We start from the raw sequence: 90,576 nt of genomic DNA, 5'->3' as shown, positions 1-90,576 counted from the left end.
TTTACGGTTGCTGCGCAACCGATCGCAGCCTCGCGGGCTCGGCAGCGGCTATATGGCTACATGGCTACGTGGCGTGTTCGGAGTATTCGACCTCCAGCGCGTCGAGCTGGTGATCGAAGCTTTTCAGGCGGGCGGTCCAGGTGTAGACCAGCACTTCGAAATCGCGGTTGATCACCGCGCCGCCCGGGGTTTCCGAACGCGGGTCGCAGAAATCCAGTTGATAGCGTTCGCGGGCCATGGCGGCGGCGACATCGGACAGTTCGCGGGCGTTGTTCAGCCAGTGGCGACCGTCGGCGGCCTGTTTATCCAGTAATACGCACTGTTTTTTCAGGGCTTCGAGGCTTTTTTCCAGGGGGGTGCCGGTCAACTCGCCCATGACTTCCTGGAAGGTCCGCCCCGGCTGCCAGTAACTGCCCCAGAAGTAACGGTCGAACACCGTCTCGACCCGGCGCAGGGCGACTTTGGTGTCCCAGATCGCGACCAGGGTCTTGCCCTGCTCCAGCTGCCTTTTCTTGATTTTCTGGGTCTGGAACGACGTCCAGGCCACGAAGACGATGGCGCTCACCGCAATCAGCGCGCTGGCGCTGTCGAGAAAGATCATGGCCTTGTCGATCTGATGCGCCAGCATGACACCGTAGAAATAAGTCGCAGAAAGCAGCACCAGTGCGACGATGGCGCACCAGAAGCCGAGAGCATAAGGGTTTTTCATTATTGGAATCCCCATGACCATCACGTGCCTGACCGCTGGCCGAGCACTGGACGCAAGGTGCTCAGCCAACTGTTCAAAGCATAGCAACGGCCTCAGGGTTTGGCGGGGTTCGAGGCTTGCGTTCGTCCGCTTTCCCAGCCACCGCCCAGGGCCAGGAACAGGTCGATCTGACTCATCGCCACCTGGGTGTTGGCCGCGGCCAGTTGGGCCCGTACGTCGGTATAAGTGCGGGTCGCCTGCAGGTCGGCGAGGAACGACTCGCGGCCGGCCTGGAAGAAGCGATGGGTCTGGTCGGCGGCCTGGCGCGCCGACTGTTCGGCCTCGGCCAGGGCGTCGCGACGCTGCAACTGGGCACTGTATTGGGCCAGGCCGGTCTGGGTTTCGCGGATGGCGTTGAGCACCACCCCGTCGAAATGCGCCAGGGCGCCCTGGCTGGCGGCTTCGGCCTGGTGAATGCGTTCGCGGGCGCCGTTGGCCGGTACCGTCCAGCTGATCAGCGGGCCGAAACCCCAGCGGTTGGTGGAGGGTTTGCCGAGGTTGTCGACGATGCCCACGGTGCCGACGGTCGCGCCAATGCTGATGTCCGGGTACAGCGCGCCAGTGGCGACGCCGATATCGGCGGTGGCCGCGGCCAGGCGACGTTCGGCCTGGCGCACGTCGGGGCGGCGCTTGAGCAGGGTCGCACCGTCACCCACCGGCAACAATTGCGCAATATGCGGCAGCTCGGCGCAGCTGTCGGTGCCGGCCGGCAACTGGTTCAGCGGCTTGGCCAGGAGCATCGACAAGCGGAACAGGCCGGCCTGGCGCGCCGCTTCATAGCGCGGCAGTTCGGCGCGCAGGGACTTGAACTGGGTCTGGGAACGGGTGACCTGGGTTTCGTCGCCACGCCCGGCGTCGCGCAGGCGCTGGATCAGCGCGGTGCTCTGGGCCTGCAGGTCCAGGGAGTGCTCGGCGATCTCGCGCTCTTCATTGGCCGCGCAAACCTGGGTGTAAGCCCGCACCACGTCGGCCACCAGGGTGATGCGCGCGGTGTCGGCCGCGGCCTGGGTGGCATCGGCGTTGGCCTGGGCGGCCTCGATGCCGCGCTGCAGGGTGCCGAACAGGTCGAACTGATAAGAGGTGCTGACGGACAGGTTACCGACGTTGGCCACCGGCACTTTCTCCGGCAGCAGGAAGGCTTCGCCGGACTCCTGCAAGCGCTCGACCCCGGCCTTGACCCCGCCGCTCCAGCCGCCGGCCGCCTGGGCCTCGTCGACCTGGGCGCGGGCCCGCGCCAGGTTGGCCGCCGCGACCCGCAGGTCGGTGTTGGAGGCCATGGCCTGCTGCACCAGCTGGTCCAGGCGCGGGTCCTGGTACAAGCGCCACCAGTCTGCCGGGACCGGTGCCGAGACCACCTTGTCGCTCGATCCGGCCAGCTCGCCCTGTAAATCGCTGCGGTGCAACGCCGCGTCGTCCGGCAGGTGGTAGTCCGGGCCGACCATCTGGCAGGCCGATAGCAGCAGGCCCAGGCCGGCGGTGGCTAAACGCAGGCCGCTGTTCATTGCCCCGGCTCCGACCGGCTTTGCGCCTGATCGTCGATGATCGACACGGTGGCGGTGCGCCCGGCGATCATGCGGAAGTCTTCCGGCACCTCGTCGAAGGCAATGCGCACCGGAATCCGCTGGGCCAGGCGCACCCAGCTGAAGGCCGGGTTGACGTTGGGCAACAGGTTGGAGCCGCTGCTGCGGTCGCGGTCCTCGATGCCGGCGACGATGCTTTCGACATGCCCGCGCAGCCGCGCGCGATCGCCGACCACGCGGATATCGACGCCCTGGCCGATATGAATGCCGTCGAGCTTGGTTTCCTCGAAATAACCGTCGATGTGGAAGGAGTTGCTGTCCACCACCGACAACACCGGGCGCCCGGCGGTGACGAATTCCTGAGTCCGTGGCGCGCGGTCGTTGACGTAGCCGTCCACCGGGCTGCGGATCACCGAACGGTCGAGGTTCAATTGGGCGCTGTCCACCGCCACCTGGGCCTCGGCCAGGGCCGACTGGGCGCGGGCCACGCGGGACTGGCTTTCTTCCAGCTGCTCGCGCGGCACCAGGTTGCCCAGGCCGAGGTTACGCCTGGCCTCGCGCTGGGCCTGGGCCAGGGTTTCCTGGCGGTCGGCCAGGGAAGCCTTGGCTTGGCGCAGGGCCAGGCTGAAACGGTCCTGGTCGATGCTGAACAGCACCTGGCCGCGCTTGACCAGCTGGTTGTCGCGCACCTGCACCTGCTGGATCAGCCCGGAGACGTCCGGGGCGATCTGCACGATGTCGGCACGGATATGCCCATCCCGGGTCCAGGGCGCGAACATGTAGTACATCACCATGCGCCAGACCACCACGACCGCGAAGCTCACCACCAGCAAGGTCAGGACCACGCGGCCAATGGTCAATAAAGGTTTTTTCATGTCATCAGGTATCGACTGAGTGAGTCCACGGCGCCGAGCAGCAAAGCGTACAGACCAACGTTGAACAAAGCCCGGTGCCAGACCAGGCGATAAAAATGCAGGCGTGTCAGCAGCCCGTGGACCACCAGGTACAAGCCATAGGTAAGGCCCATCAGCACCAGCAGCGTGGGCAGGAACACCCCGCTGATATCCAGATCACCGATCATAAAGGCGCTCCATCGATGCCATGGGGCAGCGGTTCCTCGAGCTCGCCACCGCCGACGAACTCCACACCGGGCAGCAGGGCCAGGCGCAGGCCGCTGAGGGCGTGCAGCAGGTGCAAACGGGTTTCGCGGTCGTCCTGGCTGTGGGCATCCAGGGTGCGACGGGCGCGGTCCAGGGTCATCAGCAGGCCGCTTGGCGCCGACAGGCGTTCGCCGGCCTTGAGGCAAGCCTTGAAATAGGCGCCGACCTCGGCCACCACCTGGCGCAACAGCACCTGCGCGTTGCCCTGGGCCCGCGGCGCGTAGGCCAGCAGGTCCAGCAGGTTCAGGCCGACACGCACTTCGCGCAGGGCGCCGCCGGTGTCCTGGCCGGTCATGGCCAGGCGCGGCAGGTGCTGCATCAGGCGGTCGAGCATCTGCACCCCCAGATGCCGGTGTTCGGCCAGGTTGGCGGGCTCGGTCATGCCGACGATGTCCTGCCAGCTGAAGCGGGTCATGCGCTTGGCCGCCAGTTCCGAGCCGAACGGCCGGGCGACCAGGGTCCAGACAAAGGCGAACAGCAGGCCCATGGGCCCGGCCAGGTTGGAGTTGGCGAAGCTCAGGAAATCGGCGTCGTAGGCGCCCTGGATGCTGATGAAGGACGAGGTGTTGACGATGGTCAGCAACATGCCCAGGTAAAAGCGCGGCTGCACCGTGAGGGTGCCGACGCAGATGAACGGCACGGCGAAGGCCAGCACCAGCATCGGGAAATCGTGCAGGTTGGGCAGGATCAGGAACAGGTAGAGGCTGGCGAACAGCACCGACATCGCGGTCCAGAAGAAGAACCGGTAGATCTGCGGCGCCGGGTCGTCCATCGAGGCGAAGAAGCTGCAGGCCACCGCCGCGAGGATCACCGCGCTGCCGCCGTCGGTCCAGCCCAGGAGGATCCACAGCACCGAGGCGACGATGATCGCCAGGACAGTGGAGGCCACCGAATACAGCATCAGCCCACGGTCGAGGAATGGCGTCAGGCGGCCCAGGCGCCAGTGGCGATAGACCGCGCGCCAGATGTCCTGGCTTTCGCACTGGATGGCGTGTTGCAGGCTGCGGCAGTCCTGCCATAGGTCGACCCACTCGCCAAGGCGGTACAGGGCGTTGGAAAACAGCAGCTGGCGCCGGTCGTCGAGGGCTTCGGCGTCCGGTTGCAGCGCTTCGAGCTGGCCGCGCAGGGCCTGCCAGCGCTCGACCGAGGCGCCCTGGGCGGTGCTTTCCAGCCATTGCCCGGCCTGGGCCAATAGCGGCGCGAACCGCTCCACCAGCTCCGGGGTGCGTCGCTCCAGGGCGTACAGGGCATCGTCCAGGGCGTCCACCACGGGCAGCAGGTGGATCATGCGCCCGCGCAGCTCCTTGGTATTGCGCACGGTCTGCGGGCGCGCGCCCTCATGGGGCAACTGGCCGATCATCAGCTCCAGGCTGTTGAAGGTGGCGACCATGGACGCGCGCAAGGCGCTGACTTCTTCGGGCTGTACGTTGCGGCTGAGAAAGCGCTGGCTATAGGTGGAGGCATCGGCGAACCATTTGCCCGCCGAATCGACGAACACCGGCGCCAGCCGCCGTGGCCAGAACATACTGCCGATCACGGCCGCGCAGACGATGCCGAGGAAGATCTCCTCGGTGCGGGCCTCCGCCACGTCCCACACCCCCAGCGGGTTATCCACCACCGGCAGGGCGATCAGCGGCAGGCTGTAGCCGGCCAGCATCAACGCATAGCTGTTGGCGGTGCGCAGGTGCAGGGAGAGGAACAGCAGGATCCCGGTCCACAGGGCGATGATCACCACCAGCAGATAGGGGCTTTGCACGAACATCGGCACGAACAGCACCGCCGCCGAGGCGCCGAGCAAGGTGCCGATCGCACGGTACAGCGCCTTGGAACTGGTGGGCCCGACGAACGGGCTGGAGACGATGTACACCGTGGCCATCGCCCAGTACGGACGCGGCATCTGCATGAGCATGGCGATGTACAGCGCGATCATCGACGCGGCAAAGGTGCGCACACCGTAGAACCAGTCGCGCGCCGGCGGCACGCCGGTAAAGAATCCGCTCAAGAAGGCACCGCCGACGGCTGGGCAGCCGACTCGAAGGCGCGGATCACCTTCAGCGCCGTCTCAAGGTCCGCTGGTGTGATGCCTTCCAGCACCTCGCGACGCAGGCGCACCAGCTCGGCTTCCACCGACTGCACCAGCTCGCGGCCGGTGTCGGTCAGGCTCAGGCATTTGGCCCGGCGATCGTGGGGGTCCTCGGTACGGCAGGCGTAGCCGGCGCTGCACAGCTGGTCCAGCAGGCGCACCAGGGACGGGCTTTCCATCCCCGCCGCCTGCGCCACCGTCACCTGGCGCACGCCCTCGCCCAGGCGCCCGATCATCAGCAGGGGCACGGCGCAGGCTTCGGAGATTCCATAGTTGACCAGCGTGCTCTGGCAGATCCGCCGCCAATGTCGGGCGGCGACCACCATGCCACTGCTGATATTCATCTGGAGTGATTCGAGAGAGTCGGGCAAAAGAAGGTTCGCACACTGTTAGTTTGCTAACTATCAATGGTGCATGGGGGGATAATCTCAGTCAAGTTTTGAAACAATTGAATGACCATTAACCGGAAAATACCTCAGCGCTTTCGTGCCCGCTCATACACGGCGCTGCGTTCACGTTTGCCCACGGCCACCACCGAAACCACCACCTGATCCTCGATCACTTGGTAAACCAGGCGATAGCCAGAGGCCTTGAGCTTGATCTTGTAGCAGTCCGCCATGCCGTGAAGGGCATCCGCGGGCACCCGTGGCATTTCCAGGCGCTCGGCCAGCTTCTTCTTGAATTGCTCGCGCAGGGTATGACCGAGCTTGTCCCATTCCTTACGTGCCGAAGGCAGAAACTGGAGCTTATAAGTCATCCAGATTTACCGGGACTGGGGTCTCGTGCCGACGGGCACGGACAATCTCCGCCAGTTCAAGATCGTCAAGACGCTCCATCATGGCTTCAAACACGTCGGCCGGGACCATATAGCCCATGACCCGGTTGTGATTGAGCACCGCAACCGGACCACCGTGTGCGCCGCTCAGGACAGCCGAGGGGTTTTTTTTCAGTTCAGACACGCTGACAGCTTTATCAGCCAATACGCTTTGCATGATTAAGACCTCTAATTTGGTCTTAATTCTGGTCTATTTCCATGGCAACATCAATTCGCGCCTCAAACACCCCGCCCCTTCCTCAACAACACATCCAGCTGATCCACCACTTCCGCCCAGTCGGCGTCGTCGAGGATCTCGTTGCGCAGGAAATCCGCCTGGCTGCTGGTCCAGAAGAAGGCATCCGCCAGGTGCAGTTCCGGCTTGAGCGGCGAATGGGTGGCGATGAAACGGTCGATGCCCTCGGGGTCGTCGGGCAGGCCGAGTTGTTTGAACAGGGCAGGCAGGCTGTGGGATGGGGATTCCATGGGGGCTCCTGAACGGGTTGGGTGTTGGTTGAACCACTGCTGCGCAGTCGATCGCAAACAAGCTCGCTTCTACAGAAAACAAGCATTTTTGTAGGAGCGAGCTTGCTCGTGAAAGGTGGGTACATACGCCGACGGCGCTAGTAACTGACCTCGCACACCTCGGCATGAGGCACCATTTTCAGGTACTCGTCCATGCTCAGATGCACCAGGTTGTTGTGGTTGCCGGCTTCCAGGTAGATGTCTTTCTGCCGGGTCAGCAACGGATCGATCACCACGTCCAGCCCATAGGATTCGCCCAGGGCCGGTACCGCGCCGCGTTCGCAATCGTTGAACAGATGCGCCAGGGTGCTTTCCCGGGTGATCTGCCATTCGTTGCTGCCGCGCACCTTGCTCAGGTCCAGGTGGCGGCTGGCCGGCAGCACGGCCATCAGGTAGTGGCCGTGACTGTCGTCGAGGATCACCGACTTGGCTACGCGCTCGGCGGGAACTCCCGCCACCCGAGCGGTCTCCAGGCTGCTCGACGAATGTGGATGAGCCACCACGTCAAAATCGCAATGCGCCTGTTCCAGGCTGCGTTGCACGGTTCTTGCCATACGCATGATGCACCTCGGTATCCTGAACGGCTTTGCAGGACTATGGATTAACGACTGTCACTCCCTTCACAAAGTCTAGGCCGCGCCGCCCTCACCCACTGACGAACTTCCGAACGGCACGCGAGCAAGAGGCTGCTCAAAATTTGCTCAATCCCACGCTCTACTAGACTCAAGGACAAAGCCAGCGAACGGCTGGCAACCGAGGCGCATGACTCTCCAGGAGGGTCGGATGAACGAGCGTGGGTGGCGGGCGACACTGAAAGGGATGCTGCTGGGTTTGCTGATCGGCCTGCCGACCGGGCACGCCCAGGCCGTGAAGCCAGTGGTGGTGCTCACCGTCAACGATGTGATCAGCCCCGCCAGCGCCGACTACGTGGTGCGCGGCCTGGACAAGGCCGCCGACGAGCACGCCCAACTGGTGGTGCTGGGCATCGACACCCCGGGCGGCCTCGACACCTCGATGCGCTCGATCATCAAGGCGATCCTCGCCAGCCCGGTGCCGGTGGCCAGCTACGTCGCCCCCAGCGGCGCCCGCGCCGCCAGCGCCGGCACCTACATCCTGTATGCCAGCCACATCGCCGCCATGGCCCCGGGCACCAACCTCGGGGCCGCCACCCCGGTGCGGGTCGGCATGCCGGGGCAGCCCGACCCGGGCGGCAACCCGCCCGCCGCGCCACGCTCGGACAAGAACCCGGAGCCGGACACCGACACCCTCAGCCACAAACAGATCAACGACGCCGCGGCCTATATCCGTGGCCTGGCGCAATTGCGCGGACGCAACGCCGAATGGGCGGAACAGGCCGTGCGCGAGGCCGTCAGCCTGCCGGCCCAGGAAGCCTTGAAGCTGAAGGTGGTCGACTATGTCGCCGATGACCTGAGCGGCCTGCTCAGGCAACTCGACGGCAAGTTCCTCATCGCCGCCGGCCAGGCGGTGCAGCTGCATACCCTGGGGGCGGCGGTGATCCATCACGACCCGGACTGGCGCACCCAGCTGCTGTCGGTCATCACCCACCCCAGCGTGGCGCTGATCCTGATGATGATCGGCATCTACGGGCTGTTCTTCGAGTTCGTCAACCCGGGCACCGCGGTGCCCGGCGTGCTCGGCGGCATCTGCCTGCTGCTCGGTTTGTACGCCTTGCAACTGCTGCCGGTGAACTACGCCGGCGTGGCCCTGATCCTGCTGGGCATCGCCTTCATGGTCGCCGAGGCCTTTCTACCGACCTTCGGCGTCATCGGTTTCGGCGGCATCGTCTCCTTTGTGGTCGGCGCGGTGATCCTGATGGACACCGATGTCCCGGGCTATGGCATTCCCCTGCCGCTCATCGTCGGCCTGGCGGTGATCAGCGCGCTGCTCCTGGCGACGCTGGCGAGCATGGCGCTGCGCGCGCGACAGCGCCAGCAGGTGGCCGGCGACGCGGGGCTGGTGGGCAGTGTCACGGCGATCACCGCGGTGCAAGCGGGCAACCCTTACAACGGCTGGGTGCTGTTGCAGGGCGAACACTGGCAGGTCCTGAGCGCAACGCCGCTGCAAACCGGACAACTGGTACGGGTGGTGGCACGCAAAGGGCTGCTTCTGGAAGTGACGACGGCCGAGGCTGCGCCGCGAGGAGGATGAAATGGGTCTGGAATTGGGTTTTGGCGCGCTGCTGGCGCTGCTGTTGGCGCTGGCGGTCTCGACGTTTCGCATCCTGCGCGAATACGAGCGCGGGGTGGTGTTCCAGCTCGGGCGCTTCTGGAGGGTCAAGGGGCCGGGGCTGGTCCTGCTGATTCCGGTCGTCCAGCAGATGGTCCGCGTCGACCTGCGCACCGTGGTGCTCGACGTGCCGCCGCAGGATGTGATCACCCGCGACAACGTCTCGGTCAAGGTCAACGCCGTGCTGTATTTCCGCGTGCTGGACTCGCAGAAGGCGATCATCCAGGTCGAGGATTTCCTCATGGCCACCAGCCAACTGGCCCAGACCACCCTGCGCGCGGTGCTGGGCAAGCACGAGCTGGACGAACTGCTGGCCGAGCGCGAACGCCTGAACGCCGATATCCAGCAGGTGCTCGACGCCCAGACCGACGCCTGGGGCATCAAGGTGGCGAACGTCGAGATCAAGCATGTCGACCTCAACGAATCGATGATCCGCGCCATCGCCAAACAGGCCGAAGCCGAGCGCGAACGCCGGGCCAAGGTGATCCACGCCGAAGGCGAATTGCAGGCCTCGGAAAAACTCATGCAAGCCGCCGAAATGCTCGGCCGCCAGCCCGGCGCCATGCAACTGCGCTACATGCAGACCCTGGGCGCGATTGCCGGTGACAAGAGCTCGACCATTGTCTTTCCGCTGCCCATCGAACTACTCAAGGGCATGGCAGACTTGTCACCGAAGAGCTGAGCCGCAATTGCGGCACCGCCCTGCTGCGCCACTGTTCCAGCGCCGCGTAAGGCGCCTGCGTCCATTGCTCCAACTGCTCCCGCAGCCGCGCTGAAGCCTGTTGCTGCTTGCCCTGGCGATCATCGACAAAGGCCTGCGCCGGCTGCTTGGCATGCTGGCCGATACGGGCGAAGGCCGCCCTGCGTTGCTCGGCGCCCAGGCCGAAAAAATCGCCCAGGTGGCTGTCCATGGCGGCGGGCAGTTCGCTGTAGTTCAGCGCCAGGCCATGGTGTTCGCGGCAGTGTTCCAACCCCAGCTGCAACAAACGCCCCAGGCGCCGGGCGATCCAGCTTTCCCGGTCCTGGAAAGGCTCGCCGTCGTCCAGCGCGCTGGGCCCGATCAGGCCCGGTGTCATGTGCATGCCGGCCCGGCGCAGATGCGACACGGCGATTTCCAGCGGGTCGCGATACACAAACAGCCACGGCGTATCGGCGAAGCACTGGCGCAGCAGCGGCAGCTCGCCGATGTTCCAGGCATCGAGCTTGATCACCAACTGCTGCTCAGTACCACGGCGTACCTGCCCATAGGCCGACACCAGGCCCACCAGCGCGGCAGCCCGCTCCTGTGGCGCCAGCGAGCCGCGCAGTAGGGCATCCAGCGGCGGCGGTTCGGACACCACGATATGCTCGTCCAGGCAGGCCAGCATCTGGCTGAGCAGGGTCGAGCCGCAGCGCGAGGCATGAAAGATAAAGGCGCTGGGAGCCAGGCCCGGGCTGCGTTGGCGCCATTTGGTCAGGGCAGACAAAGGCGTCTGGCGGCGGAACGCCTGATTGAACGGCAGGCGCAGGGCCTCTTCGACCGCCTCGCGGAAAAACGGCTGCGACAGCGGCCGGTCGCCGAACCAGCACCAGTCGACCCGCCATTCGTCACCCAGCTGCCAGACGCGGATCGGCAACCAGCCGTGCAGGTTCAGGCCGTCCATTGTTCATTCCACAGACGCCGCCCCTGGCGCATGGCCGAACGCAGGTCTTCGCGGGTGAACGCCAGGCCGCGTTCGGCCGCCAGGGCCAGGGTGCGCTCGATGAAGATTTCGCTATCAGTCAGCGCCTGCAAGGCCTGGCACAGCGCGGTGTCCTCTTCAAGCAGCCGGCAAAACCGCGCGAAGTCCAGGGCCGCGCGGCCCAGGCCAGGTGCCGGGGTGGTCGGCGCGCCGGCGGCAATCGCCTGTTCCAGCCAAGGGTCGGGGCGACAGTCGAGTACCAGATGAATACGTGCCTGAGTGTCGTAGTTATCGACTCGATGCGCGCGCGACAGGTCGAGAAACCAGCACTCTCCCGCCAGCATCGGCATGCGCTGCCCGTCGAGCAGGAAATCCACCCGCGGCGGGCTGAGCAGGGGGATATGCAGGCGCAGGTCGGCATCCGGGCCGCCCAGGTCGTAGTCGCGGTGTTCATGGATGCGCGCCCCCGGCCCCAACCGCAGCAGGCGCGCCGAGACGATCCGCAAGGGCAGGTGCCGCAATGCCTGTTGCCAGTCCGGGTCCTGTCGCCAGGGCTCGCGCTGCACCGGCAGGCCCTTGCCCGGCGCCAGCTCGGAGGGCGCGTCAAGCGCCGAGATCAAGGCCACGCCGCTCCAGTCGCCCTCGTAATAATCGCCGTTGAAGTGGCCCTGCCAGGCGCTCGCGTCGATTCGCGCCAGGGCGCGCAACAGCCGCGGCAGGTCCACGCTGACGGGCAGGCGGGCGAACGCCGGACGGCTCATGAGGCCGGCAGCACCTTGCGCTCGACCAGCCAGCCGAGCAATTGCCCCAGGCAGTCCTCGACCGACTGCGCGCCGGTATCCAGTTCCAGCGCCGCCCGTGGCGGCTCGTAGGGCGCCGAGATACCGGTGAACCCCGGCAACTCGCCGCTGCGGGCGCGGGCGTAATGGCCCTTGGGATCGCGCTGCTCGCAGACCGCCAGCGAGGCGCTGCACCAGACTTCCAGGTAGTCCTCGCCCAGGCGCCGGGCGAACAGCTCACGCTGCTCGATCAGCGGGGCGATCATCGCCAGGATCACGATCTGCCCGTTGTCCACCAGCAAGGCTGCCAGCTCGCTGGCGCGGCGGATATTTTCCCGGCGGTCGGCCTCGGCAAACCCCAGGTCGCGGTTCAGGCCGCCGCGCAAGGCATCGCCGTCCAGCACCAGGCTCTGCCGACCGTGCTGGAACAGCCCGGCCTGCAGCGCCTGGGCCAGGGTCGACTTGCCCGCCGCCGGCAGGCCGGTCAGCAGGATCGCCACGCCGCGATGGCCGTTGTGCGCCTCGCGCTGGGCCCGGCTGACGCTGGCCTGGGGGGCCTGCAGGTTATTGTCTTTGGGCATGGGCCACCGGCGTGCTGATGTTGCCCGCCGCCCAGTCGGCCTCGCGGCTGGCCAGCGCCGTGGCGATGGACTGCACCTGGGTCGATTGCACCTCGTCGGGCAGCGGGTCGAGGCCGGCGCTGGCGAAGATCTGCCCGTAGGCGTTGCGCAGGTCGGCATAGGCCAGGTCGCGCCGCAGGTCCGCCTGCAAGGTGTTCAGCTCGCCCTGGATCAGGTCCAGCTCGCCGATGCTGTTGGCCTGGTAGCGGTTGCGCAGCTGGCCGACGATCTGCCCGTCGATGTCCGCCAGCTCCTGGCTGGTCTTGAACTGGCGCAAGGCGTCGCGGTAGTTGGCGTTGGCCACGTAGACCTGGGCCAGCACGGCAATCGACATGGCCTGGCGACGGGCCGCGGCGACGTCTTCACCGGCCTTGGCGGTGTCGATGGCCGCCGGCGCGGACAGCACATTGAACAGGTTCCAGGTGACCTTCACCCCGTAGTCGGCCCACTTGTCGTTGACCAGGAACGAGTTGCTGTCGTAATGCCCGCCGGCGGAGAACTCCAGGCCCGGCAGCAGGCGCAGCATGGCCTTGCGGGTCTCCGCGGCGCTGATGCGGCTCTGGTAATCCTGCTCGCGCAGCTCCGGCCGGCTGGTCAGGGCCTCGTGCTCGAGGCGGGCCATATCGACCTTGAGTTCCGGCACCGGGTAATCGTCGCTGGTCGCCAGGGTCAGGTGGGTGGTCATTGGCAGGTTGATCAGGGTCGCCAGCTCGGTCTTGGCCAGGGACAACGCCCGGCGCTGCTCCTCCAGCTGGCGCGTGGCCTCGATCAGCGAGCGCTGGTAGGCCAGGGCCTGCACCGGGTCGCCGATGCGTTGCTGGCTCATGCTCTGGCTATTGTCGCGGGCCTGCTCGACCCGGCCCATGAGGCTGTCGATCTGCTTGAGCAGGCGTTCGGCCGCCACCGCCCGCCAATAGGCCGAGCGCACGTCCTGGACGATGGTGTTGATCACCTTGCGCCGGCGCTCCTGGACGATCAGCCGCTGGTCGCCCTGCTGCTTGGCATTGATGTAGCTGACGCCGAAGTCCAGCACGTTCCAGACCATGGTCAGGTCGGCCACCCTGCGGTCCCGGTCCTGGGAGGTCGAAGGTTCCAGGGACTGGGTGCCGGTCTCCACGCTCTGGCTGCTGGAAGCACTGACGTTGTTGCGCCCCACGTAGCCGGCGGAGAGGGCCATGCGCGGCAGCATGTCGAAACTGGCGAGGTCCAGCTGGCGCTTGGCCAGGGCCTCTTCCATGATTTTCAAGCGGCCTTCGAGGTTGTACTTCACCGCCCGGGCCATGGCCTGGTGCAGGGTCAGCGGGCCGCTCAGCGGCTCCTGGTCCTTGTACATGCTGTGCAGGTCGCTCCTGGCGCGCTGCTCGCTGGCACTGCGTTCGATCGGTTTACTGCTGACGGCACAACCGCTGACCATCAGCGCCAACAAGCTGACCCCGAACAACTTCTGACTTTTATTCATCCTTGTCTCGCCCCTGGGTGCCGCATCGTATTTATGTAGTGTTTCAGGCCTGCATTGCGCTGATGCCGGCCTGTTCGAATGCCTTGGCCAGATCGCGGATCGGCCGTTGTTCCGTGTCTTGCATCACTTGCAATTGCTGGGTCAACGACGGTGCCCCGAACACCCCGCGCCCGCCCTGGGAAAGATCGCCGGCCTTGGGCTTGTCGCCGAAAGACTTCAGCGAACTACCATCCTCGGCGAAGTCCTGGTCGAACAGCAGCGACAGCGTGCTTTGGCTGAACACCCCGCCATCGCCGCCACCAAAACCCAGGAAACCATGGCCATTGCCATCGCCCCCGGCATCGCTGCTGCCGAATACCTGGGCAATGAAGCTCGGCGCCAGGGCCCCGCGATTGATGAAAATGTCCCCCAGCGGCCGGATGCCATCGCCCAGCACCCGCTGCTCGAACAACGGCGCGAAGGCCAGTGGCGAAGCCAGGTCGCCAGCGGGTGGCGTGGTGACCGTGGGTTGCAGCGGCACATAAGGCGGCAGCGGCGGAACCACCGGGTCGCTCGAACGGAATTCCGGATCGCCCACCGGCAGCTCCGTGGGTGGGTTGGCCGCCGGCACGGTGTTGACCGCGTAGTTGTTGGAGTCGGTGCTGCCAGTGCCGGTATTGCCGAAGGAGTCGCTGACCCCGCTGTTGTTCAGGGTGATCAGGTTGCTGGTGTCGCTGATGTTGGCGGTGGGCGTCAGGGTCGCGGTCCAGGTCCGGCCGCCGTCGCTGCTGCCCAGGGCGCTCAGGGTGCCGTTGGCCACCGTCAGGTCCGAGTTGGTGAAGCCGCTCACCGCTTCGCTGAAGGTGATGGTCACGCTGCTGGTCTGGCCCACGCCGAGGCTGCTGTTGGCGACCACGATGGTCGCAGTCGGCCGCTGGGTATCGATCAGGTAATTGTTCGAATCCGTGCTGCCCAGCCCGGTATTGCCCGAGGCGTCGCTGACCCCGCTGTTGTTGAGGGTGATCAGGTTGCTCGTATCGCTGAGGTTGGTGTTCGGGGTGAAGGTCGCGGTCCAGGTGATGCCGCCATCGCTGCTGCTGACCGCGCTCAAGGTGCCATTGGCCACCGTCAGGTCGCTGTTGTCGAAGCCGCTCACCGCCTTGCTGAAGGTGATGGTCACCAGGGACGTGTCGCCCACGGCCAGCATCGGGTTGGCGACCACCACGGTAGCGGTGGGGCGCACGGTGTCGATGACGTAGTTGGCCGAGTCGGTGGTGCCGCTGCCGGTGTTGCCGACGGCGTCTATCACTCCGGCATTGTTCAGGGTGATCTGATTGCTGCTGTCGCTGATGTTGATGGCCGGGATAAAGGTGGCGGTCCAGGTGACCCCGCCATCGCTGCTGCTCAGGGACCCCAGGCTACCGTTGGCCACTGTCAGGTCCGAGTTGGTGAAGCCGCTGATCGCCTCGCTGAAGGTGATGGTGACCGTGGTGGTTTCGCCCGCTTTCAGGGCCGTGTCGGCCAGTACGATGGTGGCGGTCGGCCGCCCGGTATCGATGATGAAATTGTTCGAGTCGGTGCTGCCGCTGCCGGCATTGCCCGCCGCGTCGCTGACCCCGCTGTTGTTGAGACTGATCAGGTTGGTCGCATCGCTGACGTTGACGTTCGGGGTGAAGGTCGCGGTCCAGGTGATGCCGCCGTCGCCGCTGCTGACCGCGCTCAGGGTGCCGTTGCTCCCCGTCAGGTCGCTGTTGTCGAAGCCGCTCACCGCCTCGCTGAAGGTGATGGTCACCAGGCTGGTTTCACCGATCGGCAGGATCGGGTTGGCTACCACTATGGTGGCGGTTGGGCGAGCCGTGTCGATGACATAGTTGTTCGAATCCGTGGTGCCGCTGCCCGTATTACCCGAGACATTGATCACGCCGCTGTTGTTCAGGGTGATGACGTTGCTGGTATCGCCGACACCCACAGTCGGCGTGAAGGTAGCGGTCCAGGTGACCCCGCCATCGCTGCTGCTCACCGCGCTCAAGGTACCGTTGGCCACCGTCAGGTCGCTGTTGTCGAAACCACTGACCGCCTCACTGAAGGTGATGGTCACCAGCGAGGTTTCGCCAGCCTTCAGGGCCGTGTCGGCGATCACGAGGGTGGCCGTCGGCACTACGGTTTCGATGCTGTAGTTGGCTGAGCTGGTGGTCCCGGTACCGCTGTTGCCGGCCACGTCGGTGAAACCGGTGTTGTTCAGGGTGATCAGGTTGCTCAGGTCGGTGATGCCCGCCGTCGGGGTGAAGGTGGCGGTCCAGGTGAGACCGCCGTTGCTGCTGCTCACTGCGCTCAGGGTACCGTTGGCCACCGTCAGGTCGCTGTTGTCGAAACCGCTCACCGCTTCACTGAAGGTGATGGTCACCACCGAGGTTTCGCCGGCCTTGAGGGTCGAGTCGGAGAGGACGATGGTGGCGGTCGGGCGCAGGCTGTCGATGGCGTAGTTGTTGGAGTCGGTGGTGCCACTGCCGGCGTTGCCCGCCCCATCCGTAATACCGGTGTTATCCAGGGTAATCAGGTTGCTGCTGTCGCTGATACTGGCAGTCGGGGTGAGGGTCGCCGTGTAGGTGATGTTATCGCTGGTGCCCAAGCCGCTCAGCGAACCGTTGGCCACGGTCAGGTCGGCCAGGGTGAAGCCGGTCACCGCCTCGCTGAAGGTGATGGTCACGGTACTGGTCTGGCCCACGCCCAGGGCGCTGTCGGCGACCACTATGGTCGCCGTCGGACGCACGGTGTCGATCGCGTAGTTGTTGGAATCGGTGGTGCCGCTGCCGGCGTTGCCGGAGGCGTTGGTCACCCCGCTGTTATCCAGGGTGATGACATTGCTGGTGTCAGTGATGCTCGACGTCGGGGTGAAGGTGGCGGTCCAGGTGACCCCGCCATCGCTGCTGCTCACCGCGCTCAAAGTGCCGTTGGCGACGGTCAGGTCGGCGTTGCTGAAGCCGCTCACTGCCTCATTGAAGGTGATGGTCACCAGCGAGGTCTCACCGATCTTCAGGTTGTTATCCGCCACCACGATGGTCGCGGTCGGCAGGACGGTGTCGATGCTGTAGTTGCCGGAGTTGGTGGTACCGCTACCGGTGTTGCCCGCCAGGTCGCTGACCCCGGTGTTGTTCAGGGTGATGACATTGCTCGCGTCGGCGATGCCTGCCGTTGGGGTGAAGGTGGCGGTCCAGGTGAGACCGCCATCGCTGCTGCTCACCGCGCTCAAGGTGCCGTTGGCGATGCTCAGGTCGGCGTTGGTGAAACCGCTCACGGCCTCGCTGAAAGTGATGGTCACCAGCGAGGTTTCGCCGGCCTTGAGGGTTGTGTCGGCAAGGACGATGGTCGCGGTCGGCCGCTGGCTGTCGACCGCGTAGTTGTTGGAATCGGTGGTGCCGCTGCCGGTATTGCCCGCCCCGTCCGTAATGCCGGTGTTGTCCAGGGTGATCAGGTTGGTCGAATCGGTGATGCTGGCGGTCGGGGTGAGGGTCGCCGTGTAGGTGATGTTGTCGCTGGTGCTCAAGCCGCTCAATGTACCGTTGGCCACGGTCAGGTCGGCCAGGGTGAAGCCGGTCACCGCCTCGCTGAAGGTGATGGTCACCAGCGAGGTCTGGCCCACGCCCAGGGCACTGTCGGCGACCACGATGGTCGCGGTCGGGCGCACGGTGTCGATGGCGTAGTTGTTGGAGTCGGTGGTGCCGCTACCGGCGTTGCCGGAGGCGTTGGTGACGCCGCTGTTATCCAGGGTAATCAGGTTGCTGCTATCGGTGATGCTCGACGTCGGGGTGAAGGTCGCGGTCCAGGTGATGCCACCGTCGCTGCTGCTCACCGCAGTCAAGGTGCCGTTAGCGATGGTCAGGTCGGCGTTGGTGAAGCCACTCACCGCCTCGCTGAAGGTGATGGTCACCAGCGAGGTTTCACCGATCCTCAAGGCGTTGTCCGCCACCACTATGGTCGCGGTCGGCAGGACGGTGTCGATGCTGTAGTTGTTGGAGTTGGTGGTGCCGCTGCCGGTATTGCCGGCCAGGTCGCTGACCCCGGTGTTGTTCAGGGTGATCAGGTTGCTGGCATCGGCGATACCGACAGTCGGGGTGAAGGTGGCGGTCCAGGTGATGCCACCGTCGCCGCTGCTCACCGCGGTCAGGGTGCCGTTGGCGATGCTCAGGTCGGCGTTGGTAAAACCGCTGACTGCTTCGCTGAAGGTAATGGTCACCAGCGAGGTTTCACCGGCGCTGAGAGCACTGTCGGCGACCACGATGGTCGCGGTCGGCCGCACCGTATCGATCGCATAGTTGTTGGAGTCGGTGGTGCCGCTGCCGGCGTTGCCGGACAGGTCGGCGATGCCGGTGTTGTCCAGGGTGATCAGGTTGCTGGTGTCGCTGATGCTGGCGCTCGGGGTAAAGGTCGCGGTCCAGGTGATGCCGCCATCGCTGCTGCTCACCGCGGTCAACGTGCCGTTGGCAATGGTCAGGTCGGCGTTGGTGAAGCCACTCACCGCTTCGCTGAAGGTGATGGTCACCAGCGACGTCTCGCCGATCCTCAGCGCGCTGTCGGCGACCACAATGGTCGCGGTCGGCCGCACCGTGTCAATGGCGTAGTTGTTGGAGTTGGAGCTGCCCTGGCCCAGGTTGCCCACGCTGTTCTGGACGCCGGTGTTGTCCAGGGTGATCACGTTAGTGGCATCGGTGATGCTGGTGCTCGGGGTGAAGGTGGCGGTCCAGGTAATGCCGCCATCGCTGCTGCTCACCGCGCTCAGGGTGCCGTTGGCGACGGTCAGGTCGGCGTTGGTGAAACCCGTCACCGCCTCGGAAAAGGTGATGGTCACCAGCGAGGTCTCACCGATCCTCAGGGCATTGTCGGCCACCACTATGGTCGCTGTCGGGTGCGCGGTATTGATCACGTAGTTGCCCGAGTCCGTGGTGCCGCTACCGGTGTTGCCGGCCAGGTCGGCGATGCCGGTGTTGTTCAGGGTAATCAGGTTGCTGGAGTCGCTGATGCCATCGGTCGGGGTAAAGGTGGCGGTCCAGGTGATGCCGCCATCGCTGCTGCTCACTGCCGTCAACGTGCCGTTGGCGATGCTCAGGTCGGCGTTGGTGAAGCCGCTCACCGCTTCGCTGAAGGTGATGGTCACCAGGGACGTTTCGCCGGCGGTGAGGGTGCTGTCGGCGACCACGATGGTCGCAGTCGGGCGCACGGTGTCGATCGCATAGTTGTTGGAATCGGTGGTGCCGCTGCCGGCGTTGCCGGCCAGGTCGGCGATGCCGGTGTTGTCCAGGGTGATCAGGTTGGTCGTATCGGTGATGCTGGCACTCGGGGTGAAAGTGCCGGTCCAGGTGATGCCGCCATCGCTGCTGCTCACCGCGGTCAAGGTGCCGTTGGCGATGCTCAGGTCGGCGTTGGTGAAACCGCTCACCGCCTCGCTGAAGGTGATGGTCACCAGCGAGGTTTCACCGACCCTCAAGGCGTTGTCCGCCACCACTATGGTCGCGGTCGGCCGTACGGTATCGATCGCATAGTTATTGGAGTTGGTGGTGCCGACCCCGGCGGTGCCCAGGCCATTGATCACCCCGGTGTTATCCAGAGTGATGACGTTGCTGGTATCGGTGATGCTCGACGTCGGGGTGAAGGTGGCGGTCCAGGTAATGCCGCCGTCGCTGCTGCTCATCGCGGTCAGGGTGCCATTGGCGATACTCAGGTCGGCGTTGGTGAAGCCGGTCACCGCCTCGCTGAAGGTGATGGTCACCAGCGAGGTCTCGCCGATTTTCAGCGCGGTGTCCGCGACCACTATGGTCGCGGTGGGCGGTGGTGCATAGGCGGTATTGAGGATGCCGCCGTCGTTGTAGATGGTCGCCACCGACGTCGGCGAAGTACCGGTGCTGCCACCGCCCAGCGCTACGCCACCGGCGCCACTGGCCGCCGCGTTGCCGCTCAGGGCGGCGAAGTTGGCCGCGGTGATCAGGAAGGTGCCCTTGTTCCAGACCGCGCCGACGCCGCGGCCGCCAATCCCGCCATTGCTGGCGTTGCTGCCTTGGCCGCCACCACCGCCACCGCCACCACCCGCGCCGATGTTGTTGCTGATGGTCGAGGTGCCGATCACCGTGAGGGTGCCGCTGGAGGCGTTGTAGATCCCGCCGGCGGCATTGCCGCCCGCGCCGCCGACCTTGTCCCAACCCGCGCCGCCGCCACCGCCGCCGATGGAAATTGTGCCGTTGGTGGCCGTGGCGCCGTTGCCGCCGTTGCTGTAGTAGGACACGCCCAGACCACCCGCGCCGCCGGTGCTGGTACCGCCGCGACCGCCCATGTGGGTGGCGTCGTAGCCACCGCCATAACCGCCCACGCCACCGCCGCCAGCCTGGCCGCCCAGTGTGCCGGTGCCGGGGCCGGCGGAACCGCCGTGGCCGCCACCCTGGCCACCCAACCCGCCGCCGCCACCACCGCCCCCGCCGTAGAACGCGCCGGTGACACCGCCGCCACCGCCGCCGCCCGAAGCCGCGTTGGAGGTCACGGTGACGTTGTTGAGGGTGAGGTTGCCGGCGTTGAAAATCCCCCCGGCCATGGCGCCGGTCGCGCCATACCCGCCATTGCCGCCGTTACCGGAAACCAGGCCCCGGGTGATCACCAGGCCGTCGAGGGTCACGGTACTGCCCGCGCTGACTTCGATGACCCGGGTGCGGTACTGGCCGTCCAGGATCACGTCCGCCGCGCCGTCGTTGTTCAGGTCGCCGTCGATGGTCACGTTCTTGTTGACCAGCAGTTCGGAGGTCAGCTGCACCGTCATGCCGCTGCTGAAGGTGACGATGTCGCCGTTCTGCGCCGACGCCAGCGCCGCCCGCAACGAACCCACGCCGGTGTTGGCGTTGTTGGTGGCGGTCCAGGTCGCCAGCCCCCACTGATAATCCTGCATGGCCTGGGTGGACAGCACGTTGGCGTTTTCGATGGTGCCGGTGGCGATCTCCAGTTCCCAGTCGCCCCCCAGGCCGGTGCGGTCGCTGGAGGCGGCCACGTCGCGACCGGTGAGTTGCGCCAGCGAGTCGACGAAATTCAGGCCGCGTTCGCCCTCGGCGGTGTAGCAGCCGTAGATCAGGATATCGCCGCCGGCGTTCATGTCCTGGCCAATGTCCGCCAGCACCGCGCTGCGCGCCTGGACGTTGTCAGCCGAGAGGTAGCTGTTGCCCAGCCACAGGTCGCCGGCATTGCCGTGGGCGATGATCTGCACCGAACTGACGCCCTGGTGCTGGTCCAGGTAATCGGCGATCTGCTGCAGGCCATCCTGGTTCGCCCCCAGTCGCACCACCTGGGTGCCGGGCGCCAGGCCCTGGAGCAGACTGTCGGCGTCCTTGACCCGCGAGTCGACGAACACCACCGTCAGCCCCGGCACAGTGGTCGGGGCCGCGGCAGGCGCGGCATCGGCTTGGGCGTGGGTGTCCTGGCTGACGCTCGGCTGATCGGCGGCGGTCGGCGTCTTGGCCACGTCCGTGGTGGGGTGGCTGTCCGGCTGGGCGATATCGGCCACCGTCGCCGCCACCGCACCGTCGAACAGCATGCGTGGCTCCAGCGGCATGATCATCGGAGAGGCCAGGGCATGCGCCCGCCCGGTGGCCCGCTGATTGACCCGCGACTTGCCTTTGCTCCACCACATGATGCTCACCCGGACTCGAACGTGCTGAAAGGTGCCAATGAAAACCGCGGTCAACGGACCGCGGCGTCGGACTTCATGCGAATGACATTGGCGGCGCTGGATGCCCCGTCTTTCCAGAAGGACAGCTCCGCATACTTCTCGAACAGGTCCGGCGGCAGGATGGTGCGCCGCGACTGCAGCGCCACCCGCGCCTTGACCTTGTGCAGGCCCGCGACCCCCAGCGCCTGGTCGAACTCGGGCGCGTCGTAGGCCAGGCTGTCGAAATCGTGTTCGAACCAGGGTTCGTCGATAAAGTCGTAGATCAGCCGCATCACCCGCTCCGGGGCCTGGCTCAGCAGGTCGTAGTCGACGATCAGCAGCGAATCGGCGTTTTCGCCGTAATAGGCTTCTTTCAAGGCGGTCCAGGCATACCCCACCAGCCGGTTGTGCTGGGCCAGGGTTTCGCAGCGGCTGTAGACCGAATTGCGCTCGACCGCATCGCCGAACAGCTTGGTGTTTTCGAAAGGGTTGGCCCGGTACAGCCGTTCCAGGCTGTCCATGACCCAGGCGACATTGCGCACACAGGCGATGGTCCTGGCCTTGGGAAACAGGTCCTTCAAGGCCGGCAGGCGCGCGCACCATTGGCGATTGGTGTCGAAGACGACGGGTTTGTCGGCCTTGTCGGCGTAGTAGGAGTCGAACAGCCCGCGCAGCAGGCGGCGGCGCATGTCGATGTCGATGACCGCGCCGAATTCGCTGCCGGCGCTGCATTGTTCGAGGATGCCGCTGAACAGCGCACCCACCGGACTGGTCATGCCGGCGTGAAAGCGCGGGTTCTGCAGCAGGATGGCCGACAGCAGGGTCGACCCTGAGCGCGGTAAACCGGAGATAAAGTGGAACTGCGGCAATCCCTTCACCCTAGCTATAAGTCCATTTGTAGGAAAAAGCGTAGTGCAAGGTCAGAAAACCAACAGTGGTGCTTTGATATCAATTCGAAGCAAAAACCATAAAAAACGTGTGTTTTAAAAACACCCGCCGCTCTGGAACCGAACGTGAACCGATCAAGCCACTGCTGGCCCTGAATTCTGCCTTTCGTCCATCGGCCGGTTTACAGGCCGATCTTTTGCGCAAAACCGCCCAAGGCCGCTATCCCGCAGGTTTCCCAGCCTGGGCGCACAGTGCCTGCAGCGACGCCTGGCGCTGCGCCACGCCGCATATCACCAGCAACCGCGCCGTGACCCCGCCGGCGGTGAATTCGCCGGCTTTTCGCCATTGCGCCGGCAGCGGGGCGAATTCGTCGGGCTGATCGGCCGTGCCGATCAGCCAGACGCGACCACTGCCCACCGGCAGCGCCGACAGCCGGTCGAGGTAAAGCCTGTCAGCCTGCTGCTCGACCAGGGTGCCGAAACCATAGGCGTTGGGCCGGGTGGAGACGCCGGCGGGCGTGGGCGGGGTGTAGAGCAGCGGCTGGGCGTCGGTACGGTTGTAGTAGACGTAGCTCAGGTACCACAGCAGGTCGCTGGTGACGATCCGGTCGCCGGCCACGTAATGCTGGTTCACGTAGTCCACCAGCACGCTGATCTGATCGTTGCTATCCACCGTGGCGTTGTTGTTCAGGCCGACCCCCTCGGCCCCGGCGAACAGCAGCAGGACCGCCAGCGCCAGCGCGCGGGCATGCACCTGGGCATGCTCCAGCAGCCGGTCGATCGCCATCGCGAAAAGCAGCGGCAGGCCCAAGGCATAGGCCGTCAGGTAGCGCTCGATGAACACCGGCGAAACGAACGACACCGCAAACACCAGCAACAGCGGCAGCACGCTGTAAGTCACCAGCAGCCAGCTCCAGCGCCAGGGCGTGCGGTCGCGCCAGGCGAGCATTGCGACGACGCCCAGCACCAGCAGCGGCAGGCCCGCGAACAGCAGCGGGGAACGGCTTTCGCCATCGTCCTGGGTCAGCAGTTGCCAGACCATCGAGGGTAACGACAAAAAGTCCACCGACGGCTCCCAGCCTACGTCGCCGCTGGCTTTCAGCTGGTCGATATGCTGCAGCAGGTCCACCAGCCCCGGCAGCCAGGGGACGAACAGCATGACGATGGCGAGGTTGGCCAGCCACCAGCCCGGCTGGTTGATCGCCCGGCTCGCAGGCGTCGCTTGCAGGCGCAACAGCAACAGGTACGACCAGTGGGCGAGCACGCAGAGCGCGGTGAAATAGTGGGTGTAGAACGCCGCGCTCATCAGCAGCGTGTAATACACCAGGTAGCGCTGGCGCCGGGGCTGCCTGAGCCAGTACACCAGGGCCAGGGTGGCGCCGAGCAGCCACACCCCCAACAAGGCATACATGCGCACTTCCTGGCTGTAGCGCACGGCGGTGGGCAGCAGGGCCAGCAGGAACCCGGCGAGGATTGCCGCGCGGCGGCTGGCGATCTGCGCCACCAGCCACACCCCCAGGCCGACACAGACGATCCCCGGCCAGGCGCTGAAGCTGCGAATGGCAAAGATGCCGTCGCCAAACAGCGCGATCCAGCCGCGCAGCAGCATGAAGTACAGCGGCGGATGCACATCGTGGGCGGCATGCCCCCAGAGTTCGCTCAGGCCGTAGCGGCTGAGCAACAGGCTGGAGCCTTCATCGCCCCAGATGGCCGCGGCGGTCAGGTCGTAGAAGCGGGTGGCCGCCGCCAGCAGCAAAATCGGCAGCAGCCAGTACGCCCGCAGCACCGCGACCAGGCGCTGTGCGTCGCTCGCCAGCCGATGGGCGATGCCCGGCCCGGTCGTATCCAGCAATTGCGGCTCTCTGCGAAACGCCATGAATGTCCCCTGCACCAACGTTTTACCACCACAGCATCGCTGTTTATCCGGCCAGACATAAGGCACCCCATCACCCCAGGCGACTGGCGGAGCAGCGTCTACGCTAACCATTGCTGTCGACGAGCCCGCTTGGCGTTCTGACCGTATCGGTCAAGCTGTCAGGCCAGACACCAGGGATCGGCTCAGGGAGTCCCACTGATTAACCTGAAGGATAAAAAACTATGGAAGTGTTCATGGGCACCATTCAAGCTTTTTCCTTTAACTTCCCTCCCAACGGCTGGGCCTCGTGTTACGGCCAGACCCTGGGGATCTCGCAATACCAGGCGCTGTTTTCGCTGCTGGGCACCTACTACGGCGGCAACGGCACCACCAACTTCCAGTTGCCGAACCTGCAAGGGCGGCTGCCCATCGGCCAGGGTAACGGGCTGGGCCTGACACCACGGGTGATCGGCGAGGTTTCCGGTACCGAAAACGTCACCCCGACCCTCAACAACCTGCCGTCCCACACCCACACCCTCGCCAGCGTGAGCGCCGCCACCACGCTGCAATTGGCCAACCCCGCCAGCAGCCCGGTCAGCGTGCCGACGGCCACCAATTCCTTCATCGGCACCTCCGGCGGCGGACCGGGCACCGCGACCATCTATTCCGACGGGCTGGGCGCCACGCCGGTGCCCCTCCAGGGGGTCAGCACCACGATCTCCGGCACCATCTCGCCCGCCGGCAACGGCCTGCCGCTGGAAGTCATGAACCCGTTCCTGGTGATCAACTTCAGCGTGGCCCTGAATGGCCTGTTCCCATCGCGCAATTGAAGTTCGCGCCGGGGGACATTCCCCCGGCCCTTTTTCCAGCCAGGAGTGGCGCCATGCTGCATCTGCTGCAAAGTGAGCATTTCCAGCCTTTGCTGGGGCAAACCTGCAATCTGTTGCTACCGGACGGCAGCGTGTTGCCGGTCCATATCGAATCCATCAAGGACACTCCCCAGTCCCGCATGCCGAACAGCCCGCGCATGCCCTTCTGCGTCGAGCTCAACAGCCTGGAGCCGACAGCGTTCGTCGACGGCCTGTGCGACCTGGAACTGCCCGGCGTCGGCCACCTGCAGGGCATGTTCGTGTCACGGGTGCCGGCCCTGGGCCGCGATCCGACGCTGGGCTATTTCTATATCGCCTTCAACTGAACCGAGCGTGCCTCGTGGCAGCGCCCCGGGCACCGGCTCGAACCCGCGGGGGTGCGCCGCTCAGCCGCGCGGACCGGGATACCACACCAGCCGCTCGGCCGCCGGGTTGGCTTCCTCGACCTGAAACCCCAGCGCCAGGTAATGCCGGCGCGCATGGGGGTTGCTGGCCCAGACCACCGTGGCCACCGGGCAGCGTACCTGCTCGGCGGCTTTCTGCACGCCCTGCAGCACCGTGCGCCCATAACCGCGACCGCGGGCGGCGGGAATGAACGCCAGGTACAGCACACGAATTTCATTGGCGCCGAAATCGGTGATCAGGGCACCGATGGCGCTGCCGAGCTTTTCGATCACGTAGTGCATGGCGCCGGGGAAGTTCTCCCCCGCCCCCTGCTCCTGGACCTGGAACTGCTGGGCGATCACCTGCTCGATCTGCTCCTGTTCGCCATCGATCCATTGCAGATCGCTGCGCGCCGAACGGTAAAGGCTTTGCAGGAACGGTCCGTCGGTGGGCCGCGACGGACGTACCACCAGGCCATCGGACATGGCCGAATCCTTATGCAACATATGCGTTCTCCCTGAACATTCCTTGTTTCAGAACCCGCTTTCCCTCACGCCCAGCGCCGCCAGGCGCCGCCAGGCCGTACCGAGCAACGACTCGCCACGCCCCTGCAACACCACCACGCCGCGCAGCGGCTGGCTCGGGGTGACGCTGGCGTCGAGCACCTTGAGCCGCGCGCCGTACTGCGCCTGGACCGGTTCGGCGCGGCGGTTTTCATCGCGGCGCACGGCAATCGGCCCATGGTGATCGGAGGTCAGCGCCTCCTGGTCGATATACGCCACACCGTTGGTATCGACTTCGGTCAATTGCACCTCGAGCGCCGGGTGCATCGGGTCGTCGGCGATAAAGCGGCCCGTGGCGCCCGGCGCGACCCGCCACAGGTCGGCCTCGGCGAGAAACCCACGCAAGCGCGCCCCCGGCTCGACCACCCGGGCCAGCGGCTCCTTGGGCGAAACCCAGCGGCCCACCTGCAGTTGCGGCAGCAAGTCACGCAGTTGGCCGGCCTCGGGCGCGCGCAGCAGCAGGCGCTCGCGTTGCGCCGACAGGCCGCGGTATTCGGCCACGGCCTCGGCCAACTGCTGCTCGACGATCCCGGCGTCGGCGGCGGTCTCGCTGCGCCCGGCGCGGCGGCGCATCTGCAATTGCTGGATCTCGATTTCCCGCCGGGCGATGGTCTGGCGCGAGGCCAGGTCCGGGGATTCGAGCTCAACCAAAACCTGGCCCTTGCTCACCGCCTGGCCGTCGCTGACATTGACCTGCCGGACCCGCGCCGCCACCGGCGCATGCAAGGCGCTGGCGCGCCCGGCTTCGAGCATCGCCGGCACCTCCACCGAGCCGCGCCAGGGCACCGCCACCAGCAGCAGCGCCGCCAACAACCCCAGGCCGCTGAGCAACACCCGTGGCGCGTGGGCCTGTTCGCGGCGCGTCCACCATTCGCGCCATTCCCGCACGATGGGCAAAAAGATGAACCAGACCAGTTCCACCAGCATCAGGAAGATGCCCAGCAGCTTGAAAAACAGGTGGTACACCGCCAGCGCAATCCCGAAAAACAGCACCGCGCGCCACAACCACGAGCCATAACCCCACCACAGCAGACGCCGCTGCATGGCCGGCGACCAGGGCTCCGGCGCCGGCTCCCGGTAGTCGAACAAGGCCTCGCGCAGGCGCCAGCGACAGAGGGCGAAAGCCCGCCCTTGCAGGTTGTCCACCTCCCAGAAATCGCTGAGCAGAAAGTAGCCGTCGAAGCGCATGAAGGGGTTCAGGTTGATCACCAGGGTGGTGATCCAGGTGGCGCTGGCGAGCATGAAGGCCGCGGTACGCGCCGGGCCGTCCGGCAGCAGCGACCAGGCCAGCAGGGCGATGCTGGCCAGCAGCAGCTCGGCCAGCACGCCGCCGGCGCCGATCAGCAAGCGCGCGCGACGGTCATTGACCCGCCAGGCATCGCTGACGTCGGTGTAGAACATCGGCAACAGCACCATGAACGCCACCCCCATGCTCTGCACCCGGCAACCGGCGCGCTTGGCCATGAAGGCATGGCCAAACTCATGGCACAGCTTGGCGAAGAACAGCGCCACGCCGAACGCCAGGGCGCCACCGAGGCTGAACAGGTGGGGAAAGGTCGCCAGGAAGCGCTGCCAGTCCCGCGACACCAGAAACACCCCCAGCCCCAGGGTCAGCGGCAAGCCGTAGCGCAGCAGCCCCGGGCCGAACCGCGCCAGCCACGGCCAGGCGCGATTGAGAAAGGCGTCCGGGCGCCACAGCGGGATACGAAAGAACAGGTATTGGTGCAGCAGCACCTGCCACAGGCTCTGGTGCTGCACGGCGGCCTTGAGTTCATAGCTGGCGCGCTGCTGCGGATCGAGGGCGGTGATCAGGTCATGGCTGCGCAAAAAAACCAGCAGCTCTTCCAGTTCCGCGCCGCCCAGGGGCAGCCCTGGCTCGCGGTTGGCGGCGCGCAGCACCTGGTTGGCATCTCCCAGGGACCAGTGCCTGAGCAGGCGCATCGCCGCCGCGCCGAGCTTGAAATAGCGGCCGCGCACCGGGTCGGCCAGGGTCCAGCGCGGCGAACCGTCCAGCGCCGGCGCCGCCGGCGACAGCTGCAAGTCCGCGCGCAGGCCCGGCAGGTTCATTACAGGCCCACGCTCTGCCGCAGGCCGGCCAGCGGGCGGCGCAGCAGGTACAGCGCCAGTGGCGCGCGCTCACCGAAGAGCTTGGCCGTGCCGCGCAGGCCGATCCGCGGCGGCGCGTCGCGAAAACGCGCATCGAGGCGGTAGGCCAATTGCCCGCCCGGCGTCGGCTGCGCCTCGTAGGCCGCCCGTTCGAGGCTGGCCAGATGGCGCTGCAACGGGTCGCTGTCGAGAAACAGCGCCACCTGCGCGCCGGGCTCCAGGGCAATGGCATCGCCCACGGCCAGTTCGATGCGCAACTCGGCCTGGCTCGGGTCGGCGATTTCCATCAGGCGCTCGCCGGTCTGCACCGGTTTGCCGGTCCAGCGCTCGGCGTCGGCGAACACCGCGATGCCGTCGCGTTCGGCCCGTACTTCGCTGCGCTTGAGCAATTCGCGGGCGTAATCGCGTTCGGCGCGTTTCTGTTCGACGCGGGCCGCCAGCAGGTCGATCTTCGAGCTGGATTCGGCATCGGCGAAGGCCCGCTGGGAATTGGCCTTCAGTTCCGCCTCGGCCACGCCCAAGGCGCGGGCGGCGACATCGGCCTGGGCATTGAGGGTGGTGTTTTCAAAACGCAGCAGCAGGTCGCCGGTCTTCACCGTCTGGTTAGGCTTGACCAGGAACTCGGCGATCACCCCCTCCAGCGGCGCCGCCACCACACGCCCGCCCAGCGGCACCACTTCGGCCGGCGCCAGCACCGATTGCCGCACCGGAACCAGCAAGCCCAGCAACACCACCGCCAACAGCGCCAGCCGGCGTTTGCGGTTCCAGCGCAGGCGCCACGGCTTGCGCGGTTGCAGCGCCAGCCAGGCGTGGCTGTAGGTGTCGCCCAGTTGCGCCAGCAGTACTTGTTCGGAAGGGTTCCACGGGTTGTCGCGGGCCAGCCACAGGCCACCAAAGAGCGCGCCCTGACGATCGATCAGCGGCAACCAGAACACCTGCGCCGCCGACAGGCTCTGCCAGTCGGCCCGTACCGGGGCGCTCAGTTGCTCGGCCGCGACCACCCGCGCCTGCTGTGCGAGTTCGAGCTTGAACAGTCGGGCCACCGCCTGTTCGACGAAAGCCACGAAGGGCGCATTCGGATCGAGCGCGCTGACGCCAGTCACCGCGCGGACCTTGCCGGCGATCACCAGGGCCGCGTGGCGATAGCCGAACAGCGCCTGGCTGTCGTTGACCAGGCTGTAGGCCAGTTGTTCGACCGTGCGCGCGGCGCGGGTCTGGCGCTCCAGGTCGAGGAACCGGGCGAAGACCTGCTCGGCGGCGCCCGCTACCGGCGCGTTCATTTGAGCTCCGCGAACCGCGCCGTGCCGCTCATGCCCGCCAACAGGCCCTCGGCGTTGGGTACGGCCGCCACCAGCAGCAGCGTCTGGCTGCCTTCGTCGATCCGCGCGCCGAGGCGCTTGACCGTGGCGGCCAGCGGCTTGCCGGTTTCATCGGGGACGAAGCTGAAGGTCTGCCCGGCCTTGAGCTTGCCCATCCAGCTCGACGGCACCAGCAGGTGGATTTCCAGGGAACGGTTGTCGACGATTTCCAGCAGCGGCGAGCCGGCCGTCACGCTTTCGTAGCGCTGTACCTTGCGCGCCACCACCTGCCCGTCGAACGGCGCGATCACGCTGCAACGCTTGACCTGCACCTGGTAGACCTGGGACTGCGCCTGGGTCTCGGAGACCTTGGCCACGGCTCGCGCCACTTCGAAGCGGCCGACCGAGTTGAGCGAAGCCAGTTGGCGGTTGTGCGCCAGCTCTTCGTTGGCGCCACGGCTGGCGGCCTGGGCGGCATTGAGCTGGGCCTGGTAGGCCGAGCAATCGAAGCGCGCCAGCACCTCGCCTTTCTTGAAGGACTCGCCTTCGCTGTAGGGCAACTCGACGATGCGCCCGGACAACTCGCCGGCCAGTACCGCCTGATCCTTGGCCCGCAGCACGCCGCGCGCCTCGCCGCCGCTGGCCACGGCGGCGCCGGCAGCGCTGTCACTGAGCAGCGGATCGTCTGGCGCAGGTGTCTGCGCCTGTGCAAGGCACGCCAGACAGGTCAATCCCAATCCCAATCCATGAAATCGCCGCATAACCGTAACTCCCTGACGGATGGGGCGGAGTCTAAGACAGCAAGCGCAAGCGTCAAGCAAGTGGCCACTATCTTTGTCGATCCCGACAACGGCATCGAGCGCCCGCCTGACAGCATAGATGCCTTGTCCGGCACGGCGTGTATCGGGTCGTGCGGGTATTTTAGATGCCAGCGAATGCCTTCTGTATGATTTGCACCACACTTGGACCTTCGACTCCCATCGTTTCGGATTAAGGACAATTCATGCGTATCGGTCTTTTGTCGTCTTTGACACTGGCGCTCGGCGCCCTCCTCTGCAACCAGGCCCAGGCCAGCTCCGACGATTCCTGTTACCCGCGCTGGACCCTGCTCAAAAAAAACCTCGACAGCTGCAGCAGCCTGCCGTTTCTCAATCCGGGCAACGACAGCCGGGTGAACCTGCGCCTGTTGCTGGCCGACAGCGGTGCCTTGCCCCTGGCGCCGAAAGCGCTGGACGCCGATAGCCTGGACGAGGGTTATGGGGCGGTGCCGTTTCCAGTCTTTCGCCTGCAACCCGCGTCTAGCCCAGAGGACGCGGATACCGCGCAAACCCCGGAGGACACTGACCTCAACGGCCGCCTGGAATCCTTGCAGGTGGTGCGCGAAACCCCGCAAGCAGCCGGCGATGCCTTCCTGTCCGGCGAAGGCAGCCGCTGCCGCAGCAACTCGGACGCCAGCGCCCAGGCCTTCGTCGACCAACTGATCGCCGCCGACCTGCCGGCCAGCGAACGCCAGGCGCTGGCGCAAAGCCGGGTCAAGCTGCTCGCCGCCTGCAACTGGGACAGCCCGCAACTGGCCAGCCTGCTGCCGACCGACCTGCAGACACCACTGGGCAAGGGTTTCGCTACTTATCTACAGGCCGCCGGCGACTTCTACAGTGGCCGCTTCAGCGAGGCCGGCGCGGCGTTCGCCACGCTCAAGGACAGCCCGAATGCCTGGCTGAAAGAGACCGCGCTGTACATGAACGCCCGTACGCTCCTCAACAGCGCCCAGCAGAATGCCTTCGACGAATACGGCATGCCGGCGCTCGAGCATGTGGATAAGTCCACCCTGCAACAGGCCGAAGCCGGTTTCGACGCCTACCTGCAAACTTATCCACAGGGTGCCTACGTCGCCTCGGCCAAGGGCCTGCTGCGCCGGGTGCACTGGCTGGACGGCAATCCCGACAAACTCGCCGCCGACTACGCCTGGCAAATGACCCAGGCCAAGGACGAACAGCGCAACCTGTCGCTGGACGATCTGGTGGAAGAAGTCGACACCAAGCTGCTGATGGTCAACCGCAACCCGATCAGCACGCCCCTGCTGCTGGCGGTCAACGACCTGATGTGGATGCGCGAGCAAACCGAAGGCCGGCTGACCCGCGACGCCTTGCAACAACAGAAGGCGGTCTTCGCCGGGCAACCGGCGCTGTACGACTACCTGCAAGCGGCCTTCGCCCTGTACGTCGACAACGACCCCGACGCCGCGCTGAAACTTCTGCCCGCCGAGCCTGCGGCCAAGCTCGACTACCTCGCCTTCAGCCAGCAGACCCTGCGCGGCCTGGCCCTGGAAGCGAAGAACGACGCCTCGGGCGCACAGGCCCTGTGGCTGCAACTGCTGCCCCTGGCCAGGCAACCGTTGCAACGGGAACAGCTGGAGCTGGCCCTGGCCATGAACTACGAGCGCAACCAGCAACTGGCCAAGGTGTTCGCCGCCGACTCGCCGATCCAAAGCCCGCAGGTGCGCTTCACCCTACTGCGCCATGTGGCCGACGCCGAATTGCTGCGCCAGCAGATCAGCCAGGCCGCCGACCCGGTGGAACGTAATACCGCGCAGTTCGTGCTGCTCTACAAGGACCTGCTGCGCGGCCAGTACGCGGCCTTTGCCAGCGACCTTGGGCAGCTTCCCGCCAGCGCCCCTGAAGACAAGCTTGGCTACAGCCTGGGTTACGTCTACAGCAACGGCCAGTCGCTCAAGCTGTTCCAGTGGAACGGCAAAGAGGCCGAGTCCGGCTACGTCTGCCCGAGCATCGCAGAAACCGCTACGGCATTGGAGAAGGATGGGAAAAGCCCGCAAGGCCTGAACTGCCTCGGTGAGTTCATCCTGCGCAACGGCCTGGACGGCATGCCGCTGGACAGCCAGCCCGACAAGCAGTCCCTGGGCGGCACACCGTCGGCCTTCAAGGGTGAAGCGTTCTCCCGCCTCGAGGGCTACAAACAGGTGATCGCCAACAGCAAGGCGCCACGCGACGACCGCGCCTACGCCCTGTACCGCGCGATCAATTGCTTTGCGTCCTCGGGCAACAACCGCTGTGGCGGCAAAGACGTGGAGCCCGCGGTGCGCAAGGCCTGGTTCCGCCAGCTCAAAGGCACCTTCGCCGACACCCAGTGGGGCAAGTCGCAGCAGTACTACTGGTAAGCATGAGCCGCTTCTGGCAATGCCTGCTGCCGGTCTGGCTGTTGCTGGCCGGCAGTGCCCAGGCGGCGGTCGACGCCCGCGATCACGAAGCCTTCTGGCTGTGGAGCGGCGTCGCCCCGCAGCCGGTGCTGAACCAGGCCAAGACCCTGTACATCCTGCAAGGGCAGATCAGCCGTTCGCGTCGCGACCCGAGCGGCAACGTGCACTTCATCGCCCAGGGCATGGCCGTTCCGCGCCTGCGCCAGGGCGAGGTCTGGGTGGTCTATCGCGCCCACACCCTGCACTGGCCGGAACCGGTCTACCGCCAGCTGCTGGGCCAGGTGCAGCGCTGGCAGCAGGCCGGCAACCCGGTGGTCGGCATCCAGATCGATTTCGACGCCCGCACCCGCTACCTCGACGAGTACGCCAGCTTCCTGCGCGACCTGCGCCAGCGCCTGCCCGCCCGGTACCGCCTGAGCATCACCGGGCTGATGGACTGGGGCAGCAACGCCAACCCCGAGGCCATCGCCGGGCTCAAGGGCGTCGTCGACGAAGTGGTGGTGCAGACCTACCAGGGCCGCCACAGCATCCCCAACTACGCCGCCTACCTGCCCCGCCTCGACCGCATGGGCCTGCCGTTCAAGGTGGGGCTGATCCAGGGCGGCGAATGGCAGGAGCCGGGCTATCTGCGAGACAGCCCGTGGTTCAGGGGGTATGTGGTGTTTTTGCAGAATCCGCGCTGAGGCGCCTTACCAGTCGTAGCTCAGGCTCGAAACCATGGTCCGGCCTTCGCCGTAATAGCAGTCGAATGTGCCGGCGCAACGGTCGACGTAGGTCTTGTTCTCCAGGTTCTTCACGTTGAGCGCCAGCTTCACGCCCTTCCATTGCAGCGGCGACATGCTCAAGTCGTAGGTGAGAGCGGCGTCGTACACGGTATAGGAAGGAATCTGGAACGCCCCGGCGTAATAGTCGCCATAGCTGCCACGCACATAACGCGCGCCCACACCCGCGCCAAGACCGGCCAGAGGCGTATCGCCCAGCAGCCTGTAGTTGAGCCACAACGCCGCGGTCAGCGGTGGGTTGCCCGCCGGATGCCGGCCTTTGCGCCCATCGTTGTCCTTGGTGTACTTGATGTCGTTGCGCGACATCGAGGCAATCACGTCCAGCGCTTCAGTGAGGCTGGCCTTGCCTTCCAGCTCGATGCCCCGGGAACGCAGCGCGCCGCTCTGGGTGCTGAAGCCCGGGTTGCCCAGGTCGCTCGTCAGCAGGTTTTCCTGCTCCAGCTCATAGGCCGAGATCTGCACGAAACTGCTCTGCCCCGGCGGCTGGTATTTCACCCCCACTTCATATTGCTTGCCGGTGGAAGGATCGAAGGGCTGGCCACCGACGTTGGTGCCGCTTTGCGGCAGGAAGGATTCCGAATAGCTGACAAAAGGCGCCAAACCGTTTTCGAACAGGTAGACAAGACCCGCGCGCCCGGTGAACGCCTGGTCCTTGCTGTTGGTGTGGCCGCCATTCAACGGGGTCTTGTTGTCGACCTCGGCCCAGTCGTAGCGACCGCCGAGCACGAAGATCCACTGATCGAGCTTGATCTGGTCCTGCAGGTACAGACCGTTCTGGGTGATGGTGTTGTCCCAGCGATAAGGGTTGCCGAAATTCAGCGACTGGCCGTAGGTCGGGGTGAACAGGTCGATGATCGGCGGGTTGAAGTCGTACTTGCCGTCGAACTTGGAGTTGAAGTGGTAGTAGTCGAGCCCGACGATCAGGGTGTGGTTGAAGGCCCCGGTGTCGAACTCGGCCTGGGCGATGTTATCCACGCCCAGCACCTTGTTGTGCTGCTTCCAGTCCACGCCGTAACGGGTGCTGTAGCGCTGGTCGTTGAGCCCGGTCTTGGGGTTGGTGACAAAGCGATAGCCGTGCAGCGGCGCGCGGTAACGGTCGTCGACATCGGCGTACCGGGTGTTCTGCTTCAGGGTCCAGGTGTCGTTCAGGCGATGGGAAAACTCATAGCCCAGCACGAACTGCTCACGGTCATAGGCGTTGACCCCCGGCTCGCCGAGGAACAGGTCGCGATCGATCTTGCCGTTGGGGTTGGCGAACACCGTGCCCACGCTCGGCAGGCCCTGGGCCTCGGGCACATCGTTGTCTTTCTGGAATTGGGCGAAGAGTGTCAGGCTGGTGTCTTCGCTGGGCCGCCAGGTCAGGCTCGGGGCGATGAACTGGCGCTTCTGCTCGACATAGTCGATCTCCGACTGGCTGTCGTTGACCACCCCGGTGAGGCGATAAAGAAACTGGCCTTGCTCATCCAGCGGGCCGCCCAGGTCGATGGCGGCGCTTTTGTAGTCGTAGTTGCCGGCCCGCAGCACGACCTTGTGCAGCGGCGTCTCGGTCGGGCGCTTGCTGACCATGTTGACGATGCCGCCCGGCTGATTCTGCCCGTACAACACCGACGCCGGGCCCTTGAGCACCTCGATGCGCTCCAGGGAAAAGGGTTCGATCTGCAGGGCGCCGCCGGTGCTGCCGCCGCCATAGGGCAGGTGCAGGCCGTCCAGGTACAGCGGGGTGGGCGAGAAACCACGGGATGTCGGCTCATCGAAAATCTTCACCCGGTCGGCGAAGCCGCCGCCGGTCATGCCCGGCGTGTAACGCAGGGCTTCGGTGACGCTCTGGGCCCCGCGAGCGCTGACTTCCGCGGCGGTGATCACGTTGATGGTCTGGGGAATCTCCACCAGCGCCGAGTCAGTCTTGCTCCCCGTGGCGCTGCGCTTGGCGACGATGCCCTGCACCGGCCCCCAGGCACTTTCCTCGACCTGTGCGGCACTGACCTGGGTCGCCCCCAGTTGCAGCGGGCCGTCCTGACTCACCGGCACCAGCAGCCAGCCACCACCCGCCTGCTGTGCCTGCAACCCGCTGCCGGCCAGCAAGCGCTGCAAGCCTTCGGCCACCGGATAACGTCCCTGCAAGCCAGGGCTGCGCTTGCCCGCGGTCATCTGCGCATCCACCGACAACAGAATGCCCGCCGCGCTGGCAAAGCGGTTCAGGGCCTGGTCGAGGTTGCCGGCCGCGATGTTGTACTGGCGCGACTCGCTCTGGCTGGCGGTTTCGGCCTGGGCCATGCCGGGCAGCACCGGCGCCACGGCCAGCAGGCCGGCGAACAGGCCACGGCGCATGGCGCTGGCCAGGGTTTGAGTGGTTGGTGTCGGTTGGTAAGGCATTCCGGAACTCCCCATGAGAATGCGTCTTGATCGGCTTTCAAGAGGTATCCCGAACGGGCTGAAAAAAACGACAAGGGGAAATCCGGATTATTTCAAACGCGAGCCTTCAGGTCCTTGGCTTGAGCGTCACCCAATAACGGGTGACCGCCTGCGCCCGTACCGGCAGCGAGCGCTCCAGCGCGGCGAGAATCGCGTCGCTGTCATCGAGGGGGAACACCCCGGTCAACAGCAGGTCGGCGACCTCGGCGTCACAGCGCAGGACGCCCGGCCGATAGCGCGACAGCTCTTTGATGAACTGCCCCAGCGGCTGGCGCTCGGCGATCAATCGCCCCTGGCTCCAGCTGCTGGCATTTGGCTCAGCCACCTGGAGCGCCGACACCGAGCCGGCGTCGAACCACAGGCTGTTGCCGGCCTGCAGGTGCAGCGTCGGCGCCTGTCGCGGGCTGATCCGCAACTCACCCTCGTACAGGCTGACCCGAGTGCCGCCGTCGACTTCCCGCACGGTGAAACGGGTGCCCAGGGCCTGGATATCGCCGGCCGGGGTTTCCACGATCAACGGCCGCGAGCGGTCGTGGCCGCTGCTCAGCTGGATTTCCCCACTGATCAGACGGATGCGCCGCTCCCGGTCGCTGTACAGCAGATCGACGGCCGTGCCGCTGTTGAGGTCCAGCCGGGTGCCGTCGCTGAGGGTCAGGTGGCGGATCTCGCCGGTTGCCGTGCGCTGGCCGGCCCACGCGTTGCGCCAGGGCTGGCTGCCTTGCACCAGGTAGGCGCCGCCGCCGGCGACCAGCAGCAGGCCCAGCAGCTTCAGCGCCGAACGTCGTTGTGGATCGGGGATCTCGCGCAACACCGCGCGCGCACTGTCGGCCGGCACGCCGCCCAGGGTCTGTTGCAGCTGCTGCAAACGCTGCCAGGCACGCTGGTGCTCGGGGTCGGCGGTTTGCCAGCGGGCAAAGGCCTGGCGCTGTTCGGCATCCAGCTCACCGCCCCAGTGCAGCATCAGCCATTCGCTGGCCTGCTCGACGATGGCCGGGGCGATGGGTGCGTCGCGGTGCCGGCTCATTCTTCGTAGACCACCTGATAACAGGCCTGGATGGCGCGGATCATGTACTTTTGTACCGAGCTGACGGTGACCCCGAGGCGCTCGGCGATCTGCGCGTAGGTCAGGCCCTCGAACTGCGACAGCACAAAGGCCTGGCGCACCTTGTCCGGCATGCGGTCGAGCATGGCGTCGACCTGCATCAGGGTTTCGAGAATCAACGCCCGGGTCTCCAGCGAAGGCGATTGCGGCTCAGGCAGATGGGCGATGCTTTCCAGGTAAGCGCGCTCGATGCGCAGGCGCCGCCACTGGTCGATCACCAGGTTGCGGGCGATCTGCGCCAGGTAACTGCGGCTCTCCAGGTGCCCGGGAAAACGCCCCGATACCAGCAAGCGCAGGAACGTATCCTGCGCCACGTCCGCCGCATGCTCGCGATCGCCCAGGCGCTTGCGCAACCAGCCTTGCAGCCAGCCGTGATGGTCGCGATAGAGACGATGAAGCTGCACCTTGCCGTCAGTCGTTGCTTCCATGAATGGAACCGCACGTGATTGAGAGCAATTATCATTACACTTTTGCCGCCTTCCAGGCAAAGCACATCTTCAGTGGGCGACGGCGGACTTGCGCGGATCGTGCCGGGCTCGTTGAAAGCCTGTGCCCACTGGATGCGGCGGGTAGTCACGGTCGATGAGTTACAGCGGCACCCGTTCCCGGAGCCTGTACCGACGCACAAGGCGCCGACCATCAAGCCAGGGTACTGGCGAGGCGGCTCAAGGCCGTGCGTCCGCCAACGGATACGCCGACTCCCAGCCTCCGCCCAGGGCCTTGTACAGGCCGACCATGGCCAGGGAAACGCCGGTCGAGCTTTCCACCAATTGTTCCTGGGTGGCGAGCAGGGCGCCCTGGACGGTGAGGACGTTGACGAAGTCCACCACGCCTTCGACGTACTGCTGTTGCGCGGTGCGCAGGGCGATCTGGTTCTGCCGCACGGCTTCGGCCAGGCTGTCGCGGCGCAGCTGGCTGCTGTTGTAGCGGGTCAGCTGGTCGTCGATTTCATGCCAGGCGCGCAACACGGTCTGCTGGTAGGCGACGGCCGCTTCCTGCTGCTGGGCTTCACGCAGATGCAGCATGCCGCGCAGGCGGCCGCCGTCGAACAGCGGCAGGCTGAACTGCGGGCCGATGCCGAACTGCCGCGAGCCCCAGGAGCCGAAGTCCGACAGCTGCATGGCCTGGGAGCCGAAGTTGCCCGACAGGGTGATGCGCGGATAAAAGTCGCCCTTGGCCACGCCGATGCTGGCGGTGGCGGCATGCAGGCGGGCCTCGGCCTGGCGGATGTCCGGGCGGCGTTCGGCCAGTTGCGACGGCAGGCCGATGGCGACCTGGCGCGGGGTTTTCGGCACCGGCGCATCCGCCGCCAGCTGCGCATGCAGGGCCTGGGGCGGCTCGCCCATCAGCAGGCTCAGGGCGTTGATCAGTTGCGCCTGGCGCTGCTGCAAGGCCGGCAGTTGCGACTCGATGGTCGCCACCTGCGCGGCGGCTTCGGCCACGTCCAGGTCGGTGGCCACGCCGTCGGCCAGGCGCAGTTGCGAGAGCTTGAGGCTGTGGCGGGCGACGTCGAGGTTCTGCTCGGTCACCGCCCGGGTGCTCTGCACGCCGCGCAGTTGGATGTAGTCCTGGGCGGTCTCGGCCAGCACCGCCAGCAGCACCCCGCGCCGATCGTTCTCCGCGACTTCCAGGGTCGCGTCGGCGGCCTCGGTTTCGCGCCGCACGCGGCCCCAGAAATCCAGTTCCCAGGACGCCGAGAAGCCGGCGTCCCACAGGTTGAAGGCGGACTTGCCTTCGTGACCCGACGGGTCGTTCAGGCCTTCGCCGCTGTTGCGTTTGCGCGCGTAGCCGCCGCTGGCGCTGCTGGTCGGATAACGCTCGGCGGTGACCACCTGGCGCGCCGCGCGGCTCTGTTGCAGGCGGCTGGTGGCCAGTTGCAGGTCGAGGTTGTCGGTCAGCACGCGCCGGCTCAGGGCCGACAGCTGCGGATCGTTGAAGACCTCCCACCAGCGCTCGTCCAGGGGGCTGCTCACCACCTGGCTCGGCGCAGCCTTTTGTGGGGTGGCCCAGGCCTCGACCCGCGGGCCTTCGGGGCGCCGGAAATCCGGGCCGACAGTGCAGGCGGCCAGGGACAACAGGCTCAGGGCGAATACCGGCTGGAGCAGACGACTCATCGCTTCGCCACCTCACGCACGGAGCTGGCCTGGCCCAGGGTATCGACGCTCGCCTCCACCGACATCCCGACCCGCAGACGCTCGGCCATCGGCTGGCCGGGCTCCAGCAGGATCTTCACCGGAATGCGCTGCACCACCTTGGTGAAGTTGCCGGTGGCGTTGTCCGGCTTGACCGCGGCGAAGGTCACCCCGGTGGCCGGCGCCAGGCTCTCGACCCGGCCGCGCAGGGTTTCGCCGTCCAGGCTGTCGACCCGCACCTGCACCGACTGCCCGGGGTGCATGTGGGCCAACTGGGTTTCCTGGAAGTTGGCCACCACATAGGCCTGCTCCAGCGGCACCACGGCGAGGATCTTGCTGCCCGGCGTGACATAGGCGCCGACCCGCACCGCGCGTTCGCCGACCATGCCGTCCACGGGCGCGACGATGCGCGTGTAGGACAGCTCGTAGCTGGCCATTTCCAGGGACGCCTGGGCGCGCTTCAGGCCGCCCTCGGCGGCATCGCGCTGGGCGGTGAGGATCTCCACCTGCTTGCGTTCCGCCGCCAGCGCCGCGGTGGCCGTGGCCAGCCGCGCGCTGGCCTGGTCGATGCGGGTCCGGGCCTGCTGGGCATTCTGCACCGTGCCGGCACCGACCCCGGCCAGGTGGTTGTAGCGGTTCAGTTCATGTTCGGCGAAGGCCATTTCCGCCCGCGCGGCCACCACCGAGGCCTGGGCCTGGGCGATCACCGAGCTTTGCCGGTCGAGGGTGGCGCGGGCGTTCTGCAACTGCGCCTTGGCCACCAGGGTTTCGGCGTCCGCCGCCTGGGCCGCGGCGCGCAGGTCGCGATCGTCGATCAGCGCCAGCAACTGGCCGGCCTTGACCCGCTGGTTGTCTTCCACCAGCACTTCCTTGATGAAACCCGCCACGCGCGGGGCCACCAGGGTGTAGTCGGCGCTCACGAAGGCATCGTTGGTGGTCTGCTCGGTGGCCTTGCCGGTGACCAGGTACACCAGCACGCCCAGGACCGCGACCGCCGCCACGCTGACGGCGAGTTTGTGTTTGATGTGGATCGTCATAAAAACCTTCTGTCTCAGTGAACGTTCAAGTCGGCGCGCGTGGCGGATAGATCCGCGTCGGCAGCCAGAAAATCAGCAGGATCAGGGCCGCCGCCACGCCAGCTATGACGTAGTAGAGGTCGGCGGAGGTCAGCACCACGGCCTGGCGGTGCAGGCGCTGGGCGAGGTTGCTGGCGTCGATGGCGCTCAGCGGCGAGTTGCCGAGGCTGTCCACCAGCATGGTCGAGTGAAAGTGCAGGCGGTGGGTGGTCAGGGCATCCAGCACGCCGGTGGCGATCACCGCCGCCAGGCCTTTCACGGTGTTGAACCAGGAGGACGCGAACGGCCCCTCGATCGGCTGGATACTGCCGGTGGAAAGCATCAGCAACGGCAGCACCGCCATCGGCTGGCCGAAGATCTGCAACAGTTGCAGCACATAGAAATCGTCGCGGATCCACGCCGAGGTCAGCTGCGCGCCGCCCAGGCACGACAGCACCAGCATCGTCAGGCCGATGCCCAGCACCCAGCGGCAATCGACCCAGCGCAGGTTGCACAGGGCCGCCACCAGGGGCAGCGCGAGTAGCTGCGGCAGGGCCATCACCAGCATCACCGGGGCGGTCTGCAACGGCCGGTAGCCCTGGACCTGGGCCAGGAAACTGGACGGAATGATGATCACCGCGGTCAGCACCACCAGTACTCCGGCCAGGGTCAGCAGGGCGAAGGACAGGTTGCGGATGCCGAGCATCTGCAACTTGAAGAACGGAATCGGTTGCGACCATTCGTTGATCAGAAACAGCACCAGCAACAACGCGCCCCCGCCCAGCAGCAGGCAGATCAGCGGCGAGCCGAACCAGTCCAGGCGATTGCCCTGCAGGATGCCGATCACCAGCATGCAGATCGCCGGAAACCCCAGCAGCAGGCCGCGCCAGTTGAAGGCCTTGAGGCGCTCCAGGCGCAACGGGTCCTGGGGCAGGCCGTAGGCCACCGCGAGCATCGCCAGCAAGCAGGGCACCACCACCTGCCAGAACGCCCACTGCCAGCCGACGTATTCGGTCCACAGGGCGGCCAGCGGCGTGCCTAGGCTCGGGCCGAAGGTGGCGGTCAGGGCGTAGCCGGCCAGGCCGTAGAGCTTGACGTTGGCCGGCAGGAACCGCAGCGCCACGGTCATCAGCATCGGCGGCAACGCGCCGCCGGCCAGGCCCTGCACGGTGCGCAGCAGCAACAGGCTGTGGTAGTTCGGGGCGAACGGACAGAGCACGCCCAGCAGGGTGAACAGGGCGATGGCGCAAAGGGTGAAACGGCGCAGCGAAAAGGTCACCGAACACCAGGGTGCGAAGGCCATGGCCGCCACCGAGGTGGCGGTGTAACTGGCCACCAGCCAGGTGCCTTCGTCATAGCCGATGGCCAGGGCGCCCCGGATATCGGCCAGGGCGATCTTGGTCACCATCTCGTTGAGGCCCGACACCAGCACCGCCAGCAATACGCCGAGCAGGCCGATGATGATTCGCGGGCCGAAGACCACGGGGCTGACAGCTGCCGGTTTGCTGGCCACTTCAGCGGGTGCCGGCACAGCCACGGCGAGGGAACTCATGAAGGGAATGACTCCGATAGAAATACCGAAGCAGTTTAAAAAGCCCGACAGCTGACGAAAACTGACTTATCGGCAGCTTATAAGTGCACCAAACGCAACGATTGGATGACATGTAGCCGCTGCCGAGCCCGCGAGACTGCGATCGGCGGCGCAGCCGTCGCAACACCAGGCGACCTGATCCAACAGGCCAATCGCGGGCGCTACCTGGCGAGGGCTAAGTCGGATGCCGCCGACCTCGTTCGCAGCCTCGCGTTGCTCGGCAGCGGCTACAGGGAGATGTGGTTTTCAGGGCTGGGCGACGTGCCAGGTTTCGTTGCAGGAGGCGCGCAGGGTCTCGCGGAACCACTTGTGCGCCGGGTCCTTGTCGTAGCGCGGGTGCCAGGCCTGGGTCAGCACCAGGGTCGGCAGGGGAATCGGCAAGGCGAAGGAACGCAGGTGCAGGCCCAGGCGCGACACGCTGAGCAGGGTTTCCTTGGGCACCGGCAGGATCAGGTCCGAGTCCGGCAGCATGAACATCGCGGCATGGAAGCTCGGCGCGATCAGCGGCACCCGGCGCTGCAGGCCCAGGTCGCCCAGCGCCGCGTCGATCGGCCCGCGGGCGATGCCGCGCCGGGACATGCTGATGTGCGGGAAGGCGGCAAAACGCTCGGCGGTGATCTCTTCGTCGAGCAACGGATGATGCTCGCGCACCAGGCCGACAAAGGTGGTGGAGAACAGGTTCTGCACCTTCACTTCCGGGGTCAGCGGGCGGGTGTTGCTGATGCGCAGGTCGATCCGCCCTTCGCGCAGGGCCTCGTCGTCGCCATCGCCCTCCGGGACGAAACGCAGTTCGCAATGGGGCGCCTGGCGCTCCAGGGTGTCGATCAGGCGACCGCCATAGACGCCGACGAAGAAGTCGTTGGCGCGCACATTGAAGCGCCGGCGCAGGGTGCCGAGGTCGACCTGGTCGCCGGAACGGAACACCAGCGCCGCCTGCTCCACCAGGTCACGTACCTGGCCGCGCAGCTCCAGGGCCTTGGGCGTGGGCACCAGGCCGCGGCCGGCGCGTACCAGGATCGGATCGCCCAACGCCTCGCGGATCCGCGTGAGGGTTCGGCTCATGGCCGCCGGGCTGAGGTTCATGCGCCGCGCCGCGCCGACCACGCTGCCCTCGTCGAGCAGGGCGTCGAGGGCGACCAGAAGGTTCATGTCCGGGAGTTGCATGCTGAGCACTCGTGGCTGATCGGGAATGAGTCAGGCGCAATGCTAGCAGGGTCATTTCAGTCATGGACACCACTCTCTGTAGCCGCTGCCGCAGGCTGCGAACGAGGACAAAGTCCTCGCCAGATCTGCGCACGCGGTATGCCAGGCAGAACGCGCTGTCAGGTTTTGCGCCGGCTACGCCGTCGATCGCAGCCTCACAAGCTCGGCAGCGGCTACAGGATCGTGGAGGGCAGTTCAACCATGGACACCACTCTGTGTAGCCGCTGCCGCAGGCTGCGAACGAGGACGAAGTCCTCGCCAGTTCTGCGCATGCGGTGTGCCAGACAAAATGTGCTGTCAGGTTTTGCGCCGGCTACGCCGTCGATCGCAGCCTCGCGGGCTCGGCAGCGGCTACGGGATCGTGGAGGGCAGTTCAACCGTGGACACCACTCTGTGTAGCCGCTGCCGCAGGCTGCGATCGAGGACAAAGTCCTCGCCAGACCGGCGCATGCGGTGTGCCAGGCAGAAGGCGCTGTCAGGTTTTGCGCCGGCTGCGCCGCCGATCGCAGCCTCGCAAGCTCGGCAGCGGCTACAGGATCGTGGAGGGCAGTTCAACCAGGGACACCACGCTGTGTAGCCGCTGCCGCAGGCTGCGATCGAGGACGAAGTCCTCGCCAGGTCTGCGCATGCGGTATGCCAGGAAGAATGTGCTGTCAGGTTTTGCGCCGGCTGCGCCGTCGATCGCAGCCTCGCGGGCTCGGCAGCGGCTACGGGCGTTACGGGCGCTACGGGCTCAGCGTTGCATGCCCCAGCGTTTTACTGTGACCCGCTCCAGGGTGTCGAACACCAGGTTTTCCACCAGCAGGCCGATCAGGATCACCACCGCCAGGCCGGCGAAGACTTTGTCGGTGTACAGCTCGTTGCGGTTCTGGAAGATGTACCAGCCCAGGCCGCCTTTGCCGCTGGTGGCGCCGAACACCAGTTCGGCGGCGATCAGGGTACGCCAGGCGAAGGCCCAGCCGATTTTCAGGCCGGCGAGGATCGACGGCAGCGCCGCCGGGATCAGGATGAACAGCACGAAGCGCATGCCCTTGAGCCCGTAGTTGCGCCCGGCCATGCGCAGGGTTTCCGAGACCCCGAGAAAACCGGCGTAGGTATTCAAGGCCAGGGCCCAGAGCACCGAATGCACCAGCACGAAGATCAGGCTGTTCTCCCCCAGGCCGAACCACAGCAGGGCCAGCGGCAACAGGGCGATGGCCGGCAACGGGTTGAACATCGAGGTCAGGGTGCTCAGCAAGTCGCGGCCCACCTGGGTCGACACCGCCAGGGTGGTCAGGGCAAAGGCCAGGACGATGCCGATCAGGTACCCCTTGAGCAGCACGACCAGGGAAATGCCGACCTTGCCCAGCAGCTCGCCGCTGAGCAGGCCGTCGTACAGCGCGCTGGCGGTCTGCAAAAAGCTCGGTAGCAGCAGGTCGTTGTTCTGGTAGCGGGCCACGGCCTCCCAGAGCAGCGCCAGCACGATCAGGATCAGACTCTTGCGCAGCCAGCCTTGTTGCCACAGGCGCTGGCCCAGCGGCAATTCACGCTCCAGCGGCACCGCCAGCAAGGGTTCGAGGGCAACTTCGTATTCCTGGCGAACAGGTGATGAATGGCTCATCGGGCGTTCCTCTTAAAGGCTCAATAAGCGATACGGATATCGGTGAAATCCAGCTCGCGCTCGGTTTCCAGCGACTGGCCTTCGTCGAACAGCAGCCGGTGGATACGCCGCGCCGTCTGCTGGAACGCCACGCCGCCCAGGCTTTGCAGGTCGTACTGATGGCTGTGGATTTCCGCCCGCACCCGCCCCGGGTGGGGCGACAGCAGCAGGATGCGATTGCCCACCACCAGCGCCTCCTCGATGGAGTGGGTGACGAACAGCAGGGTGAAGCGCACCTCTTCCCAGAGCAGCAGCAACTCCTCCTGCATCTTGCGCCGGGTCAGGGCGTCGAGGGCGGCGAAGGGTTCGTCCATCAGCAGGATCTTCGGCTGCATCGCCAGGGCGCGTGCTATCGCCACCCGCGCCTTCATGCCGCCGGACAGGGTGTGCGGGTAGACGTCGGCGAACGCCGCCAGGCCGACCTTGTCCAGGTAGTGCAGCGCGCGCTCCTCGGCCTCGCGGCGGTTGAGGGTGTTCGATGCCAGCAGCGGGAACATCACGTTCTGTTTCACGGTTTTCCACGGCGGCAGCTGGTCGAACTCCTGGAACACCACGATCCGGTCCGGCCCCGGCTGGCTGACCCGTTGCCCTTGCAGGCGAATCTCGCCCTCACAGGGCTGGATGAAGCCGGCGACCGCCTTGAGCAGGGTCGACTTGCCGCAGCCCGAGGGCCCGAGCAGGACGAAACGGTCGGCGGGATCGATTTCGAAACTGACCTGGTGGGTGGCCCGCACCACGCGCTGCGGGGTGCGGTATTCCAGGCTGACCTGGTCGACCGCCAGCAGCGCCTGGGCTGCCGTGGTCGGGTTGCTGGCCGTGTGGCCTTGCAAGGGGGCGTTCATGGCGATCAGCTCCCTTGCAGCGGCGTGGCGTCCTGGAAGAAGTAGTCCTTCCACGATTGCGGCTTGTTCTTGATCGCGCCCACGCGGTAGAGGAATTCAGCCAGCGGGTAGGTGTTTTTCGGGGTGACGGTGAACTCGAACTGCGGGTTGTCGATGATCTTCAGCAAGGCTTCGCGGTCGATCTTGGCCTTGGTCACGCGGATGTAGGTATCCGCCGCCGCGCCCTTGTCCTTCTGGGCGAAGTCGGCGGCCTCGGCCAGCGCCTCGACGAAGGCCTTGTAGGTTTTCGGGTTCTCGCTGCGGAATTTCTCGGTGGCGAACAGCACGGTCGGCGAGTTCGGGCCCAGCAGGTCGTAGGTGTTGAGCACCACGTGCACATTCGGGTTGGCCAGCGCCTGGTCCTGGAACGGTGGGTTGGAGAAGTGCCCGGTCAGCTCGGTGCCGCCGGCGATCAGCGCCGCCGTGGCGTCCGGGTGCGGAACGGCGATGGTGTACTTGTCCAGGCGATTGAATTCCTTGTCGCCCCACTGCTTGGCCGCCGCGTACTGCAGGAACCGCGACTGCACGGAAACCCCCACCGCCGGCACCGCGATGCGGTCCTTCTCGGTGAAGTCGGCGATGGTCTTGACCTTGGGATTGTTGCTCACCAGGTAGTAGGGGAAGTTGCCCAGCGACGCCACCGCCTTGACGTTCTGCTTGCCGTGGGTGCGGTCCCAGATGGTCAGCAGCGGGCCGATACCGGCCCCGGCGATGTCGATGGAGCCGGAGAGCAAGGCGTCGTTGACCGCCGCGCCGCCGGACAGCTGGGTCCAGTCGACCTTGATGTCGATGCCCTCTTGCTTGCCGTGTTTTTCGATCAGGTTCTGGTCGCGCACCACGTTGAGCAGCAGATAGACGATGCCGAACTGTTCGGCGATGCGGATCTCGCCTTCGGCATGGGCCGCCGTCGGCGCGACCAGGCCAGCGGCCAGCAGGCTGAAGCCCAGGCCGATGGCGGCCGCCAGTTTGCCCAGGCGCGGGAGGCGTTGAGTAGGTTGGGACATGGTGTTTCTCCTGCCGTGGGTGGCCGATCAGTAAGGGGCGTCGCCCTGGATGGTGGTGCGGTACAGCTTGCGGCGCAGATGGCTGGGGCAACCGGCGGCCAGGTGGATCAGCGAGCGGTTGTCCCAGAACACCAGGTCATGGGGCTGCCATTGGTGGCGGTAGATGTTTTCCGGCAGCACGCTGTGGGCGTAGAGCTCGGCGAGCAATTGCCGGCTCTCGTCTTCCGGCAGGCCGACGATGCGGGTGGTGAAGCCTTCGCTGACGAACAGCGCCTTGCGGCCGTTTTCCGGGTGGGTGCGCACCACCGGGTGCACCACTTCCTGGACCTGGGCCAGTTGCTCCGGAGTCAGGGTCGGGCGCCAGTTGCCCTCGAACTTGGTCTCGCTGTAGCGCGCGGTGTAGGAATGCGCGGCAGAGCGGCCATCGACCGCCTTGCGCAGCGCTTCTGGCAGGCTGTCCCAGGCTTTGTGCATGTCGGCGAACAAGGTGTCGCCGCCCTCGGCTGGCAGCTCCTGGGCGTGCAGCATCGAGCCCAGGCTCGGCAGTTCCTTGTAGGAGAGGTCGGAATGCCAGAACTTGCCGGCGTCCCCCAGGCCGATGGACTGGCCGTTTTCGATGATGTTGGAAACGATGAGGATTTCCGGGTGCCCGGCCAGCAGGAACTGCTTGAGCACATGGATCTGCAGCACGCCGAAACGGCGGCTGAAGGCGATCTGTTGTTCGGGGGTGATGCGCTGGTCGCGGAATACCACGACGTGATGATCCAGGTGCGCGCGGTGAATGCGCGCGAAGTCCTGGTCATTGACCGGCCGGGCCAGGTCCAGGCCGACGATCTCGGCACCGACGGCGCCGCTGAACGGGCGGATATCAAAAGCTTGTGCGGCGATGGGCGCGGCACTTGGAGAGGGTACGGACATAAATCACTCCCACGCAGAGCACGCCCGGTGGCGCGCGCGTCGATCAGAAACTCACGGAGGTCCCGTGTGGGTTCATTTCGTGCGGCGCGCCGATTGGTCGGCAGGTACGCAGGGAGACGACTTTATAGATATAATAACTTAACTTTAAATACCGTTAACGAATAACGATATGGCGATTCGGCCGCAGACCCCAAGGCCGGCACAAGCGCCTGTAGCCGCTGCCGCCAGGTGGCGATCGGCCCCGAAGGGGACGTGATGATTTCAATATCGCTGAAGGCCCTTCGGGCCTTATCGCAGCCTGGCGGCAGCGGCTACAGATGGCTTAACGCTCGTGCAGCGCCTCGGCGCGGGCGCGGATGATCGGCTTGAGCAGGTAGCTGAGCACGCTTTTCTTGCCGGTGATGATGTCCACCGAGGCGACCATGCCGGGGATGATCAGCAACGGCTTTTCATCGGTGCCCAGGTGGCTGCGGTCGGTGCGCAGCTTGATCACGTAGTAGGTGGTCTTCTTGTCTTCGTCGGTGATGGTATCGGCGCCGATCTGTTCCAGCTTGGCCTTCAGGCCGCCGTAGATGGTGTAGTCATAGGCGGTGAACTTGACCACCGCTTCCTGCCCCGGGTGCAGGAAGGCGATGTCCTGCGGACGGATCTTCGCTTCCACCAACAGGGTGTCGTCCAGCGGCACGATCTCCACCATGTCGCTGCCCGGCTGGATCACGCCGCCGATGGTGTTGACCATCAGTTGCTTGACGATGCCGCGCACCGGCGAGGTAACCAGGGTCCGGCTGACCCGGTCTTCCAGGGCCTTGCCGGTGGCGCTGGCCTTGTTCAGTTCGGTGCGTGCCTCATTGAGCTGGGTCAGGGCTTCGCTGCGGAATTTGCCGCGGGTTTCGTCGATCTTGCGCTGGACTTCCTTGATCGCCGATTCGGCACGGGGGATCGCCAGGGTGGTGGCGTCCAGTTGCCCACGGGTCTCGACTTCGGCGCGCTTGAGCCGCAGCACTTCCACCGGCGACACGGCGCCCTGGGCCACCAGCGGCTCGGACATGGCGATTTCCTGGCGCTGCAGGCCCAGTTGCTGGCGGTACTGCGCCTGCTTGGAAGTGAATTCGCGCAGTTCCTGCTGCTTCTGGATCAGCTGTTCCTGCAGGCCGCCGACTTCGTCGTGCAACTGCTGGCGACGGCTTTCATACAGCGACTTTTCGCTGGCCGCCTGGCCGGGCACGGCAGCCATGGCGTCGGCCGGGAAATTCAGTTCGCGGTTGTCGATCTCCGCGCTCAGGCGCTCGACCCGCAGCAGCATCGACAGGCGATCGGCCTCGGTCTCGCCGACGTTGGACTTGAAGCGCGTGTCGTCCAGGCGGATCAGCGGGGCGCCGGCTTCGACGATCTGCCCTTCCTTGACGAACAGTTCGGAGACGATACCGCCTTCCAGGTTCTGGATTTTCTGCACCTTGGACGACGGGATCGCCTTGCCCTCGCCCTTGGTCACTTCGTCGATCACCGCGAAGTTGGCCCACAGCAGCAGGAACAGGAAGAAGCCGATGATGCCCCAGATGGTCAGGCGGATAACCCGCGGCGCATCCTCGATCAGCGCCTTGTTGACCTCGGGCAGGGGTTGGTCGTGCAGCGATTCGGTGCCTTTGAAGTAGCGCAGGATCGAGTCTTTGAAACCGGATTTAAGCAACACTGATCTGCCCCTTCTTCAACGCTTCCATCACGACTGCTTTCGGCCCGTCGGCGAGGATCTGCCCGCGGTCGATCACCAACAGGCGATCCACCAGCGACAGCAGCGAGGCACGGTGGGTGACCAGCACCACGGTCTTGGCTTCCACCACGGCTTGCAGGCGTTGTTTCAAGCGTTCTTCACCGGTGTTGTCCATGGCGCTGGTCGGTTCGTCGAGCAGCAGGATCGGCGGGTTGAGCAGTAGGGCCCGGGCCAGGGCGACGTTCTGCCGCTGGCCGCCGGAGAGGTTCTGCCCGCGCTCGCCGACCTGCAGTTCATAACCCTGCGGGTGCAGGCGGGCGAATTCGTGGACGCCGGCCAGTTCGGCGGCCTGCAGCACCAGTTCGTCTTCGACGTAACGGGCGCCGGAGGTCAGGTTGTCACGCAGGGTACCGGCCAGCAGCTGGATGTCCTGGGCCACATAACCGATGTTGTGGCGCAATTCGCTGACGTCGATCTGTCGGATGTCCACGCCGTCCACCAGCAAGGCGCCGGAGTCCGGGGTATACAGGCCCACCAGCAGCTTGGCCAGGGAGCTCTTGCCCGATCCGCTGCGGCCGATGATGCCGATCTTCTCGCCCGGCTTGACCACCAGGTTGATGTTCTTCAACGCCGGGTTCTGCTGCCCCGGGTAGGTGAAATTCAGTTGCCGGCATTCGATGGCGCCCTGCAGCACGTTGCGGCTCAGGGGACGCTCGTCGAAGTTGCGCTCCTGGGGCAGCTCCATCATCTGGTCGACCGAGGTCATGGTCACCCGCGCCTGCTGGTAGCGGGTCAGCAGGCCGGACAACGAGGCCAGCGGGCTGAGGGCGCGGCCGCTGAGCATGTAGCAGGCGATCAGCCCGCCCATGCTCAGGTTGCCGTCGATGATCTGGTACACGCCGAAGACGATCATGATCACCCCGGCCAGCTGCTGGATCAGCAGGGTGATGTTCATCGCCAGGCTGGAGAGCATCTTCACCCGCAGCTCGAGACGGCCCAGGGTGCCGATGGTCTGTTCCCACTGGTACTGGCGTTCGCTTTCGGCGTTGTTGACCTTCACCGCGTCCAGCCCGGCCAGGGTCTCGATCAGGCTCGACTGGCGCTCGGCGCCCAGGGCCATGGTTTTTTCCATGGTGGCGATCAGCGGTTTCTGCAGGGCGTAGCCGATGCCCAGGGCAATCGGGAAGGCCAGCACCGGAATCCACACCAGGTGCCCGCCGAGGATGGCGATCACCAGGAAGATCAGCAGGGTGAACGGCAGGTCGATCAGGCTGGTGAGGGTCAGCGAGGCGAGGAAGTCGCGCAGGCTCTGGAACTCGTGGATGTTCTGGGCAAAGCTGCCGACCCGCGCCGGCCGGTATTTCATGGCCATGCCGACGATACGCTCGAACAGCGTGGCCGAGATGATCAGGTCGGTCTTCTTGCCGGCCAGGTCCAGGCACAGGCTGCGCAGGCTCTTGAGAATCAGGTCGAACAGGTAGGCGCCGGTGATGCCGATGGCCAGCACCCACAGGGTGGCGGCGGCCTGGTTGGGGACCACGCGGTCGTAGACGTTCATCACGAACAGCGGCGCGGCCATGGCAATGACGTTGATCAGCAGACTGGCGGCGATGGCGTCGGCGTACAGCCAGCGCGAACGCTTCAAGGTGTCGCGGAACCAGGAGCGGGCGCGGGGAATCAGCGAGCCGTGGTTGACGTCGAATTTGTGTTGGGGCTGGGCGAAGAACACTTGCCCGCTGTAGTCGTCGGCCAGCATCTGGCGGCTGACACTGACCTCGCCGCCATCGCTCTCGCTAAGCAGCAGGCGGGCCTGGTCTTCGCCCTGCCAGCCGAGCAGGACGGCGCTGCGGCCGTCCTTGAGCAACAGCATGGCCGGCATGGCGATGGCAGGAATCTGCTCCAGCTTGCGCCGCAGCAAACGCCCCTGCAGGCCGGCGCGAGCGGCGGCGCGCGGCAGCAACTCGGCGCTCAGGCGCTGGGAGGGTAAAGGCAGGCCGGTGGTCAGCATGGCCGCGCTGGCCGGCTTCTGATGCAAGGAGCACAGGGTTAGCAGGGCATCCAGCAGCGGGTCGTCATGCATGCCGCGTGGATCATGGCTAAGTTGCACTCGACTGACTTCTGATTCCACGCTCGGCACTCTTTAACTGTCTATTGGATGAAAAGTACTCAATTCATCCCAGGCAGTTGGACCTTGGGCTTCACATCGTTCTGCACGACGGAAGCCATGGGTGCGACCACTCCCTGGCTCTTGAGCAATTCGCCCATGGTCGCCTTGATTCGATATTGAGTAAATAACTGAATGTTCTTGATTTCCGCCAACCGACGCGAGGCGGTGAACAGTTCATTCTCGCTATCGAGCAAGTCGAGCAAAGTGCGCTCGCCCAGACTGAATTGCTTCTGATACGCCTCACGCACGCTGGCGCTGCGATCGACATATTGCTGGGCGATCGGCACTTGCGCATTGGCGTTGTTCAAGGCGTTCCACGCCAAGCCTAGCTCCTCATTCAGAACACGCAGGGCGTTGTTACGAATATCCAGCGCCTGGTTGGACTGATAGGCCTTGGATTCCAGGTCGGCCTTGTTGCTGCCGCCGGCGAACAGGTTGAAGCGCATGCGCAGCATGGCCTGCCATTCGTTGTTGTGGCCGTCGATGCCGTCCAGGTTGTTGTCGGCGGTACGCCCCAGCTCGGCATCGAAGCGCGGGTAGAAGGTCGACTTGGCGGCTTCGTATTGCTTCTCGGCGGCGACGATGTCGGATTCGGCCGAGCGCAGGATCGGGCTGTTTTCCAGCATCTGGTGCCGGGCTTCGTCGAGGCTGGCCGGCAGCAGGGCCATGAAGCCGACCGGGCGCTCCAGCTGGTCCGGCATCTGGCCGACGGCGCTGAGGTAGTTGGTCTGGGCATCGGCCAGGTTGGTCTGTTCGGTGATCAGGTTGTTGCGCGCCTGGGCCATGCGCGCTTCCGCCTGGTCGAGGTCGGCGCGGCTGCCGACGCCGCGCTGGGTGCGCAGCTGGATCTGATCGTAGATACGCTCGTGATTGCGCATGTTGTCTTCGGCCAGGCGCACGAACTCGCGCCGGGTCAGCACATCCAGGTACACCTGGGCCACGGTCAGCGCGGTGCGCTCGGAAGTGCCCAGCAACGAGTACGCCCGGGAATTGACGGTGGCTTGTTGACGCCCGACCTCACTGGAGGTGGCAAAACCGTCAAAAACCATTTGCTGAAGACGTAAACTTGACTCGCTGCGGTTCAGCGTCTCCCAGTGATTGCTCGATCCTGCACGAGTGGTCGGGCTGTCGGTGCCTTCACGACCATAACCGCCCAGCAAATCGACCCGCGGCAAATAGCCGCCCTTGGCCGCCTTGAGCTGGTAATCGGCGGCCAGGCGGCTGTTCACCGCGGCCTGGATTTCCGGATGGACATCCAGTGCTTTCTGCATGGCTTCGGGCAGGGTTTGTGCTTGGGCGAAACTGGCGGCGAGTACGAAGGGTAAGGCTTTGAACAACTGCGGACGCATAGAGGAGGTTCCCAGGACTTCTTGTCCCAAATCACAGCAAAACGAGGCGCTGCATCGGATGATGGCAACCGGAATGACCGTATATCGGAAAGTTCAAACCATGAACTGGGTCACACACTTTTAGACAGGTCGCCGCATGAATATCAATGTGACATTACCTTGACGATTGTTTAGGATGACACTCAGAAGGTCAATAGTTTGGCATATGGTTAATAGCAAAAAAATATAGCCAATTTATTGACAAATATCCGCGTCAAAATCACGTGTTTCTACACTCTGAAGAACGTCCAGACTGCGTCGGCGTATGCCCGTCAGGAACATGGAAGTCTACTGAACGGTACCCCCCGGAGAATCCTCAATGAGCAGTGTTGTTGCTACCGTCAAAAGCATTGTTGGCCAAGTTTTCGTCGTATCCCCGGAAGGGGTTCGCCGCGTACTCGTTGAGGGTGATCGCCTGTATGTAGGCGACCAGGTCGATACCGGCCTGGCGGGCGCCGTCAGCCTGGAACTGGCCGATGGCCGGACCCTGGACCTGGGCCGTGAGACGCAATGGAGCGGCAGCGCTCCGGATTCCAGCACCGACCTGGCCGAGGCCGCCGAGCAAGCCGCGCCGTCGGTCGCTGAGCTGCAGCAGGCAATCGTCGCCGGCGCGGACCCGACCACCGACCTGGAAGCCACCGCGGCCGGCCCGACCGCCGCGGGTACCGGCGGCGCTGCGGGCGGCGGCCACAGCTTCGTGATGCTCGACGCCACGGCAGGCCGGGTCGACCCGACCATCGGCTTCCCGACCGCAGGCCTCGGCGCGGCGGGAACCGCGGCGCAAGACACCACCGGTGCGCTGACCACCAATGACAGCAGCACTACCACCGAGATCCTGCGCGACTCGACCCTGAGCCTGAGCGCAACCCCGACCATTACCGAAGCCGGCGGCGTGCTGGTGTACACCGCCACGCTGACCCAGGCGCCGCTGACCGGCCTGACCATCACCCTGTCCAACGGTTCGGTGATCGTGATTCCGGCCGGGCAACTGACCGGCACCGTCAATGTGCCGCTGGCACCGAACGACACCGTCTACAACGACCCGAAAGAGATCAGCGTGGGCGTCACCGGCATCACCGGCGGCGGTGGCCTGGTCGTGACCGTCGACCCGACGCCAGCCGTCACCCAGGTCACGGACACCGTGGACACCACCACCGTGACCCTGACCGCGGGCTCCAGCGTGACCGAGGGTGGCCAGATCACCTACACCGCGACCCTGACCAACCCGGCACAGACCCCGGTCACCGTGACCTTGTCCAATGGCTCGACCATCACCATCGACGCCGGCCAGACCGTCGGCACCGTGGTGGTCGACACCCCGCCGAACGACGTCTACAACAATGGCAGCACCGTCAGCACCAGCATTACCGGGACTAGCGGCGGCAACTTCGAGAACCTGGTACCGAACCCGACGCCGGCGGTGACCACCATCACCGACTCGCCGGACACCACCGGCCTGACCCTGACCGCCAACGGCACCGTCGTCGAAGGTGGCCAGATCACCTACACCGCGACCCTGACCAACCCGGCACAGACGCCGGTCACCGTGACCCTGTCCAACGGCTCGATCATCACCATCGACGCCGGCCGTACCGTCGGCACCGTGGTGGTCGATACCCCGGCCAACGACGTCTACAACAACGGCAGCACGGTCAGCACCAGCATTACCGGCACCACTGGCGGCAACTTCGAGAACCTGGTGCCAAGCACCACGCCAGCGGTGACCACCATCACCGACTCACCGGATGCCACCGGCCTGACCCTGTCGGCCACCGGCACCGTCGTCGAAGGTGGCCAGATCACCTACACCGCGACCCTGACCAACCCCGCGCAGACCCCGGTCACCGTGACCCTGTCCAATGGTTCGACCATCACCATCGACGCCGGTAAAACCACTGGTACCGTGGTGGTCGATACCCCGGCCAACGACGTCTACAACAACGGCAGTACGGTCAGCACCAGCATTACCGGCGCCACCGGCGGCAACTTCGAGAACCTGGTGCCGAGCACCACGCCGGCACAGACCACCATCACCGACTCGGTGGACAACACCGGCCTGAGCCTGACCGCTACCGGCAGCGTTGTGGAAGGCGGCCAGATCACCTACACCGCGACCCTGACCAACCCGGCGCAGACCCCGGTTACCGTGACCCTGTCCAACGGCTCGACCATCGTCATCGAGGCCGGCAAGACCGTCGGCACCGTCGTGGTCGATACCCCCGCCAATGACGTCTACAACAACGGCAGCACGGTCAGCACCAGCATTACCGGCGCCACCGGTGGCAACTTCGAACAACTGACGCCTGACACCACGCCGGCGCAGACCACCATCACCGACTCCGTGGACGACACCGGCCTGAGCCTGTCGGCCAGTGGTTCGGTCGCCGAAGGCGGCTCGATTGTCTACACCGCGACCCTGACCAACGCGGCCGGCACGCCGGTCACCGTGACGTTGAGCAACGGCGCGGTGATCACCATCGCCGCCGGCGCGACCACAGGTTCGGTGAGCGTTGCCGCGCCCGCCGATGACGTCTACAAGGACGCCGGCAAGGTCGAAGCGACTATCCAGGACGCCAGCGGCGGCAACTTTGAAAACCTGGTGCCGAGCACCACGCCGGCGGTGACGGACATCACCGACACCATCGATACCTCGACTGTCTCGCTGACCGCGACGCCGTCCGTGGCTGAAGGCGGCACCGTGGTGTACACCGCGTCGGTGACTGCGCCAGTGACTGGCTCGCCTGTCGTTGTCACTCTGTCGAATGGCCAGACCATCACCATTCCGGTCGGCGAGTCCTCCGGCACCGTCAATATCACGGCACCTAACGATGCCCTGGCCGACGGCAGCTCCCTGAGCGCCACCATCACTGGTGCCACCGGTGGCAACTACGAGAAGCTGGACGTCGACGGCAAGCCTGCCGAGACTTCGGTTACCGACACCCCGGACACTACCAATCTGAGCCTCAGCGCGACCGACACCGTGGCCGAGGGTGGTTCGATTGTTTATACCGCTACCCTGACTAACGCTGCCGGTACTCCGGTGACCGTAACCCTGTCGAACGGCGCGGTGATTACTATCGCTGCCGGCACCACTACTGGTTCCGTGACCGTCGCAGCGCCTGCTGACGATGTGTACAAGGATGCTGGCAAAGTCGAAGTCAGCATCAAAGAGACTGCTGGCGGTAATTTCGAGAACCTGGTTCCGAGCACTACCCCGGCCGTGACTGATGTCACTGACACCATCGATACGTCGACCGTCAGCCTGACCGCGACGCCTAGCGTTGCTGAAGGTGGCGTTGTCGTTTACACCGCTTCCGTAACGGCTCCGGTCACTGGTTCGCCTGTCGTTGTCACTCTGTCGAATGGCCAGACCATCACCATCCCGGTCGGCGAATCGTCCGGTACCGTGAACTTCACGGCGCCAAACGATGCTCTCGCTGGCGGCAGCTCTCTGAGCACCACCATCACTGGCGCCACCGGCGGTAATTACGAGAAACTGGACGTCGACGGCAAGCCTGCCGAGACTTCGGTTACCGATACTCCGGACACCACCAGCCTGACCCTCAGCGCTACCGACACCGTGGCCGAGGGTGGTTCAATCGTTTACACCGCCACTCTGACCAATGCCGCTGGCACGCCTGTAACCGTGACTTTGTCGAACGGTGCAGTGATTACTATTGCCGCCGGTACAACTACGGGCTCCGTCACCGTCGCCGCTCCTGCGGATGACGTTTACAAAGACGCCGGCAAAGTCGAAGTCAGCATCAAAGAGACTGCTGGCGGCAACTTTGAAAACCTGGTGCCGAGCACTACTCCAGCCGTCACCGACGTGACCGACACCATCGATACGTCGACTGTCAGCCTGACCGCCACACCGTCCGTGGCTGAAGGTGGCGTGGTGGTGTACACCGCCTCTGTGACCGCTCCAGCGACCGGTTCGCCGGTAGTGGTAACCCTGTCGAATGGCCAGACCATTACCATTCCGGTGGGCGAATCGTCCGCTACCGTGAACTTCACGGCACCAAACGATGCTCTCGCTGGCGGCAGCTCCCTGAGCACCACCATTACCGGCGCTACCGGCGGCAACTACGAGAAGCTGGACGTCGACGGTAAGCCTGCCGAGACTTCGGTTACCGATACGCCAGACACCACCAATCTGACCCTCAGCGCGACAGACACTGTCGCTGAAGGCGGTTCGATCGTTTATACGGCCACCTTGACCAATGCCGCTGGCACGCCGGTAACCGTGACTCTGTCGAACGGTGCAATCATCACCATCGCAGCCGGTGCGACCACGGGCTCTGTGACCATCGCGGCTCCAGCCGATGACGTCTACAAAGATGCCGGTAAAGTCGAAGTCAGCATCAAGGATGCTGCAGGCGGTAACTTCGAAAACCTGGTACCAAGCACTACTCCGGCGGTGACCGATGTCACTGACACCATCGATACCTCGACCGTCAGCCTGACCGCGACTCCATCCGTGGCTGAAGGCGGCGTTGTCATTTACACCGCCTCCGTAACCGCGCCGGTGACCGGTTCGCCAGTCGTGGTCACCCTGTCCAATGGACAAACCATCACCATCCCGGTCGGCGAATCTTCCGGCACCGTGAACTTCACCGCACCGAACGACGCCCTGGCGGGCGGTAGCTCCCTGAGCACCACCATTACCGGTGCGACTGGCGGTAACTATGAAAAACTCGATGTTGATAGCAAGCCGGCTGATACCTCGGTTACCGATACCCCAGACACCACTAGCCTGACCTTGAGCGCCACAGACACCGTGGCCGAAGGTGGTTCGATCGTTTATACCGCGACGCTGACTAACGCAGCCGGCACTCCGGTGACCGTGACTCTGTCGAACGGTGCGGTGATCACTATCGCTGCCGGTGCGACCACCGGCTCTGTGACCGTCGCAGCCCCAGCAGACGATGTGTACAAGGACGCTGGCAAGGTTGAAGTCAGCATCAAGGATGCTACGGGCGGCAACTTCGAGAACCTGGTGCCGAGCACCACCCCAGCGGTCACCGATGTCACTGACACCATCGACACCAGCACTGTTTCGCTGACCGCGACTCCATCTGTGGCCGAAGGCGGCACCGTGGTGTACACCGCGTCGGTCACCGCTCCAGTGACTGGCTCGCCTGTCGTTGTCACTCTGTCCAACGGCCAAACCATCACCATCCCGGTCGGAGAATCTTCCGGCACTGCGAACTTCACCGCACCAAACGACGCCCTGGCGGGCGGTAGCTCCCTGAGCACTACCATCACTGGCGCGACTGGCGGTAACTACGAAAAACTGGATGTCGACAGCAAGCCGGCCGATACCTCGGTGACCGACACACCAGACACCACCAACCTGACCCTCAGCGCGACTGACACTGTCGCTGAAGGTGGTTCTATTGTTTACACCGCGACCCTGACCAACGCTGCGGGCACGCCTGTGACCGTGACCCTGAGCAACGGCGCGGTGATCACCATTGCTGCCGGCGCCACCACAGGCTCTGTGACCGTCGCCGCCCCTGCGGACGATGTGTACAAGGATGCCGGCAAGGTTGAGGTGAGCATCAAGGATGCCACCGGCGGCAACTTCGAGAATCTGGTTCCGAGCACGACTCCAGCCGTCACCGACGTGACCGACACCATCGATACCTCGACTGTTTCCCTGACCGCCACGCCGTCCGTGGCTGAAGGCGGCACTGTGGTGTACACCGCGTCGGTCACCGCTCCAGTAACTGGCTCGCCTGTTGTGGTGACCCTGTCCAACGGCCAGACCATCACCATTCCAGTGGGTGAATCCTCCGGTACCGTCAATATCACAGCACCTAACGATGCCCTCGCCGGCGGCAGCTCCCTGAGCGCGACCATCACCGGTGCGACAGGCGGTAACTACGAGAAGCTGGACGTTGACGGCAAGCCTGCCGAAACCTCGGTTACTGATACTCCGGATACCACCAATCTGAGCCTGACAGCGACTGATACTGTCGCTGAAGGCGGTTCGATCGTTTACACCGCAACGCTGACCAATGCTGCTGGTACGCCAGTGACCGTGACTCTGTCGAACGGTGCGGTGATCACCATTGCAGCGGGTGCCACCACCGGTTCTGTCACCGTCGCCGCCCCTGCGGACGATGTGTACAAGGATGCGGGCAAGGTTGAAGTCAGTATCAAAGAGACCGCTGGCGGTAATTTCGAGAACCTGGTTCCGAGCACTACCCCGGCCGTGACTGATGTCACTGACACCATCGATACCTCGACCGTCAGTCTGACCGCTACGCCTAGCGTTGCTGAAGGTGGAGTTGTCGTTTATACCGCTTCCGTGACTGCTCCAGTGACCGGCTCGCCAGTAGTCGTAACCCTGTCCAACGGCCAGACCATCACCATTCCGGTGGGTGAGTCTTCCGGCACTGTGAACTTCACGGCACCGAACGATGCCCTGGCCGGCGGTAGCTCCCTGAGCACCACCATCACTGGCGCAACGGGCGGCAACTACGAAAAACTCGATGTCGACAGCAAGCCTGCTGACACCTCGGTTACCGATACCCCGGACACCACCAACCTGACCCTCAGCGCCACAGACACCGTGGCCGAAGGCGGTTCGATCGTTTACACCGCAACCCTGACCAATGCTGCGGGCACGCCTGTGACCGTGACCCTGTCGAACGGCGCGATCATCACCATCGCAGCAGGCGCCACTACTGGTTCTGTCACTGTCGCCGCCCCTGCGGATGACGTTTACAAAGACGCTGGAAAAGTCGAAGTCACCATCAAGGATGCCGCTGGTGGCAACTTCGAGAACCTGGTTCCGAGCACTGCCCCAGCCGTTACCGACGTCACCGATACTATCGACACCAGTACCGTTTCGCTGACTGCTACTCCGTCCGTGGCAGAAGGCGGCACCGTGGTTTATACCGCCTCCGTGACAGCACCAGTGACTGGCTCGCCTGTAGTCGTGACCTTGTCGAATGGCCAAACCATCACCATCCCGGTGGGTGAGTCTTCCGGCACCGTGAACTTCACGGCGCCAAACGATGCATTGGCTGGCGGTAGCTCCTTGAGCACCACCATTACCGGCGCAACGGGCGGTAACTACGAAAAACTCGATGTCGACAGCAAGCCTGCCGAGACCTCGGTTACTGACACTCCGGACACCACCACCCTCAGCCTGACAGCGACTGACACTGTCGCTGAAGGCGGTTCGATCGTTTACACCGCGACCCTGACCAACGCTGCAGGCACGCCTGTGACCGTGACCTTGTCAAACGGTGCCGTAATCAATATTGCCGCCGGTGCCACCACCGGTTCTGTCACCGTCGCCGCCCCTGCGGACGATGTGTACAAGGACGCCGGCAAGGTTGAAGCGACCATCAAGGACGCTACCGGTGGCAACTTCGAGAATCTGGTGCCGAGTACCACACCTGCCGTCACTGATGTCACCGATACCATCGATACTTCGACTGTTTCGCTGACCGCCACTCCGTCTGTAGCTGAAGGCGGTGTTGTTGTTTACACCGCCTCCGTGACTGCGCCGGTTACTGGCTCGCCAGTTGTGGTAACTCTGTCCAATGGCCAGACCATCACCATCCCGGTCGGCGAGTCATCGGGCACCGTAAACTTCACCGCGCCAAACGATGCCCTGGCCGGCGGTAGTTCCTTGAGCACCACCATCACCGGCGCAACTGGCGGTAACTACGAGAAGCTGGACGTTGATAGCAAACCGGCCGAAACCTCGGTTACCGATACGCCAGACACAACCAACCTGACGCTCAGTGCGACCGACACTGTGGCTGAAGGTGGTTCGATCGTTTATACCGCCACCCTGACCAACGCGGCCGGTACTCCGGTAACTGTAACTCTGTCGAACGGCGCGGTGATTACCATTGCCGCGGGTGCAACCACAGGCTCCGTGACCGTGGCCGCCCCGGCCGATGACGTCTACAAAGACGCCGGCAAGGTTGAGGTCAGTATCAACGACGCCACAGGCGGCAACTTCGAGAACCTGGTGCCGAATACCGCGCCAGCGGTGACCGACGTCACTGACACTATCGATACTTCGACTGTCAGCCTGACCGCTACTTCGTCCGTGGCTGAAGGCGGTGTTGTTGTTTACACCGCCTCCGTGACCGCACCAGTGACTGGCTCGCCTGTAGTCGTGACCTTGTCCAACGGACAGACCATCACTATCCCGGTAGGCGAATCGTCCGGCGCTGTGAACTTCACCGCGCCAAACGATGCGCTGGCAGGCGGAAACTCCCTGAGCACCACCATTACCGGTGCAACTGGCGGTAACTACGAGAAGCTGGACGTTGATAGCAAACCGGCCGAAACCTCGGTGACCGATACGCCAGACACCACCAACCTGACGCTCAGTGCGACAGACATCGTGGCCGAAGGCGGTTCGATCGTTTACACCGCGACCCTGACCAATGCCGCTGGCACTCCGGTAACCGTGACCCTGTCGAACGGCGCAGTAATCACCATTGCTGCCGGTGCAACCACAGGCTCCGTCACCGTCGCTGCTCCAGCTGATGATGTGTACAAGGATGCCGGCAAAGTCGAAGTCAGCATCAAAGACGCCGTAGGCGGGAACTTCGAGAACCTGGTGCCAAGCACCACACCGGCCGTCACCGACGTGACCGACACCATCGACACCAGCACTGTTTCCTTGACCGCTACTCCTAGCGTCGCGGAAGGTGGCGTGGTGGTGTACACCGCATCGGTCACCGCTCCAGTAACCGGCTCGCCGGTTGTGGTCACTCTGTCCAACGGCCAGACCATCACCATTCCGGTCGGCGAGTCCTCCGGCACCGTGAACTTCACAGCACCGAACGACGCCCTGGCGGGCGGTAGCTCCTTGAGCACCACCATCACCGGTGCCATCGGCGGCAACTATGAGAAGCTGGACGTCGACGGTAAGCCTGCCGAGACCTCGGTTACCGATACTCCGGATACCACTACCCTCAACCTGACTGCGACCGATACCGTCGCCGAGGGTGGGTCCATTGTTTACACCGCGACTCTGACCAACGCGGCCGGGACTCCGCTAACCGTGACCCTGAGCAACGGTGCAGTGATCACTATCGCCGCCGGTGCAACCACAGGTTCCGTCACCGTCGCGGCGCCAGCTGACGACGTTTACAAAGATGCGGGCAAGGTCGAAGCAACCATCAAGGACACCACCGGTGGCAACTTCGAGAATCTCGTTCCGAGCACTACTCCAGCCGTTACTGACGTCACTGACACCATCGATACTTCGACTGTCAGCCTGACCGCGACGCCTAGTGTTGCTGAAGGGGGCGTTGTCGTTTACACCGCGTCCGTGACTGCGCCAGTGACTGGCTCGCCAGTCGTGGTAACCCTGTCGAATGGCCAGACCATCACCATCCCGGTCGGCGCCAGCAGCGGTACCGTGAATTTCGTCGCGCCTAACGACGCACTGGCGGGCGGCAGCTCTCTGAGCACCACCATCAAGGACGCTACCGGTGGTAATTACGAGAAGCTGGACGTTGATAGCAAACCTGCCGAAACCTCGGTTACCGACACCCCGGATACTACTACTCTGAGCCTGACGGCGACTGACACTGTCGCCGAGGGCGGCTCGATCGTTTACACCGCCACCCTGACCAATGCGGCCGGCACGCCTGTAACCGTAACGTTGTCGAATGGTGCAATGATTACCATCGCAGCAGGCGCTACCACTGGCTCCGTCACCGTCGCAGCGCCTGCTGACGATGTATACAAGGATGCCGGCAAGGTCGAGGCGACCATCAAGGACGCCACCGGCGGCAACTTTGAAAACCTGGTACCGAGCACCACCCCAGCCATTACTGACGTCACCGACACTATCGATACCTCGACCGTCAGCCTGACCGCCACTCCTAGCGTCGCCGAGGGTGGCACCGTGGTTTACACCGCGTCGGTCACCGCTCCAGTAACCGGCTCCCCGGTAGTCGTCACTTTGTCCAACGGTCAGACCATTACCATCCCGGTAGGCGAATCGTCCGGCACTGTGAACTTCACTGCGCCAAACGATGCCCTGGCAGGCGGTAGCTCCTTGAGCACCACCATTACCGGCGCAACTGGCGGTAACTACGAAAAACTCGATGTGGATAGCAAACCTGCTGACACCTCGGTGACCGATACACCGGACACCACCAACCTGACCCTCAGCGCGACCGATACTGTCGCTGAAGGCGGCTCGATCGTTTACACCGCAACCCTGACCAACGCAGCCGGGACTCCGGTCACCGTGACTCTGTCGAACGGCGCAGTGATCACCATCGCCGCCGGCGCCACCACGGGCTCCGTGACCGTGGCCGCTCCTGCGGACGACGTCTACAAAGATGCCGGTACCGTAGAAGCCACAATCAAAACTGCTACTGGCGGCAACTTCGAGAGTCTGGTGCCGAGCACGACTCCAGCCGTCACCAATGTGACCGACACCATCGACACTTCGACTGTGTCGCTGACCGCTACTCCGTCTGTGGCTGAAGGCGGTACCGTGGTTTACACCGCGTCCGTCACTGCTCCAGTGACCGGTTCGCCGGTAGTCGTCACTCTGTCGAACGGCCAGACCATCACCATCCCAGTGGGCGAGTCCTCTGGTACTGTGAATTTCACAGCCCCGAATGATGCCTTGGTGGGTGGTAGCTCCCTGAGCACCACCATTACCGGTGCAACCGGTGGCAACTACGAAAAACTCGATGTCGACAGTAAGCCTGCCGACACCTCGGTTACCGACACCCCGGACACTACTACTCTGAGCCTGACGGCGACTGATACCGTCGCCGAAGGCGGTTCGATCGTTTACACCGCGACCCTGACCAATGCCGCTGGCACTCCGGTGACCGTGACCCTGTCGAACGGCGCAGTAATCACCATTGCTGCCGGCGCCACCACTGGCTCCGTCACCGTCGCGGCTCCAGCTGATGATGTGTACAAGGATGCCGGCAAAGTTGAAGTCAGCATCAAAGAGACTACGGGCGGCAACTTCGAGAACCTGGTGCCGAGCACGACTCCAGCCGTTACCGACGTGACCGATACCATCGATACGTCGACTGTCAGCCTGACCGCTACACCTAACGTTGCTGAGGGTAGCGTGGTGGTTTACACCGCCTCCGTGACCGCTCCAGTAACCGGTGCGCCGGTCGTGGTGACCCTGTCGAATGGCCAGACCATCACCATTCCGGTGGGTGAGTCGTCCGGCACCGTGAACTTCACCGCACCAAACGATGCCTTGGCGGGTGGCAGCTCCCTGAGCACCACCATCACTGGCGCCACCGGCGGCAACTACGAAAAACTCGATGTCGACAGCAAGCCTGCCGAGACTTCGGTGACCGATACCCCGGATACCACCAATCTGACCCTGACAGCGACTGACACTGTCGCTGAAGGCGGATCGATCGTTTATACGGCCACCTTGACCAACGCCGCGGGCACACCTGTGACCGTGACCTTGAGCAACGGCGCGGTGATTACCATCGCGGCCGGCGCCACCACTGGCACCGTGACCGTGGCCGCTCCAGCCGATGACGTCTACAAAGACGCCGGCACCGTGCAAGCCACGATCCAAACCGCCACCGGCGGTAACTTTGAAAACCTGGTACCGAGCACCACCCCAGCCATTACTGACGTCACCGACACTATCGATACCTCGACCGTCAGCCTGACCGCCACTCCTAGCGTCGCCGAGGGTGGCACCGTGGTTTACACCGCGTCGGTCACCGCTCCAGTAACCGGCTCTCCGGTCGTGGTCACTCTGTCCAACGGTCAGACCATCACCATTCCGGTGGGCGAGTCGTCCGGTACCGCGAACTTCACCGCGCCGAACGATGCCCTGGCAGGTGGTAGTTCCCTGAGCACCACGATCACCGGTGCAACGGGTGGCAACTACGAGAAGCTCGATGTCGACAGTAAACCTGCCGAGACCTCGGTTACCGATACGCCGGATACCACTACCCTCAGCCTGACTGCGACCGATACCGTCGCCGAGGGTGGTTCGATCGTTTATACGGCCACCTTGACCAACGCCGCAGGCACACCTGTGACTGTGACCTTGAGCAACGGCGCTGTGATTACTATCGCCGCCGGCGCCACCACCGGCACCGTGACCGTTGCGGCTCCAGCCGATGACGTCTACAAGGACGCCGGCACCGTGCAAGCCACGATCCAGACCGCCACCGGTGGCAACTTCGAGAACCTGGTGCCGAGCACTACCCCAGCTGTAACTGATGTCACTGATACCATCGACACCAGCACTGTTTCGCTGACAGCCACTCCATCTGTGGCCGAAGGCGGCACCGTGGTTTACACCGCCTCCGTGACCGCTCCAGTAACCGGCTCTCCGGTCGTGGTCACTCTGTCCAACGGTCAGACCATCACCATTCCGGTGGGCGAGTCGTCCGGTACCGTAAACTTCACCGCACCAAACGATGCCCTGGCAGGCGGTAGCTCCTTGAGCACGACCATTACGGGCGCGACTGGCGGTAACTACGAAAAACTCGATGTGGATAGCAAACCTGCTGACACCTCGGTTACCGATACCCCGGACACCACCAATCTGACCCTCAGCGCGACTGACACTGTCGCTGAAGGTGGTTCTATTGTTTACACCGCGACCCTGACCAACGCAGCTGGCACTCCGGTGACCGTAACGCTCTCCAACGGTGCAGTGATTACCATCGCCGCCGGCGCTACGACTGGCTCCGTGACCGTGGCCGCTCCTGCGGACGACGTCTACAAAGATGCCGGTACCGTAGAAGCCACAATCAAAACTGCTACTGGCGGCAACTTCGAGAACCTGGTTCCGAGCACTACGCCAGCTGTAACTGATGTCACTGATACCATCGACACCAGCACTGTTTCGCTAACAGCCACTCCATCTGTGGCCGAAGGCGGCACCGTGGTTTACACCGCGTCCGTGACTGCGCCAGTGACTGGCTCACCAGTAGTCGTGACCCTGTCCAACGGACAGACCATTACCATCCCGGTGGGCGAGTCCTCCGGTACTGTGAATTTCACCGCGCCAAACGATGCCTTGGCGGGTGGTAGCTCCCTGAGCACCACAATCACTGGCGCAACCGGTGGCAACTACGAGAAGCTGGACGTCGACGGCAAGCCTGCCGAGACTTCGGTGACCGACACCCCGGACACCACCAATCTGAGCCTGACAGCGACTGACACTGTCGCTGAAGGCGGATCGATCGTTTATACGGCCACCTTGACCAACGCCGCGGGCACACCTGTGACCGTGACTCTAAGCAATGGCGCGGTGATCACCATCGCCGCCGGCGCCACCAGCGGCAGCGTGACCGTGGCCGCGCCGAGTGACGACGTCTACAAAGATGCCGGTACCGTAGAAGCCACAATCAAGACGGCTACTGGCGGCAACTTCGAGAACCTGGTGCCGAGCACCACGCCTGCGGTGACCAATGTCACCGACACCATCGACACCTCGACCGTCAGCCTCACCGCGACTTCGAATGTGGCCGAAGGCGGCACCGTGGTTTACACCGCGTCGGTTACCGCTCCGGTCACCGGCTCGCCAGTCGTGGTCACCCTGTCCAATGGCCAGACCATCACCATTCCGGTCGGCGCCAGCAGCGGTACCGTGAACTTCGTGGCGCCTAACGATGCCCTGGCTGGCGGCAGCTCCCTGAGCACTACCATCACTAACGCCACCGGTGGCAACTACGAGAAGCTGGCAGTCGACAGCAATCCGGCCAACACCACGGTCGCCGATACGCCGGACACCACGTCCCTGACCCTCAGCGCCACCAACACCGTGGCCGAGGGCGGCTCGATCGTTTACACCGCGACCCTGACCAACGCCGCGGGTACGCCAGTGACCGTGACTCTGAGCAATGGCGCGGTGATCAACATCGCCGCCGGTGCCACCACCGGCACCGTGACCGTGGCCGCACCGAGCGACGACGTCTACAAAGACGCCGGCACTGTGCAAGCCACGATCCAGACCGCCACCGGCGGCAACTTCGAGAATCTGGTGCCGAGCACTGCACCGGCTGTGACCAACGTCACCGATACCATCGACACCTCGACCGTCAGCCTCACCGCGACCTCGAACGTGGCAGAAGGCGGCACTGTGGTTTACACCGCGTCCGTGACTGCGCCGGTGACTGGCTCGCCAGTCGTGGTCACCCTGTCCAATGGCCAGACCATCACCATTCCGGTCGGCGCCAGCAGCGGTACCGTAAACTTCGTGGCGCCTAACGATGTCCTGGTTGGCCACACGCCACTGAGCAACTCGATCAGCACCGTCAGCGGCGGCAACTTCGAGAACCTGGTGGCCGACAAGACGCCGGTCAGCACCACAGTGACCGACACCCCGGACACCACGTCCCTGACCCTCAGCGCCACCAACACCGTGGCCGAGGGTGGCTCGATCGTCTACACCGCGACCCTGACCAACGCCGCGGGCACTCCGGTGACCGTGACCCTGAGCAACGGCGCGGTGATCAACATCGCCGCCGGCGCCACCACCGGCAGCGTGACCGTGGCCGCGCCGAGCGACGATGTGTACATCGACGCCGGCAACGTCAGCGCCAGTATCGCCAGCACCACCGGCGGCAACTTCGAGAACCTGGTGCCCAGCACCACGCCGGCCGTGACCAGCGTCACCGACACCATCAATACCACCACTGTGAGCATCAACGGCAGCACCTCGGTCACCGAAGGCCAGGCCGCGACCTACACCGTCAGCCTGACCAGCCCGGCGCAAACCGAGGTCACCCTGAAGATCAGCTACAGCGGCACCGCCGCCGACGGCTCGGACTTCACCGGCGTGTACACCGTGAAGATCCCGGCGGGCTCCAGCAGCGCCAGCTTCAACGTCGCCACCCTCGACGACAAGATCACCGAGAGCACGGAAAACTTCGTGGTCAAGATCGACTCGGCCACCGGCGGCAACTTCGAGAACCTGGTGGTCAGCGGCACCAATGGCAGCGTCACCACTTCGATCATCGACAACGATGCGCCACCGGTCCTCGACCTGGATGCCAACAACTCCAGCGGCGCCACCGGGGCCGACTACAAGGTGACCTTCACCGAAAACACCCCGGGCGCAGGCGTGTCGATCGCCGACACCGACCTGAGCATCACCGACCCGGACAGCACGATGCTGACCGGCGCCACCATCGTGCTGACCAACCGTCAGCCGGGCGACTCGCTGAACCTGGGCACCAGCGTCAACGGCATCACCATCAATGCCAACAGCCAGGCGGGCACCATCACCCTGACCCTGTCCGGCAATGCGACGCTGGCCGACTACATGCAGCAGATCAAGAACATCACCTTCACCAACAACAGTGAGGACCCGAGCACCACGCCGCGGACCATCACCGTGACGGTGACCGATGGCAGCAACTACTCCAACGTCGCCACCACCACGGTCAACGTGGTGGCGGTGAACGACGCGCCAGTGGCCACCGGCGGCGCCGTGACCGGCACCGAAGACACCGCCCTGACCCTGACCTGGGCCACCTTCGGCGTCAGCGACGTGGACAGCCCTGCGGCCAGCCTCGGGGTGAAAATCACCCAGCTGCCGGGCGACGGCAAGCTGCAATACCTCGACGGCTCGACCTGGAAGGACGTGGCCAGCAACCAGACCTTCAGCAAGGCCGATATCGACGCCGGCAAGCTGCGCTTCACCCCGGATGCCAACGAGTCGGGTGTCGACGGCTACAACGGCAGCGGCGTGGGCAACCAGCAGGCCGACTACGCGCAGATCAAGTTCCAGCCAACCGACGGCCAGGCCCTGGGCACCACCGGCACCGTGAAGATCGACATCACCCCGGTGGCCGATGCGCCGACCCTGGGCGTGGCGAGCAACAGCGTGAACTCCATCGGCCTGCTCAAGGAGTCCTGGAGCAGCCTCAGCGGCCTGGGCACCAACGGCAGCGGCATCACCGGCGATGCGCTGAAAAACGTCTTCAACAACTCCGGCAACCCGACCAGCAGCACGACGGTGACCAATGCCCAATCCGACGCCAGCGTGACCGGCGGCAGCGGCTCGAAGACCTCCGGCCTGATCTACCTCGAAGCCGGCAAGACCTACAGCTTCAGCGGGGTCGGCGACGACAGCCTGCTGATCACCATCGGCGGCAAGAACGTGGCCACCGCGACCTGGGGGGCCGGTGGCAGCATCAGCGGTTCGTTCACCCCGACCACCAGCGGCTACTACACCCTGGACATCTACCACGCCAACCAGAGCGGCCCGGGCAGCTATGACGTCAACCTGTCGGTCAATGGCAGCACACCGGTCGACCTGAGCAACGCCAACATCCCGATGTACCCGAGCGAAACCGCGCTGAACAATGCCGGCGTCACCCTTTCCGAGCTGCACGGCAGCAACGGCGAGGGCTACTACGACGGCTACAAGCTCAACGAAGGTGCCGAAGGTGGCAGCGTCAAGCTGTCGAAGATCACCACCGCCCTGACCGATACCGACGGCTCGGAAAGCCTGAGCGTGAAGATCGGCGGCATTCCGGCCGGCTCGGTGCTCAGCGATGGCGCCGGTCATACCTTCACCGCGGGCGGCAGCGTCAGCGAAGTCAATGTCACCGGCTGGAACCTGGGTACCCTGACCCTGACCCCGCCGTCGCACTACAACGGCTCGTTCAACCTGACCGTGACCTCGACCTCCACCGAGTCCCTGGGCGGCTCGGCCAGCAGCACCGCGCAGATCCCGGTCACGGTGTACCCGGCGACCTACAGCGCCAGCGTCGCCACGGCGGGCGACGACAACTTCGTCGGCACCGAGGGCAACGACATCATGGTCGCCGACGTCGCCGGCCTGAACGTGGTGCAAGGCAAGAACTACAACATCGCGTTCATGGTCGACAGCTCGGGCAGCATGAGCGACGCCTCGCTCACCGCCGCCAAGAACTCACTGACCACGGTGTTCAACACCCTGAAAAACAGCCTGGGCAGCAGCACCTCGGGCACCGTGAACGTCTTCCTGGCGGACTTCGATACCCAGGTCAACAAGCAGGTTTCGGTAAACCTCAACGATCCGAACGCCCTGACCCAGCTCAAGGCGATTCTGGACAGCATGGCGTCCGGCGGCGGCACCAACTACGAGGACGTGTTCAAGACCACGGCCAACTTCTTCCAGAGCAGCGCGGCCACCAGCAATACCAACGCCACCAACCTGACGTACTTCATCACCGACGGCAAACCGACGTACTACCAGTCCGGCGAGCAGACCAACCCGATCCTGTACGGCAGCGTCAGGCTCGATAACGTGATCACGACCAGCAACTATCAGCTGGGCGATACCGTCCGGCTGCAACCGGACAGTACGCACCTGATCGATATCAACAGCAGCGGCAGCGTCACGGTATGGACGCAGGCCTGGGGCAGCTGGTCCAGTTACAACGCTGGCACCCTGCATGCCCAGGGCGATGGCACCTATGAGCTGTCCAGCCTGGCCGGCGCGGGCAGCTATACCAACAACGCCACCACCACCAACTCCAGCAGCAGCTTCACCCTGCTGAGCAACCTGTCGCAGGTGGAAGCGATCGGCCTGAACAACGACGTCAGCCTCAACGACCTGCGGCCGTACGACACCGATAGCACCCCACAGACCAATATCGACCCGTCGAACCTGGCCGACGCTATCCTCGGCCATACCGAAGCGACCATGCCGGGAGCCGACACGGTCAACGGCGGCAACGGCAACGACATCATCTTCGGCGACCTGGTGAGCTTCAACGGCATCGCCGGCGAGGGCTACCAGGCCATGCAGGCCTTCGTGGCGCAGAAGACCGGCGTGGCCGCGAGCAGCGTCACCACCAGCAACGTGCACCAGTACATCACCGAGCACTACACCGATTTCGATGTCTCCGGGGCCCATGACGGCAATGACACGCTGCTGGGCGGCGCCGGCAACGACATCATCTTCGGCCAGGGCGGCAACGACCTGCTCGACGGTGGCAAGGGCAACGACATCCTGTTGGGCGGTACCGGCAACGACACGCTGATCGGTGGCACGGGCAATGACATCCTGATCGGCGGCTCGGGTGCCGACACCTTCGTCTGGAAGGCCGGCGACACCGGCAACGATGTGATCAAGGACTTCAAGGCCAGCGAAGGCGACCGTATCGACCTGCGGGACCTGTTGCAGGGCGAGAGCGCCAGCACCATCGACAACTTCCTGAAGATCACCACGGTGGACGGTACCTCGACCCTGCAGGTCAGTTCCGAAGGCAAGCTCAACGCGGCCGGCGGCATTGCCAACGCGGACGTGACGATCAAGCTGGAAGGCAACAACTGGTCCAACACCAACATCAACTCGCTGATCGCCGGTAGCGACCCGACCATCAAGATCGATCACAACAACAGCTGATCCAGGGTCGACCGGCCACCCGTCCTGGGTGGCCGGTTCTTCCCACCGTGACGATTGTGCCGCCACGTCGCATACTCGCGACCAAAGCGCGCCGTTGGCCTATGCTGCTGACAGCATGATGCCGGACCATATCTAGAGGGATTCCCCATGTACTACGTGCAACGCGATGCACAGGGCCAACTGGTTCGCGTGGAGGCCACACCTTACGCCGAGGCCACGGAAACACTGGCGGCCGACCATAATGAGATCCAGCAGTGGTTCGCCAACGAGGTGGTGGAAGTCAGCCTGAAACAACTCAAGCAGAGCGACCTGGAAATGATCCGGGTACTCGACGACTTGATTCAGGTGCTGACCAGCAAGGGCGTGATCCGCGTCACCGACCTGCCACCGGCGGCCCAGGCCAAGCTGATGGACCGGACCCAGGCGCGTGAGGCGCTGGGTGGCCTGAGCCACCTGATCAACGACGACGAAACCGGCCTGATCTGATAATCGCCGGCCAGCGGTTCCCGCACCTGCGCGGGCGCCGCTGGCCGGCGATCTTCGTTCAGCGCCTCAGCGCCAGGGCGCGGGCTCGCCGAACAGGCGGCCCTGGACGCCGTACAGGCCCATCTCGCCAATCACCTGCAACTCCCCTTCGGTTTCCACGCGCTCGGCAATCAGCGGCAGGTCGATGCTGTGGGCGGCGCGCTGGATGGCTTCGATAAACAGGCGCTTGTCGCTTTCCTGGTCGATGTCGCGGATGTAGCTGCCGTCGATCTTCAGGTAGGCCAGGCCCAGGCGCGCCAGGTTGCCGATCATGCTGAAGCGCCCGCCGAAACGCTGCAGGCTCAGGGAGAAACCCAGCTCGCGCAGGCGGCGGGTCAGTTGTTCCAGCAGCGCTTGTTCAGGCAACTGCTCTTCGCCGATCTCCAGGGTCAGGCGCGGCCCCAGGTTGGAGTGCTGGCGCAGGATCTCGAACACCTTGTTCAAGGCCTGCGGGTCGGCCAGGGTCGCGGCCGACAGGTTCAATGCCAGCGAATCCTGATGCCCGGCCATCTGCTTGAGCACCTGTTCGAGCATCAGCAGGTCCAGGCGCGAGGTCCAGCCAAAGCGCTCCAGCCACGGCAGGAAGCGCCCGGCGGCAATGGTCTGGCCCTGCTCGTCAAGCAAGCGCGACAGCACCTTGTAGTGCAGCACCAGCGTGGTATCGCGGGTCGCGACCACCGGCTGGAAATACAGCTCGAACCGCTGCTGGCTCAAGGCCCCGTCCAGCAGGGTGTGCCAGGCGTGATGGTCGTCGCCGACGCTGGCCGCCGCATCGTGGTCCAGGCAGGCCCAGCTCGTATCGCCCTGGGCTTCGGCCTGGGCCAGGGCCTGGTCGCCCAGGCCGAGCACCGCCTGCGGTGAGTCGCCATGGACGAAAGGCGCCAGACCGATGGAGGCCACGGACGCCACGTCGGTGGCGCCGGTGGCGTGCAGGCTGGCCAAGGCGTTTTCCAGGTTCTGCGCCAGCTGCAGCGCCTCTTCGCGCACCAGCCCCGGCGCCAGCACGGCAAATTCGCCACCGCGGATGCGGGTCACCAGGTTGTGGGTTTCCGGGTAGCGCGCGCATTCACGCTGCAATTGTTCGCCCACCGCCTGCAGCAGCTGGTCGGTGCGCTGCCCGCCCAGGCGCTGGTTCAGGCCGGCCAGGTCCTTGACCCGCAGCAACAGCAGGTAGCCGGAGCTGGCCTGTTCCGGGTTGCTCACCCGGGCATTGAGCTGCATCTCGAAGTAACGACGGTTGGCCAGGCCGGTCAGGTTGTCCTGATAAGACTCGATCCGCAGCCTTTCGCTGCGCTCGGCCTGTTCCTGGAACAGCGCCTTGAGCTTCTCGACCATCTGGTTCATCGCCTGCACCACGCGGCGCAGTTCCGGCGTACGCGGCAGCTCGGGCAGGCTGAGGAATTCGCGGCGGGCAATGGCGTGGGATTGCCGCACCATGTAGTCCAGCGGCTTGAGCTGGAGGCGCAGCAGCAAGGCCCCCAGCACCGCGCTCACGGCCCCGCACAGCAGCAGCCAGCCGAGGCTGCCCAGGGCGCTTTGCCAGAGCTTGGCGACGGCGAACATCGGATGGCTGACCACCTCGACCCGAGCCGCCTGTTGCCAGCCACGGCTGACCAGGGCGTCGCCGCCGGCCGGCTCCAGGCCGATCAGCTTGACGAACCAGTCCGGCACGTCGCTGACCTCGGGCGTGCCGCTGCGTTCGACCATGACCTCTTCGGTGACCTGGTTGATCACGCGGATGCTCGAGTAGTAGCCGCTGTCGAAAATCGAGCTGACCAGCAGCTCGACCATCGCCGGGTCGTCGATGTTCGGGGTCAGGGACAAGGCCAGCGCCGTGGCCGCGTCCTGGGCATGGGAACGCAGCTGGTTGACGTACTGGGTGCGCGAACTTTCCAGGCTGACCATGAAGCTGCCGCTGAAGGCGACCACCAGGAACAGACAGATTGCGATCAACAGTTGTTTGAACAAAGACATCTGAGCTCGTGCTCCTAGTGAGTCGTCTCGACCGGAAAACCTTCGGCCTGCATTTTCTTCAACACGTCCTGCCACCGGGACAGGCGCTTGGTGTCACCGACTTTCTTGCTGCCCTTGCCGGGCAGCCACAGGCCCTCGGCATTGAAGGCGTACACCGGCAGCAGGTCGGTACGCTGGCTGGCCGGCTGGATGGCGTCGATCAGGCTGTCGAGGACCAACGGCATGGCCTCCGGGCTTGAATAGTAGGTCAACACCATGTGCGCGCGGTTCTGGCGCAGGGCCTTGACGTAGGTAATGCGCAGCTTGTCACTGGAAACACCGAGGTGGCGCAGGCTGAAATACTTGGCGATCGCATAGTCCTCGCAATCGCCTGCGCCCTTCCACAGGGCCTCGACCGGGGTTTCCCAATAATCCACCTGATGCCACAGGTCGATGTCTTCCACGTAGCGCATGTTCTTGTTGAAGAACAGGTTGACCACCTTGAGCTGTTCCATCTCGCTGGCCTGGTTCTGGGTTGCCAGCAGCTGCTGCCAGGCGTCGATGCGCTTCTGCCCTTCACCCAGCGGCCCGTACAGCGCCGTGGCGCGGCGGCTGATCTGCGAAAAGTCCCAATCGGCCTGCAAGCCACCCAGCAGCAAGCCGGCCAGCAGCAGCGCCGAAAACAGCCAGCGCAGGGTCCGAGAAAGAGCTAAACGTGCCGCCAATGCGAAGAGTCCATGGGAGCTGTCGTGGGTCGAAGGATGGTGCAGGTTGGTCCGCCAAAAGACAATGGCACCTTACAATCACAGCCCCTCTGGAGACGCTAAGCTGAAAGCAGGGACCTGTTCGTTTATCGGCCAGTGCTTGAGCCTCAGGAGGGCTGCCCCGAGAATCAGCGCCGGCAAAATCCATGACAGGGCCCAGACGGCTGGTTTGACAAGCTGCAGGGCGCTATCTAGCGTCCATTGGATCCAAACCTCAGAAAACAGGATAGCGTTAACGTGACAGAAAAACCGAGACCCTTGAGCAAGATCGCAGTCAGCGGGCCGATCCCCGCCCACCTCGCGCGCTCGGTGATCGAGGAAACCCTGCGCGCGGCGATTCTCGACGGCCGCCTGCCCAGCGGCACGGCGCTGCGCCAGCAGGATCTGGCCGACCTCTTCGGCGTCAGCCGCATGCCGGTGCGCGAGGCCTTGCGCCAGCTCGAAGCGCAATCGCTGTTGCATGTGGTGCCGCACAAAGGCGCGGTGGTCGCCGAACTGATCGGCTATGACGCGGTGGAAACCTACGGCCTGCGCCTGCTGCTGGAACTGGAGGCGCTGCGCCTGTCGATCCCGCTGCTCGACGCCGAGGATATCGCCCAGGCCCGCGGCTACATCGCGCAGCTGGAAAACGAAACCGACCACGCCGAAATCGGCCGTCTCAACCGCTTGTTCCACATGGCGCTGTACCACCGGGCGCCGAACCAGAAGCTACTGCGCCTGATCGAGCTCGAGTTGAACGAGGAAGAACGTTTCTTGCGCTTCCATCTGTCCTCCATGGGCCTGGGCAAGTTGACCCAGGACGACCACAACGCCATGACCGACGCCGCCGAGGCCAAGGATGTCGAGCGGGCGGTGGAGGTGCTGCGCGGCCATCTGGAAAAGGCCGCGAAGACCATTCGCGACTACCTCGAACGGACCGCCGAGGGCTGACAGCGGTAACGGCGGCATGACGCGGCCACGATGCAACACTCAATGACCGGCACACCGGCTTAAGGAAAAGCAGTGCACGCGCGCAATGACAAATGGCTGATAGTGCTCAACTCCGGCGAGCCGGCGAAAACCCGGCTCATCTGCTTTGCGCAGACCGGCGCGGACCCGGAACAACTGCGCAACTGGTCCACCGGGCTGGGCGGACACATCGAGTTGGTGCTGGTGCGGCTACCCGGTCACGGCAGCCGCCAGGCCGAAACCCCGCTCGATGACTGGCCGCGGCTGCTGGCCGACACCTTCCCTGCACTGCGCCCTCTGCTGGCCAAGCCCCATGCCCTGTTCGGCCATGGCCTGGGCGGGATGCTGGCCTACGAAGCCGCCAAGCACGCCCAGGCGCACTACCCCGGCCAAACCCGCCACCTGTTCATTTCCGCCTGCCGCAGTCCCGACTACCCATCGCCCCGGCCGTTGCTGCACATGTTGCCCACGGCGCCCTTCCAGGAAGCCATGCTGTCGCTGGGCGCCACGCCGATCGAAATCCCCCGCGACCAGGCCAGCCGGAAGCAGTACGAAACGCTGCTGCGCGCCGACCTGAAGCTGTTCGAGTCCTGGCGCGATCTGTCGAGCGGCAACCTCGACATTCCCCTCACCGCCTTCTATGGCAGCGAGGACCCGCTGGCCCCCGCCAGCAACATGGCCAACTGGCGCGAGTTCACCCGCCGTGAGTTCGAGCTGATCGAGGTGGCCGGCAATCACTTCTTCATCAAGTCCCAGCGCCAGCGCCTGCTGCAGATCATCAATATCCACCTGGGCCTGCTCGGCGAATAATCCGCCGTCTTCCTCCCCCGCTCCTGCCCTCACAGGCCCGCCGACGATGGCTCAGCCGGCGATTTGGGCCCACTCTTGCTGTCGCCGACTGAAAAAGGGACGTGAGCGGCGCGCAGGCTTGTCCGCACACGTCGATCTGCAGACCCACGCAAGGAGCCCAGCGACTGGAGGGCATGACCGGGATCGGCTCCCGCATGCCTTCTCCCAGATATTCAACGACTTCAACTCAGCGCTTCGAAGTTTGCTTCGAGTGAGGCATTCACTCAGCGTTAAAAATTCTGACTTATATAAGTCGGAAGGGGCAACTTCATCTCCACAAAACTTCAACCAGAAGTTTTGCAGCAACTTGTCGCGCGACAAAAATACAAGTTAGAAAAGTATTATAAAAACAACTTGCCCGACACTTTCTCCTGTATTAGTTTTTTCTCCGCCGACATTAAACAACGTCGAGCTACCGTTCATGAGCACTTGGCAAGCCTCGGCTTTATTGGCTCTCGCAAGCCCATAACGCCAAGACGACGGTTCTTTAACGGATAGACAGGCCAGCACTATAAGACTTTCCAGCTTATCAACTCAGGTTTGAGGCCCCTGTTCGCCCGCAATAAATAATTACTGATTAAAACACCTATACGAGCCGCAACTAATCGGCCAATCAAACACACTTGAACATCTCAGACAGGTAGCCTAAATGAACGCCAGCAAAGAACTTCTCGACGCCCGCAAGGCCACACTCAGCGCCCATCCCATTTTTGCCGAAATCAACACACTCGCGGTTCTTCAACGCTTCATGCAGGCCCATGTTTTCGCTGTGTGGGACTTCATGTCGCTGACCAAGCGCCTGCAACAGGAACTGACCTGCGTGCGCCTGCCCTGGCTACCGCCGCGGGACCCTCGCGCCGCGCGGCTGATCAACGAGATCGTGCTCGGCGAAGAGTCCGACGAGCGCCCCGGGCAAGGCCATTACAGCCATTTCGAGCTGTACCTGGACGCCATGCGCGAAGTCGGCGCCACCACCGGGGTCGTGGAACGCTTCGTCGCGCTGCAACAGGAGGGTGTGAGTTTCGACACCGCCCTGCACAGCGTCGACGCCGACCCGGCCGCCAGCGCCTTTGTCCGCCAGACCGTGCACACTGCCGTGCAGGCGCCGGCCCATTGCGTGGCGGCGGCCTTTCTCCATGGCCGGGAAAGCGTCATCCCGCGGATGTTCCAGCGCATCCTCGACGACTGGGGCATCGGCATCGAGCAGGCGCCGACCTTTCGCTACTACCTGCAACGCCATATCGAGGTCGACTCCGACGACCACGGCCCGGCCGCGGAACAGCTGCTGCAGCGGCTGGTAGCTGGCGACCCGCAACGCCAGCAGGAGGTGTACGCGGCGGCTATCGCCGCGGTGGACAGCCGCATCGCCCTGTGGGACGGGCTGCGCCTGAGCATGGCCGAATCGCCGATCGGGGTGAGCGCATGAACGCCCTCGACTACCAATCCTTCGCCGACACCTGGGAAGAGCGCGCGACCATCCGCACCCGGCCGCGGCGCATGCTCGAGGACGACGACAAGCTGATCTACCCCCTGAGCCGCCAGCCCCTGGTGCACAGCCAGGGCTTCCTCGACCACTGTGCCCATCTACGGGACTTCGTGCTGGTGCAAAGCCTCTACAAGTTCATCAACGACGTGGTGATCTTCGAGACCGAGCTGGTGGACAAGACCGCCCGCAACATCGCCAAGAATCGCTTCGCCATTGCCTTCCCCTTCGCCTGTCGCTACGACGCCATGACCGTGGTGGTGGACGAGGACTACCACGCGCTGGTGGCGATGGACTTCATGCAGCAGACCATCGCCATGAGCGGCATCGAGCCCATCGAGCTGCCCCGGGAAATCGAACTCAGCCGGGCCATCCCCGCCGCCCTGCGGCTGGCCCCCGCACACCTGCGCGACGCGATGGAGCTGGTCTGCGTGGCCATCGCCGAAAACACCGTGACCAACGATGTCGCCGCCTTCGCCAAGGACGACACGGTCAAGCAATCGATCAAGGGCCTGATGGCCGACCACCTGCAGGACGAAGGCCGGCATTCGGGTTTCTGGTCGCGGCTGGTGCGTATCTATTGGCACGGCGCCAGCGATGCCGACCGCGCAGAGATCGCCCGGGTGCTGCCGGTGTTCATCGCCCAGTACCTGACCAACGACATTCAGAAGGACTTCGACTTGCGGCTGATCGAGCAACTGCCCGTCGCCGCCCCGATCAAGCAGGCGCTGCGCGAGGAGGCAGCCGCCCTGGCCTACCCGATCAACCGCCATCACCCGCTGATCGCCAACATCCTGCGCTTCTTGCGCAGCAGTTCGATGCTGGATTCGGCCTGCGTCCAGGACGCACTGGCCGACTACCTGCCCTAACGGAGGGACCCGAGCATGAGACGCCTCGACATTGTGTTGACGGGCCGCAGCCAGGCCCTGAACGAACTGGCCATGGAGCTGGAACGCCACGGCCATCTGGTGCGGCGGCTGGACTCGCCGCAGGCGATCGCCAACGCCGAAGGGCTGCGGCCCCATCTGCTGATCGACGATGGCAGCCTGGGTGATTCACCCATCCTCGCAGCGGACACCGCGCGCCTGGAATTGCGCATTGCCCTGATCGCCCAAGCGGCGCCCGGGCTACCGCAGGTGCGCCTGTTCCACCGCCATGGCACCCGGCTGATCGAACAGGCGAGCCTGCCGCCGGAAGCCAGCGGCAATGGCCAGGCCCTGCGCGGCAGCGCGGTGGCCAGGCTGGTCGCCAGCACCGCGCGGCTGGTCAGCGGCTTTTCCCGTGGTGCGGCGTTTTTCCAGCAGCTCGCGGCCCTGGATGAACCCAGCGAACCGTTGCTGGGCCTGGAGCGCCTGGACTCGCTGGCCTTCGAGCACCGGCACAACCCACAGCCGACACCGGCCTTGCTGCGCGAGATGCAGGTGCCGATCGTCCAGCGCCTCGACCAGAGCCTGCTGGCCTTCGCCCAGCGCCCGGCCTTGAACATCCAGGGCGTCGACTACAGCTACCAGTCCCTGCATCGGCTGAGCCGCAACCTGCAGCGGCAGATGCTGCGGCACCTGCCTCCAGCCTCTGAGCGACCACCGGTGATCGGCCTGTGCCTACCCAAGTCGGCGGTGCTGTATGCCGCGATTCTCGCGACCTTCGGCTGTGGCGCGGTGTACCTGCCGCTGGACCCGGAGCACCCGGCGCAACGCCGGCGCTACATTCTCGACAACGCCGGCGCCGCCCTGCTGCTGCACGACGGCTGCGAAGACCTGGCCGACCTCGAGCTGGCGCAACTCGATGTGCGCACCCTGTTGCATGACGCCGCCGAGGACAGCCTCCCGCTGCTGCGCCAGGCGCGGCCACCAGAGGCGCCCTGCGTGGCGATCTACACCTCGGGCACCACCGGCCAACCCAAAGGCGTGTTGCTCAGCCAGGGCAATCTCAGTCACTTCTGCGCCTGGTATATCGACCATGTCGAGCTGGACCCAGACAGCCGGGTGCTGCAGTTCTCCACCATCAACTTCGACGCCTCGCTGCTGGATATCCTGCCCACCTTCCTCTGCGGCGCGCTGCTGGTGGTCCCCGACCAGGACCAGCGGCGCGACCCGCGGCAACTGCTGGCCCTGCTCCAGCAGCAGAAGGTCAGCCACGCCTTCCTGCCGCCGGCGCTGCTGAGCATCCTGCCCCTGGAGCAGCCGCTGGGCCTGCGGCATCTGGTGACCGGCGGCGACGTCTGCGAACCCTTCGTCATCCAGCGCCTGGCCGACCAGTGCGCGCTGCACAACATCTACGGCCCGACCGAAACCACGGTGCTGGCCACCACCCGCCGCCTGCGCGTCGACGACAACCCGCGCAACCTCGGCCTGCCGATCGCCAACAGCCAGGTGCTGATCCTCGACGAACAGCTGCAACCGCTGCCCGACCGTACCCCCGGCGAGCTGTACCTGGCCGGGCCCGGTGTCGGCCTCGGCTACCTGAACAACCCGGCGCTGAGCGCCGAACGCTACCTGACCCTGGACCTGCCGGACGGGCGCCGACTGCGGGTCTATCGCACGGGGGACATCGGCCAGTGGACCGACAACGGCATCGAGATCTGCGGGCGGCGGGACAACCAGGTGAAGATCCGCGGGTTCCGGGTCGAACCCGAGGAGATCGAGCATTGCCTGCGCGACGGCCAGCTGTTCCGCCAGGTGGCGGTGGTGATCGACGAGCAGCGGCGGATCCTCGCCTACCTGGCCCAGCCGAACGCCGCCGGCGACGCGCTGCAAACCCTGCGCGAGCAGGTGCGCCAGCGCTTGCCGGACTACATGCAGCCCAGCGCCTACATCGAGCTGCCGAGCATGCCCTACACCGCCAACGGCAAGGTCGACCGCCGCGCCCTGCTGGCCCTGCCGCGTACCCCAGGCAGCAACCACCGGCGACGCCTGCCACAGAACACCACTGAACGGCGCCTGCTGGAATTGTGGGCCGAGCTGCTGGAGCTGCCGGCCGAAGACATCGGCACCGACGACAGCTTCTTCAACCTCGGCGGCCACTCGATTTTGCTGTCGCGCCTGCTGCTGGCGATCCGCGAACAGTTCGGCCGCGGCCTGTCGATCAACCGCTTTATCGAGGCGCCGACCCTGAGCAACCTGGCGACCCTGGTCGACGGCGCCGCCCACGACGGCCCGGATGCGTCCCTCGACCCGGTGTTCGCCGATGCCAACGCCGAGCTCGACCTGCAAGTGCTGCCGGCCAGCCAACTGGGCGACGTGCACAAGGTGCTGGTCACCGGCGCCAACAGTTTTCTCGGCGTGCACATCGTCCAGGCGCTGCTGGAATGGGGCGCCAGCGAGGTGGCGTGCCTGGTGCGGGAAACGCCCGCGCAATCGGCCGCCGCACGTTTCGCCCAGGCCCTGCGCGACAACCGCCTGGAGCATCTGGACCTGAGCCGGGTGCGGGTGCATGCCGCCGATATCAGCCAGCCACGGCTGGGGCTGGCGGCGGATGTGTATGAACGCATCGACCGCGAATACGGCGCGCTGGTGCACAACGCCGCCAACGTCAATCACGTGCTCGATTACCCGGCGCTGGCGCGCGACAACGTCGAGCCGCTGTTCGAGTGCCTGCGCCTGTGCGAAGGGCGCAGCAAGAAGGTCTTCAACTTCGTCTCGACCCTGTCCGCCTCCAGCAACATCGACGCCCAGGGCCGGGTGCTCGAACAGCCGCCCGCGGCCACCCCGCCGATCTACATCCGCAACGGCTACAACCTGTCCAAGTGGGTCGGCGAGCGGATCCTGCAACGGGCTCGCGAACAGGGGGTGTGGGTCAATCTCTATCGCCCGGGCAACATCAGTTTCAACAGCCAGACCGGGGTCTGCCAGCCCCACCGCAACCGCCTGATGCTGATGCTCAAGGGCTCGCTGCAACTGGGTCAGGTGCCGCAGTTGGCGATGAACTTCGACCTGATGCCGGTGGACTTCCTCGCCCGCTTCATCGCCTTCCACGCCAGCCGTTATCAGCCGGCCCACGCGGTGTTCAACCTGCACAACCCGCAGCCCTTGAGCTGGGAGGCCTATGTCGCCTCGTTCCGCGAGGCCGGGCGCAAGTTCCGCATGGTCAGCGTCGCCGACTGGCAGCGCCAGCTGGGCCGGGTCGACCGCGACAACGCGCTGTTCGGCGTCCTCGGCTTCTACCTCAACGGCTTCGAGGAAGACATCGGCGACATCTCGCTGATCGGCCACGCCAACGCCAAGGCCGGGGTGCGGCGCATGGGCGCCGACTACCCGGCCAAGGACCCGGCGCTGCTGCGCAAGGGCTGCCAGTACCTGAAAGACATCCGTTTTATCTGAACCCACCCACGCTGGAGAACACCATGAAAAACCTGCAACCCGACACCCTGATCAAGAACCCGAACGCCTGCCAGGTCCTGTCCACCGTGGACATCGGCGCCGATGCCCAAAGCGTCTGGAATATCGTCGGCAACTTCGCCGGCTTCCCGGCCTTCATTCCCGCGCTGTCGCACATCGAAATGACCGGCGAGGGCGTGCGCTCGGTGCGCAAGAAGTTCTTCCACGACGGCAACATCGTGATCGAGCAACTCAACTCTCGGGACGACCAGGCCCTGTACATGACCTGGAGCCTGATCTACGACACCCTGGGCATCGGCAACCTGTGGGCGGCCATGAGCGTCGAGGCCTTGCCCGGCGAACGGGCGCGCGCCACCTGGCGCATCGTCGCCGACCCGGCCGAAGGCGGTGCCGAGGTCGCGGCCTTCCAGGGATTCCTGCAAGGGTTTGCCGATGAGGCAATGGGCAATGTGCAAAGGATGTTCGAGTAACACTGGAAATACCCCTGTAGCCGCTGCCGTAGGCTGCGATCGACGCCGAAGGCGGCGCAAGATTTGGGGATCGCTGGAAGGCCTGCGGCCTTTTCGCAGCCTGCGGCAGCGGCTACAGGGGTTCGCAGACCGGTAGAGAGGGAGGCGGTCCGAAGTACGGCAAGGGGTGCCGATGGGCTGTCGGACAGGTAAAAAAAACGCGATGAGCCATACCGGCCTCATCGCGTTTTTCAGGGCCGTGCGGGTCAGATCTTGAAGCTGTCCACCAGTTGCTTCAGGCGGTTGGCCTGCAGCGACAGGGCATCGCAATCCTTCAGGGTTTCGTTGAGGTTGGCCACGCCCTGCTGGTTCAGCAGGTTGATCTGGCTGATGTCGACGTTGAGGGTTTCCACCACGGCGGTCTGCTCTTCGGTGGCGGCCGCCACCGACTGGTTCATGCCGTCGATCTCGGTGATGCGCTGGGTCACGCTGACCAGCCGCGCACCGGCCTGGTTGGCCACTTCGACGCTCTCTTCGCTGGACGCCTGGCTGGCGTTCATGGTCGATACCGCTTCGCGGGAGCCGATCTGCAGCGAGGTGATCATCTTGTGGATCTCCTCGGCCGACTCCTGGGTGCGATGGGCCAGGTTGCGGACCTCGTCGGCCACCACCGCGAAACCGCGACCGGCTTCACCGGCGCGCGCCGCTTCGATGGCCGCGTTGAGCGCCAGCAGGTTGGTCTGCTGGGAGATGCCTTTGATCACATCGAGGATGTGGCCGATGTTGTCGGTGCTGGCGTTCAGGGTTTCGATCTGGGTGCAGGACAGGCTGATCTTCTGCGACAGCTCGGTCATGGCCAGGATGGTTTGTTCCACCACCTGACGACCATCGTCGGCCTGCTCGCTGGCGCCGCTGGCGTGCTGCGAGGCATCGGCGGCGTTGCGGGCGATTTCCTGGGTGGCGGCGCCCAGCTGGTTGATCGCCGCGGCCACGCTGTTGGTGCGCGCGCTTTGTTCGTCGGAGCCGATGATCGACGCGTTGGACGAGGCCATCACGCGCTGGGACAGGTCGTGCACCTGGCGGGTGGCCGAGGACACTTCGGAAATCGATGCATGGATACGTTCCACGAACTGGTTGAACGAGCCGCCCAGTACGCCGAATTCGTCCTTGCTCTCCACCACCAGGCGGCGGGTCAGGTCGCCCTCGCCCTGGGCAATATCCTGCATCGCGCGGCCCATGGTGGTCAGCGGACGCATCAGCACCTGGATCAGCAGGCTCAGCAGCACGGCAATCGCGGCCACGGCGATGAACATCGCCAGCAGCGCCGAGGTGCGGAACTTGCTCAGCGGGGCGAACGCCTTGTCACGGTCGATGGACAGGCCGATGTACCACTCGGCATTCGGCAGGCCGGTCACCGGGGTGAACGACAGGATGCGTTCCTGGCCGTTGAGCAGCACTTCCTGGGTGCCCTTCTGGATGCGCACGTTGGCGCCCGGGTAGACATCCTTGAGGTTCTTCATCACCTGGTCCTTGTCCGGGCTGACGATCACCTGCCCGTCCGCGCTGACCAGGAAGGCATGGCCCAGGCCGCCGAAGTCCACCGAGTTGATGATCTTCACCAGGGTTTCCAGGCTCAGGTCGCCCCCCACCACGCCCAGCAACTGGCCGTCCTTTTTCACCGGCATGGCGATGGTCACCACCAGCCCGCCAACGGCCGCCATGTAGGGCGGGGTCAGCATGGTCTTGTCGGCCGCCACGGCCTGCTTGTACCAGGGACGCTGACGCGGGTCGTAGCCGTCCGGCATCTTCGCGTCAGGCCGCTGGGTGAACACACCGTTGGCCTGGCCCACGTAGGTGAACTGGAAGTTCGTGGTGAACGCCGGCTGGTCCACCAGCCCCGGGAAGTCGGCGTTGGCGCCCTGGTGGGCGACGTTCTGCGAGAGATTCTCGAGCACCAGGATGCGTCCGCTCATCCAGTTCTGGACGCTGCTGGAAGTGAGGTCACCCGCCTGCTCGATGGACGATTCGAGGTTCTGGCGAATGGTGTTTCGCTGCAGATAGTCGTTGTACAAAGTGAACAACGCGAATGCCAGAACCACTACACCGGAGGCGGCCAAAAGGATTTTATGGCTGAACTTGAGATTCATGTCATGGGACTTCTTATGCCGAAAGTGGGGATGCGTACGGGATGCAACTTTCCATGTAACAACGCAGGCGGCGTTCTACGACCGCTCTACTTTGGTGCACGCATGGGTCTCACTGTCTGTCGGCACGAGACGGATAAATCTTAGCGATTTGTCAGAAATGTACCTGTTATCTGCAAAAAACCGCTGAACGGCAGGCTAGAGCGGTCGCGTCGGACTTTTCTGTAGCCGGGTCGCCCTGCGGCTGTTGCAAAATCCCAAACCCTTGATGACAATGCGATTAATTATCATTTGTGACACCCAGGCAGTCGCATCCATGTCATCACCTGAGTTCGCGGTACAGGCGCTGTACAGCCATCACCATGGCTGGCTCAACACATGGTTGCGCAGCCGGCTGGGCAACGCCGCCGATGCCGCCGACCTGGCGCAGGACACCTTCGTGCGCCTGTTGCAGCGCACCGAACGCCTGGAACTCAAGGCCCCGCGCGCCTTCCTGCGGACCATTGCCCGCGGCCTGGTGATCGACCACTGGCGCCGCGAGGAAATCGAACGCGCCTACCTGGAAACCATCGCCCATCTGCCGCAAGCCCAAGCCCCCAGCGAGGAAGCCCGCGCCCTGGTGCTGGAGCTGCTGGAAAGCATCGCGCGCATGCTCGAAGGCCTGAAGCCGAAAGTGCGCAAGGCGTTCCTGCTGGCCCAGTGCGAAGGCCTGACCCACAAGCAGATCGCCGAACAGATGGGGCTGTCCCTGCGTTCGGTGGAGCGTTACGTGGCCGACGCGCTGTTCCACTGCTACCTGCTGCGCTATGAGGCATGAGCGCTGTGGATAACTCCTCGATCAATCTGCGCCGGCCCGTGGACCCCAGGCACCTGGTGGTCAAGCAGGCCATCAACTGGATGCTGCGCCTGCGCAACAATGCCGGTAACCCCCGGCTGCTGCAGCAATGCGATACCTGGCGCGCGGCCCATCACGAGCACGAGCTGGCCTGGCAACGGGTGCAATCGCTGCAGCAGGAACTGCACAGCAACCTGCGGGCGGTGCCCGGTGCCCAGGTGGCCTTCGATACCCTGGAAAACAGCGCCCAGCGCCTCGGCCGACGCCAGGCCCTGAAGCTGCTCGGCGGCGTCATGCTGGTGGGCTGCGCCGCGTGGCTGGGCAAGGAGCAACTGGCCTGGCAGCAATGGAACGCCGACTTCGCCACCGCCACCGGCGAACGCCGCGGCTTCCAGTTGCCGGACGGCTCGCGCCTGGAGCTCAACACCGACAGCGCCGCCGACATGGACTTCAATGCCCGGCAGCGGCTGATCCGGCTCAGCCGTGGGGAAATCATGCTGACCTGCGGCCCGGACTCGCAGGCGAGCCCTTCCAGGCCGCTGCTGGTACGGACTCGCCATGGCCTGTTCGAAGGCTTCGACGCCAGTTTCGTGGTGCGCATGGAGGGCGACTGCACGCGCCTGAGCGTCACCGCCGGCAGCGTCGCCATTCATTCGCCGCACACCGCCGATGGCGCCTCGGCCCGGGTACAGGCCGGGCAAAGCTATCGGGTCAGTGCGTCCCAGGCGCTGCCGGTGCCGCCGCTGGACATGGACGTGGGCGCCTGGGCCGATGGCCTGATCGTCACCCGCAATATGCGGCTGGCGGACTTCATCCACGAGGTCGGGCGTTATCGCCACGGTTACCTGGGCTGTGCCGACGAGATCGGCGAGCTGCGCCTGTCCGGCGTGTTCCGCCTGGAGGACACCGACAAACTGCTGGCGATCCTCCCGCAAACCCTGCCCGTGCGCCTGCGTTATCGCACCCGCTGGTGGGTCACCCTGGAACGTCTGGCCTGAGGCGCTGCAATTCGTTGAAATTTTTTGGCGGCTTTTTCCCGTGAGTCCGGCTTAGACAGTAAGCACTTCCATCTGCCTTCAGCGACTCAACGGAACCCTTCCATGATTGTGCACTTCCACCACTCTTCTTCTGGCCTGCGCCATGCCGTGCGCGTGGCCCTGCTTTCCTCGGCGCTGGGCGTCGCCGCCTTGCCTTGCCTGGCACAGGCGGCCGAGTCTGGCGCGGCCAGCCTCAGCCACAGCTACAACATCCCCGGCGGCGCCCTGAGCGACGTACTCAACCGCTTCGCCCGCGAGGCCGGCATCACCCTGTCGATGACCCCGGCGCAGCTCCAGGGGCGCCAGTCCGCCGGACTGAAGGGCGAGTACTCCACCGACCAGGCCCTGGGCCAACTGCTCAATGGCTCCGGCCTGGAAGCGCTGAGCCAGGACGGCAGCAGCTACGTGCTGCGGGCCTTGCCCGAGACCGGTGCCCTGGCGTTGCCGACCACCGACATCAAGGGTTTCGCCCTGGGCAATGCCTTGGGCAGCATGGAAGGCTACAACGCCACCCACAGCCAGATCGCCACCAAAACCAGTACCGCGTTGCTGGAAACCTCGCAAAGCGTCTCCGTGGTGACCCGCGAACAAATGGACGACCAGGGTTCGCAAACCGTGTCCCAGGCCATGCGCTACACCCCCGGCGTGCTGACCAACCCCTACGGCGCGACCCACAGGTACGACTACGTGGCCATGCGCGGCTTCAACGACGGCTCGGTGGACAACATCTACCTCGACGGCCTCAAGTCCATGGGCGACAGCGGCACCTACAGCACCATGCAGGTCGATCCGTACTTCCTGGAGCGGGTGGACATCCTCAAGGGGCCTTCGTCGGTACTTTACGGCCGCAGCTCCCCGGGCGGCCTGGTGGCACTGACCAGCAAGAAGCCGCTGTTCGAGCCCTACCATCAGATCCAGGCCACGGTCGGCACCCAGGGCCAGCGCGGCATGGGCTTCGACTTCAGCGGCCCGGTGGACGACGACAAGCGCATTGCCTATCGCCTGACCGGGCTGGCGGACCGCTCCGACACCCAGTTCGACCACAACAAGGAAAAACGCTACGCCCTGGCACCGACCCTGAGCATCGACTTCACCGATGACACCTCGCTGACCCTGCAGGCGTACCTGCAACACGATCCGGACGGCGGCTACCACAGCGGTATGCCGGCCGACGGTGCGTTGCACCCGCGCAACGGCCAGCGGATTTCCGAGAACTTCTTCGAAGGCGAACCGGGCATCGATCGCTATGAGCGCGATCAGCAGTCGTTCGGTTATCAGTTCGAACATCGCTTCAACGATGTCTTCACCGCGCGGCAGAACTTCCGCTACCTCGACTCCAAGGTGAAGCTGGACCAGGTCTATGGCTACGGCTGGACCACCCCGACCAGCAACGAGCTGAACCGCTACTACACCGGCGGCGACGAGAAGCTGCATGCGTTCATCGTCGACAACATGCTGCAGGCCGAATTTCTCACTGGCGCGACCAAGCACACCGTGCTGATAGGCGCGGATTACCAGCGGCGCAAGACAGTGGTGGACTGGACCAGCGGCTCCGTGGCGCCGATCAATGCGTTCGATCCGGTCTATGGCAACTCGGCCATCAGTTACTACGACCCGGTCAGCTATCTGCGTCGCCTCGAGCAGACCGGCGTCTATCTGCAAGACCTGATCGAGATGGACAAGTGGCGCTTCTCCCTGGGCCTGCGCCAGGACTGGGTGGAGACTTCGGACGAGAACCGCCTGGCCGCAGCCTCGCGCCCGGTGGGCACCGAGATCAATGACAAGCGCACCAAGCTGACCGGCCGCGCAGGGGCGCTGTACCTGTTCGATAACGGGTTGGCGCCTTACATCAGCTATTCCGAATCCTTCAACCCCAACTCCTACGCGGACAGCGCCGGCAACCCGCTGGCGCCTACCGATGGCACCCAATGGGAACTGGGCCTGAAGTACCAGCCACCGGGCACGGATGACCTGTACACCGCGTCGCTGTTCCGCATCGACCAGGAAAACCTGGCCACCAAGCTGCCCCAGGAAAACTTCTATCGCGCGGTCGGCGCCGTACGCTCCCAGGGCCTGGAACTGGAAGCGCACCTGCAATTGAACGACAACCTCAAGCTGCTCGGCAGCTACACCTTCACCGATATCGAGTACTCGAAGTCGATGATCAGCACCTTGAGCACGGCCACCGACATCATCGAGAACAAGGGCAACTCACCGACCCAGGCGCCGCGGCATATGGCTTCGCTCTGGGCCGACTACAAGTTCGACAGCGGCTCGCTCGACGGCCTGCGCCTGGGTGGCGGCGTGCGCTATGTCGGCTACAGCTGGGCGGATGCGGAGAACACCATGAAGGTGCCGTCCTACACCCTGTTCGATGCCTCCGTCGGCTATGACCTGGGCAAGATCGGCCTGAAGGGCGTGGATGTCCGGCTCAATGCCAACAACCTGACCAACGAATCCTACATCGCCTCCTGTGCCAGCCTGAGCTTCTGCTACATGGGCGAGGAGCGAAACGTCGCGGCCACGGTCAGCTACCAGTTCTAATCATTTGTCGTTCCCCCGAAGCCAGCGCACGCGCTGGCTTTGTCGTCTCTACGGGAAAATTCCATGCGCGCAATTCTGGTTCTACTGCATCGTTATATCGGCCTGGCCACCGCGGTATTTCTACTGCTGGCGGGGCTGACCGGCAGCCTGCTGGCCTTCAATCACGAGCTCGACGAGTGGCTCAACCCGGGGTTCTACGAGGCCCCTGCCGAGGGTCAGGCGTTGCCGCCTGGAAGCCTGGTCGACCGGGTGCAGACGCAGCATCCGCGCCTGCAGGTCTGGTACATGGAGTACCCCAATGAGCCCGGGCATACCGCACTGCTCGCGGCGGTTCCCCGGAACGATCCGGCCACGGGCAAACCCTTCGACGACCCCAACCAGGTGTTCTATCTGGACCCGGTCAGTGGCGAGCAGACCGGCAAACGGTTCTGGGGTGCCTGCTGTTTTCAGCGGGAGAATCTCATCCCCTTCATTCTCGAATTCCACTACAACCTGACGCTGCCGGGTAACTGGGGGCTGGTGTTGATGGGGCTGGTGGCGATCTTCTGGGTCGTCGATTGCTTCATCGCCTTGTTCCTCACCCTGCCCCGTGGCCGGCCGTTCTGGAAGAAGTGGTCGACCGCCTGGAAGATCAAGGGCGGGCACGCCTATCGTCTCAACATGGACCTGCATCGGGCGGGCGGGTTATGGCTGTGGTTACTGCTGTTGCCGATAGCGATCAGCAGCGTGGCGATGAACCTGCCGAGCCAGGTGTTCAAGCCGGTAGTGTCCCTACTCTCACCGATCGAGCCGAGCGTCTATGAAACCCGTGGGCGCATGCCTAGCGATCAGGTGGGGGTTACCCGGCTCACCTATCAGCAGGCTTATGAACGTGCCCAGGAAGAAGGCAAACGGCTGGGCCTGACGGCGGCGATCGGCGAGCTGTATTACAGCTTCGAATACAACTTCTATGGTGCCGGTTTCGGTCAGCACGATACCGAGGCCCATGGTAAGTCGTGGTTGTTCTTTCATGGCACCGATGGGCACCTGTTGGGACAGGAGATCGCCGGGCAAGGCACCCTGGGCGAACGTTTTTATCGGCTGCAACTGCCGATCCATGGTGGCCGGATCATCGGCTTTACCGGGCAGGTACTTATTGCGGTGTTGGGGTTGGTGATTGCGGTGTTGTCCGTCACCGGGATCTACATCTGGTGGCGTAAATGGCTGGCCCGCAGAAGCAGCAAGATGCGTCAGCGGTGAGGTGAGGGACAGAGCGGAGGTGCTTCGCTCTGTTCTGACGTTCTGAAGCAGAGTTGGGCGCTGTCAGGGGGCTCCCTGCTGAGTGACCTGGAGCCTGGCTCCTATGTAAGCCCAGAGGCTTTCAGACGTACAAAAACAAAACCCCTGTCTGCGTCAGCAGACAGGGGTTTCGGAATTCAATCTTGACGATGACCTACTCTCACATGGGGAAACCCCACACTACCATCGGCGATGCATCGTTTCACTGCTGAGTTCGGGATGGGATCAGGTGGTTCCAATGCTCTATGGTCGTCAAGAAATTCTGTGGCCGGACCGTTGGCTCAAGGGCCGAACGTGCCAGCAAAATCGGGAACTTCTACAAAAACAAAACCCCAACTGCTTTCGCAATTGGGGTTTCGGAATTCAATCTTGACGATGACCTACTCTCACATGGGGAAACCCCACACTACCATCGGCGATGCATCGTTTCACTTCTGAGTTCGGGATGGGATCAGGTGGTTCCAATGCTCTATGGTCGTCAAGAAATTCGGTGTGCCGACGCGTCTTTCGACGTTTCAGCAAATTGGGTATGCGATAGTTTGTGTGTTTTCTCGAACTTTCGGTTCGTTTCGTCTTCACACACCGCAATCTGGCTGTTAAGCGCAAATTGCTTGGGTGTTATATGGTCAAGCCTCACG

At 64.6% G+C, this 90,576-nt stretch carries 56 protein-coding genes and 2 rRNA genes; 18 read left to right on the top strand and 40 right to left on the bottom strand.

Features of this window, described 5'->3' with window-relative positions:
* Positions 1 to 64: 64 nt before the first annotated feature.
* The 10 genes from CRO75_RS00295 to CRO75_RS00250 all read right to left on the bottom strand — a co-directional run bounded on the left by CRO75_RS00295 (position 65) and on the right by CRO75_RS00250 (position 7,410).
* Positions 65 to 709, bottom strand: coding sequence for an NADH:ubiquinone oxidoreductase subunit N (locus CRO75_RS00295; RefSeq protein ID WP_037004411.1), 645 nt, complete (start codon positions 707 to 709; stop codon positions 65 to 67).
* A 92-nt stretch (positions 710 to 801) separates the two neighbouring features.
* Entirely contained in the window at positions 802 to 2,250 is a 1,449-nt protein-coding gene (locus CRO75_RS00290) for a TolC family protein (RefSeq protein ID WP_097134110.1), read from the bottom strand.
* Positions 2,247 to 3,143: an HlyD family secretion protein gene (locus CRO75_RS00285; RefSeq protein WP_097134109.1), complete on the bottom strand. Its 897-nt coding sequence runs from the start codon at positions 3,141 to 3,143 to the stop codon at positions 2,247 to 2,249. Before CRO75_RS00285 ends, CRO75_RS00290 begins: the two co-directional genes overlap by 4 nt.
* The gene (locus CRO75_RS00280; RefSeq protein ID WP_007932080.1) at positions 3,140 to 3,349 is read right to left on the bottom strand and encodes a DUF1656 domain-containing protein; all 210 of its coding nucleotides are present in this window, start codon (positions 3,347 to 3,349) and stop codon (positions 3,140 to 3,142) included. Before CRO75_RS00280 ends, CRO75_RS00285 begins: the two co-directional genes overlap by 4 nt.
* Positions 3,346 to 5,430 (bottom strand): FUSC family protein, encoded by a 2,085-nt coding sequence (locus CRO75_RS00275; RefSeq protein ID WP_097134108.1) that lies wholly within the window; start codon positions 5,428 to 5,430, stop codon positions 3,346 to 3,348. The genes CRO75_RS00280 and CRO75_RS00275 overlap by 4 nt, the downstream gene beginning before the upstream one ends.
* Positions 5,427 to 5,855, bottom strand: a complete 429-nt coding sequence (locus CRO75_RS00270; protein WP_085533251.1) for a MarR family transcriptional regulator — start codon at positions 5,853 to 5,855, stop codon at positions 5,427 to 5,429. The genes CRO75_RS00275 and CRO75_RS00270 overlap by 4 nt, the downstream gene beginning before the upstream one ends.
* A 131-nt stretch (positions 5,856 to 5,986) precedes the next feature.
* Positions 5,987 to 6,268, bottom strand: coding sequence for a type II toxin-antitoxin system RelE/ParE family toxin (locus tag CRO75_RS00265; RefSeq protein ID WP_009041601.1), 282 nt, complete (start codon positions 6,266 to 6,268; stop codon positions 5,987 to 5,989).
* On the bottom strand, positions 6,258 to 6,503 hold the full coding sequence (locus CRO75_RS00260; protein WP_062824057.1) for a type II toxin-antitoxin system Phd/YefM family antitoxin: 246 nt from the start codon (positions 6,501 to 6,503) through the stop codon (positions 6,258 to 6,260). The genes CRO75_RS00265 and CRO75_RS00260 overlap by 11 nt, the downstream gene beginning before the upstream one ends.
* Positions 6,504 to 6,565: 62 nt before the next feature.
* Complete coding sequence (locus CRO75_RS00255; protein WP_009041599.1) at positions 6,566 to 6,811, bottom strand: DUF2789 domain-containing protein; 246 nt, start codon at positions 6,809 to 6,811, stop codon at positions 6,566 to 6,568.
* A 137-nt stretch (positions 6,812 to 6,948) separates the two neighbouring features.
* A complete protein-coding gene (locus tag CRO75_RS00250) occupies positions 6,949 to 7,410 on the bottom strand; it encodes a YbaK/EbsC family protein (RefSeq protein WP_062824058.1) in 462 nt (153 codons plus the stop codon).
* A gap of 223 nt (positions 7,411 to 7,633) precedes the next feature.
* Between CRO75_RS00250 and CRO75_RS00245 the strand changes: the two genes are divergently transcribed.
* Both CRO75_RS00245 and CRO75_RS00240 read left to right on the top strand, forming a co-directional pair.
* Positions 7,634 to 9,019 carry a nodulation protein NfeD gene (locus tag CRO75_RS00245; RefSeq protein ID WP_097134107.1) on the top strand — a complete coding sequence of 462 codons (1,386 nt, stop codon included), beginning with the start codon at positions 7,634 to 7,636 and terminating at the stop codon, positions 9,017 to 9,019.
* Between the two features lies 1 nt (position 9,020).
* The gene (locus CRO75_RS00240) at positions 9,021 to 9,779 is read left to right on the top strand and encodes a slipin family protein (protein WP_097134106.1); all 759 of its coding nucleotides are present in this window, start codon (positions 9,021 to 9,023) and stop codon (positions 9,777 to 9,779) included.
* Here CRO75_RS00240 and CRO75_RS00235 read toward each other — a convergent pair.
* From CRO75_RS00235 to CRO75_RS00205, 7 genes are all read right to left on the bottom strand, one after another.
* A complete protein-coding gene (locus CRO75_RS00235; RefSeq protein WP_097134105.1) occupies positions 9,745 to 10,740 on the bottom strand; it encodes a sulfotransferase family protein in 996 nt (331 codons plus the stop codon). The two genes, CRO75_RS00240 and CRO75_RS00235, sit on opposite strands and share 35 nt — an antisense overlap.
* A complete protein-coding gene (locus CRO75_RS00230) occupies positions 10,728 to 11,519 on the bottom strand; it encodes an aspartyl/asparaginyl beta-hydroxylase domain-containing protein (protein ID WP_097134104.1) in 792 nt (263 codons plus the stop codon). The genes CRO75_RS00235 and CRO75_RS00230 overlap by 13 nt, the downstream gene beginning before the upstream one ends.
* Positions 11,516 to 12,118, bottom strand: coding sequence for an adenylyl-sulfate kinase (gene cysC, locus CRO75_RS00225; protein ID WP_097134103.1), 603 nt, complete (start codon positions 12,116 to 12,118; stop codon positions 11,516 to 11,518). Before cysC ends, CRO75_RS00230 begins: the two co-directional genes overlap by 4 nt.
* On the bottom strand, positions 12,102 to 13,616 hold the full coding sequence (locus CRO75_RS00220) for a TolC family protein (RefSeq protein ID WP_092422515.1): 1,515 nt from the start codon (positions 13,614 to 13,616) through the stop codon (positions 12,102 to 12,104). Before CRO75_RS00220 ends, cysC begins: the two co-directional genes overlap by 17 nt.
* A gap of 43 nt (positions 13,617 to 13,659) precedes the next feature.
* Complete coding sequence (locus CRO75_RS00215) at positions 13,660 to 21,255, bottom strand: Ig-like domain-containing protein (protein WP_097134311.1); 7,596 nt, start codon at positions 21,253 to 21,255, stop codon at positions 13,660 to 13,662.
* Between the two features lie 50 nt (positions 21,256 to 21,305).
* Positions 21,306 to 22,151 carry a sulfotransferase gene (locus tag CRO75_RS00210; protein ID WP_097134102.1) on the bottom strand — a complete coding sequence of 282 codons (846 nt, stop codon included), beginning with the start codon at positions 22,149 to 22,151 and terminating at the stop codon, positions 21,306 to 21,308.
* A gap of 229 nt (positions 22,152 to 22,380) precedes the next feature.
* The gene (locus CRO75_RS00205) at positions 22,381 to 24,036 is read right to left on the bottom strand and encodes a glycosyltransferase family 39 protein (RefSeq protein ID WP_097134101.1); all 1,656 of its coding nucleotides are present in this window, start codon (positions 24,034 to 24,036) and stop codon (positions 22,381 to 22,383) included.
* A 221-nt stretch (positions 24,037 to 24,257) separates the two neighbouring features.
* Here CRO75_RS00205 and CRO75_RS00200 point away from each other — a divergent pair, with 221 nt between their 5' ends.
* Entirely contained in the window at positions 24,258 to 24,845 is a 588-nt protein-coding gene (locus CRO75_RS00200; RefSeq protein ID WP_009041589.1) for a tail fiber protein, read from the top strand.
* Between the two features lie 53 nt (positions 24,846 to 24,898).
* Positions 24,899 to 25,210, top strand: coding sequence for a hypothetical protein (locus tag CRO75_RS00195; RefSeq protein WP_097134100.1), 312 nt, complete (start codon positions 24,899 to 24,901; stop codon positions 25,208 to 25,210).
* A gap of 60 nt (positions 25,211 to 25,270) precedes the next feature.
* Here the strand turns inward: CRO75_RS00195 and CRO75_RS00190 are convergent, their stop codons facing one another.
* Genes CRO75_RS00190 through CRO75_RS00175 form a run of 4 tightly spaced genes read right to left on the bottom strand, consistent with a single transcriptional unit; the run spans position 25,271 to position 29,996 of the window.
* On the bottom strand, positions 25,271 to 25,774 hold the full coding sequence (locus CRO75_RS00190; RefSeq protein ID WP_097134099.1) for a GNAT family N-acetyltransferase: 504 nt from the start codon (positions 25,772 to 25,774) through the stop codon (positions 25,271 to 25,273).
* Between the two features lie 27 nt (positions 25,775 to 25,801).
* Complete coding sequence (locus tag CRO75_RS00185) at positions 25,802 to 27,898, bottom strand: biotin/lipoyl-binding protein (protein WP_097134098.1); 2,097 nt, start codon at positions 27,896 to 27,898, stop codon at positions 25,802 to 25,804.
* Positions 27,898 to 29,217 carry an HlyD family efflux transporter periplasmic adaptor subunit gene (locus CRO75_RS00180; protein WP_097134097.1) on the bottom strand — a complete coding sequence of 440 codons (1,320 nt, stop codon included), beginning with the start codon at positions 29,215 to 29,217 and terminating at the stop codon, positions 27,898 to 27,900. The genes CRO75_RS00185 and CRO75_RS00180 overlap by 1 nt, the downstream gene beginning before the upstream one ends.
* Entirely contained in the window at positions 29,214 to 29,996 is a 783-nt protein-coding gene (locus tag CRO75_RS00175; protein WP_097134096.1) for an efflux RND transporter periplasmic adaptor subunit, read from the bottom strand. The genes CRO75_RS00180 and CRO75_RS00175 overlap by 4 nt, the downstream gene beginning before the upstream one ends.
* Positions 29,997 to 30,238: 242 nt before the next feature.
* Here CRO75_RS00175 and CRO75_RS00170 point away from each other — a divergent pair, with 242 nt between their 5' ends.
* Both CRO75_RS00170 and CRO75_RS00165 read left to right on the top strand, forming a co-directional pair.
* Positions 30,239 to 32,410 (top strand): outer membrane assembly lipoprotein YfiO, encoded by a 2,172-nt coding sequence (locus CRO75_RS00170; protein ID WP_097134095.1) that lies wholly within the window; start codon positions 30,239 to 30,241, stop codon positions 32,408 to 32,410.
* 2 nt (positions 32,411 to 32,412) lie between these two features.
* Positions 32,413 to 33,132, top strand: a complete 720-nt coding sequence (locus tag CRO75_RS00165; protein WP_097134094.1) for a DUF3142 domain-containing protein — start codon at positions 32,413 to 32,415, stop codon at positions 33,130 to 33,132.
* A 6-nt stretch (positions 33,133 to 33,138) separates the two neighbouring features.
* Here CRO75_RS00165 and CRO75_RS00160 read toward each other — a convergent pair whose 3' ends face one another.
* The 14 genes from CRO75_RS00160 to CRO75_RS00090 all read right to left on the bottom strand — a co-directional run bounded on the left by CRO75_RS00160 (position 33,139) and on the right by CRO75_RS00090 (position 52,392).
* Positions 33,139 to 35,604, bottom strand: a complete 2,466-nt coding sequence (locus CRO75_RS00160) for a TonB-dependent siderophore receptor (protein WP_097134093.1) — start codon at positions 35,602 to 35,604, stop codon at positions 33,139 to 33,141.
* A gap of 106 nt (positions 35,605 to 35,710) precedes the next feature.
* On the bottom strand, positions 35,711 to 36,667 hold the full coding sequence (locus CRO75_RS00155) for a FecR family protein (protein WP_097134092.1): 957 nt from the start codon (positions 36,665 to 36,667) through the stop codon (positions 35,711 to 35,713).
* Positions 36,664 to 37,173 carry a sigma-70 family RNA polymerase sigma factor gene (locus CRO75_RS00150; RefSeq protein WP_053259176.1) on the bottom strand — a complete coding sequence of 170 codons (510 nt, stop codon included), beginning with the start codon at positions 37,171 to 37,173 and terminating at the stop codon, positions 36,664 to 36,666. The genes CRO75_RS00155 and CRO75_RS00150 overlap by 4 nt, the downstream gene beginning before the upstream one ends.
* A 237-nt stretch (positions 37,174 to 37,410) precedes the next feature.
* Entirely contained in the window at positions 37,411 to 38,859 is a 1,449-nt protein-coding gene (locus tag CRO75_RS00140) for an efflux transporter outer membrane subunit (RefSeq protein WP_097134091.1), read from the bottom strand.
* The gene (locus CRO75_RS00135; protein WP_097134090.1) at positions 38,856 to 39,914 is read right to left on the bottom strand and encodes an HlyD family secretion protein; all 1,059 of its coding nucleotides are present in this window, start codon (positions 39,912 to 39,914) and stop codon (positions 38,856 to 38,858) included. The genes CRO75_RS00140 and CRO75_RS00135 overlap by 4 nt, the downstream gene beginning before the upstream one ends.
* Before the next feature lie 25 nt (positions 39,915 to 39,939).
* Positions 39,940 to 41,484 (bottom strand): MFS transporter, encoded by a 1,545-nt coding sequence (locus tag CRO75_RS00130; protein WP_097134089.1) that lies wholly within the window; start codon positions 41,482 to 41,484, stop codon positions 39,940 to 39,942.
* Between the two features lie 285 nt (positions 41,485 to 41,769).
* Positions 41,770 to 42,687 carry a LysR family transcriptional regulator gene (locus CRO75_RS00125; protein WP_097134088.1) on the bottom strand — a complete coding sequence of 306 codons (918 nt, stop codon included), beginning with the start codon at positions 42,685 to 42,687 and terminating at the stop codon, positions 41,770 to 41,772.
* Between the two features lie 772 nt (positions 42,688 to 43,459).
* The gene (locus CRO75_RS00120) at positions 43,460 to 44,326 is read right to left on the bottom strand and encodes an ABC transporter permease (RefSeq protein WP_025808568.1); all 867 of its coding nucleotides are present in this window, start codon (positions 44,324 to 44,326) and stop codon (positions 43,460 to 43,462) included.
* Between the two features lie 20 nt (positions 44,327 to 44,346).
* Complete coding sequence (locus CRO75_RS00115; protein ID WP_097134087.1) at positions 44,347 to 45,207, bottom strand: ABC transporter ATP-binding protein; 861 nt, start codon at positions 45,205 to 45,207, stop codon at positions 44,347 to 44,349.
* A 5-nt stretch (positions 45,208 to 45,212) separates the two neighbouring features.
* Positions 45,213 to 46,250, bottom strand: coding sequence for an ABC transporter substrate-binding protein (locus CRO75_RS00110; protein WP_097134086.1), 1,038 nt, complete (start codon positions 46,248 to 46,250; stop codon positions 45,213 to 45,215).
* A gap of 27 nt (positions 46,251 to 46,277) precedes the next feature.
* The gene (locus CRO75_RS00105; protein WP_097134085.1) at positions 46,278 to 47,168 is read right to left on the bottom strand and encodes a TauD/TfdA family dioxygenase; all 891 of its coding nucleotides are present in this window, start codon (positions 47,166 to 47,168) and stop codon (positions 46,278 to 46,280) included.
* A gap of 322 nt (positions 47,169 to 47,490) precedes the next feature.
* A complete protein-coding gene (locus CRO75_RS00100; RefSeq protein WP_062824076.1) occupies positions 47,491 to 48,858 on the bottom strand; it encodes an HlyD family type I secretion periplasmic adaptor subunit in 1,368 nt (455 codons plus the stop codon).
* A complete protein-coding gene (locus CRO75_RS00095) occupies positions 48,848 to 51,004 on the bottom strand; it encodes a type I secretion system permease/ATPase (protein WP_009041572.1) in 2,157 nt (718 codons plus the stop codon). Before CRO75_RS00095 ends, CRO75_RS00100 begins: the two co-directional genes overlap by 11 nt.
* 38 nt (positions 51,005 to 51,042) lie before the next feature.
* Positions 51,043 to 52,392, bottom strand: a complete 1,350-nt coding sequence (locus CRO75_RS00090; protein WP_009041571.1) for a TolC family outer membrane protein — start codon at positions 52,390 to 52,392, stop codon at positions 51,043 to 51,045.
* A 358-nt stretch (positions 52,393 to 52,750) separates the two neighbouring features.
* Here CRO75_RS00090 and CRO75_RS00085 point away from each other — a divergent pair, with 358 nt between their 5' ends.
* Both CRO75_RS00085 and CRO75_RS00080 read left to right on the top strand, forming a co-directional pair.
* Positions 52,751 to 70,792, top strand: coding sequence for an immunoglobulin-like domain-containing protein (locus CRO75_RS00085; RefSeq protein WP_097134084.1), 18,042 nt, complete (start codon positions 52,751 to 52,753; stop codon positions 70,790 to 70,792).
* A gap of 147 nt (positions 70,793 to 70,939) precedes the next feature.
* Positions 70,940 to 71,278 (top strand): tryptophan synthase subunit beta, encoded by a 339-nt coding sequence (locus CRO75_RS00080; RefSeq protein ID WP_097134083.1) that lies wholly within the window; start codon positions 70,940 to 70,942, stop codon positions 71,276 to 71,278.
* A gap of 66 nt (positions 71,279 to 71,344) precedes the next feature.
* On the opposite strand, the gene lapD is transcribed toward CRO75_RS00080, so the two are convergent.
* Both lapD and lapG read right to left on the bottom strand, forming a co-directional pair.
* A complete protein-coding gene (gene lapD / locus CRO75_RS00075; RefSeq protein ID WP_097134082.1) occupies positions 71,345 to 73,291 on the bottom strand; it encodes a cyclic di-GMP receptor LapD in 1,947 nt (648 codons plus the stop codon).
* A 14-nt stretch (positions 73,292 to 73,305) separates the two neighbouring features.
* A complete protein-coding gene (gene lapG / locus CRO75_RS00070) occupies positions 73,306 to 73,995 on the bottom strand; it encodes a cysteine protease LapG (RefSeq protein WP_007927321.1) in 690 nt (229 codons plus the stop codon).
* A 276-nt stretch (positions 73,996 to 74,271) separates the two neighbouring features.
* Here lapG and CRO75_RS00065 point away from each other — a divergent pair, with 276 nt between their 5' ends.
* The 6 genes from CRO75_RS00065 to CRO75_RS00040 all read left to right on the top strand — a co-directional run bounded on the left by CRO75_RS00065 (position 74,272) and on the right by CRO75_RS00040 (position 82,121).
* Complete coding sequence (locus CRO75_RS00065; protein ID WP_097134081.1) at positions 74,272 to 74,964, top strand: GntR family transcriptional regulator; 693 nt, start codon at positions 74,272 to 74,274, stop codon at positions 74,962 to 74,964.
* Between the two features lie 72 nt (positions 74,965 to 75,036).
* Entirely contained in the window at positions 75,037 to 75,792 is a 756-nt protein-coding gene (locus tag CRO75_RS00060) for an alpha/beta fold hydrolase (protein WP_097134080.1), read from the top strand.
* A gap of 688 nt (positions 75,793 to 76,480) precedes the next feature.
* Positions 76,481 to 77,257 (top strand): DUF3050 domain-containing protein, encoded by a 777-nt coding sequence (locus tag CRO75_RS00055; protein ID WP_097134079.1) that lies wholly within the window; start codon positions 76,481 to 76,483, stop codon positions 77,255 to 77,257.
* Positions 77,254 to 78,183, top strand: coding sequence for a diiron oxygenase (locus CRO75_RS00050; protein ID WP_097134078.1), 930 nt, complete (start codon positions 77,254 to 77,256; stop codon positions 78,181 to 78,183). Before CRO75_RS00055 ends, CRO75_RS00050 begins: the two co-directional genes overlap by 4 nt.
* 15 nt (positions 78,184 to 78,198) lie before the next feature.
* Positions 78,199 to 81,633 carry a non-ribosomal peptide synthetase gene (locus CRO75_RS00045; protein WP_097134077.1) on the top strand — a complete coding sequence of 1,145 codons (3,435 nt, stop codon included), beginning with the start codon at positions 78,199 to 78,201 and terminating at the stop codon, positions 81,631 to 81,633.
* 23 nt (positions 81,634 to 81,656) lie between these two features.
* Positions 81,657 to 82,121, top strand: a complete 465-nt coding sequence (locus CRO75_RS00040) for an SRPBCC family protein (protein ID WP_062824083.1) — start codon at positions 81,657 to 81,659, stop codon at positions 82,119 to 82,121.
* Between the two features lie 245 nt (positions 82,122 to 82,366).
* Here CRO75_RS00040 and CRO75_RS00035 read toward each other — a convergent pair whose 3' ends face one another.
* A complete protein-coding gene (locus CRO75_RS00035; protein ID WP_009041562.1) occupies positions 82,367 to 84,247 on the bottom strand; it encodes a methyl-accepting chemotaxis protein in 1,881 nt (626 codons plus the stop codon).
* Between the two features lie 313 nt (positions 84,248 to 84,560).
* On the opposite strand from CRO75_RS00035, the gene CRO75_RS00030 reads away from it, so the two are divergent.
* The 4 genes from CRO75_RS00030 (at position 84,561) to CRO75_RS00015 (ending at position 89,899) form a co-directional block, all read left to right on the top strand.
* Complete coding sequence (locus tag CRO75_RS00030; protein WP_009041561.1) at positions 84,561 to 85,061, top strand: sigma-70 family RNA polymerase sigma factor; 501 nt, start codon at positions 84,561 to 84,563, stop codon at positions 85,059 to 85,061.
* Positions 85,058 to 86,077, top strand: coding sequence for a FecR family protein (locus CRO75_RS00025; protein ID WP_177409710.1), 1,020 nt, complete (start codon positions 85,058 to 85,060; stop codon positions 86,075 to 86,077). Before CRO75_RS00030 ends, CRO75_RS00025 begins: the two co-directional genes overlap by 4 nt.
* A gap of 102 nt (positions 86,078 to 86,179) precedes the next feature.
* Entirely contained in the window at positions 86,180 to 88,660 is a 2,481-nt protein-coding gene (locus CRO75_RS00020; protein ID WP_097134076.1) for a TonB-dependent siderophore receptor, read from the top strand.
* A 63-nt stretch (positions 88,661 to 88,723) separates the two neighbouring features.
* Positions 88,724 to 89,899 (top strand): PepSY domain-containing protein, encoded by a 1,176-nt coding sequence (locus CRO75_RS00015; protein WP_097134075.1) that lies wholly within the window; start codon positions 88,724 to 88,726, stop codon positions 89,897 to 89,899.
* Between the two features lie 180 nt (positions 89,900 to 90,079).
* Here the strand turns inward: CRO75_RS00015 and rrf (CRO75_RS00010) are convergent.
* Both rrf (CRO75_RS00010) and rrf (CRO75_RS00005) read right to left on the bottom strand, forming a co-directional pair.
* Positions 90,080 to 90,195, bottom strand: a 5S ribosomal RNA gene (rrf, locus tag CRO75_RS00010).
* Positions 90,196 to 90,305: 110 nt separating this feature from the next.
* Positions 90,306 to 90,421, bottom strand: a 5S ribosomal RNA gene (gene rrf, locus CRO75_RS00005).
* Positions 90,422 to 90,576 lie beyond the last annotated feature (155 nt).

The organism is Pseudomonas sp. LAMO17WK12:I10, from assembly GCF_900215185.1.
In the GTDB taxonomy this organism is placed as follows: Bacteria; Pseudomonadota; Gammaproteobacteria; order Pseudomonadales; family Pseudomonadaceae; genus Aquipseudomonas; species Aquipseudomonas chlororaphis.
The sequence above is the reverse complement of the archived record's forward strand: the minus strand, read 5'-3'. Positions and strand labels throughout refer to the sequence as shown.

What these genes read in the sequence shown, in the direction of transcription:
- CRO75_RS00295 (WP_037004411.1), bottom strand. Translation starts at nt 709, where the DNA reads ATGAAAAACCCTTATGCTCTCGGCTTCTGGTGCGCCATCGTCGCACTG.
- CRO75_RS00290 (WP_097134110.1), bottom strand. Translation starts at nt 2,250, where the DNA reads ATGAACAGCGGCCTGCGTTTAGCCACCGCCGGCCTGGGCCTGCTGCTA.
- CRO75_RS00285 (WP_097134109.1), bottom strand. Translation starts at nt 3,143, where the DNA reads ATGAAAAAACCTTTATTGACCATTGGCCGCGTGGTCCTGACCTTGCTG.
- CRO75_RS00280 (WP_007932080.1), bottom strand. Translation starts at nt 3,349, where the DNA reads ATGATCGGTGATCTGGATATCAGCGGGGTGTTCCTGCCCACGCTGCTG.
- CRO75_RS00270 (WP_085533251.1), bottom strand. Translation starts at nt 5,855, where the DNA reads ATGAATATCAGCAGTGGCATGGTGGTCGCCGCCCGACATTGGCGGCGG.
- CRO75_RS00265 (WP_009041601.1), bottom strand. Translation starts at nt 6,268, where the DNA reads ATGACTTATAAGCTCCAGTTTCTGCCTTCGGCACGTAAGGAATGGGAC.
- CRO75_RS00260 (WP_062824057.1), bottom strand. Translation starts at nt 6,503, where the DNA reads ATGCAAAGCGTATTGGCTGATAAAGCTGTCAGCGTGTCTGAACTGAAA.
- CRO75_RS00255 (WP_009041599.1), bottom strand. Translation starts at nt 6,811, where the DNA reads ATGGAATCCCCATCCCACAGCCTGCCTGCCCTGTTCAAACAACTCGGC.
- CRO75_RS00250 (WP_062824058.1), bottom strand. Translation starts at nt 7,410, where the DNA reads ATGCGTATGGCAAGAACCGTGCAACGCAGCCTGGAACAGGCGCATTGC.
- CRO75_RS00245 (WP_097134107.1), top strand. Translation starts at nt 7,634, where the DNA reads ATGAACGAGCGTGGGTGGCGGGCGACACTGAAAGGGATGCTGCTGGGT.
- CRO75_RS00240 (WP_097134106.1), top strand. Translation starts at nt 9,021, where the DNA reads ATGGGTCTGGAATTGGGTTTTGGCGCGCTGCTGGCGCTGCTGTTGGCG.
- CRO75_RS00235 (WP_097134105.1), bottom strand. Translation starts at nt 10,740, where the DNA reads ATGGACGGCCTGAACCTGCACGGCTGGTTGCCGATCCGCGTCTGGCAG.
- CRO75_RS00230 (WP_097134104.1), bottom strand. Translation starts at nt 11,519, where the DNA reads ATGAGCCGTCCGGCGTTCGCCCGCCTGCCCGTCAGCGTGGACCTGCCG.
- cysC (WP_097134103.1), bottom strand. Translation starts at nt 12,118, where the DNA reads ATGCCCAAAGACAATAACCTGCAGGCCCCCCAGGCCAGCGTCAGCCGG.
- CRO75_RS00220 (WP_092422515.1), bottom strand. Translation starts at nt 13,616, where the DNA reads ATGAATAAAAGTCAGAAGTTGTTCGGGGTCAGCTTGTTGGCGCTGATG.
- CRO75_RS00215 (WP_097134311.1), bottom strand. Translation starts at nt 21,255, where the DNA reads ATGTGGTGGAGCAAAGGCAAGTCGCGGGTCAATCAGCGGGCCACCGGG.
- CRO75_RS00205 (WP_097134101.1), bottom strand. Translation starts at nt 24,036, where the DNA reads ATGGCGTTTCGCAGAGAGCCGCAATTGCTGGATACGACCGGGCCGGGC.
- CRO75_RS00200 (WP_009041589.1), top strand. Translation starts at nt 24,258, where the DNA reads ATGGAAGTGTTCATGGGCACCATTCAAGCTTTTTCCTTTAACTTCCCT.
- CRO75_RS00195 (WP_097134100.1), top strand. Translation starts at nt 24,899, where the DNA reads ATGCTGCATCTGCTGCAAAGTGAGCATTTCCAGCCTTTGCTGGGGCAA.
- CRO75_RS00190 (WP_097134099.1), bottom strand. Translation starts at nt 25,774, where the DNA reads ATGTTGCATAAGGATTCGGCCATGTCCGATGGCCTGGTGGTACGTCCG.
- CRO75_RS00185 (WP_097134098.1), bottom strand. Translation starts at nt 27,898, where the DNA reads ATGAACCTGCCGGGCCTGCGCGCGGACTTGCAGCTGTCGCCGGCGGCG.
- CRO75_RS00180 (WP_097134097.1), bottom strand. Translation starts at nt 29,217, where the DNA reads ATGAACGCGCCGGTAGCGGGCGCCGCCGAGCAGGTCTTCGCCCGGTTC.
- CRO75_RS00175 (WP_097134096.1), bottom strand. Translation starts at nt 29,996, where the DNA reads ATGCGGCGATTTCATGGATTGGGATTGGGATTGACCTGTCTGGCGTGC.
- CRO75_RS00170 (WP_097134095.1), top strand. Translation starts at nt 30,239, where the DNA reads ATGCGTATCGGTCTTTTGTCGTCTTTGACACTGGCGCTCGGCGCCCTC.
- CRO75_RS00165 (WP_097134094.1), top strand. Translation starts at nt 32,413, where the DNA reads ATGAGCCGCTTCTGGCAATGCCTGCTGCCGGTCTGGCTGTTGCTGGCC.
- CRO75_RS00160 (WP_097134093.1), bottom strand. Translation starts at nt 35,604, where the DNA reads ATGCCTTACCAACCGACACCAACCACTCAAACCCTGGCCAGCGCCATG.
- CRO75_RS00155 (WP_097134092.1), bottom strand. Translation starts at nt 36,667, where the DNA reads ATGAGCCGGCACCGCGACGCACCCATCGCCCCGGCCATCGTCGAGCAG.
- CRO75_RS00150 (WP_053259176.1), bottom strand. Translation starts at nt 37,173, where the DNA reads ATGGAAGCAACGACTGACGGCAAGGTGCAGCTTCATCGTCTCTATCGC.
- CRO75_RS00140 (WP_097134091.1), bottom strand. Translation starts at nt 38,859, where the DNA reads ATGAGTCGTCTGCTCCAGCCGGTATTCGCCCTGAGCCTGTTGTCCCTG.
- CRO75_RS00135 (WP_097134090.1), bottom strand. Translation starts at nt 39,914, where the DNA reads ATGACGATCCACATCAAACACAAACTCGCCGTCAGCGTGGCGGCGGTC.
- CRO75_RS00130 (WP_097134089.1), bottom strand. Translation starts at nt 41,484, where the DNA reads ATGAGTTCCCTCGCCGTGGCTGTGCCGGCACCCGCTGAAGTGGCCAGC.
- CRO75_RS00125 (WP_097134088.1), bottom strand. Translation starts at nt 42,687, where the DNA reads ATGCAACTCCCGGACATGAACCTTCTGGTCGCCCTCGACGCCCTGCTC.
- CRO75_RS00120 (WP_025808568.1), bottom strand. Translation starts at nt 44,326, where the DNA reads ATGAGCCATTCATCACCTGTTCGCCAGGAATACGAAGTTGCCCTCGAA.
- CRO75_RS00115 (WP_097134087.1), bottom strand. Translation starts at nt 45,207, where the DNA reads ATGAACGCCCCCTTGCAAGGCCACACGGCCAGCAACCCGACCACGGCA.
- CRO75_RS00110 (WP_097134086.1), bottom strand. Translation starts at nt 46,250, where the DNA reads ATGTCCCAACCTACTCAACGCCTCCCGCGCCTGGGCAAACTGGCGGCC.
- CRO75_RS00105 (WP_097134085.1), bottom strand. Translation starts at nt 47,168, where the DNA reads ATGTCCGTACCCTCTCCAAGTGCCGCGCCCATCGCCGCACAAGCTTTT.
- CRO75_RS00090 (WP_009041571.1), bottom strand. Translation starts at nt 52,392, where the DNA reads ATGCGTCCGCAGTTGTTCAAAGCCTTACCCTTCGTACTCGCCGCCAGT.
- CRO75_RS00085 (WP_097134084.1), top strand. Translation starts at nt 52,751, where the DNA reads ATGAGCAGTGTTGTTGCTACCGTCAAAAGCATTGTTGGCCAAGTTTTC.
- CRO75_RS00080 (WP_097134083.1), top strand. Translation starts at nt 70,940, where the DNA reads ATGTACTACGTGCAACGCGATGCACAGGGCCAACTGGTTCGCGTGGAG.
- lapD (WP_097134082.1), bottom strand. Translation starts at nt 73,291, where the DNA reads ATGTCTTTGTTCAAACAACTGTTGATCGCAATCTGTCTGTTCCTGGTG.
- CRO75_RS00055 (WP_097134079.1), top strand. Translation starts at nt 76,481, where the DNA reads ATGAACGCCAGCAAAGAACTTCTCGACGCCCGCAAGGCCACACTCAGC.
- CRO75_RS00050 (WP_097134078.1), top strand. Translation starts at nt 77,254, where the DNA reads ATGAACGCCCTCGACTACCAATCCTTCGCCGACACCTGGGAAGAGCGC.
- CRO75_RS00045 (WP_097134077.1), top strand. Translation starts at nt 78,199, where the DNA reads ATGAGACGCCTCGACATTGTGTTGACGGGCCGCAGCCAGGCCCTGAAC.
- CRO75_RS00040 (WP_062824083.1), top strand. Translation starts at nt 81,657, where the DNA reads ATGAAAAACCTGCAACCCGACACCCTGATCAAGAACCCGAACGCCTGC.
- CRO75_RS00035 (WP_009041562.1), bottom strand. Translation starts at nt 84,247, where the DNA reads ATGAATCTCAAGTTCAGCCATAAAATCCTTTTGGCCGCCTCCGGTGTA.
- CRO75_RS00030 (WP_009041561.1), top strand. Translation starts at nt 84,561, where the DNA reads ATGTCATCACCTGAGTTCGCGGTACAGGCGCTGTACAGCCATCACCAT.
- CRO75_RS00025 (WP_177409710.1), top strand. Translation starts at nt 85,058, where the DNA reads ATGAGCGCTGTGGATAACTCCTCGATCAATCTGCGCCGGCCCGTGGAC.
- CRO75_RS00020 (WP_097134076.1), top strand. Translation starts at nt 86,180, where the DNA reads ATGATTGTGCACTTCCACCACTCTTCTTCTGGCCTGCGCCATGCCGTG.
- CRO75_RS00015 (WP_097134075.1), top strand. Translation starts at nt 88,724, where the DNA reads ATGCGCGCAATTCTGGTTCTACTGCATCGTTATATCGGCCTGGCCACC.